The sequence below is a fragment of the Rossellomorea aquimaris genome, from assembly GCF_003315075.1.
Lineage (GTDB): Bacteria > Bacillota > Bacilli > Bacillales > Bacillaceae_B > Rossellomorea > Rossellomorea aquimaris_C.
This window is the reverse complement of record NZ_QNRJ01000004.1, coordinates 1-115,343: the sequence shown is the minus strand read 5'-3', so window position 1 is coordinate 115,343 and position 115,343 is coordinate 1. Positions and strand designations below refer to the sequence as shown.

105 protein-coding genes, 1 tRNA gene, 1 rRNA gene and 6 pseudogenes (1 of these 113 running past the window's edge) are annotated in these 115,343 nt (G+C 40.1%); 75 read left to right on the top strand and 38 right to left on the bottom strand.

Annotated elements, in window-relative coordinates:
• The 3 genes from DET59_RS06970 to DET59_RS06960 all read left to right on the top strand — a co-directional run.
• A protein-coding gene (locus DET59_RS06970) for a peptidylprolyl isomerase (protein ID WP_113968929.1) crosses the window boundary here: on the top strand, positions 1–284 show its 3' end. 457 nt of this gene lie to the left of the window's left edge; only the last 284 of its 741 coding nucleotides appear in the window; the start codon falls outside the window, past its left edge; the stop codon is at positions 282–284.
• 203 nt (positions 285–487) lie between these two features.
• Positions 488–694 carry a hypothetical protein gene (locus DET59_RS06965; RefSeq protein ID WP_113968928.1) on the top strand — a complete coding sequence of 69 codons (207 nt, stop codon included), beginning with the start codon at positions 488–490 and terminating at the stop codon, positions 692–694.
• Between the two features lie 159 nt (positions 695–853).
• Positions 854–1,384 (top strand): superoxide dismutase family protein, encoded by a 531-nt coding sequence (locus tag DET59_RS06960; protein ID WP_113968926.1) that lies wholly within the window; start codon positions 854–856, stop codon positions 1,382–1,384.
• A gap of 110 nt (positions 1,385–1,494) precedes the next feature.
• Here the strand turns inward: DET59_RS06960 and DET59_RS06955 are convergent, their stop codons facing one another.
• Both DET59_RS06955 and DET59_RS06950 read right to left on the bottom strand, forming a co-directional pair.
• Positions 1,495–2,658: a MalY/PatB family protein gene (locus tag DET59_RS06955; protein WP_113968925.1), complete on the bottom strand. Its 1,164-nt coding sequence runs from the start codon at positions 2,656–2,658 to the stop codon at positions 1,495–1,497.
• Positions 2,659–2,784: 126 nt separating this feature from the next.
• On the bottom strand, positions 2,785–3,693 hold the full coding sequence (locus DET59_RS06950; RefSeq protein ID WP_113968924.1) for an alpha/beta fold hydrolase: 909 nt from the start codon (positions 3,691–3,693) through the stop codon (positions 2,785–2,787).
• Between the two features lie 188 nt (positions 3,694–3,881).
• On the opposite strand from DET59_RS06950, the gene DET59_RS06945 reads away from it, so the two are divergent.
• A complete protein-coding gene (locus DET59_RS06945) occupies positions 3,882–4,382 on the top strand; it encodes an Lrp/AsnC family transcriptional regulator (RefSeq protein ID WP_113968922.1) in 501 nt (166 codons plus the stop codon).
• Positions 4,379–5,548, top strand: a complete 1,170-nt coding sequence (locus tag DET59_RS06940) for an aminotransferase (protein ID WP_113968921.1) — start codon at positions 4,379–4,381, stop codon at positions 5,546–5,548. The genes DET59_RS06945 and DET59_RS06940 overlap by 4 nt, the downstream gene beginning before the upstream one ends.
• Before the next feature lie 180 nt (positions 5,549–5,728).
• Here the strand turns inward: DET59_RS06940 and DET59_RS06935 are convergent, their stop codons facing one another.
• Entirely contained in the window at positions 5,729–6,100 is a 372-nt protein-coding gene (locus DET59_RS06935; protein ID WP_113968920.1) for a helix-turn-helix domain-containing protein, read from the bottom strand.
• Between the two features lie 130 nt (positions 6,101–6,230).
• Positions 6,231–7,559, bottom strand: a complete 1,329-nt coding sequence (locus DET59_RS06930) for a sodium-dependent transporter (RefSeq protein ID WP_113968918.1) — start codon at positions 7,557–7,559, stop codon at positions 6,231–6,233.
• 344 nt (positions 7,560–7,903) lie between these two features.
• Between DET59_RS06930 and DET59_RS06925 the strand changes: the two genes are divergently transcribed.
• From DET59_RS06925 to DET59_RS06895, 7 genes are all read left to right on the top strand, one after another.
• Positions 7,904–8,188: a spore morphogenesis/germination protein YwcE gene (locus tag DET59_RS06925; protein WP_113968916.1), complete on the top strand. Its 285-nt coding sequence runs from the start codon at positions 7,904–7,906 to the stop codon at positions 8,186–8,188.
• A 144-nt stretch (positions 8,189–8,332) separates the two neighbouring features.
• Positions 8,333–8,890 carry an RNA polymerase sigma factor gene (locus DET59_RS06920; protein ID WP_113968914.1) on the top strand — a complete coding sequence of 186 codons (558 nt, stop codon included), beginning with the start codon at positions 8,333–8,335 and terminating at the stop codon, positions 8,888–8,890.
• Positions 8,883–10,139, top strand: coding sequence for a hypothetical protein (locus tag DET59_RS06915; RefSeq protein ID WP_113968912.1), 1,257 nt, complete (start codon positions 8,883–8,885; stop codon positions 10,137–10,139). Before DET59_RS06920 ends, DET59_RS06915 begins: the two co-directional genes overlap by 8 nt.
• A 196-nt stretch (positions 10,140–10,335) precedes the next feature.
• Entirely contained in the window at positions 10,336–10,752 is a 417-nt protein-coding gene (gene yugI, locus DET59_RS06910; protein ID WP_113968910.1) for a S1 domain-containing post-transcriptional regulator GSP13, read from the top strand.
• A gap of 132 nt (positions 10,753–10,884) precedes the next feature.
• A complete protein-coding gene (locus DET59_RS06905; RefSeq protein ID WP_181778083.1) occupies positions 10,885–11,448 on the top strand; it encodes an MEDS domain-containing protein in 564 nt (187 codons plus the stop codon).
• A gap of 219 nt (positions 11,449–11,667) precedes the next feature.
• On the top strand, positions 11,668–13,188 hold the full coding sequence (gene adh, locus DET59_RS06900; RefSeq protein ID WP_113968905.1) for an aldehyde dehydrogenase: 1,521 nt from the start codon (positions 11,668–11,670) through the stop codon (positions 13,186–13,188).
• Between the two features lies 1 nt (position 13,189).
• Complete coding sequence (locus DET59_RS06895) at positions 13,190–13,522, top strand: DUF779 domain-containing protein (protein ID WP_113968903.1); 333 nt, start codon at positions 13,190–13,192, stop codon at positions 13,520–13,522.
• A gap of 162 nt (positions 13,523–13,684) precedes the next feature.
• Here the strand turns inward: DET59_RS06895 and DET59_RS06890 are convergent, their stop codons facing one another.
• Positions 13,685–15,067 (bottom strand): sigma-54 interaction domain-containing protein, encoded by a 1,383-nt coding sequence (locus tag DET59_RS06890; RefSeq protein WP_113968901.1) that lies wholly within the window; start codon positions 15,065–15,067, stop codon positions 13,685–13,687.
• Between the two features lie 405 nt (positions 15,068–15,472).
• Here DET59_RS06890 and DET59_RS06885 point away from each other — a divergent pair, with 405 nt between their 5' ends.
• The 3 genes from DET59_RS06885 (at position 15,473) to DET59_RS06875 (ending at position 19,675) form a co-directional block, all read left to right on the top strand.
• Positions 15,473–16,666, top strand: coding sequence for an ornithine--oxo-acid transaminase (locus tag DET59_RS06885; protein WP_113968899.1), 1,194 nt, complete (start codon positions 15,473–15,475; stop codon positions 16,664–16,666).
• A 151-nt stretch (positions 16,667–16,817) separates the two neighbouring features.
• Positions 16,818–18,062 (top strand): Glu/Leu/Phe/Val family dehydrogenase, encoded by a 1,245-nt coding sequence (locus tag DET59_RS06880; protein ID WP_113968897.1) that lies wholly within the window; start codon positions 16,818–16,820, stop codon positions 18,060–18,062.
• Between the two features lie 221 nt (positions 18,063–18,283).
• A complete protein-coding gene (locus DET59_RS06875; RefSeq protein ID WP_113969154.1) occupies positions 18,284–19,675 on the top strand; it encodes an aldehyde dehydrogenase in 1,392 nt (463 codons plus the stop codon).
• Positions 19,676–19,737: 62 nt separating this feature from the next.
• On the opposite strand, the gene DET59_RS06870 is transcribed toward DET59_RS06875, so the two are convergent.
• On the bottom strand, positions 19,738–19,974 hold the full coding sequence (locus DET59_RS06870) for a DUF378 domain-containing protein (RefSeq protein WP_113968895.1): 237 nt from the start codon (positions 19,972–19,974) through the stop codon (positions 19,738–19,740).
• Between the two features lie 199 nt (positions 19,975–20,173).
• Here DET59_RS06870 and DET59_RS06865 point away from each other — a divergent pair, with 199 nt between their 5' ends.
• From DET59_RS06865 to DET59_RS06855, 3 genes are all read left to right on the top strand, one after another.
• Entirely contained in the window at positions 20,174–21,337 is a 1,164-nt protein-coding gene (locus tag DET59_RS06865; protein WP_113968893.1) for an iron-containing alcohol dehydrogenase, read from the top strand.
• Between the two features lie 208 nt (positions 21,338–21,545).
• Positions 21,546–22,895 carry a glucose-6-phosphate isomerase gene (locus tag DET59_RS06860; RefSeq protein WP_113968891.1) on the top strand — a complete coding sequence of 450 codons (1,350 nt, stop codon included), beginning with the start codon at positions 21,546–21,548 and terminating at the stop codon, positions 22,893–22,895.
• 92 nt (positions 22,896–22,987) lie between these two features.
• Complete coding sequence (locus tag DET59_RS06855; protein WP_113968889.1) at positions 22,988–23,395, top strand: YugN-like family protein; 408 nt, start codon at positions 22,988–22,990, stop codon at positions 23,393–23,395.
• Here DET59_RS06855 and DET59_RS06850 read toward each other — a convergent pair.
• The 3 genes from DET59_RS06850 to DET59_RS06840 all read right to left on the bottom strand — a co-directional run bounded on the left by DET59_RS06850 (position 23,388) and on the right by DET59_RS06840 (position 26,389).
• Positions 23,388–24,380: a potassium channel family protein gene (locus tag DET59_RS06850; RefSeq protein WP_113968887.1), complete on the bottom strand. Its 993-nt coding sequence runs from the start codon at positions 24,378–24,380 to the stop codon at positions 23,388–23,390. The two genes, DET59_RS06855 and DET59_RS06850, sit on opposite strands and share 8 nt — an antisense overlap.
• 53 nt (positions 24,381–24,433) lie before the next feature.
• Positions 24,434–24,985, bottom strand: coding sequence for a GNAT family N-acetyltransferase (locus DET59_RS06845; RefSeq protein WP_181778082.1), 552 nt, complete (start codon positions 24,983–24,985; stop codon positions 24,434–24,436).
• Between the two features lie 186 nt (positions 24,986–25,171).
• Positions 25,172–26,389, bottom strand: a complete 1,218-nt coding sequence (locus DET59_RS06840; protein ID WP_113968884.1) for a lactate 2-monooxygenase — start codon at positions 26,387–26,389, stop codon at positions 25,172–25,174.
• Positions 26,390–27,771: 1,382 nt separating this feature from the next.
• On the opposite strand from DET59_RS06840, the gene DET59_RS06835 reads away from it, so the two are divergent.
• Positions 27,772–28,098 (top strand): four-helix bundle copper-binding protein, encoded by a 327-nt coding sequence (locus tag DET59_RS06835; protein WP_113968883.1) that lies wholly within the window; start codon positions 27,772–27,774, stop codon positions 28,096–28,098.
• A gap of 208 nt (positions 28,099–28,306) precedes the next feature.
• Positions 28,307–29,752, top strand: coding sequence for an MATE family efflux transporter (locus DET59_RS06830; protein WP_397540925.1), 1,446 nt, complete (start codon positions 28,307–28,309; stop codon positions 29,750–29,752).
• A 46-nt stretch (positions 29,753–29,798) separates the two neighbouring features.
• On the opposite strand, the gene DET59_RS06825 is transcribed toward DET59_RS06830, so the two are convergent.
• The 3 genes from DET59_RS06825 to DET59_RS06815 form a co-directional block, all read right to left on the bottom strand.
• The gene (locus DET59_RS06825) at positions 29,799–30,920 is read right to left on the bottom strand and encodes a cell wall-binding repeat-containing protein (RefSeq protein ID WP_113968880.1); all 1,122 of its coding nucleotides are present in this window, start codon (positions 30,918–30,920) and stop codon (positions 29,799–29,801) included.
• Positions 30,921–31,140: 220 nt separating this feature from the next.
• Positions 31,141–31,941 (bottom strand): cupredoxin domain-containing protein, encoded by an 801-nt coding sequence (locus DET59_RS06820; RefSeq protein WP_181778081.1) that lies wholly within the window; start codon positions 31,939–31,941, stop codon positions 31,141–31,143.
• An 824-nt stretch (positions 31,942–32,765) separates the two neighbouring features.
• Entirely contained in the window at positions 32,766–34,361 is a 1,596-nt protein-coding gene (locus DET59_RS06815; protein ID WP_113968877.1) for a multicopper oxidase family protein, read from the bottom strand.
• A 171-nt stretch (positions 34,362–34,532) separates the two neighbouring features.
• On the opposite strand from DET59_RS06815, the gene lgt (DET59_RS06810) reads away from it, so the two are divergent.
• Both lgt (DET59_RS06810) and DET59_RS06805 read left to right on the top strand, forming a co-directional pair.
• Entirely contained in the window at positions 34,533–35,357 is an 825-nt protein-coding gene (lgt, locus tag DET59_RS06810; RefSeq protein WP_113968875.1) for a prolipoprotein diacylglyceryl transferase, read from the top strand.
• Between the two features lie 265 nt (positions 35,358–35,622).
• A complete protein-coding gene (locus DET59_RS06805; RefSeq protein ID WP_113968874.1) occupies positions 35,623–37,665 on the top strand; it encodes a heavy metal translocating P-type ATPase in 2,043 nt (680 codons plus the stop codon).
• A 173-nt stretch (positions 37,666–37,838) separates the two neighbouring features.
• Here the strand turns inward: DET59_RS06805 and DET59_RS06800 are convergent, their stop codons facing one another.
• From DET59_RS06800 to DET59_RS06790, 3 genes are all read right to left on the bottom strand, one after another.
• Positions 37,839–38,504 (bottom strand): urease accessory protein UreH domain-containing protein, encoded by a 666-nt coding sequence (locus DET59_RS06800; protein WP_309472443.1) that lies wholly within the window; start codon positions 38,502–38,504, stop codon positions 37,839–37,841.
• Positions 38,505–38,882: 378 nt separating this feature from the next.
• Positions 38,883–39,569 carry a response regulator transcription factor gene (locus tag DET59_RS06795; RefSeq protein WP_113968871.1) on the bottom strand — a complete coding sequence of 229 codons (687 nt, stop codon included), beginning with the start codon at positions 39,567–39,569 and terminating at the stop codon, positions 38,883–38,885.
• Positions 39,566–40,945 (bottom strand): sensor histidine kinase, encoded by a 1,380-nt coding sequence (locus DET59_RS06790; RefSeq protein ID WP_258549602.1) that lies wholly within the window; start codon positions 40,943–40,945, stop codon positions 39,566–39,568. The genes DET59_RS06795 and DET59_RS06790 overlap by 4 nt, the downstream gene beginning before the upstream one ends.
• Before the next feature lie 165 nt (positions 40,946–41,110).
• On the opposite strand from DET59_RS06790, the gene DET59_RS06785 reads away from it, so the two are divergent.
• Positions 41,111–41,722, top strand: coding sequence for a YdhK family protein (locus tag DET59_RS06785; RefSeq protein WP_113968869.1), 612 nt, complete (start codon positions 41,111–41,113; stop codon positions 41,720–41,722).
• Between the two features lie 63 nt (positions 41,723–41,785).
• On the opposite strand, the pseudogene DET59_RS06780 reads toward DET59_RS06785, so the two are convergent.
• The 6 genes and pseudogenes from DET59_RS06780 to DET59_RS06755 form a co-directional block, all read right to left on the bottom strand.
• Positions 41,786–42,623: pseudogene (locus DET59_RS06780) on the bottom strand (IS3 family transposase); the annotation flags it as partial.
• Positions 42,607–43,017: pseudogene (locus DET59_RS06775) on the bottom strand (DUF6431 domain-containing protein); the annotation flags it as partial. The pseudogenes DET59_RS06775 and DET59_RS06780, both read right to left, overlap by 17 nt.
• A 284-nt stretch (positions 43,018–43,301) precedes the next feature.
• Positions 43,302–44,675, bottom strand: coding sequence for a sensor histidine kinase (locus DET59_RS06770; protein ID WP_113968866.1), 1,374 nt, complete (start codon positions 44,673–44,675; stop codon positions 43,302–43,304).
• Positions 44,672–45,361, bottom strand: coding sequence for a response regulator transcription factor (locus DET59_RS06765; RefSeq protein WP_113968865.1), 690 nt, complete (start codon positions 45,359–45,361; stop codon positions 44,672–44,674). The genes DET59_RS06770 and DET59_RS06765 overlap by 4 nt, the downstream gene beginning before the upstream one ends.
• Before the next feature lie 99 nt (positions 45,362–45,460).
• Positions 45,461–45,649: an SHOCT domain-containing protein gene (locus tag DET59_RS06760; RefSeq protein WP_142675568.1), complete on the bottom strand. Its 189-nt coding sequence runs from the start codon at positions 45,647–45,649 to the stop codon at positions 45,461–45,463.
• Positions 45,650–45,741: 92 nt separating this feature from the next.
• Positions 45,742–46,299 carry a hypothetical protein gene (locus DET59_RS06755; RefSeq protein WP_113968862.1) on the bottom strand — a complete coding sequence of 186 codons (558 nt, stop codon included), beginning with the start codon at positions 46,297–46,299 and terminating at the stop codon, positions 45,742–45,744.
• 508 nt (positions 46,300–46,807) lie between these two features.
• Between DET59_RS06755 and DET59_RS06750 the strand changes: the two genes are divergently transcribed.
• From DET59_RS06750 to DET59_RS22240, 26 genes and pseudogenes are all read left to right on the top strand, one after another.
• The gene (locus DET59_RS06750; RefSeq protein WP_113968861.1) at positions 46,808–47,056 is read left to right on the top strand and encodes a hypothetical protein; all 249 of its coding nucleotides are present in this window, start codon (positions 46,808–46,810) and stop codon (positions 47,054–47,056) included.
• Between the two features lie 136 nt (positions 47,057–47,192).
• Complete coding sequence (locus tag DET59_RS06745) at positions 47,193–47,927, top strand: urease accessory protein UreH domain-containing protein (protein ID WP_113968859.1); 735 nt, start codon at positions 47,193–47,195, stop codon at positions 47,925–47,927.
• 54 nt (positions 47,928–47,981) lie between these two features.
• The gene (locus DET59_RS06740; protein WP_113968858.1) at positions 47,982–48,851 is read left to right on the top strand and encodes a cytochrome c oxidase assembly protein; all 870 of its coding nucleotides are present in this window, start codon (positions 47,982–47,984) and stop codon (positions 48,849–48,851) included.
• A 1-nt stretch (position 48,852) separates the two neighbouring features.
• On the top strand, positions 48,853–49,566 hold the full coding sequence (locus tag DET59_RS06735) for a response regulator transcription factor (protein ID WP_258549600.1): 714 nt from the start codon (positions 48,853–48,855) through the stop codon (positions 49,564–49,566).
• Positions 49,563–50,972, top strand: a complete 1,410-nt coding sequence (locus DET59_RS06730; protein WP_113968856.1) for a sensor histidine kinase — start codon at positions 49,563–49,565, stop codon at positions 50,970–50,972. Before DET59_RS06735 ends, DET59_RS06730 begins: the two co-directional genes overlap by 4 nt.
• On the top strand, positions 50,969–51,166 hold the full coding sequence (locus DET59_RS06725) for a hypothetical protein (RefSeq protein WP_113968855.1): 198 nt from the start codon (positions 50,969–50,971) through the stop codon (positions 51,164–51,166). The genes DET59_RS06730 and DET59_RS06725 overlap by 4 nt, the downstream gene beginning before the upstream one ends.
• A gap of 5 nt (positions 51,167–51,171) precedes the next feature.
• Entirely contained in the window at positions 51,172–52,503 is a 1,332-nt protein-coding gene (locus tag DET59_RS06720) for a F510_1955 family glycosylhydrolase (protein WP_113968853.1), read from the top strand.
• A gap of 14 nt (positions 52,504–52,517) precedes the next feature.
• Positions 52,518–52,640, top strand: a complete 123-nt coding sequence (locus tag DET59_RS22315; RefSeq protein WP_113968852.1) for a DUF1541 domain-containing protein — start codon at positions 52,518–52,520, stop codon at positions 52,638–52,640.
• A 69-nt stretch (positions 52,641–52,709) separates the two neighbouring features.
• Positions 52,710–52,856, top strand: coding sequence for a DUF1541 domain-containing protein (locus DET59_RS06710; RefSeq protein ID WP_113968850.1), 147 nt, complete (start codon positions 52,710–52,712; stop codon positions 52,854–52,856).
• 49 nt (positions 52,857–52,905) lie between these two features.
• Positions 52,906–53,109, top strand: coding sequence for an SHOCT domain-containing protein (locus tag DET59_RS06705; protein ID WP_113968849.1), 204 nt, complete (start codon positions 52,906–52,908; stop codon positions 53,107–53,109).
• Positions 53,110–53,284: 175 nt separating this feature from the next.
• The gene (gene resB / locus DET59_RS06700; RefSeq protein WP_113968847.1) at positions 53,285–54,913 is read left to right on the top strand and encodes a cytochrome c biogenesis protein ResB; all 1,629 of its coding nucleotides are present in this window, start codon (positions 53,285–53,287) and stop codon (positions 54,911–54,913) included.
• Positions 54,906–56,099, top strand: a complete 1,194-nt coding sequence (gene ccsB, locus DET59_RS06695) for a c-type cytochrome biogenesis protein CcsB (RefSeq protein ID WP_113968846.1) — start codon at positions 54,906–54,908, stop codon at positions 56,097–56,099. Before resB ends, ccsB begins: the two co-directional genes overlap by 8 nt.
• A gap of 9 nt (positions 56,100–56,108) precedes the next feature.
• Positions 56,109–56,654, top strand: a complete 546-nt coding sequence (gene resA / locus DET59_RS06690) for a thiol-disulfide oxidoreductase ResA (protein ID WP_113968845.1) — start codon at positions 56,109–56,111, stop codon at positions 56,652–56,654.
• Between the two features lie 48 nt (positions 56,655–56,702).
• A pseudogene (locus DET59_RS06685) lies at positions 56,703–57,421 on the top strand (cytochrome c biogenesis CcdA family protein).
• Positions 57,422–57,610: 189 nt separating this feature from the next.
• A complete protein-coding gene (locus DET59_RS06680) occupies positions 57,611–59,515 on the top strand; it encodes a copper resistance protein CopC (RefSeq protein WP_113968844.1) in 1,905 nt (634 codons plus the stop codon).
• A 102-nt stretch (positions 59,516–59,617) separates the two neighbouring features.
• On the top strand, positions 59,618–59,779 hold the full coding sequence (locus DET59_RS21585) for a hypothetical protein (protein ID WP_181778080.1): 162 nt from the start codon (positions 59,618–59,620) through the stop codon (positions 59,777–59,779).
• 219 nt (positions 59,780–59,998) lie between these two features.
• On the top strand, positions 59,999–61,033 hold the full coding sequence (locus tag DET59_RS06675) for an APC family permease (RefSeq protein ID WP_258549599.1): 1,035 nt from the start codon (positions 59,999–60,001) through the stop codon (positions 61,031–61,033).
• 64 nt (positions 61,034–61,097) lie between these two features.
• Positions 61,098–61,502 carry a MerR family transcriptional regulator gene (locus DET59_RS06670; RefSeq protein WP_113968842.1) on the top strand — a complete coding sequence of 135 codons (405 nt, stop codon included), beginning with the start codon at positions 61,098–61,100 and terminating at the stop codon, positions 61,500–61,502.
• Positions 61,503–61,648: 146 nt separating this feature from the next.
• A pseudogene (locus DET59_RS06665) lies at positions 61,649–64,077 on the top strand (heavy metal translocating P-type ATPase).
• Positions 64,078–64,497: 420 nt separating this feature from the next.
• Positions 64,498–65,325: a prolipoprotein diacylglyceryl transferase gene (lgt, locus tag DET59_RS06655; protein WP_113968840.1), complete on the top strand. Its 828-nt coding sequence runs from the start codon at positions 64,498–64,500 to the stop codon at positions 65,323–65,325.
• A 112-nt stretch (positions 65,326–65,437) separates the two neighbouring features.
• Positions 65,438–65,635, top strand: coding sequence for a hypothetical protein (locus tag DET59_RS06650; protein ID WP_113968838.1), 198 nt, complete (start codon positions 65,438–65,440; stop codon positions 65,633–65,635).
• A gap of 29 nt (positions 65,636–65,664) precedes the next feature.
• Entirely contained in the window at positions 65,665–65,886 is a 222-nt protein-coding gene (locus DET59_RS06645; RefSeq protein WP_113968836.1) for a DUF2933 domain-containing protein, read from the top strand.
• A gap of 157 nt (positions 65,887–66,043) precedes the next feature.
• A complete protein-coding gene (locus tag DET59_RS06640) occupies positions 66,044–66,772 on the top strand; it encodes a YwmB family TATA-box binding protein (RefSeq protein WP_113968834.1) in 729 nt (242 codons plus the stop codon).
• A gap of 367 nt (positions 66,773–67,139) precedes the next feature.
• Positions 67,140–67,544: a hypothetical protein gene (locus tag DET59_RS06635; protein ID WP_113968833.1), complete on the top strand. Its 405-nt coding sequence runs from the start codon at positions 67,140–67,142 to the stop codon at positions 67,542–67,544.
• A 262-nt stretch (positions 67,545–67,806) separates the two neighbouring features.
• Entirely contained in the window at positions 67,807–68,205 is a 399-nt protein-coding gene (merR, locus tag DET59_RS06630; protein ID WP_113968831.1) for an Hg(II)-responsive transcriptional regulator, read from the top strand.
• Between the two features lie 71 nt (positions 68,206–68,276).
• Complete coding sequence (locus DET59_RS22240; RefSeq protein WP_309472439.1) at positions 68,277–68,447, top strand: mercury resistance system transport protein MerF; 171 nt, start codon at positions 68,277–68,279, stop codon at positions 68,445–68,447.
• Here DET59_RS22240 and DET59_RS22005 read toward each other — a convergent pair.
• Positions 68,405–68,527 carry a hypothetical protein gene (locus DET59_RS22005; RefSeq protein WP_258549610.1) on the bottom strand — a complete coding sequence of 41 codons (123 nt, stop codon included), beginning with the start codon at positions 68,525–68,527 and terminating at the stop codon, positions 68,405–68,407. The genes DET59_RS22240 and DET59_RS22005 overlap by 43 nt on opposite strands.
• A 158-nt stretch (positions 68,528–68,685) precedes the next feature.
• Here DET59_RS22005 and merA point away from each other — a divergent pair, with 158 nt between their 5' ends.
• Entirely contained in the window at positions 68,686–70,326 is a 1,641-nt protein-coding gene (merA, locus tag DET59_RS06620; RefSeq protein ID WP_113968830.1) for a mercury(II) reductase, read from the top strand.
• 82 nt (positions 70,327–70,408) lie between these two features.
• Here merA and DET59_RS22310 read toward each other — a convergent pair.
• The 5 genes and pseudogenes from DET59_RS22310 to DET59_RS21995 all read right to left on the bottom strand — a co-directional run.
• A pseudogene (locus DET59_RS22310) lies at positions 70,409–70,696 on the bottom strand (transposase); the annotation flags it as partial.
• Positions 70,697–70,711: 15 nt separating this feature from the next.
• A complete protein-coding gene (locus DET59_RS06610) occupies positions 70,712–71,782 on the bottom strand; it encodes an IS1182 family transposase (RefSeq protein WP_113968828.1) in 1,071 nt (356 codons plus the stop codon).
• A 770-nt stretch (positions 71,783–72,552) separates the two neighbouring features.
• Positions 72,553–73,272 carry an IS21-like element helper ATPase IstB gene (gene istB, locus DET59_RS06600; protein WP_113969150.1) on the bottom strand — a complete coding sequence of 240 codons (720 nt, stop codon included), beginning with the start codon at positions 73,270–73,272 and terminating at the stop codon, positions 72,553–72,555.
• The gene (locus tag DET59_RS22000) at positions 73,272–74,039 is read right to left on the bottom strand and encodes a Mu transposase domain-containing protein (protein WP_258549597.1); all 768 of its coding nucleotides are present in this window, start codon (positions 74,037–74,039) and stop codon (positions 73,272–73,274) included. Before DET59_RS22000 ends, istB begins: the two co-directional genes overlap by 1 nt.
• A 145-nt stretch (positions 74,040–74,184) precedes the next feature.
• Entirely contained in the window at positions 74,185–74,658 is a 474-nt protein-coding gene (locus DET59_RS21995; protein ID WP_258549596.1) for a hypothetical protein, read from the bottom strand.
• A gap of 236 nt (positions 74,659–74,894) precedes the next feature.
• On the opposite strand from DET59_RS21995, the gene DET59_RS06590 reads away from it, so the two are divergent.
• A complete protein-coding gene (locus DET59_RS06590; RefSeq protein ID WP_113968826.1) occupies positions 74,895–75,947 on the top strand; it encodes a hypothetical protein in 1,053 nt (350 codons plus the stop codon).
• 441 nt (positions 75,948–76,388) lie between these two features.
• A pseudogene (locus tag DET59_RS06585) lies at positions 76,389–76,589 on the top strand (tyrosine-type recombinase/integrase); the annotation flags it as partial.
• Positions 76,590–76,901: 312 nt separating this feature from the next.
• Here DET59_RS06585 and DET59_RS06580 read toward each other — a convergent pair.
• The 3 genes from DET59_RS06580 to nagA all read right to left on the bottom strand — a co-directional run bounded on the left by DET59_RS06580 (position 76,902) and on the right by nagA (position 79,082).
• Positions 76,902–76,974: transfer RNA gene (locus tag DET59_RS06580), tRNA-Ala, on the bottom strand.
• A gap of 163 nt (positions 76,975–77,137) precedes the next feature.
• The gene (gene nagB, locus DET59_RS06575) at positions 77,138–77,887 is read right to left on the bottom strand and encodes a glucosamine-6-phosphate deaminase (protein WP_113968824.1); all 750 of its coding nucleotides are present in this window, start codon (positions 77,885–77,887) and stop codon (positions 77,138–77,140) included.
• Positions 77,874–79,082, bottom strand: a complete 1,209-nt coding sequence (gene nagA / locus DET59_RS06570; RefSeq protein ID WP_258549595.1) for an N-acetylglucosamine-6-phosphate deacetylase — start codon at positions 79,080–79,082, stop codon at positions 77,874–77,876. The genes nagB and nagA overlap by 14 nt, the downstream gene beginning before the upstream one ends.
• Positions 79,083–79,310: 228 nt before the next feature.
• On the opposite strand from nagA, the gene nagE reads away from it, so the two are divergent.
• Together nagE and DET59_RS06560 are read left to right on the top strand one after the other, a co-directional pair.
• Entirely contained in the window at positions 79,311–80,693 is a 1,383-nt protein-coding gene (nagE, locus tag DET59_RS06565; RefSeq protein WP_113968823.1) for an N-acetylglucosamine-specific PTS transporter subunit IIBC, read from the top strand.
• A gap of 129 nt (positions 80,694–80,822) precedes the next feature.
• On the top strand, positions 80,823–81,548 hold the full coding sequence (locus DET59_RS06560; protein WP_113968822.1) for a GntR family transcriptional regulator: 726 nt from the start codon (positions 80,823–80,825) through the stop codon (positions 81,546–81,548).
• Positions 81,549–81,595: 47 nt separating this feature from the next.
• Here the strand turns inward: DET59_RS06560 and DET59_RS06555 are convergent, their stop codons facing one another.
• A complete protein-coding gene (locus tag DET59_RS06555; RefSeq protein ID WP_113968821.1) occupies positions 81,596–82,339 on the bottom strand; it encodes an SIS domain-containing protein in 744 nt (247 codons plus the stop codon).
• Positions 82,340–82,472: 133 nt separating this feature from the next.
• Here DET59_RS06555 and DET59_RS06550 point away from each other — a divergent pair, with 133 nt between their 5' ends.
• From DET59_RS06550 to DET59_RS06530, 5 genes are all read left to right on the top strand, one after another.
• Entirely contained in the window at positions 82,473–83,297 is an 825-nt protein-coding gene (locus DET59_RS06550) for a PRD domain-containing protein (RefSeq protein WP_181778079.1), read from the top strand.
• 197 nt (positions 83,298–83,494) lie between these two features.
• On the top strand, positions 83,495–84,868 hold the full coding sequence (locus DET59_RS06545) for a sucrose-specific PTS transporter subunit IIBC (RefSeq protein ID WP_113968819.1): 1,374 nt from the start codon (positions 83,495–83,497) through the stop codon (positions 84,866–84,868).
• An 85-nt stretch (positions 84,869–84,953) separates the two neighbouring features.
• Positions 84,954–85,910, top strand: coding sequence for an aminoimidazole riboside kinase (locus tag DET59_RS06540; protein WP_113968818.1), 957 nt, complete (start codon positions 84,954–84,956; stop codon positions 85,908–85,910).
• A complete protein-coding gene (locus DET59_RS06535; protein WP_113968817.1) occupies positions 85,910–87,367 on the top strand; it encodes a sucrose-6-phosphate hydrolase in 1,458 nt (485 codons plus the stop codon). The genes DET59_RS06540 and DET59_RS06535 overlap by 1 nt, the downstream gene beginning before the upstream one ends.
• A gap of 563 nt (positions 87,368–87,930) precedes the next feature.
• Entirely contained in the window at positions 87,931–88,752 is an 822-nt protein-coding gene (locus DET59_RS06530) for a Cof-type HAD-IIB family hydrolase (RefSeq protein ID WP_113969148.1), read from the top strand.
• A 71-nt stretch (positions 88,753–88,823) separates the two neighbouring features.
• Here the strand turns inward: DET59_RS06530 and DET59_RS06525 are convergent, their stop codons facing one another.
• Both DET59_RS06525 and DET59_RS06520 read right to left on the bottom strand, forming a co-directional pair.
• Entirely contained in the window at positions 88,824–89,309 is a 486-nt protein-coding gene (locus tag DET59_RS06525; RefSeq protein ID WP_113968816.1) for a CotY/CotZ family spore coat protein, read from the bottom strand.
• An 81-nt stretch (positions 89,310–89,390) separates the two neighbouring features.
• Entirely contained in the window at positions 89,391–90,590 is a 1,200-nt protein-coding gene (locus tag DET59_RS06520) for an ATP-grasp domain-containing protein (protein ID WP_113968815.1), read from the bottom strand.
• 285 nt (positions 90,591–90,875) lie between these two features.
• Here DET59_RS06520 and DET59_RS06515 point away from each other — a divergent pair, with 285 nt between their 5' ends.
• Entirely contained in the window at positions 90,876–92,126 is a 1,251-nt protein-coding gene (locus DET59_RS06515; protein WP_113968814.1) for an ATP-grasp domain-containing protein, read from the top strand.
• Between the two features lie 170 nt (positions 92,127–92,296).
• Here the strand turns inward: DET59_RS06515 and DET59_RS21990 are convergent, their stop codons facing one another.
• The 3 genes from DET59_RS21990 to DET59_RS06505 form a co-directional block, all read right to left on the bottom strand.
• A complete protein-coding gene (locus tag DET59_RS21990; RefSeq protein WP_258549594.1) occupies positions 92,297–93,403 on the bottom strand; it encodes a UDP-N-acetylmuramoyl-tripeptide--D-alanyl-D-alanine ligase in 1,107 nt (368 codons plus the stop codon).
• Positions 93,404–93,423: 20 nt separating this feature from the next.
• Complete coding sequence (locus DET59_RS21985; RefSeq protein ID WP_258549593.1) at positions 93,424–94,467, bottom strand: YheC/YheD family endospore coat-associated protein; 1,044 nt, start codon at positions 94,465–94,467, stop codon at positions 93,424–93,426.
• Positions 94,468–94,577: 110 nt separating this feature from the next.
• On the bottom strand, positions 94,578–96,581 hold the full coding sequence (locus DET59_RS06505; protein WP_113968813.1) for a DUF2817 domain-containing protein: 2,004 nt from the start codon (positions 96,579–96,581) through the stop codon (positions 94,578–94,580).
• Positions 96,582–96,853: 272 nt separating this feature from the next.
• Here DET59_RS06505 and DET59_RS06500 point away from each other — a divergent pair, with 272 nt between their 5' ends.
• The 12 genes from DET59_RS06500 (at position 96,854) to DET59_RS06445 (ending at position 112,328) form a co-directional block, all read left to right on the top strand.
• Positions 96,854–97,249 (top strand): GNAT family N-acetyltransferase, encoded by a 396-nt coding sequence (locus DET59_RS06500; RefSeq protein ID WP_113968812.1) that lies wholly within the window; start codon positions 96,854–96,856, stop codon positions 97,247–97,249.
• Between the two features lie 18 nt (positions 97,250–97,267).
• Positions 97,268–98,662: a UDP-N-acetylmuramoyl-tripeptide--D-alanyl-D-alanine ligase gene (locus tag DET59_RS06495; RefSeq protein WP_181778078.1), complete on the top strand. Its 1,395-nt coding sequence runs from the start codon at positions 97,268–97,270 to the stop codon at positions 98,660–98,662.
• Between the two features lie 21 nt (positions 98,663–98,683).
• The gene (locus DET59_RS06490) at positions 98,684–100,108 is read left to right on the top strand and encodes a Mur ligase family protein (protein WP_113968810.1); all 1,425 of its coding nucleotides are present in this window, start codon (positions 98,684–98,686) and stop codon (positions 100,106–100,108) included.
• Between the two features lie 15 nt (positions 100,109–100,123).
• On the top strand, positions 100,124–101,509 hold the full coding sequence (locus tag DET59_RS06485) for a Mur ligase family protein (protein ID WP_113968809.1): 1,386 nt from the start codon (positions 100,124–100,126) through the stop codon (positions 101,507–101,509).
• 151 nt (positions 101,510–101,660) lie between these two features.
• The gene (locus DET59_RS06480) at positions 101,661–103,151 is read left to right on the top strand and encodes a C40 family peptidase (protein ID WP_113968808.1); all 1,491 of its coding nucleotides are present in this window, start codon (positions 101,661–101,663) and stop codon (positions 103,149–103,151) included.
• Between the two features lie 218 nt (positions 103,152–103,369).
• Entirely contained in the window at positions 103,370–104,227 is an 858-nt protein-coding gene (locus tag DET59_RS06475) for an ABC transporter permease subunit (protein WP_113968807.1), read from the top strand.
• 1 nt (position 104,228) lies between these two features.
• Positions 104,229–105,236, top strand: coding sequence for an ABC transporter permease subunit (locus DET59_RS06470; RefSeq protein WP_113968806.1), 1,008 nt, complete (start codon positions 104,229–104,231; stop codon positions 105,234–105,236).
• Positions 105,237–105,658: 422 nt separating this feature from the next.
• Entirely contained in the window at positions 105,659–107,635 is a 1,977-nt protein-coding gene (gene ltaS, locus DET59_RS06465) for a lipoteichoic acid synthase (RefSeq protein WP_113968805.1), read from the top strand.
• A 308-nt stretch (positions 107,636–107,943) separates the two neighbouring features.
• A complete protein-coding gene (locus tag DET59_RS06460) occupies positions 107,944–108,696 on the top strand; it encodes a DeoR/GlpR family DNA-binding transcription regulator (protein ID WP_113968804.1) in 753 nt (250 codons plus the stop codon).
• Positions 108,693–109,604, top strand: coding sequence for a 1-phosphofructokinase (gene pfkB / locus DET59_RS06455; protein WP_113968803.1), 912 nt, complete (start codon positions 108,693–108,695; stop codon positions 109,602–109,604). The genes DET59_RS06460 and pfkB overlap by 4 nt, the downstream gene beginning before the upstream one ends.
• Before the next feature lie 13 nt (positions 109,605–109,617).
• Entirely contained in the window at positions 109,618–111,489 is a 1,872-nt protein-coding gene (locus tag DET59_RS06450) for a PTS fructose transporter subunit IIABC (protein WP_113968802.1), read from the top strand.
• A gap of 107 nt (positions 111,490–111,596) precedes the next feature.
• The gene (locus DET59_RS06445; protein ID WP_397540921.1) at positions 111,597–112,328 is read left to right on the top strand and encodes an MgtC/SapB family protein; all 732 of its coding nucleotides are present in this window, start codon (positions 111,597–111,599) and stop codon (positions 112,326–112,328) included.
• 43 nt (positions 112,329–112,371) lie between these two features.
• Here the strand turns inward: DET59_RS06445 and DET59_RS06440 are convergent, their stop codons facing one another.
• Entirely contained in the window at positions 112,372–113,064 is a 693-nt protein-coding gene (locus DET59_RS06440) for an MgtC/SapB family protein (protein ID WP_113968801.1), read from the bottom strand.
• Positions 113,065–113,166: 102 nt separating this feature from the next.
• Here DET59_RS06440 and DET59_RS06435 point away from each other — a divergent pair, with 102 nt between their 5' ends.
• Positions 113,167–114,096 (top strand): DMT family transporter, encoded by a 930-nt coding sequence (locus DET59_RS06435; RefSeq protein ID WP_113968800.1) that lies wholly within the window; start codon positions 113,167–113,169, stop codon positions 114,094–114,096.
• Complete coding sequence (locus tag DET59_RS06430; protein ID WP_113968799.1) at positions 114,077–114,577, top strand: GNAT family N-acetyltransferase; 501 nt, start codon at positions 114,077–114,079, stop codon at positions 114,575–114,577. The genes DET59_RS06435 and DET59_RS06430 overlap by 20 nt, the downstream gene beginning before the upstream one ends.
• Before the next feature lie 83 nt (positions 114,578–114,660).
• Here DET59_RS06430 and DET59_RS21580 read toward each other — a convergent pair whose 3' ends face one another.
• Positions 114,661–114,837 (bottom strand): hypothetical protein, encoded by a 177-nt coding sequence (locus tag DET59_RS21580; protein ID WP_181778077.1) that lies wholly within the window; start codon positions 114,835–114,837, stop codon positions 114,661–114,663.
• A gap of 340 nt (positions 114,838–115,177) precedes the next feature.
• Between DET59_RS21580 and DET59_RS06425 the strand changes: the two genes are divergently transcribed.
• Positions 115,178–115,343, top strand: a 16S ribosomal RNA gene (locus DET59_RS06425); the annotation flags it as partial.

Here is a 115,343-nt window from a genome sequence, read left to right as displayed (position 1 = left end):
CCAATGCCGGCCCGGATTCGAATGGAAGTCAATTCTTCATCGTACAAAAGGATGACATCGATCCACAATTTGAAGAGCAAATGAAGTCAGCTGGTTTCCCTGCAGAAATCACCGAAGCTTATATGAAGAATGGCGGAACCCCTTGGCTTGATCAAAAACATACGGTCTTTGGTCACGTGGTGGAAGGAATGGACATCGTCGATGAAATTGCCAATGTAGAAGTGGGTGCGAATGATCTACCAAAAGAAGATGTCGTGATTGAAACTATTAAGGTTGTAAAATAGTAGTGAGAGAGCTCTAAACCCAAATGGGGGTTAGGGCTCTTTTTATTGGATGAAGGTTCAACGGATATTTCCTCGGAAATTGTCGAGGCATGATTCAGAGCCTGTTCATTAAATCGTTAAAAAACGTGGCGATTTCAAGTTGGTTTGTCCTTTACAGTGTTGGTATAATAGACAAAGAGTTTGTTTTTTGAAAGGAGCTTACGATGCGTTCTTCTTATGTATTAAATTTATTTCTATACTTTCCTGAAGATAAGTCGGAATATATCCCTGCAAGCATTACCATGGCCATCTTCTTAATAGCTACCTTATTGACGTTCCGTTTAATTATAAAGGTTTCAAAACGTGAAGAATTGAAAACGAAGAAGATGGAAGAGGAAGCGAGGCAGCATCATAAAAGGGAAAGAGAATAAAAAGAATGGAACACGCTTAAATGTATAGGCGTGTTTTTTGTTGTGTTCATACAACACGCTTCACCAGATCTGCAGTGGTTTTTCGTGGAAATAGGGAATACTTTTCTACCTCAACGTCAACAATGGTGAAAGAGTATGCAGATTTGGAGGAAGTGCGAAATGAAAAAAATATCACTATTATATATGATCATGATGAGTGTAGTAATTGGGGCATGTGCCATTGAAAACCCGAAAAAGGTTGAAGTGGATATAAAAAATGAGAATGGGGATTCACTTGGAAAAGCCACCCTGCAAGAGAAATCAGATGGAGTGGAAGTCGGATTGAACCTAGAAGGTTTGCCGCCTGGTGAACATGGGATTCACATCCACGAAAAAGGAGTATGTGAACGACCCGATTTTGTATCTGCAGGGAATCACTTCAATCCTGATGATAAAAAACATGGACTTCTTCATCCTGAGGGGTCACATGGAGGTGATCTTCCTAACATCATCGTTGAGGATGATGGCGTAGCAAAGGTCAAGCTGATGGCAGGTGGTGTCACCTTGACGAAAGGGAAGACGTCCCTTTTCACTAAAGAGGGGACATCTTTGATCATTGATGAAAACAAAGACGATGGAATGACCCAGCCTTCAGGCGATTCCGGTAAACGTATCGCTTGCGGGGAAATTGTGAGTGATAAGAAGAAGTAGAATAAGGCGTGAGCTTGCAACAAAGTTTGTACCTGGTACAAATGAACTGAAATGTACCAGGTACAAAAAAGTTGAAAATAAAAGTGCAGAAGTTGAAATAAGCCCCTCGATTAGCCCAAAGCTTTTCGCAGTCTTTCCAACCCATCCATCAACGTCTCTCGTGGACAGGCAATATTCATACGTACAAAGCCTTCCCCGCCTGGTCCGTATTTCGGTCCGGGTTCCAATGCGAGTTTTCCTTTGTCAAGTAGGCGTTCCTTCAGCTCTTCATCAGAGAGTTCCATCTTTGTACAATCTATCCAGAGCAAATAGGTTCCTTCAGGGTCCACCAATTGGAGTTCAGGCAGATGCTCTCCAATGAATTCCTTCGTGACTCTCACGTTTTCCTGCAGGTACGTAAGTATTTCTTCCAGCCATGCCCCGCCAAAGCGATAGGCTGCTTCCATTCCGACAATCCCGAACGTATTGAGAGTGAAGAAGCCCTGTTTTTTATGAATGGCGGCGATTTTTTCCCGGAGATCCGGATTGGGAGTGATCATGGCTGAAGCCTGTAATCCTGCAAGGTTGAAGGTTTTGCTAGGTGCGATGCACGTGATTGTGATATCTCTGAATGAGTCATGAAGAGATGCCAGTGGAATATGGGTATGAGTTTCATAAACCAGATCTGAATGAATTTCATCCGACACGATCACGACATTGTACCGATGGCATAATTCAGCTATTTTCATTAGCTCATCTTTCCTCCATACACGACCGCTCGGATTATGTGGATTACATAATAAGAAGAGCTTCACACCAGATTTTAAAGATTCCTCAAACGCACTAAAATCGATAGAATAGCTTCCGTCATCATAATCCAGTTGAGCATTGACAATTTCCCGGTCATTGTCCTCCACCAGGCTGAAAAAGGGTGTATAGACAGGGGATTGTACGAGCACTTTATCTCCCGGAACAGTAAGTGCCTGAATAACGGTCGAAATAGCCGGTACAACTCCTGGACTGTATTGAAGCCACGTTTTCTCAATTTCCCAGCCGTGACGTTTTTGAAGCCATTCCTTAATGCTTGCTGCCGTATCATCCCCAACAAAGGTATAACCAAAGATCCCGTGTTTCAGTCGATCCTGCAGGGCGTCCAACACATTTTGTGGCGGTAGGAAATCCATATCTGCCACCCACATGGGCAGAACATCGTCCCTCCCAAACACCGTCTTCGTCAAATCCCACTTAACGGAAGATGACCCTTTTCGGTTGATGATTTCTTCAAATTTACTCACGAATTTGTCCCCCTTCTAAATATGTAATGGTTAATGTAATCATATGATGTAATCGGAAAAGATGAAAATTATTTGTTTAGCGGATCGTGTTCGAATTGAAAATCAACAGAAAAAAGGGACTTCTCCCTACGTTTCAGATATGAGCGTTTGGGAAAGTCCTTTTTTGTATAAAGCCTGTGTCTCGGAGTCCTCTGTAATTCCTTCTAGAGGGGCGGATACAAATTGCTGAATGTGTTCCAATACTTCTTCAGGCTTCTCTTCAGGAACGAGATGACCCGTTTCTTCTAAAACCACGAGCCTGGAGTTCGGGATATCCTGTTTCAGCTTATGCCCCGTGGATAAGGGGACCACTCTGTCATGTTCCCCCCAGACTAGAAGGCAGGGTGTTTGAATGTTGCGCAAATCGCTTACCGTTAAATCTCCTTCACGATCTCGAATCATCCTCGTCAATGCCTTGAAAATATCATCCTCAAGAAATGGCTTCAAATACCCGAACATCATTTCATCATCAATCATGTTTGAATCATGTACGACATTTTCAAGATTATTCCGTATCCCTGATCGTGTAAGCCACAGTTTTACATACAGATGGAAAAAAGGAATATGACTTAGCATCGTGACAGGCCACTTCATTTTCTTGAGATAGCCGGAACTGCACAGGAGTACACCCTTTTCGACTAGGGAAGGTGCTTTTTTCATCACGTTCAGAGCGATTTGCCCACCCATTGAATGGCCCGTTAAGTGGACATTTCTAACATTCAAGTGGTCTAATAAGGCGATAACCGTGTTGGCCAGATTGTCGTAAGAATAGATGAATCGATTGTTTTTCTCGCTGTTCCCAAAGGGTGGGAGATCGATGGAAATGACATTATAATTTTCTTTCAATAGAGGCGTAAGCCGTCTAAAGCTAAAGGTTGATGATAGAAATCCATGAAGAAGGACGAAGGTTTCCGTGGCTGCAGGATGCTGATGATGTTCAAAGTAAACATTGGCACCATTCACCTGAACCACCTTTGCAAAATCTTGTTCTTGCATACTTCGTCACTCCTCTCTACTTCGTTTACAGATATTTTACCCCTATTTCTGCTTTTAACACCCCGAGTCGAAAGTTGTTTCATATCCAATTGTAATTATGGAGGTAATGGGGAAAATAGACTTAAAGTGATGATCCCAGCGACTTCTGATATAATAAAATCATTTAGTGGTGATGAGGAGGAAGCAGAATGCAACTAAGAGAAATGGAGCTTGATTTGGTAAGGATTTTGCAAAAGGATGCCAGGATTTCCACAGAGAATCTAGCGAAAATGCTTCAAGTAACAATAGAGGAAATAGAGAATGCAATCGAAAAGCTTGAAAAAGACAATGTTCTTGTCAGATACAGTTCCGTTGTGGATTGGTCCAAAGTAGAAGGTCATGAAGGGGTAACGGCGATGATCGATGTGAAAGTCGCTCCGAAAAGGGGAGTGGGATTCGATGAAGTGGCCCACCGTATTTATCGTTATAAAGAAGTGAAAAGCGTTTATCTCATGTCCGGGGCATACGACCTTTCTGTCACGGTGGAGGGCCGGACCATGCATGAAGTAGCTACGTTCGTTTCTGAGAAGCTGTCGACTCTGGATTCCGTTTTATCTACAACCACTCATTTTCAATTGAAGAAGTACAAACATGATGGCACCATTTTCGGTGATCATGGTGAAGATAAACGAATTGTGGTGTCTCCATGAAGACTAAGACATCTTACATATCTCAATCTGTGAAAAACTTAAAGCCTTCCGGGATCCGGAAATTCTTTGATTTGGCAGCCAATATGGAAGGGGTCATATCGCTCGGGGTCGGGGAACCGGATTTCATTACCTCCTGGACGGTGCGGGAAGCCGCTATTCTTTCCTTGGAGCAAGGCTACACCTCTTATACAGCGAACGCAGGCCTATTGGAGCTGAGGGAGAAGATTGCCGCGTATATGAAAGAGGGCTACTCCGTAGACTACGATCCCAAAGATGAGATCATTGTGACAGTCGGTGCCTCTCAGGCCCTTGATATCAGTATGCGTGCAATCATCGACCAGGGAGACGAGGTCATTGTGGCGGAACCTGGCTTCGTTTCCTATGTACCTCTTGTTCAATTGGCAGGTGGAGTAGCGGTAACGGTCGGAACCAAGCCGGAAAATGACTTCAAAGTCACAGCCGAAGAACTCGAAGCAGCCATCACTCCCCGTACAAAAGCCGTCTTACTTTGTTCGCCCAATAATCCAACGGGGACGGTCCTTGAAAGAGAGAACCTGGAAGAATTAGCAGAAGTGATTCGGAAGCATGATCTAGTTGTCCTATCAGATGAGATATACTCTGAGCTTGCTTATGATCATCGCCACGTGTCCATTGCTTCTTTAAAGGACATGAGAAAACGTACCATCGTAATCAATGGGTTCTCAAAAGGATTTGCCATGACGGGCTGGAGACTGGGGTATATATGTGCTCCTGAAGAGATCGCTTCTTCCTTACTTAAAATTCATCAATATGCCATGATGTGTGCGTCCACCCCTGCTCAGCATGCTGCCGTGGAGGCACTCGATAAAGGGATGGATGATGTGATGGAAATGAAGCGAAGCTATCGTCATCGACGACACTATTTTGTTGACTCCTTAAATGAGTTGGGATTAACCTGCCACACCCCGGGAGGAGCATTCTATGCCTTTCCTTCCATTAAGAAAACGGGAATGTCTTCAGAGGAATTCGCAGAAAAGCTTCTTATGGAAGAAAAAGTTGCGGTCGTACCCGGTAATGTGTTCGGTAAAGGGGGAGAAGGATATATTCGTTGTTCTTATGCCTCCAGTATGGAACAGCTGCAGGAAGCCGTGAAACGGATGAAGCGTTTTGTTGAAAATCATAGTTAGGAAATGAGGGTGCCTGGCACAAAAGAACACATTTGTGCCAGGCACCTTTTTAATTTGGGCAAAAAAAATAGGACGATAAAATATCGTCCAACAAATGAAAACAAAAGGGGGAATACTTAGAAAGCTTATTTTCAGTATGATCCCTTTTTTCACTATCTATACATCATTTTTTAAAAAATTTCAGGTTTCGCTCTTTTCATACTTCAGTTCATACAACATTTGCATCACACGCAGGAAATCTTCTTCAGTGAATTCCTTCGCCTTGCGGAGGATCAGCTTTGTTCGTTTTGGCCCCAATTCTTTGATCAGCTGTTCCATTTCAGCGTCAACGCCTGTTGAAGGATGATCTTTCACTTCCCGTTCCATCAGTTCAGAAGCGGGTATATCAAGTACAGTTGACAGCTTAAGAATCGTTTGTGTATCAGGAATCTGTAGATCGGATTCATACTTTTCAATCGTCTTTGTGCCTAATCTGGCCCTTAAAGCAAGCTCCTGCTGAGATAGTTTGCGCTCTTCGCGTACCCGTTTTAAATTCTCACCAAAGTGTGACATGCTAAAGTCCCTCCCCATAGAATACCTTCCTTATATCTACAGTTTATCACCATTTGGAAAAAAATAGCCCCCATTCTCGTGAACAAAATGTTAATAATAAAAAGCCCGCCTCCAGGGACGGACCTCTCATTCAGGTTAAAAATACAAGTAAAATGGCTACTGGTACGATATAGCGGAGAAGGAAGATCCAGCTGTTGAATAATGCCGGTGATATGGAGGATCCTGATTTAAGCTCGTTCCATACGTCTTCCCGTTTCAGTCGATAAGATACAAATATGCTTATCAATAATGCACCGATCGGCAATCCGAAATTACTCGTTATATAATCTGCAAAGTCAAAGAAGTTCTTTCCCTGGATGAGGACATCACCGAATACTCCAAATGAAAGGGCACTTGGAATGCCTGCAAAGAAAACCAGTATTCCGATTAACCATGTAAATGGCTTACGTTTCGATTGATTTCCTTTTGACAGGGCTGCGACTCCAATTTCAAGAATGGAGAAAGCAGAAGTCAGGGTTGCAAACAATAGTAAAATCAGGAACACTGTTAAGAAAATGCCACCGAATGCAATTTCATTAAACACGGCAGGCAGAACCACAAAGGCAATTCCCGGTCCTTCATCCGGTTGGAAACCAAGGGCGTACACAGCAGGGAAAATGACCAATCCTGCCAATAATGAGATAAAGATATTTAACCCGGATACACTGATGGCGGATCTTGGCATGCTGTCCTCTTTGGAAAGATAAGACGCATACGTCACCATGACAGAAAGTCCGACCGTAAGTGCAAAGAACGCTTGTCCTAACGCAAGTAATACCGTTTCCCCATTCAAATAGCTCCAGTCAGGCAATAACAGGAAGCGGACACCCTCCATCGCACCTTCCAAGGTAAGGGACCTGATCACTAAAATAATAAATAAAATAAATAATGCCGGCATCATATAACGACTTGCCCGTTCAATCCCTTTTTGGATCCCGCCTTGTACGACAAGGATTGTGATGACAATAAAAATGAACTGTGCAATCAGCACTTCTTTTGGATTGGCAATGATGCTTTCGAATAAGGCTCCGTACCCCTCTTGAGTTTTCCCGATTAAAGAGCCCGTCACACTCCGGGCCAAATAAGAAAGGATCCAGCCGCCCACAACACTGTAAAAGGATAATATGATAAAAGAAACAACCGTTCCTAAATAGCCGATCCAATGCCAATAAGAATGAGGCGCCAACTTCTTGTAGGAAGTAACGGCGTCGGCTCCCGCCCGTCTTCCGATAACAAACTCTGCGAGGAGAATGGGGGCACCGATCAAAACGGTGAAAAGGATAAAGAGTAAGAAGAAGACACCCCCTCCATTTGCACCTGCCATATAAGGGAATTTCCAAATGGCACCGAGACCTATAGCAGAACCGGCAGCCGCCAGAATGAATCCAATTTTAGAAGTCCATTGTTCTTTTTTGGCCAAAATTAATATCCTCCTTTCGAAAAAATAAGATTTTTCAATCGTACTATGTTTTACACCCTCTGTACACCGGATTTTTAAATTTTCAATATATAAGAAATAGGGGGGGGAGCGCCATCATATAAGTGTTAGCAAACAATATGGCCACATGTATTTCCATTTATTATGTGTGAAAACGTTTGAAAACATTACAATTAACCTAATTTCTAGAAAAGTAGTCAAAAACATGATGAATGGGCTGGAAATTTCTCTAAAATGTAGTATACTAATTGTAACAAAACGTTCACAAATTATTCTTTTTTTCGCCATAATTGAAAGCGTTTACTACCGAATTGGAGGGATTTAGTATGGATGTATTTCTTGTTTATCTTTTTATCGCCACCGCTACTCCGTTATTTCTTTGGGTGGAACATCGTAAATGGGCGGTTCTTCATATCCCATTTGTTATAGCCTTATGGGCAGCGTTTATTTATTACGTAGCCGTTCCGGAACTTGGAGGATGGGGACATGTGACGCTGTGGAGCCTGTTTGTTGCAAACCTTGCCTTCGCCCACATCGCAGCCTTCATGTTATATGCCTTGCCATTTATCCAAAAGCAACGAAAGAAGAAAACAATCACTGTAAAGAATTAGTCTGGTCCGATGTTCATTGGGTCAGGCTTTTTTTTTTTTGTGGTCATTTTAAGAGAATGGATTCAATTGTAAATATATGAAACAAAATCCACTTCATAAACGTTACATAATTGAGAGCTTCAAAGAGAAAGGGGGAAGGCGATAGTGGAAAATGAGCACTTGATCGAGCGTGCAAAAAAAGGAGACCTGCAGGCATATAGTCATTTGATCACCTATTATTCTCCCATCGTTGAACGGTTTGCCTATCAGATGGGGAATTCTATTGCGGATATACCAGATATTACCCAGGAAGTGTTCATTCGTGTATATCGGTTTCTGGACGGGTTCTCTTATGCGAAGTTTACAACCTGGCTTTATAAAATCACTTTAAATGTGTCGAGGGACTTTAAACGAAAGGAAAATCAGCACAACAATCGAGTGAAAAAAATCGGGAATGAACCCTCAGAAAACGTCATTACTCCTCAAGAACGTATCCTGAGACAGGAAGAGGATCGAATGCTCCACGAATGTATTCAAAAGCTGGATGGTAAATATCAAATACCAATCATCCTTTACTATTTTCATGAAAAGAAGTATGAAGAAATGGCTGAAATACTGTCAATCAATTTATCTACTGTCAAAACAAGGTTATTAAGAGGGAAAAACCTCTTGAAAAAAGAACTGAAAGAGGCTGAAAAGAGGGAGGGGAGATTGAATGGATGACAAGATGCTCGAAAAACGCATGGAATTATTGAATCAATCGTATAAGAAAATTCCGGATCAGACCAATCCCTCAGACATCATACAAGCCATAAAACAAGAAGGAAAATCCCAAAAGAAGCGGCCACTTATTCATTGGCCATACGTCGCAAGTTTCATTGGTGTACTTCTGATTGGTGCGGTACTCATCCTGCAGCTTACAATGGATGAACCAGGACGACAGAATGGGGATCAAGCTGATTTTGCCGGTGAGTCAGACCAACGACTTCACAGGGAAATAGAAGATGCGAAAGCTCAATATGAGTTAAGGAAAATTCAAGCAATGGAGCGGCTCGGGTTTACGGAAGTCATATTTAATTCGACTGTGATCGCCCGGGAGGCAGGGCGGCATCTCACATATATCGAGTCCATTCCAAAGCGGGACTTCTCAAATGAAAGAAAAGTGGAGTGGGTCCAGAGAGCGAGTGAGGAATTGGATCAGATATTGGCCACTCCCGATGTGATGATGAAAAATCTGAAAGCTCCTTTAACGAAGGAAGAAGCGGAAGTATGGGTGGATGATTTTATTCAAAAGGAACAAGATGTCCTCCCTCTATATGAGGACGTGCTGAATGATTATAAGGAATATTGGAAGCCTCATGTTGAGGATGGAAAGTTCAATATGAAGGAGTTCAATCATATGAAAAATGACTATCCCCCCAAACTATGGTTGTTGAGGGATGGAATATTCAATAATGCTGTTAAGCTATCGTATAACAGTGAGGCGGACCGGCTTGAGGCTACATTGGATGTGGATTACTTCAGGATGATCACGAATCGTGATGCCTTACCGGAAGGATATGAATTGTATTTGATCACCCGTTTTGATCCAGTCATTCAAGCAGGTGAATTGACAGGAACATGGAAAGAAGCAGCTGATCGCTTGATGGACTACGAAAAGATGTTAAAGGAATTGCCGGATAACTCAAGATTCAGGGTAGAAGTGAAACATGAATACAATCTTCTCTATCAATACTTTACAAATGGAAATGTGTATCAGCCCATCTTCAATGAAAGTGATGAATTGAAATCACATGTAGAAGAAGCCTACCGATATATACTGAAAGAGTATCCAGATTACACAACATCCCTTCATCTGAAAGAAGTATATGAGGAGTTAAGACGTGTGAATTTCGTTAAGCCAGATCGTTGGGTTCAGAAGACACCGGTCATTTTGTCTTCTGAGACAGAAGAACTTTATAAAGAGCGCTAAGTTTACACTGTTTTAATAATTTTAATTATTGGGAAGCATAACTAGTGAGAATGCAATTATAGATGGGAAATCGAAGAAAAATGGGGTTTGTTTCATAGGTCTGACAGAATTAAATTTTGCCGAATCCCGGATTCTATGATATAATCTACAATTGCGTGTAAAGACGAAAAATAATATATATACTAGGAGTGTTACCATGACTACAAAATTCGAAACAGGAACTGTTGTAACAGGTAAAGTTACAGGCATTCAACCATACGGTGCGTTCGTTGCACTTGACGAAGAAACACAAGGATTAGTTCATATCTCTGAAATCACACACGGCTTTGTTAAAGACGTTAGCGAGCACCTTTCAGTAGGCGACGAAGTAAAGGTTAAAGTATTATCAGTAGACGAAAAAGCTGGTAAAATCAGCCTTTCTATCCGTGCTACAGAAGAAGCTCCTGCAGCACCTCAAGCAAAACCTGCAGCAGCGAAAAAACCTCGCCGTCAAGGTCAAGGAAGTGTAAAGCAAGCAAACGAAGAAACAACACCAGCTGGCTTCAACACTCTTAAAGACAAGCTTGAAGAGTGGATCGAACAATCAGAACGTCAAGATCTAATCAAGAAATAATACAATTTATAAGAAGACTGCCTTTCTTGGAGGGCGGTCTTTTTTTTAATCCTGTTTTGAAAAAGAGGAGTTCTGATCTATCTTAGAGAATCTATACTATAATTGGAAAAGCCAGTTGAAAGGCGGGATGAATTGAAAGAGAAAATAGGTAATCTATTAAGTGAAAATCAATGTACTCATATCCTCTATTCTTATCATGATCGAAACCGATATCTAGAAAATGCCGTTGCGTATGTTCTCGAGGGGATCGAAAAGGGGGATTCCGTTGTTCTGATTGAGAACGAGAGGAACCTGAATGTATTGTTTAAACAGTTAAACAATCATTTAACCAGCGACCAATTAAAGAAAATTCACGTGATCAGTAACTATGATTTCTATCAATCGAGTGGAAGCTACCACCCGCCAGCCATTTATGAACAATTAACGAAGTCCATCACCCCGTTCTTAGAGAACGACATACCTTTTCGCTCGTGGACAAATGTGGAATGGGGCACATTGGAAGACCCGGCTTCCATCATCGAGTGGTTCGAAGAAGAAACGGATCGTGCTATTCATGAGTATGACCTGACCATCGTCTGTGCGTACGAATCAGTGAAAATGCCTGACCATCTGGAGGATGCACTAAAGAAAAGTCATGGGCACATTATGACGGATGAAGATATCGTGATCTCGAAAGTATACAGTAGTACTAATTAGTCTAAGAACAGGCGATGATCCCCATGAAGAGGGTTGTCGTCTTTTTTTTGTTCTTTTCGTAAAGTTTGTTGCTATTTGTTCTGTCAAAAAAATTATCGTAAATTAACGAAAAATAAAGAATTTTTGAACAATATACTTGTCCGTACCTCATAAATGGCATATAATGATAATGAAAGCGCTTTACATATAGAAAAATACATAAATACAGGAGGATTTTAGATGCTTTATAATAATCCGAATACTGAAGGTTCATTGGTACAATTCAAAGACAAGTATGAGAACTTTATTGGAGGCGAATATGTGCCGCCGGCAAGTGGAGAATATTTTGAAAATGTATCACCTGTTACCGGTAAAGTTTTCACGAAAATTGCCCGTTCAAACAAAGAAGATGTCGAAAAGGCATTAGATGCAGCGCATGCAGCAAAAGACGCATGGGGTAAAACCTCTGTTACGGAAAGATCCATTATCTTAAATAAAATCGCGGATCGTATGGAAGAAAACTTAGAAATGCTTGCTGTAGCCGAAACATGGGATAATGGTAAGCCGGTTCGTGAAACACTGGCGGCAGATTTACCACTTGCCATTGATCACTTCCGTTATTTCGCCGGATGTATCAGAGGCCAGGAAGGATCACTTGGTGAAATCGATAATGACACGGTCTCTTATCATTTCCATGAGCCGATCGGGGTTGTAGCCCAGATCATTCCTTGGAACTTCCCGATTCTGATGGGTGTATGGAAGATTGCCCCTGCCCTTGCTGCGGGGAACTGTGTAGTCTTGAAGCCTGCTGAGCAAACGCCTGCTTCCATCATGGTTCTGGTTGAACTGATTAAAGACCTGCTGCCTAAAGGTGTACTGAATGTTGTTCAAGGATTTGGAGTGGAAGCAGGGAAACCTCTAGCTCAAAGTAAGCGTGTTGGTAAGGTAGCCTTCACAGGTGAAACGACAACAGGTCGCCTGATCATGCAATATGCTTCTCAAAACATTATCCCTGTCACATTGGAGCTTGGTGGTAAATCCCCTAATATCTTCTTTGAAGATGTCATGGATCAGGATGATGATTTCCTTGATAAAGCAGTGGAAGGTTTCGTCATGTTTGCACTGAATCAAGGAGAAGTGTGTACATGTCCTTCAAGAGCGCTAATCCAGGAATCGATCTACGATAAGTTCATGGAGCGTGCGATCGAACGCGTGAAACAAATCAAGCAGGGGAACCCGTTAGATTCAGATACAATGCTGGGTGCCCAAGCTTCTCAAGAACAATTGGATAAGATTCTATCTTATATTGAAATTGGGAAAGAAGAGGGAGCGGAATTACTGATCGGTGGTGAGCAGAATACACTGGATGGAGATCAGGAAGCAGGTTTCTATGTGAAGCCGACCGTCTTCAAAGGCAACAACAAAATGCGTATTTTCCAAGAAGAAATCTTTGGCCCTGTTGTTTCCGTTACAACGTTCAAAACGAAAGAAGAAGCACTTGAAATCGCCAATGATACTCTTTACGGCCTTGGAGCAGGTGTATGGACGCGTGACATGAACACGGCTTACCGTTTCGGTAGAGAGGTTCAAGCAGGACGCGTATGGACTAACTGTTATCACCAATACCCGGCACATGCGGCATTCGGTGGATACAAAATGTCCGGGATCGGTCGCGAAAATCATAAAATGATGCTATCACACTATCAACAAACGAAGAATTTACTAGTCAGCTATAGTCCTAAAGCGTTAGGATTCTTCTAAAATGGAACAGCGACTAGAGGCGACAGAACAAGCCCTCCATCTGATTGAAACGTTAAAAGGCAAGCACGGTGCCCTCCTGTTTCATCAATCTGGAGGCTGTTGTGATGGCAGTTCTCCTATGTGTTTAAGTCAGGATGATTTGATCATCGGTGACAGTGATGTATTAGTAGGTACTGTAGCCGACTGTCCTTTTTATATGAACGAACAACAATATGAGTATTGGAAGCATTTCCAGATCATATTGGATGTAAAAGAAGGGAGGGGAGGAGTGTTCTCTTTGGAATCAACGGAAGGCGTACGCTTTATCACGGATTCCAAATTGATCAAACCATAAACGTGAAGGTTATGGTTCACCCTTCTACTCTCAATGATGATGTATAGAGACAACCTTTTTATAGGTTGTCTCTTTTTCAGTGTAACAAATTCCGCACCCCAATTCACCCCATCCCCAAAAACAAAAAGCCACTCTTTAAAAAAAGAAAGTGGCCGACCAACATTAAAACGAATTCCGTTCGATCCCGTACTTCCGAATCCGATACTGCAGATTCTGCCGGCTCATTCCAAGGGACTTCGCCGTTTTGGTGATATTAAAGTCATGGTATTTCAAAGATTTTTGAATATAATAGGTTTCGGCTTCTTCAATGAAAATCTCCAGCGGTTTGATCTCTGTTCCGGATTGGTAGAGGAACAGAGATTCATCCTGGCTTTCTTCTCCGGCAGCGGAGTGGTGGATGCGTTGCCTGAAACCAAATGGAAGATGATTGAAACCGATCTCCTCTTCAAAGCCAACAAGATTAAACGCTCCCTCGATGACATGCTCAAGCTCCCTTACATTGCCTGGCCAGTCATACTGCTGGAAAATGTCCCTTACTTCATTCGAAACCCCCTTAATACTCATGGCAAAATGGTGGTTGAACTGGTCAATGAAATAGTTCACAATCTCCGGTAAATCTTCTTTTCTCGAACGGAGAGAAGGGATGAAGATTGAAACAATGCTCAGCCTGTAATAGAGTTCCTTTAATAACCGTCCTTCTGCGATGGCGTCGATGGGATCCTCGTTCACCGTAGCCATCACCCGTACATCGTATGGAAGGTCCGTCCCCCGAGAAAAGAAGTTTAATAGCTTCTCCTGGAGGGAAGGGGTTAAGGAGTTGATTTCGTCGAGGAGAAGCGTTCCTCCCTGTGCTTGTTGGAAGAGGGAGGGCCGGTGGTCTTCCGGGTTGCTCGTGTCCGCCTCCTCATGAAACAGGATTTCTTCAAGCATATCATCACGTAATGATGAACAGTTCTGGGTGATGAAGGGACGATTGGAACGGGCGCTGTCGTTATGGATGCTTTGAGCGAAAAGCTCCTTGCCGGTTCCGATTTCACCACAGATTAACACAGGGGAAGAAGTCCTTGTCGCCCGCTTTCCGGTTTCCACTGCATCCTGCAGGCGGTGATGCTGACCGATAATGCTATCAAAGGTAAATAAGCTGCTTGGGCGCTTGTGTATATGATCTCTCATCACTTTTTCGAGCTTGGTGATGTCCCTGGCAATCTCAATCGCTCCAATCAACACCTCATCATGAAAAATAGGGAATGTATCGTTCATCGTGGTGATTTCGATTCCATTTATATTAAAGTAAGTTTGCTTCACATTAAGGGTAGGTTGCTTTGTGCTTAGAACTTTAAGAAGGGTACTTTCCTCTTCAGAATGAAATTGGAAAACATCCAGCAAATTTTTATCCAGGACGTCTTCAATTTCCATGCCTTCGATTTCACGCATTTTGCGATTGTAGATGATGGTTCTCCCTGTAGAATCGATGACATGAACGCCTGATTCGAGATGTTCAGCGACTTTTTCGTACATATACAAACGCTTTTCAGATTCCAGCATGCAGTCTCTCTCCTCTTCATTTTGGTTAGATCTTACTGCCAAACGTATCGTCTATAGTCTTCTTCTTGCGCAAATTTTTCAGCCGTTCGCTGTTTGATTTAAGACTTGGTATCAAAGGAATCCGCAAAAAGAGTGGGATTATAAAAAATTTTAAAAAAACTCTTGAATAATGCAACTATCTTTTGCATTATTATAAGTGTAAGGGTTTTCTAAATGCAAATATTTTTTGCATGTCAGGTACCGACTCCTAAGCGGGCGGACCGGGATATCTTCTGCTTCACCTTCAAGCAAAAACAACACAAGAAACACTTTGAAAGCATGAAAACGGGAATGGGCCTTTGTCTGCAGGGGCTCCATCCTTGTATATAAATAATTAGTTTTTTCATTACCTAAGGAGGAACCTATATGACAGTAAGTACTCATTCGATTATTGAACAAACGGAGAAATATGGTGCGAAAAATTATCATCCACTTCCAATCGTCATTTCAGAGGCGGAGGGTGTATGGGTGAAAGATCCAGAAGGCAATAAGTATATGGATATGCTTAGCGCTTATTCTGCGGTCAACCAGGGACATCGTCATCCAAAGATCATCCAGGCGTTAAAAGATCAAGCAGACCGTGTGACACTGACGTCACGTGCGTTCCACAATGATCAATTAGCCCCTTGGTATGAGAAGATTTGTAACATGACTGGTAAAGACATGGCTCTTCCAATGAATACGGGTGCCGAGGCAGTGGAAACCGCGATCAAGACAGCTCGCCGCTGGGCGTATGATGTGAAGGGTGTAGCAGAAAACAGTGCGGAAATCATCGCGTGTAACGGGAACTTCCACGGAAGAACGATGACAGCAGTTTCCCTTTCTTCCGAAGAAGAATACAAGCGTGGCTTCGGTCCGATGCTTCCAGGAATCAACTTGATTCCTTACGGTGATTTGGAAGCATTGAAATCCGCCATTACACCAAATACAGCCGCTTTCCTAATCGAACCTATCCAAGGAGAAGCAGGGATCGTCTTCCCTCCTAAAGGCTTCATGAAAGCAGCATATGAATTATGTAAAGAAAACAACGTTCTATTCATTGCAGATGAAATTCAGGCAGGTCTTGCCCGTTCCGGGAAAATGTTCGCGTGTGAGTGGGAAGATGTTGACCCTGACATGTACATTTTAGGAAAAGCACTTGGAGGCGGAGTGTTCCCTATCTCATGTGTTGTGGCCAATGAAGAAGTATTAGGCGTATTCAACCCTGGCTCCCACGGTTCTACTTTCGGAGGGAATCCAATGGCATGTGCGGTTTCCGTTGCGTCCCTTGATGTACTGATAGATGAAAACCTGGCAGACCGTTCTCTTCAAATGGGAGAATACTTTATGAGTAAACTTCGTGAGATAGATAATCCTATGATTAAGGACGTTCGTGGTAGCGGATTATTTATCGGAGTGGAACTTAACGAACCAGCCCGTAAATACTGTGAACAACTGAAAGAAGAAGGACTGCTTTGTAAAGAAACACATGATACAGTGATTCGTTTTGCTCCACCACTTGTCATCTCACAGGAAGACCTGGATTGGGCAATCGAAAGAATCAAAAAAGTACTGTCTTAATTCCCGGTTGGGTTAAAAGTTTTTTTCTTAAATCGACTGGAACAGGCGTGAAAATAAAAATTATTTCTTTCCCAAGTCAATGGTTTAAGATACGGTAATATGTTACAATTACAACGTTTCAGATCACATAATAAAGAGGCGAATGTTTACAATGGGAGAAAACCTTAATCTGTTTACTTCTACACAGCATGTCATCAATGATGCTTTATCCAAGCTAGGATATACGGAAGAAATGTATGAACTTCTGAAAGAGCCGATTCGTATGTTGACCGTTCGTATCCCGGTACGAATGGACGATGGCAGTATCAGAGTATTTACGGGCTACCGTGCACAACATAACGACGCAGTCGGACCTACCAAGGGCGGAGTGCGATTCCACCCTGAAGTGGATGAAGAGGAAGTGAAGGCTTTATCCATGTGGATGAGCTTGAAATGCGGAATTGTTGATTTACCGTACGGTGGAGGAAAAGGCGGGATCATCTGTGATCCAAGAACGATGTCTTTCACTGAATTGGAAAAGCTAAGCCGCGGCTATGTTCGTGCCATCAGTCAAATTGTCGGCCCTACTAAGGATATCCCGGCACCTGATGTGTACACAAACTCACAGATCATGGCTTGGATGATGGATGAATACAGCCGTCTTCGTGAAAATGACTCACCAGGATTCATTACAGGAAAACCGATTGTCCTTGGTGGTTCACAAGGTCGTGAAAAGGCGACGGCTCAAGGTGTTACCATCTGTATTGACCAAGCTGCAAAGAAACGTGGCATCGACATCAAAGGTGCTCGCGTCGTCATCCAAGGTTTTGGAAATGCCGGCAGTTTCTTAGCGAAGTTCATGCATGATGCCGGTGCAAAGGTGATCGCCATTTCCGATGCCCAAGGTGCCCTTCATGATCCGGCTGGTTTGGATATTGATTATCTGTTGGACCGTCGGGATAGCTTCGGTACAGTAACGACACTATTTGAAAACACGATTTCAAATAAGGAATTACTGGAACTGGAGTGTGACATCCTTGTCCCTGCAGCGATTTCAAACCAAATCACTGAAGAGAATGTCTATGATATTAAAGCATCCATTGTGGTAGAAGCTGCTAACGGTCCGACTACCTTTGAAGCAACACGAATTCTTTCTGAAAGAGGAATCCTGCTTGTTCCAGACGTACTAGCTAGTGCGGGTGGAGTAACGGTTTCATATTTTGAATGGGTTCAGAATAATCAGGGGTACTACTGGACGGAAGAAGAAGTAAACGAGAAGCTTCATGCTAAACTTGTCGAAGCTTTCAACAATGTATACGAAACATCTCAGAATCGTCGAGTGAATATGCGACTCGCCGCATACATGGTCGGCGCACGCAAAATGGCTGAAGCCTCTAGATTCAGAGGTTGGGTGTAACGATCGCATAATATAAAGAACGTATCTCAATGTATTGGGGATGCGTTCTTTTTTTAGTTTGTAAAGGAATTTTCAATTTAGTATCGAAATGATTAGAGAGCATCAATTCTGGGTAAAATCATTGAAATTGGCAATTAACAGAAATCATCGTACGATAAAAATGTTCTTATGTTTAAACTATTAAACATTAATGATTCGGAGGGATTCATGTGTCAACTGAAATGATAAAAGAGGAAACTTCTCTTGAAACGGTTGAATCAACACTTCAACAGCATAAGCAATTTTTTAAGTCAGGGGTTACCCGGCCAATACAATATAGAAAAGACTTGCTAGAGAAGTTCTCAGCAGTCATAAAAAATCATGAAGCAGAAATCATCGATGCATTGAAAAGAGATTTAAATAAATCAGAGATGGAAACGTATGCGACAGAAATCGGCATCCTGCTTGAAGAAATTAGATTCGTTCTGAAGAATATCGACGAATGGGCAGAACCTAAAAAGGTCAAAACGGCGAAAACACATATTGGCTCTAAAGCCTATACTGTGCCGGAGCCTTACGGGGTCACCCTGATCATCGCACCATGGAATTACCCGATCCAGCTTGCACTGGCCCCTGTCATTGGAGCGATTGCAGCCGGTAATACAGCCATCATTAAACCATCAGAATTAACTCCTTCTACCTCAGCTTTATTAGCTGAAATGATCAATACTCATTTTGACCCAAGACAGCTTTTCGTGATAGAAGGTGGAGTGGAAACGACACAGCATCTCCTGAAACAGCCATTCGATTATATTTTCTTTACCGGGAGCGTCCCCGTCGGAAAAGTGGTGATGGAAGCAGCGGCAAAGCAGCTGATACCCGTCACTCTTGAACTTGGTGGGAAAAGTCCTTGTATCGTGGATGAAACGGCGGATATCCCTCTGGCTGCGAAGCGCATCGCCTTCGGTAAAGTGACAAATGCCGGGCAGACGTGTATTGCCCCTGATTACCTGTTTATTCACAAGAGCAAGAAAGATGAATTTATCACTGAATTCAAGAAAACGGTTATTGAATTCTATGGAACAGAACCGCTTAAAAGTGATAAGTTCGGGCGGGTCGTCAACGAACGTCATTTCAATCGTTTAACAAGCTATTTGGAAGATGGTGAAATCCTCTTAGGGGGGAATGTGGATCCTGGGAGCTTGAAAATTGAACCGACTTTAATGAAGCCGAGAGATTTTACCGTACCGGTGATGCAGGATGAAATATTCGGACCGGTTTTCCCGGTCATTGAATATGAGGAGCTTGATGAAGTCATTGAATTTGTGACAGAGCGACCGAAACCGCTGGCCCTTTATCTGTTTACAAGCAATCCAATCACAGAGGAAAGAATCAATGAATCGATTTCCTACGGTGGCGGTTGTGTGAATGATACACTTATGCACATCGTTACACCATATCTTCCTTTCGGAGGGGTAGGGGAGAGCGGGATTGGAAATTACCACGGGGAATCAAGCTTCTCAACCTTCTCACATTACAAAAGCATTTTAAAACAGACGACGAAGTTTGACTTAAGCTTTCGTTATCCAAGTGGAAGATTTGGTATGCAGATCATTAAGAAGTTACTGAAATAAGAAAGGTGACCCAGAGGATGGGTCACCTTTTTAAGATGGTACGCGAGATATCCCGCTATTCTTTAATAGCGCGTCGGCTCAGTATGAGGTTCTCTTTCAAGCTCTTCCGTTGGTTTAAATAACAGGCCAAGGTTAATTAGACCGGCAATACCAACTAATCCGTATATGATTCGCGATAGAGCGGCATCTTGACCACCAAAGATGGCTGCAACAAGATCGAATTGAAAGAAGCCGATAAGTCCCCAGTTCACAGCACCAATAATGGTAAGAACCAAAGCAATACGTTGAATTGCACTCATGTTGTCTTCCTCCTTATTGAATGGCTCATTAATAAGTTTCCCATTGCGCTTATTCCTATTCAGATTGGCTGCAACAAAATTTCCTTGTGCAAGTTCTTTGCATTTTGGGGATGATATATTCGATAATAGAAAATGTGTTGAAGACATTTTGGGTTACGAAATAGTTCGGCCCTTACAAAATACAAGGAGGTAACAAATAATGAATGAATTTACTTTTTACAATCCCACCAAATTGATTTTTGGAAAAGGACAAGTAGAACAGCTGAAAGAATTGGTGCCTCAATATGGTAAAAAAGTGCTGGTCGTGTATGGTGGCGGAAGCATTAAGCGTAATGGTTTATACGATCAGGTAATGTCTGTATTGAAGGATATCGACAGTGAAGTATTCGAGCTTTCCGGAGTAGAACCGAATCCACGTCTTTCCACAGTCAGACGAGGTGTAGAGATAAGTAAAGAAAATAATATTGAATTTATATTAGCTGTCGGTGGCGGAAGTGTCATTGACTGTACAAAAGCAATTGCTGCAGGTGCAAAATATGATGGTGATGCATGGGATCTTGTAACGAAGAAAGCTTTTGCGAAAGAAGCTCTTCCATTCGGAACAGTCCTGACCCTTGCAGCGACCGGCTCAGAAATGAATGCCGGATCTGTTATCACGAATTGGGAAACGAATGAGAAATATGGTTGGGGCAGCCCTGTCACGTTCCCGCAATTCTCTATCCTGGATCCTGAGAATACCTTCACAGTACCGAAAGATCATACAATCTACGGTATGGTGGATATGATGAGTCACGTGTTTGAACAGTATTTCAATAATGCAACCAACACGCCTCTACAAGACCGTATGTGTGAGTCCGTTCTGACTACGGTTATTGAAACAGCTCCGAAGCTGATCAATGATCTTGAAAACTACGAGCTTCGCGAGACGATTCTGTACTCTGGAACAATCGCTCTTAATGGAATGCTGCAAATGGGCTACAACGGTGACTGGGCCAGTCATAACATTGAACATGCGGTGTCAGCCGTATACGACATCCCCCATGCAGGTGGACTCGCGATCCTATTCCCTAACTGGATGAAGCATAATCTGAAAGTGAATCCTTCACGATTTGCCCAGCTGGCAGAACGAGTATTCCATGTCGACCCTGCCGGTAAGTCAGAAGAGGAAGTGGCACTGGAAGGAATCGAAAAGCTTCGCGAATTCTGGACAAGCATAGGAGCACCGTCCCGTTTGGCAGACTATGATATCGACGACAGCCAACTGGACCTGATGGCAGACAAAGCCATGGTGAACGGCGAATTCGGTAACTTCAATAAATTAAACAAAGACGACGTTCTTGCTATTCTGAGAGCATCACTATAATCGATACTGAGAGGGACGGACCTTGTGAACAAGGTCCGTCCCTCTTTCTTGGTTTGTACACCAATAATTAGGGGAATATAAGCGGGTGAGAACAGTTGTTGAAAAAAAGTTCGCTATGCACACGCTTACATAAAGGGAGCTTTCTTGATTCTCGGGTCAGCTTTCGATAAAGTGAGATAGAAGAAAATATTTTAATCGGAGGATGGTTATGACACACATTCGTTTTGATTATTCAAAAGCGTTATCGTTTTTTGGAGAACACGAACTTACATACTTAAGTGATGCGGTTAAGGTTGCCCATCATTCACTACATGAACAAACAGGTGCAGGGAGCGACTTCCTTGGTTGGATCGACCTTCCTGTGGATTACGACAAAGAAGAATTTTCCCGCATTCAGAAATCAGCGGAGAAAATCAAAAATGATTCCGATATCCTTCTTGTGATCGGTATCGGTGGATCATACCTCGGAGCCCGTGCGGCGATTGAAATGCTGAACCACAGCTTCTACAATGTCCTGCCGAAAGAAAAGCGTTCCACTCCACAAGTCCTGTTTGTTGGACAAAACATCAGTTCCACTTACATGAGGGACTTAATGGACCTTCTTGATGGAAAAGATTTCTCCATCAATGTGATCTCAAAGTCCGGTACTACGACTGAACCGGCACTCGCTTTCCGCATCTTCCGCAACATGCTCGAAGAAAAATACGGTGTGGAAGAAGCACGCAAGCGTATTTATGCGACAACGGATAAGTCCAAAGGTGCCCTTAAAACCCTGGCAACAGATGAAGGTTATGAAACATTCGTCGTTCCTGATGATATTGGCGGTCGATATTCTGTCCTGACAGCAGTTGGGCTGCTTCCGATTGCTGCTAGCGGAGTGGAAATCGAGACGATGATGAGCGGTGCTGCACAGGCACGTGAAGATTTCGGGAAATCCGAGCTCACAGAGAATCCTGCGTATCAATATGCTGCGGTTCGTAACGCACTATATAATAAAGGAAAAACAATTGAAATGCTCATTAACTATGAGCCAGGTTTACAATACTTTTCTGAATGGTGGAAACAGCTATTGGGAGAGAGTGAAGGAAAAGACCAAAAAGGAATTTATCCTTCTTCAGCTAACTTCTCAACAGATCTTCATTCTCTTGGACAATATGTTCAAGAAGGACGCCGTGACATTTTTGAAACAGTCATCAAGGTTTCAGAGCCACGTCATGAGCTGAAAATCGAGAAGGCTGACAGTGATTTGGACGGCTTGAATTACTTAGCCGGTGAAACAGTGGATTTTGTAAACAATAAAGCGTTTGAAGGTACATTGCTTGCCCATACAGATGGTGGCGTACCAAACCTGATTGTGGAAATTCCGGCAATGGATGCATACACATTCGGTTACCTGGTGTACTTCTTCGAGAAAGCATGTGCGATGAGTGGATACCTTCTTGGTGTGAATCCATTTGATCAACCGGGAGTGGAAGCATACAAGGTAAATATGTTCGCCCTTCTTGGAAAACCAGGCTTTGAAGAGAAGAAGGCAGAGCTTGAAAAACGCCTTAAATAAGGAAAGAGCACTGAGGGAAATCTCAGTGCTCTTTTTACATTTTTCTTTCACTTTAGGAGAAACTATCCCTAAAAGAAAGGGGATGGATCCACGTGATAGAACTTTCATCTAACATTGAAGGACAGCATTACCAACTGTATAAGCTTGAACAGATATTAAAGCCGCTTGGATATTCGATTGGTGGCAATTGGGATTATGATCACGGCTATTTCGATTATAAAATTGATGACGAAGTGGGCTATCAATATTTGAGAGTTCCGTTTACGTCTGTTGACGGTCAATTGGATTCAAGGGGGGCCACGGTTGAATTCGGTAAACCGTTCCTTCTCTCTCATAAATACCAGCGTGGCTTGGACGATTACGCATCAACCGGAACCTTCTCAGGCTCGGTCAATCAATTTTCCGAACCACAAGATCCCGATGCAAGCTTCCCGGAAGAATATATTGAAGTTGGGAAAGAACTTGTAAAAGAGCTGGAGAACGTTTTATTCTCTAGTTAGAGATCACAAGCAGTTCATCCGTTTCTTCAACCAAAGTAGTCAAAGGAGGATTCACAGTCGTGTTTTCTCCTTTTTTTATGCCTAAAAGGATGATATTGTTTTTTAGAAGATTTGTACTTAACGAATGAAAGCTCTTATTGATGTATTCTTCTGAAACAGGTATCAGCTTTAAATTGTTTCCTTTTAAATGATTCAATAATTTCAAGATGGTTTTAGACATCCCTTGAGAAATGATACTGTTCATCATCACATAGCTTGTTTGCATATTCGTTTGAATCACTTCATCGGCTCCTGCCCGCTCGGCATTGGCCACTTGATCTTTCTGGAGGATTTCAACGACCGTATATAAATCAGGGTGATTCCCTTTAATAGCAAGAAGAGTCAGGACAGAATTCATGTCTGCCGTCATCTCATCTTTGTTTTGATCAGCGGTAATGATGGCGATCGATGCTTCATGGAGATTTACTTTATTTAAAATGGCATCTCTAAAAGGGGTTCCCCTCACAAAATGGATGTGGTTATTATTGTATGGATTCTTTTGCAGGGTTTCATCGACCAAAATGATATCACATTGGGACTGCAGGGAGGTTAGTTGGTTAATCACTTCCCGTGTCCGCTCATTCCACCCTACGACTACAATATGTTCCTTCCCCTTGAACGTTGCTCTGCCTTCCAAATACGCATTTTGCGTCATGACCGTTTCTGCTGCAAGCATGACAAAATAAGTGGAAAGAAAGCCGGCACCTACTAAGATGAGAATGATGCCAATCAGCCTGCCTTCAAATGATGTAGGAACAAAATCCCCATATCCCACAGTGGAAGTCGTAATAATCGCCCACCAGATCCCATCGAATAAAGAAGGGAAGGTATCGGGCTCTATAAAATGAATGATCGTTCCAAATGAAAGCATCAACGTAATGGCGATTGTAAATATTCGTATAACTAAAGGCCAGCGCAAGAATCCATGAAACATTTGCTGAACCATACTACCAGCTCCTTTTTCATCTGCACTGACCATTATTGCCTATTCAGGTTCGTCTAAAACTCTGAAAGCCATTCTTTCTTCAATAAACTGTACATATATGCATCATATACTTGATCATCCTGAAGGATATATTCCCTTAGTAAGCCTTCTTGTTTGAAACCGAGTTTTTCAACCACTCGTGATGAAGCCTTATTATAAGGAACGATCACTGCCCCAACACGGTTCATTTCTTTATCTGTAAATAGGTAGCTGAGTAACGGGGAGAGTGCTTCACCCATGATTCCCTTACCCCAGTGATCAGGGCTAAGGTCGTATCCGATTTCGCAACGCTTATACGCTTTCGAAATGCCGTGGAATCCGCATGTCCCAATCATGTTATTCGAATGCTTCTCCACGATGGCCCAGCGCATGGGACCGCCTGACTCCAAGTGCTTTTCGTAGTTCTCGACCATACTTACCGCCACTTCTTTCGATTCAATCGGACTCATTCCGAAATAGCGGAGAACGTCCGCGGAAGTATAGAGTTCATAAAGGAAATCGACATCTTCCATCGTAATTTGCCTTAGTACGATCCTCTCTGTTTCAAATACTGGATATTTTCCCAAAATTATCAATCCCCTTTGTACAAGAAAGTATACCATGTCTGGAACAGGGAAGGATGGGGAATTTCATAGTCTCTTTTATTATTGTTCAGGTTTTTCATATGTGCAGCATAATTGAAGAATGATTTCCAAGGACACATATGAACTGAACAAAAAAGCCGCTGTCATTGTTAGACAGCGGCTGATTCTTTATGACTTTATTCCCGCATATTGTGAATCTGGTCGTTCTATCCTTGAAGGAAATGATGCGTCTTTCACGTCAGTCAGAAGTGACGGTCCCAATTCAGAAACCGATGCTTGACCGGAAAGGGCCATCGTCAAATCGAGATCGGCCAGTATATTCCGAATGACATCCTTCACTCCTTGTTCACCAGCCAGGGTCAATCCATACATATAGGGTCTACCTAAGAGAACGGAACTCGCTCCGAGGGCCAATGCTTTCACTACATCCGCACCCCGTCGGATTCCACTGTCAAATAGTACAGGGATCCGTCCATTCACAACCTGACAAATCACAGGCAATGAATCTAAAGCTCCAACGGCCCCGTCAACCTGTCTTCCACCATGATTGGAGACAATGATCCCATCCATCCCGTGATCGATGGCAAGCTTTGCGTCCTCTGGGTGTAGAATTCCTTTAAGAAGAATCGGCAGACTTGTATGATCTCGAAGGAAGTGCAGGTCATCCCACGTCAAACTGGCATTGCCAAACACTTTGGACCAAAGGATGGCAGCTGCCTTATCGTCAACTTCAGGGGGATCTTTCAGCATGGAACGAAAGACAGGGTCGCTCACATAATTCCCAACCCCTTCTCCCGACAGAAAGGGAAGATACGCGTTTTCTAGGTCTGATTCACGCCATGCCATCATCGAAGCATCAAGAGTCACGACGATAGCGGAGTAGCCGGACGCTTCAGCCCTCCGAAGCATACTGGCTGCAATCTCACGGTCGTTGCTCCAATATAGCTGAAACCATCTTGGGGAGTTACCCATGACAGATGCGATTTCCTCCATGGAGTAAGTAGAGGCTGAGCTTGCAATGAACGGAACATTCATGGATGATGCCGCACGTGCAGACGCCAGCTCCCCATCAGGGTGAACGATGGATTGCACTCCGATGGGAGCGAGCATAAGAGGGGAGGAGTAGGTATCTCCCCATAAAGTCACCTTCAGATCACGGTTTTCCACGTTATTCAGCATACGGGGAACAATCTGCCAGCGGTCGAAGGCATTTCTGTTGGCCCGCATCGTATCCTCACCGCCGGCACCTCCCGCTACATAATAAAAAGGACCATCTTCAAGCTTTTCCCGGGCCTTTAGTTCAAGCTCTTCAAACCGGAATGGAATGGAGGGACGGACCTTCCTCTGATAGATTTCATTTTGTACATGGTTTCCATACTGATTCATGGTATTCTTCTCCTTTCTTCTTTGCCGGACAGGTGCAAATAATAAAAAGGAAGCGTATGTAATCGGCGAGCTTTTCCTTATAAGGGAAATGGTACTGATCGTATTCAGAAAAGTCAATTAAATGAACTGAAAAAAGAGGCCGATCATACGACTAACGGGTGCCGTTTCCTGTCGCAAAATCCGAAAACGAAATCGGAAATGCAGCCTAATTTGTATTACTTTTTGTATCTGTTATTGTGATTAAAAATAAAATGGCTCAGTTCACTATATTGAGCCGTTTAACCCCTATTTTTGTTGAAGAACGGCCACTCACGGACCCAGAGATGAGGAATCAGCATGTGTGATAAATAAGCGGAGAAATTTCTCTAAATTAGGAAAAAGAATAAAAAACACCTTCAATAGACGGAAAGATTCCGACTATTGACTCATAAAACGTGTAAATGGGTAATTTTAATTTGCTTAACCGGAAAAATTCCGCCTATATACCCGTACCGAGCTCTATTCTGCAAACTAAACGGAAAAACTCCGGTTATTTTAAATATCACTGGTTACTCAATTGAGGATAAGACTTCAAATTAACATATATAGGGAATTCGAATGTGTTGTGTAAAAAGTACGGCTACTAAAGAGATTGGTTTCATTCGTTTCATAATATTCTCCTTACCATAAAGGTTTTGTAACAACTCGCATATCCAAATTTTCACTGTATTTCAACTACCCTGGGAACTATAACGCTAAACCCAGAGATTGTAAAAAAAACATAAAAAAGGCGTCCTCATTGAAAATAAGGACGCCTTCTTTATGTATGGAGCATAGCGGGATCGAACCGCTGACCTTTTGGCTGCCAGCGAACGATGAGTTATTAAATACGTTAAAATAAGTCAATTTAGGTCGTTTTAATGTAAAAGAATTTTCACAAAAGCCCCATTAAATAATTAAATGTGTGCTTTTGTGAACTTTTTTGGTAACGTGCGTGGTCAATTTACTGCTAGGTGTTTTTTTAGATTAAACTTTATCAAATTTATCCATAAGGCGGCAAATTTTGCAATATTGACTATGTGCATTTGGCACAAGTATGCTTCAATCTAATTATTTATTGAATCTAAAAATACAGGTATGAATTAGTCTAATTCTGAGTTGATTTTTTAAAATAGTCTTAAACTCTCACTTCACTTAACTATTATTTGTGAATTGATTGTGTTTACCTTGCTTTGTTATCTCCGGTGAGCATTAAAATTTATACCCACAAAATATGCACTATCCATGCAAACGTAAAATAACTTTCTACGAGCGATAAAAAAATTATTTATCCGTTTACTGGCAAGATAAATGGATATAGTAATTATGTAACAAATAACTCAAATCCCAAGGAGGAATGTAAAATGTCACATGAAAGGTACCAATCTGCTATCAAAGCGCTGCATGAATGTATGGAAGCTTGTAATCATTGCTACGATGCTTGTTTAAAGGAAGAAGATATCAACATGATGAAAGAGTGCATTCGGTTAGATCGAGAATGCGCGGATATGTGTGCATACTTAGAACAATCCCTGGTAAGAGGGACACCATTCGCATCTGAACTGGCTCAAGTGTGTGCGAAGATTTGTGAAACGTGTGGAGAAGAATGTAAGAAACATGAGCATGATCATTGTCAAAAATGTGCAGATGCCTGCTTTAATTGTGCAGAAGAGTGTAAAAAAATCGCTTAAACATAAACAGGGGAGACAGTTCGAATGTCTCTCCTGTTTTATGTTCAGCAATTATATAAAATATGAAATCAAAATGAGAAACGATATTTTGACTATTAAAGTGAATGCTTATCCTTAATACATATGCATTTATTGTTTTGCATAAATTATTCATATTTTCAGGGAAAGATATAGGTATGGGAGAAAATAATGATAGGAGTGGTGAAAACTGACGACAAACATTGAAGGAAAAGAGGTTCAAGAAGCAGATACTAACAGAAAAAAGATAAAGCTGATCCTTCTACTCGCTCTACCCGCAGTTGTGGAGAATTTTTTTCAGACTATCTTAGGTTTTGTTGATACGTACTTTGTTTCAAAATTGGGCCTAATACAAGTATCGGCTGTAGGGGTAACAAATGCTATACTCGCTATATATTTCGCTCTATTCATGGCCCTTGGGGTCGCGGCTAATGTATATATTGCTAACTTTATAGGTGCCAATAAAATAGAGAAGGCACGGCACATTGCACAACAATCAATTATTGTAACGATTGTTGTGGGTATAATCACTGGAATTATTACTATATTTTTTGCAGAGCCGTTGCTTAAATTAATGGGGATTGAGAGCAATGTACTGGATGCAGGGGTGACATATTTTAGGATTGTTGCCATTCCATCTGTATTTATGGCCTTGATGTTCGTTTTGAGCGCTATTCTCAGGGGGGCAGGTGACACAAAGTCCCCGATGAAGACGAGTATTATCATCAACATTGTGAATGCGTTACTGGATTACGTTTTTATCTTTGGTTTTTGGGTCATACCTGAAATGGGAATAGTCGGTGCAGCAACTGCTACAGTCGTAGCACGCGCACTGGGAACTTTTATACTATTTCGCTATACTCAAAAAAATACTTCATTAACTTTTAAAAAAGAATATTGGAAAGTAGATCCTGTTCATTTAAAAGAGCTGTTTATCCTAGGGACTCCCGCAGCAGGAGAACGATTGATTATGAGAGCAGGTCAAATTGTTTATTTTGGATTTGTTGTGGCTCTTGGAACCAATGTTTTCGCAGCTCATCAGATTGCTGGTAACATTGAAGTGTTCTCTTACATGATCGGGTTTGGATTTGCCACAGCAGCAACGATTCTGGTAGGTCAGCAGGTTGGAGCCGGTAAGTTTGATGAAGCGAAAACATATGCTAAACTGTGTGTATTTTTAGCAGTTGGAAGTATGGCTGTCTTTGGACTCATATTATTTAGCTTAGGCGGATGGGCAGGAAGTTTATTTACAGAAGACAAAGTAGTGATCGGAAACATTGGAACAGCATTGAAAGTCTCAGGAGTATTTCAGCCATTTTTGGCAGTTGTCCTTGTTTTAACAGGTGCCTTTCAAGGAGCGAATAATACAAAATTTCCGATGTATTTAACAGGAATCGGTATGTGGGCTATCCGAACGTTACTTGTTTATGTATTGGGCATTCAGCTTGAATGGGGGCTGCTAGGTGTCTGGATGGCGATTGGTTTGGATATTGCCTTTAGAGCCGTCGTACTAACCCTACAATTTCATCGTGACAAGTGGATTGTGGTGAAAGTGGAGCCGGAAGAAGACCCAGAATCTCATTGCCACCCTCAAACATCGAAGGAGAATATGTCAGCGTGTGTGAATAACTACTAAAAAAAGATGGAGCGATTCTTGGCTCCATCTTTTTTTATTTCATGATTTAGTGGTGTCCCCCGTCACTTTCTGCAACGATTTCAAGCTTGTTATCGATTATCCCCTGGGTCTCATAAGAGATGGTTTCAATACTCCCCATTAAATAGGAATGATTATATGGACCTTCTTGGGGGCTATCTTGAAAAGTAGGTTTAATCTTTGCAAGGAAATGATAAACAGAGTCCTCCAGTTTACCTTGGTCCAGCCAAATTAGCGGACAATGCTTTCCCAGGTGGGAAAATGGAGCTGTAGTAATAGCCAATTCAGGCTGGGAGGTTGAGATGAAGGAAAGCCCCCTCCCTGGCTTGTCGATACCCCATCCAAAACCACTATCCTGGTCTTTAAACATTGTGAATTCAATTGAGACATCGACGGGATTATCTCCTGGAATTCTAGTAACGCTACCATACATGCTCAGTTCTTCTTCTACTTGTTTAGAAATTATTTTTTCAGGTCCTACAATATAAATATTTGGATTCTTTCTTTTCTTCAGGGCTTTAATTGTTTCTAATGGAACGCCATTCGTTTCTACATATAAAATGGGCTCAGGCATATGAGCAATCCAATAACCAGCTACTAGAGAAAAAAGCTTTGCATGATCCTCGGAGGATACAACGAGGATGTTTTCAGGATACTCATCTGTCAATCTTGCATATTCCTCATCGACTTTAAAAGCAAACTGAGCAGCCGTCTCTGCTGTTAACGATTTAACCTTATAAGAAGCCAATTGTTCATTCACATGATCAGTAATGTCTCCCATAACCATTATTTGAATCCCTTCAGAATTTCCTTTAGGTTGTAGTCTGTCGATTTCATTAAGCACTTCTTCCGACACACCTTCCGAGTCAAAATGAAAAACAGGTCCGTTATTTGGGTGATGAATAAAATTTACCGAGGCCAAGCCAATACTCCACGATTTATTCGGGAAAAGAATAACCGTGCCAGGTCTCGTTTCATCATGTGTGGCCGGCCAAATCATTTGGGAAGTATAGATTGAAGCCTCCAGCGTATTATCTGTATTTAGTCTCGAGACATTTTTCGTATCATACGTCTTAAGGTTAACCCCTGCGCGATCATTATAAGAATTAGGTTTACTGGCAAACTGTTCTAATTGTTTATGTGTTTTCATCGAATCCTCCTAAAAATATTAGATGTATAATTAGATATTTTCCCAGAAGATTTGCAGATTGTTTGCACATGAAAGGATTCAATATTTATTCGATGATTTTTTGGGTGTGAATTATTTTTTATTGATTAATCTAAAGTATTAATATTGATTACGAAAGAAGCTTTAAGAGTGGGGAGGTGGTTAAATTACATATCACATTCTAAAAAAAAGAACCCTTTAATTAAGTTACGATCAGCAAACCGGTCATACCTCTTTCTTTATGACCAGGGACGGTACAGAAAAATTCATAAACTCCTTTTTCGGTAGGAAGAAATTCTAGTTGATTTGAACTGTTGGCTTGAGCATGAAGATGGAATGATTCATTGGATATTGATGAGTGGTGGGCATGCCCGCCATTTGAATTAGGCGCATTAGCAGTAATTCCTTTAATTTCAATATCGTGTTCAACTTGATCATCATTTTGTAACACAATTCTGGCAGGTGTGTCTTTTACAACAGTTATGGTGGATGACAGATAACGCATTTCGGATGCAATGATGTTGATTGTGTGTATATCCTGAGTCTGGTTTGAACCGTTATGATCAGGGTGAGATTGATGCTCCGTCTGCTCTTTAGTTGATTCTGAATGTGGCGAAGCAGTAGATTTAAAAAGTAGTTCACCTGAAAAGAAAAATGCAAAGATGGTGATGAAGACGGCTAAAGGCTTAAATAGCCATTTCTTTGTAATTAGGTCTTGTTCAGGTTTGGTTCGCGGAAAAATGAAAAATAGAAATATAGAGCATAATGAAAGTCCTGACAAAATTTTTAAAATCATAATAGATTCTTTAAAAGAAATCATTTCTCCTAACATTGCGCCCATCATACCACCCATCAATCCTGCCATTAATCCTTCAATGGAAGATAGAGGACTATGGATGATTCCTATCAACAGTCCGGCAATACCTCCTATTCCTATAGATAACAAAGTGGAATAGAATAAATCCCCTTGATATTGTGAGCCGAACATTACTCCAAGCGTCAATCCAAAACTCATCCCTGTGTACATGGAAATCATCATGTATGACATGGAATGTAACTGTTCTTTTAATATTTTCCCTATAATCATACAAGCCAAAACTAAGAGAAAAAGAGTGATAGAAATAAATAATTGATATGGTTGAATCGTTATCTCCTCCTTTGTTTGCTTACATGATATGAGAAGAAAAGACAGGCCATTCCAAAATTATTGAAATCATTTAATCTATAAAAAATAAACTCCTTAAAACTCAATACTTATCAATTTCATAAACAAATATTATCTGATTATCGATTGTTCATATATTGCTTTTTAAACTAAGAAGCAAGAAAAAAAGAAATCATGAAATAGTGATAAAGGTGATTCTGGAACAAGCAGGAACGATTATTATTACTAATAGAGCAGTTTTAGGTAAAGGAAGGTTAATACACATATTTCGACTAATTCCGGCAATTCGTACCAATATTCACCTATCTTAAGAGGACAATTTTAATTGTGAAATAATCGCTGGGTTACTCAGAGGTATTGGTTAAAATGATACCTTAAACATAAAGAAGAGACAGAAGATAGACAAACAATTTAAAGATTTAAGAGTGCATATATGGTTTAATGAATTTTATCGAGATGAAGTATAAAAACGAAAACTCCACTCGTAAGTTGTCTCGTCAATACCTACGTTAGAGCAGTTTTCGTTTTCTTTTTATCTAAAATGCAGATTTATATAATTTTTGGTAGCCAACATTGTTTTATGGTAAGGCATTTTTTTGTGTAAGTCCAGAATTCCACTTTTCCAGAGCCTAAGAGTATATAAATTAATCAGTAAGGTTTTATCATTCCGGCTGGTTATTAGCTTCAGGGTCTGGAGTGAAACTTGGTGTAAAACCATTGTATTTTACCATATTCACCATTCCGGCACTTGCATGATGAAGATCGTGACAATGGAATAGCCAGTTTCCGGGGTTATCTGCCTTAAATGCCACTACGTATTCATCTCCGGGCTTTAAATTTATTGTATCTTTCCAAATGGGTGAACCTTCTATTGGTTTACCGTTTTTACTCAATACTTGAAAAAAGTGTCCGTGTAGATGCATGGGGTGGTCATCACTTTTCGAATTGTTCGTCAATGTAACTTTTACAAGGTCGTTTTCATTTACCTTGATATTTTCTGTATTAGGGAATGTATTATCATTGATTGTATAGGCCATTCCTTCGTGGTTCATTGTGGTATTCAAATCCATTGTATATTCGACATCATATTGTTGATCAAGGCTGAACTTAGTCTCCTCAGGTTCCCCGTACGATGTAAAGTTAAATTCCGGCAATTTTTGAGCTTGATTTGACTTATCTACGCTGGTCTCGGCACCTTCATATTTTATTAAAGTCTTCATTCCTTTTGTGCCTTCCATTTCACCATGACATTCGAGGAACCACTCACCAGGATTGTCTGCAGTAAATTCGATATCATAGCGTTCACCTGGAGCGATGGAGACAACTTCGTCTTTAAGTTTCTGTGGATTCGTTATTTCCTGACCGTCAATTGCGACCACTTTATAATCATGTCCATGTAAATGTATCTTGTGGGACATAAAGCCAACGTTCACAAGGCGAAGTCGAACCTTTTCTCCTTCCTTGACTTTGAGTGGTTCTATTGCTTCCCCACTTTTACCGTTTATGGAGAATACATCGTACTCACTCATATCATGACCCATAGAATTTCCCTCATCGTTCTCCATTTTTTCAGAGTTTTCGTTCTGACCCCCTTCTGAATTCATTTTTTCATGGTCCATGCCTCCCATCTCATCCATACCCGAGTTCTTTTCTTCGCTTATCCATTCATCGAGCATTAGCGTATAATCTCTGTCATAGCTGACTTCCTTTGGCTCGACAATTAAAGATCCATAGAGCCCTTTATCCATTTGTTCGACTGCATTTTGATGGGTATGGTACATATAGGTACCTGCATCTTCAGGAGTGAATTCATACTGGAAAGTTTCTCCGGGTTGAACGGCATTCTGAGTAACCCCTGGGATCCCATCCATGTCATTAGGAACAGTAATGCCATGCCAGTGAATAGTAACTGGGACATCTAATTCATTCTTTAAATTAATTTTTACTTTTTCCCCTTGTTTGACTCGAAGTTGTGAACCTGGAACTGATCCGTTAAAGGTTAATGCGTTAACGCTGGTTGTAGGAGTTAGTTGATGGATTCCTTCTTTTGCAGTGATTGTAAATTCGTTACCTGTCAATGTTTCTGTATCGACTGTCTTTACTCCATCTGATTGACCGTCAGAATTAGTTGAACTTTGTTTGGTGTTATCGTTGGATTCACTATGCTCCATGCCGCCCATTTCGTCTTCTTGTGAAGAGCATGCAGTTAACATAATTGTTAAAAACAGGAAAAAACTAAATAAAATTAACTTTTTCATCTTGTTACCTCCATAAAAGTTATAACTTAAGATTAAGTGAAATAAATGCAAAACTTAAGGAAATAGATTTATGTAATAAAAAGTTCACAATTAAATAAAAAAGTGTTTTAATTCATAATTTCTCCTTATTTATCAGATAAACTATCCTATTAAAAGGAGGTATGTTTTACAGTGGAGGACATAAACACGATAGACCGTATAGCAATAGAAGTTGGACCCTTTACTGTTTACTGGTATGGAGTAATAATAGGGTTAGGTATACTGATAGGGTTCTTGCTGGCTACTAAAGAGTCCAGAAAGACAGGTCTGGACCATAACGTATTTCCGGATCTTTTGATTTGGGCAATTCCTATTTCCATTCTTTTTGCAAGAATCTATTATGTTAGTTTTGAATGGGAATACTATAAAGAAAACCCGTTGAATATCATTGCTGTCTGGGAAGGCGGAATAGCCATTCATGGTGCGTTGATTGGGGCGGTATTAACCACAATTATTTACTGTTATAAAAAAGGCATATCTTTTTGGAAAGTCGCCGATATTGCTGCACCGAGTTTGATCTTGGCTCAATCTATTGGACGATGGGGTAATTTCATCAATCAGGAGGCTCATGGAACTCAAGTGAGCAGAGAGTTTCTAGAATCAATGTTCCTGCCTGACTTTATAGTCGATCAGATGTTCATCGAGGGTAATTATTATCATCCGACATTTCTTTATGAATCAATGTGGAATTTATTGGGATTTATTGTTTTGATCACTATTAGAAAAAAGTTCACAAAATTAAAGCAGGGAGATGTGTTCCTCACTTACCTGATTTGGTATTCCACGGGCAGATTTTTTGTTGAAGGAATGAGGACAGACAGTCTAATGCTTACAGACAGTATTCGAGTAGCTCAATTGGTTTCGTTGCTCATTATTTACATAGCTATATTTCTGATGTATTACCGTAGAAAGAAGTATAGACTTGAACCTTATCTTCACAACTATCGGAGGCACTAATGACTTGCGACGCTCAACGGCTGTGCAGCATTGAAATTATGTGATGCATGTGCATCTAAATTTGTATGCTGAAGTATGCCCTCAGTAACAGGTGCATCCCAATGACAGTATAATTACAATTATTGAACTTATTATGAAGCATAACAGCCATGCAATTTGACTGTTATGCTTTTTTGTTAATAGTAAAGGTATTGATTTTCATGAATTCTGCATATTTTTAGGGCATTACTAATTGAAAGATTGTTTATGAAGGAGGAATATTTGGATGAATCAACAAAATTCACATGATCATCATCGGCACCGAGAGTCTCACGGAGAACCAGGGATGAAAAATGAACATGTACACGGGGAGCAGGAAGATCATGCTTCTCATCATGCCCATATGGTTGATGACTTTAAACGAAGGTTCTATATTTCGCTCATCATCACTATTCCGATACTGATTTTCTCACCTATGATTCAGGAATTCTTAGGGATAGATTTAAGATTTACTGGCGATATGTATATTTTATTCGGCCTTGCTACGTTTATATTCTTTTATGGTGGATGGCCATTTCTTGAAGGGTCCTGGAAAGAGTTAAAGCGAAAAGAACCTGGAATGATGACACTGATTGCTTTGGCCATAACCGTAGCCTATGTCTATAGTTCGCTTACGGTATTTGGTCTTTCTGGAAAAAACTTCTTCTGGGAGTTGGCAACGTTGATTGACATCATGCTCCTTGGCCACTGGATTGAAATGAAATCGGTCATGGGTGCTTCACGTGCATTGGAGGAGTTAGTGAAGTTAATGCCGTCAGAAGCTCACCTCGTCGATGAAGAAGGAAATGTAAAAGATGTTCCGACTTCAGAATTGAAACAGGGGGACAAGGTTTTGATTAAGCCGGGGGAAAAAGTACCGGTCGATGGAACGATCATTAAAGGAGAATCCTCACTTGATGAGTCAATGTTAACAGGGGAATCAGTGCCTGTTGAAAAATTCAAGGAAGATCAAGTCATTGGCGGTTCAATCAATGGTGAAGGCTCCTTGACAGTTTCAGTGGAGAAAACAGGGGAAGACAGTTATCTCTCACAGGTCGTGACGATGGTGAAAGAAGCACAGGAATCAAAGTCACGAACACAAGACTTATCAAACCGTGCAGCTAAATGGTTGTTTTATATAGCTCTTTTAGCGGGCATCATTACAATGGCAGTGTGGCTGTTAATAGGGGAAAGTTTTGTTTACGCATTGGAAAGAATGGTAACAGTCATGGTTATTGCCTGTCCGCACGCATTGGGGCTGGCTGCTCCACTCGTAGTCGCAAGGTCGACGGCTATTGCTGCGAAGAGGGGGCTGTTAATTCGAGATCGTGCTAGCTTTGAAGGGGCAAGAATCCTTGATGCAATTGTATTCGACAAAACTGGAACGTTGACAGAAGGTAAGTTTGGTATCACTGATATACAATTGGTTGAAAGTTCGGAAGAAGAAGTTATAAGGCTCGCTGCCTCATTGGAAGCCCAGTCAGAGCACCCAATTGCAAGAGGGATTTTCGAGGAAGCTGAAAAACGTTCAATTAAGTTATCTGAACCGGAAAACTTCCAATCCATTACAGGTAAGGGCCTTAAAGGGACCATTAATGGCAAGAGCGTAAGAGTGGTCAGTCCTGGTTATATGGCTGAAGAGAAGATTTCCTATGATAAAGATATTTATGAAAAACTATCCGGTGAAGGAAAAACTGTAGTGTTTGTACTTGTTGAAGGAGAATTATCTGCCATGATTGCTCTGGCGGATAAGGTGAGGGAAAGCTCGAAGGAAGCCATGAAACGGTTAAAAGAACTTAACATCCGTGCAATGATGCTGACAGGAGACAACAAGCAGGTGGCAAACTGGGTGGCGAATAGTTTAGATCTTGATGAGGTTTATGCAGAAGTGTTGCCTCACCAAAAAGCTGATAAGATCAAGGAGGTGAAAAAAGAAGGTCTGAGAGTAGCAATGACAGGTGACGGTGTAAATGATGCACCGGCTCTTGCAAACGCCGACCTTGGTATAGCGGTGGGAGCAGGTACTGATGTGGCAATGGAAACAGCGGATGTTATTTTGGTAAAGAGTAATCCGAATGATGTTGTGTCCATTATTTCATTATCGAAAGCAACGTATCGGAAGATGATTCAAAACTTATGGTGGGCTGCCGGCTATAACATTGTAGCCATTCCGCTGGCAGCTGGAGTACTGTACAATGCAGGAATTGTACTGAGTCCGGCAATCGGAGCGGTACTAATGTCACTCAGTACCGTGATAGTAGCTATTAATGCACGTTTATTGAAAGTTTAAGGTTTTTTTGAGTAACGCGCAGGTGACTTACTTGAGGAACACTCTAAGAAATTTAACAGCATAGATCACAAGATAGGAAAAGAGCATCTCTTTCGATGCTCTTTTCCTATATATGCATTTGAAAATACATATATCATATACTTTTTCATGAGAATTTCTTATTAATTGTTGGTTTACAAACTCCAATACGTGAGCGTATCAAAAACCCCAAGGATAACTAAGGCTGCCCCAGAAAACTTCTGAACCAAGGAACCTACCCTTCTGCTTTTCTTAATCAACGTTCCATCAAGTTCCAAAAAGCTAATCATGAATAGAATAATTAAAAGTGGAATAGATGTAGCGATTCCAAACAATGAAGGTAGTATAAAGCCTGAAGGAGAAGAAATGGCAACTGGCATTAGGGTTACAAAGAATAAAATAAACATAGTTGGACAAAAAGCAACTGAAAAACTGATTCCCATCCAGAGCGATCCCCATTTCCCCTCTTTAAATGAAATTGGAATCCAACTTGATAGTTTATTAATGAAACGCAACTTGAAGAAGCCTAATAAAAATAAACCAATAAAAATAATCATGGGACCTATAACCTTCCGGAATGCAGAGAAAAAAATAGTGCTATTGGATCTGAAATCATTTCCAATCCACCAAAATAATAGACCAAGCAAAGAGAATGCAATGACTTTTCCTGCTATGAAAAAAAGTACTTCTGTCCACTTCATTTTAGACTGGATACTGCTGGTTCCATAAATAGTAATAGCGCTGATATTCGTAGTGAGCTGACAGGGCGCGAGTGAACCGATTAATCCTAAGATTAATGCAACTAAAATAGGAAAATCCATTAAACTATCCACCATATTGTAAAACGGGAGACTTAATGTATTACTGATTCTAGTTAGTATTTCATACATACTTACACAACCTTATTCATTATTATCACTCAGGTCTTCCACTGTCCATAATTTCAGTCCAGTTCTTGCCGCCGTCAGACGTACGGTAGATATCATTTTTGTATGTCACTATCGTCATTTCTGACTGATTCTTTGGATTTTGTGCTATGAACATGATAGGATTTTCGTTATTCATTGAAGGTAACGTTAATTCTACTTCTTCAATTTTTGTGCTTTAGAGGAACATCCGGTTATTAGTAATCCAGATCCAATTAATATACCCATTGCTTTATTAAGTTTCATATAATTTTCTCCTGCCTTCTTGTTTATTTATACTTTCCATTGATAACCAAATCCCCAAATGGTGGTCAAGTGGTTCTCAATGGGAAAGTGAGCGGATTTTAACTTGTCACGAAGATTCCGGATATGAGAATCTACCGTGCGGATTTCAGTTTCCGCATGATTATCCCATACCATCAATAGAAGCTGCTGCCTTGTATACACTTGTTCAGGCTTCTTCATTAATGCTTCTAGTAATTTAAATTCCTTCAAAGTGAGTGATATTTGCTTTTCATTATGAATTAGTGTGAATGACTGATAATTCAAACTAAAATCCCCTCTGATTAAGAGGTGTGAGTTAAGTGTTTGGAACTCATTCTTGTGCCTTCTCAAAGCTGCTTTAATTTTGGCCAGGAGCACTTCTTCGTCAAATGGTTTTGTGAGATAATCGTCTGCTCCGAGTTCAAGTCCTCTGATAAGATCGGCTTTTGTGTCCCTTGCAGTAAGCATGATGATTGGGACCGACGAAAACGTCCTGATCTTTTCACATACTTCCCAACCAGACATCTCTGGCATCATGATATCAAGCAGCAGTAAATCAAATTCTCTCTTCCTCAAATGCTGGATGGCTTCATGACCATTGTTAGTTTTAACACATGAGTACCCATGCGGTTTGAGAAAAAGTTCAATGAGATTCAGCATTCTCGCCTCATCATCTACAATAAGAATGTTTTTCATTTAGAGCCCTCCTTGATAGGAATAAACAATTGTATAATCGTTCCTTTTCCGATTGTACTCTTCACCTGAATATCACCACTATGTGCTTCGACCAGCTCTTTTACAATTGATAGTCCAAGCCCTGATCCCCCATGTTCTCTTGAACGAGACTTTTCAACGCGATATAAGCGTGTGAAAATATTCGGAATTTCATCTTCAGGGATACCGATACCTTCATCTTCAAGCGAGAAGATAGCATTCTTCGAGTCAGAGGTGACAGTAAGAGTAACCATCGTATCTTTATTTGAATATTTCTTAGCGTTATCCAGCAGATTCAAGAAAATTTGTTCCAGACGTATCGGATCTGCATAGATGACCATGTTAGTTGTACAATTTACAAAATGTAATTGAATGTTTTGATTAACAAATGCCGGCTTAACCTTCGTATATAATCTATTTAATAAAGGCCCAATTTCCACTGTTTCCTTGTAAATAGTAAAGGTATTTTCATCAAGCTTTGCAAGTTCAAAAAGATTTTCCACTAGCTGGACAATTGTACCGGTCTCCTCCTCGATAATTTGAAGATATTCCCTTCGCTCCTGCTCCCCGATTTCTTTTCTCTGTGCAATAGTAGTATAACCTTGCACGTAAGTTAGAGGAGTTCTAAGTTCATGAGAGATACTTGCTAGAAATTCAGCTCTCTCTGCTTTTATTGTCTTTAGATCATCAGACAACTTTTGTATAGCTTGAGACAATTGGCCAATTTCATCATTTCCTGCTTGAGGAAGCATAACATCATAATCTCCTCTATTGATTCTCTCGGTTGCAGACTTCATTTTAATTAGGGGCCGGGTTAAAATCTTGGAAAGAATAAAATGAATAATAATCATTAGGGCTAAACTAAGCCAGCCTGCAATTAGAAAGTGAGAGTTTAGTTCCTTGATTAACTTTCTTAAAGGACCAGTGGGTTTAAACATAAAGATATAACCTTCTTGAGAATTTGCACGATAGGAAGACACAGATACAATGTAATCGTCATTTCGGTAGTCATTTTTTAGCATATTGCTATTGGGATAGGAAGCTACAAAAGTTTTCTCTATAACCCTTACCATTCCATCTGAAACCTTGTCCGAAGAAATAATGATATTCTTTTGTTTGTCAGTAACAACAACAATTGCACTTGTTTTTGATTCCATTAAGGCTATATGCTGTAGGGTTTGCTGAGTATAGTTATCCTCTAATACGTCGCGATGACTTTCACCTCTTGATTGAATGGAATTTATTTCTTCATCTATTCTACTGTTCACGATACTTTCGTGGAGAAAAATCAAGATGAAAACAACCAAAATAAATACTGCGATCGTGAAATATACCGTTAACTTGGTAGATATCTTCATTATCAAACCTCAATTCTGAACTATTAATAAGTTTACATTTTATTTTTGAAGAATTTGTGCAGTTTTAACAGTTAACTCTAGCTTATAAATAGTTTTTGTTTCTACATATATTTTGCATATCTACAGGGTAAAATTTTAATGAAACGTAAGTAAGGAGGAGTCAACATGACAATCAAAAGAATTGCTTTGCTTTTCGTAACACTATCTATTCTTGTTCTAGGAGCTTGTTCTAGCAACAACGGGGAAAAGACAGAAAACAACGAAAACCAAAGTGATCAAGAGAAGATGGAAGAAAAAGAAGATATGGATGATATGGACGATATGGACCATGGTGAAATGAATCATTCTGGTTCGGGTGAAGTTCCAGAAGGCTTGAAGGAGGCAGAAAACCCTAAATATGCAGTCGGAAGCAATGCCTTACTCGAAACGGATCATATGCCGGGGATGAAAGGTGCAGAGGCGACTATCCAAGGTGCTTATGACACTGTAGTATACACTGTTTCTTATACGCCTACAAACGGTGGTGAAAAAGTTAAAAACCACAAGTGGGTCATCCATGAAGAACTGGAGAACCCCAGGGAAGAACCATATAAGCAGGGAGATGAAGTCGTATTAAATGCCAACCACATGGAAGGAATGGATGGTGCTAAAGCCACGATTGATTCAGCTGAAGAAACAACCGTCTATATGGTCGATTACACTCCAACGGATGGCGGAGAAGAAGTGAAAAATCATAAATGGGTTACGGAAAGTGAGCTGTCATCCAAAGAACAATGATAAACGAAAAGAGCTTATCCGTACATTAAAGTGTACCCTTTGTAAAGGACATTTAAAAAAAGCCTAAGTTGCTTCTAAAAGATGATCTCTGTATTGAACAGGGGTCATCTTTTTTCGATTCCATTGATATCTATAGTGATTATAATAAGTGATGTATTGCTTAGTGACTAATTCCATAGTCATTCTGTCAGACAAATGGTAAGCAAGAGCTTCTCCGCTCGAGCCATCCAATATCATAGATAAATAAGCCCTGGAATTTTTTCCATAGTTCAACAAGTAAGTGATGTCTGTTAATAAAGGACTTCTCCGGGTTTACCCTTATTGAATTGGTGCTCTAGTAGGTTAGGGACCACAGAGTGTTCCTGGGTTGCCTTCATTAGACGCCTATATGGATTCGCCCTCCGGAAGGGGCAAACGATGTTATACTTCTTCATAATTCTTCGTATTCTTTTCAAGTTATAGACAATCTTAAATTGACCCGCCAAAGTCATTTTGATTTGACGCGCCCCTTTCTTGCGATTCTTAAAACGGAATGCTTTTAAGATGATTTCCTTCACTTCTTCATCTTTTGCTTCTCGTTGTTTTCTAAGCTCTTGAGGCTCGTGAGAGTGGTATTGATAATAAGCACTTCTAGAAACTCCTGCGATTCCACAGAGGTATCTCACCATTTTTTTAAGCTTATATTTCTTTATTACGAAACGAATGAGAATGAACTTTTGACTAGGAGAGAGGACTACTTTTTTAGCCCCCTTTCCGCGAACCGAATCTTTTTTAGAAGTTCATTTTCGGCCTTAAGTAGGTTGATTTGCGTTTCCAATCGAGCGTTCTTTTCCTTAAGGGACAACTCTAGTTCTCTAGGTCTCCCGGAATTACCTTTCCTTGTGTCATTGAGCCCCAAAACTCTGTGATTTAAGGATGCCGAACCATTCTCCAATTCGTTTATGTACAGGCAACAGACGACTGGACAGATAGACCGTTGGGGTCTCAATCTGCTCAAATTGAATCAGTAAGGATTGAAGAATAAACAACCAGTAATCAATCAAAGTAGAAAACCATTTCCTCCACCTGTAAATCGTAGATTCATCAGCTGCCACCGTCAGGTGGGCTGTTTGGAAAATGGTTTCCTCAATGACATTTGCAGCGTATCGTTTATATGGGATCATTAAGTCAGGAAGTTCGTGGTGAATCTCGCCGCACTGAAGGCATCGGAGCCTCCCGATGATAAACGTTCGGGCCATGCCTCTTTCATCTTTTAACTTTCTCTCCCTTGAACCGATGACCTTGAAGTCCTGATGATTACAACAGGGTTAAGGAACCTTTTCTGCACATTTAATAAAAAACGCCTTTATCGGCGGATTCCACTATGATATAATCAGTCTTACGTAGCGCCACTGGTAATGGCCGGCATCATGGAAGGCGTCTTTTCCTTTCTTCAGGGTAATTAAGGACATTATATCCGTCAATCCCAGGACAAACAATACCGTCAACAAGTGGACGTTTTTAATCAGCATTAACAAATATGGAAGAAAAAATGATGCGGTAGTGAACAACTACCGCATCATTTTTCGTTTTTAACAGACTAACTCTTAGACTCGTTCTGTATAGGTAACATAACTACGAAAGTCGTCCCTTCTCCTTTCGAACTTGTCACTTTGATATCCCCACCATGTATTTCAACAAAACTTTTTGCAATAGAAAGCCCAAGTCCTGCACCACCCTCATCACGTTTACGAGACTCATCTACACGATAAAAACGCTCAAAAATAAAGGGGAGTTTTGGCTCATCAATACCAGGTCCTGTATCTTTAAAACTTAGAATTACTGAATTACCTTCCACATTTACATTAACCGTAACTGTTCCGTTATCAGGAGTATAACGAAGTGCGTTACCAAGAAGATTAACAATGACTTGGGTTATACGGTCTTGGTCAATTTCGATGGATATATCATTAGAACTTTTATTTAAATGAAGCTTAATACCTTTTTCGTCTGCAAACCATTCAAACTGTGAAAGAATAGCTTCCATAAAAATATTTATTTCTGTACGTTTTTTGTGAAGTGGCAATGTTTTAGACTCTGCAAGACTAAGCTGTTGCAAGTCATTGACCAGTCTTGAGAGACGATATACTTCATCACTTACGTTTAAAATGACTTCTTCTGTTGCTTCAAGGGCACCAGCTTGGATTGACTCTAATTTTGCACGAATAATAGAAAGAGGAGTTCTCAACTCATGTGCAACATCAGCCACAAGAGATTTTCGTATATGCTCGGTTCGCTCTAATGTATCTGTCATCTGATTAAAAGCATCACCAAGTTGTTTGAATTCATCATTTGAAGTAATCTTTACCCTGAATTTTTTGGTATTACCTTTTGAAACATGTTCAATACCTGATACGAGCTGTGAAAGGGGGTTAGTTATTTTCTTGGAAAGAAAGAACCCAATGATCAAAGTAATCATGCCAGCAAATAGAAAACCAAAAAGAATCGTTAAATTGACCGATTGGACAAATTGTTGTTCTAGACGAGAAACAGAATCGTTTTTAATGGGATACGCAATCATGTTCCCGATGGTTTCTCCTTTAATGACAAGAGGTTCTTTAACTGAAAAGTTCTTGTCCTCCATCTTTTTCTGTGCTGTATTTGCTACTATTTCCCCCGAAGCATCTAAAACAACGATTCCAATAGTTCCTCCCATACCTCCCATCATACTTCTCATATTCATGTTCATTCTATTTGCATTTTCAAGAGCTTGTTCTACACCTTTTAATGAGCCTGTTGAATTATAATAGGAGATCAGTGCGTGCTGCATCATTTCAACCTTCATCTGATCACTTTCCGAAAGATAATTTTCAAATATCTTTTCTATACGTGTTTGAAAAAATAGAGTTTGAAAGAGACCCATAAATATAATGACAGTAGCTAATGAAATGAGGACCTTACCTCTCAGCTTCATGCTTCCACTCCCAAACGGTAACCTATCCCGTAAACAGTTTGAATCGTTGCAGAAGACCCTAGCTCTGACAGTTTTCTTCTTAAGTTGCTGACATGGGTATCAATGGAACGTTCATAATTAACAAATGCTTCTCCAACGGCAATGTTCATAAGTTGTAATCTGCTATAAACTCTACCCGGTTTTTCTACAAGTGTCGTTAAAATTTTAAATTCTGTAGGGGTTAAATTTACCCTTGTATCGTTGACATAAACTTCGTATGTGTTTAGGTTAATTTTTATATCTGCTTTCTGAATCCATTCATCGTCTGCTTGTTCTTCAGACGTTCGCCTTAACACCGCCTTCATTCTAGCAACAACTTCACGTAAACTAAACGGTTTTGTAATATAGTCATCTGCACCAATCTCAAGTCCCAACAGTTTATCGATCTCATCTGTTTTAGCTGTTAGCATAATGACTGGCGTTTTATTTTTGTCCATTCGCAATTCTCGTAACGTCACATAACCATCCTTTTCAGGCATCATGACATCAAGCAAAATGATATCGACATTTTGTTTCTCTTCAATGAGATGTAACGCCTCATTGCCATTACGAGCATTTATCGTTTGATAACCTTCATTTTGTAAGAATGTTGAAATTGATTCTCTTAATTCGTCTTGATCATCTACTATCATTACTGTTTTTTTCATCGGAAAGGTACCCCTCGTATCCATTTGTATTTTTCGTTTTTTAGCACAAAAAACAAACATAAACCTTGATAAAAGTTTATCAAGGTTTAATCTCTATAATCAAATTTTATCCGTATCTGTCAACTCATGAAGTCGTTGTCTGTAATCCTCTGTATCGATTTCTCCTCGGGAGTATCGCTGTCTTAGTACTTCAACTGCGTTGACAGTTTGGCTTGATTTATCTCCTGATGACAATTTTCGTATCGCTAATACAATTAACCAAATAACAAGCCCCCAAAAAATTAACATAAAAATCCCACCAAACATCATCATTGGAAACCCACCTCCTAAACATTCTGCACCATTATTCCACATATACAAACAACCCCTTTATGATCTATTTATTTGGACTCATCGAAAGACCCGTTACAAGGAAACATTCCTGTAGTATTTAGCATCATTCCGATGTTGTCACTCATGGAAAGTAACATTTCTTTTTGTTGCTCTGTTATCACGGTTCCTTCTTTCTCTAATTGTTTCATCTCTTTTTGAACAACTTTCTCCAACTCGTTCGTCAATTTATCCACCTTTACTCCTTGCTCACCTGCAATCGTGTTAAGTGATTTTTCACTTTGAATTTCTTTTTGAAGTTGAACTGTTGTCATACCCAGTGTCTTGGCAGCTTCGCTAAAGAGATCAGTCATTAAGTCATTCATATTAGACATGGTATTCATCATCTCATTCATATTTCCCATCATACCCATTCCATTCGAATCACCCATTATATTCATCATTTCGGAACCTTGATTCGAAACCATCATTTGATTTTGGCCCATGATATTTGAAGATGTATCATTGATCCCAGTACTAGAACTGGCATATGAAAGGACTGATCCTCCAGTCATTGATCCAATTGCAAAGGCCCCAACAAGCCCTGCCACTATTGATAATTTTTTCATCTGAACTCACTCCTGTTTTAATTATAAGTGGAAAGTGTAATTCCTTTCCCTTATTAACAATATAACCGACCAATTTTCAGAACTTATCAGGAGAATGTCAAGAACTTGTTAAGATTATTGATAAACGACCTACAGTTGGGAAAATTAATTAAAACAAACTTCTAAATAAGTGAGGAAGCCAAATGAAAATATAAAGAAAGCTTAACTTGATACAGTATGAGACACAGTACAAATGGACAATTCCTTTTATCGAAAGGTACTACAAGAACTATCAGGTGAACTACATCTTCATCTTCCGTTAAATGGGGAAATAACTGAAGAGCATCCAACTGATTGGGACCTATTGCCTTCTTCAATTATTGGGACAGCAAGAAAACAAGAGTTATCTCTTTCTTTATAGAGGGAGTTAATTTAACAATACATACATTCTTGGCATTAAGCACAGCCTCGAAGTTTTTAAGACCTGGAAGATCGTACGCAGGAGACAGCCGACAGGGGGAGTATGAGTATGATTGGCGGTACAGCCATCTCCTTATCGTTATGTGTTTTGCCAATTGCTCTGGTTTCTACTCCGATCCAAAACTTTCAGTTATTTTGGGTGAACTTATTTTTTGTTGCTTTGATTCCAACTGTTTTTTTAATTTTAGTATTAAAAAACAAAAAATCAGGGCTTATATTATGGAATATACTTCTTTTAGATTTCTTATTACTTTTCTATGTGTTTGTGATACTTAAATGGATGTTAAATGTATTTTAATAGACAGTTATAACGAAATCAGAAATATTTTGACCTTAGGTATTGCAACTGATCATTTTAAATAGAAACATTTCTCCATACTTTCTTCATAAATTTCAATTAAACTTACCTTTGACCAAATGAATAGGGTGATAACTTGTACGAATTTTTTTCAAGAATAAGCAATGTTCTATCTGAACCGTTTATAAACCTAACGTATGGAACAGAAGGAGTTCCTATATTTTTTGCTTTTATATTAGGGATTGTTGGTGCACTTGCCCCATGTCAATTTACAGGTAATATAGGGGCTATCACGCTTTATGGAAATAAATCTTTACAGAAGGGTTTGGCTTGGTCGGAAGTTGTCTTTTTTACCTTGGGAAAAATCCTCACTTTTACTGCAATAGGATTGTTAGCGTGGTCTTTAGGTAATGAGTTTCAGCAAGAAATTACGGAATTCTTTCCATGGATGCGGAAAGTAATCGGTCCAGTTTTATTATTATCTGGCCTGTTTATGCTGGGGATCATCAAGCTAAGGGGGACCTTAACGTTATTGAAAATTCCGAGTGATTTTATCAAAGAAGGTAAACTGGGCTCTTTCTTAATGGGAGTCAGCTTTTCTTTAGGTTTCTGTCCAACGATGTTTGTATTATTCTTCGTAAGTTTAATGCCGGTTGTCGTATCAACTTCCTATGGTTTTGCATTGCCTAGTATATTTGCTATTGGAACAACCCTTCCTTTATTTATTGCTATATTTTTAATTTGGTATTTTGAGGCTGGTGGGACTGTAATGGAAAAAGGCCGGAAGATTGGTTTTGTTATTCAAAGGGCTGCTGGCGTAATCATGATTCTTTTAGGAGTGGTTGATACATTAACTTATTGGACAATCTGAACATTTTTTAGCGAACAACTCTAATAACAGTTAACATCAGAATGAGGGAGAATAATGAATAAATATAAAAGAATCTTGTTACTACTGCCGGTTCTCATGATGTTATTATCACTTAGTTCAAAAGCTCATGGGGATGGAAGGGGGGAACTGCCTCAAAATATTTTCAATGAATGGAACTACCTGCTTGCTGCTGTGTTAATTGTCATAATGGGATTCTATTTAATTAAATTTAAGGAATCATTTAGTCAGTCCATCTGTTTTTTTCTGGCACTCGTAGTTTTTTATATAGCATTAGGAAGTCCACTGCATCTTCTAGGGGATCAGTACTTGTTCAGTGCACATATGCTGGAACAATCTATAGTTTATATCGCATTACCCCCTTTATTGTTACTTGGGTTGCCAAAGAAGATAATAGAACCCCTAATGGCATGGGGATTAAAGAAAAAAATATTTTCAATTTTAAAGTATCCGTTAATTTTACTTCTTCTGTTTAACGTTTTGTTTTCTTTGTATCATATACCGACTGTTTTCAATACGGTAGTCGGGAATACGTTACTTCATAATATGACACATGCTGTATTAACTTTCACAGCAATTCTTATGTGGGTACCGTTAATCCCTCTAACTAGAGAGCTAGAAACTTTATCCGAAATTCAAAAAATAGGATATATTTTTGCTTCCGGAGTTTTACTAACTCCCGCATGTGCCTTAATTATCTTTTCAAACGATCCTTTTTATACTGTTTATTCAAACGCCCCTCAATTGTTTGACCTTCTGCCTCCGTTAGATGACCAACGAACGGGTGGAATCATTATGAAAGTGTTCCAAGAGATCGTTTATGGCTCCATGATTGGTTATATATTTTTTAAATGGGCAAAAAAAGAAAGAGAAAACGAAAAAAGTTATAACTTGGACGTGATATAAAGTGGCGAAAGAAAGAATCTTAATTGTGGATGATGAATGGAACATGAGGAAGCTGTTATCGATTCATTTAGGACAAGAGTTTGAAGTAATGGGAGCCAAGAATGGAAAAGATGCGTTAACTGTTTTCGACAACCATGAAATAAGCTTGATTGTGCTGGATGTGATGATGCCGGACATGTCTGGTTGGGAAGTATGCAGGGAAATTCGAAAAAGTAATGAAAAAACTCCGATTTTAATGTTAACTGCCAGAAGTGAAATTAAGGATAAAGTACGGGGTTTCGATATAGGAGCAGATGATTACTTAGTGAAACCCTATCAAGCAGAAGAGTTGCTGGCAAGAGTAAAAGCTCTTATGCGAAGATCAAATTCTATAAAAAAGGAGTCACTTAATACTTCGCAAGACGAGATCCAGATAAAAGATTTACGGATTGATCAAAATGCAAGAGAGGTTTATGTGAAAGATCATTTTCTTGAATTAACACCTAAGGAATATGAACTTATCTTGTTGTTTATTCTAAATCCAAAATCAGTATATACAAGGGATATGCTTCTGGATCTAGTGTGGGGGATTCATGAGGTTTTGGATATACGGACAGTTGACTCCCATATTAAGAACCTAAGAGAGAAATTCAGAAAGAACAAGCTATCGTTTAATCCTATTAAAACAGTGTGGGGAGTAGGGTATAAATTCCACGAAGTTGAGATGGACCAATGAATTGGAATCGGATTGTCGTTAAGCTGGGTGGAAGTATCCTACTCATTGTATTAATTATTTTGCTCCCATTAGGCTTTGTAACACAACAAATTTTTTCTGGGTTCTACTATAGTAAGGTCCAAGATCAACTTATGGATTTGTCTAAGCGTTATGCAGAATCAATTTCCTCAGTGGATAATACACAAATCCTGCAAATGTTCGAGACTTTAGCAACAATGACAGATAAGGAAATCGTCATTGTTGATAGTAAAGGAAAAGTTTTAGCCAATTCGGGTCTTCCTAGTTTTGAAAATGGTCGAAAAGTAACAATGAAGCCTTTGCTTCTGAAGGAGGAAGAAAACGTTCCAAGATATGAATATGAGGATCCGTTGCTAGATGAAAGCTTCCTCTATATTGGGAGACCGATCTTTGATGAAGAAGACCAGTTTATTGGCAGTATTTATGTCTTCTCATCCATTGGACCAATCACCCAGTCACTAGAAGTAATAAAGAATTTGCTGATTCTTGCAGGCGTTGGCAGTATATTATTGGCCTCAGGTTTGATCTATTTCGTATCTAAAAGGCTGTCGAGACCATTATTAGATATGGTGTCAGTTACTCGAGGAATGGCTAAAGGGGAACTCCATTCCAGGGTTGGTATCACTACAGGTGATGAAATCGGTGCGTTAGGAAGATCGATTAATGATTTAGCCATTGAACTCGAGAGTTATCGAACCAATCGTAAGGAGTTTTTCGCAAGTGTTTCTCATGAACTTAGAACTCCTCTAGCATACGTTGATGGTTATGCAAGAGTTCTGAAAGAGGGAATTTACGAAACAGAGGAAGAAAAAGAACGATATTTATCTATTATTGAACAAGAGGCTGCACGAATGACTAAGTTAGTAAATGACTTGTTTGAACTTTCAAAAATGGAAGAAGGTCATTTTCACTTGCTACTGGAAGAGGTAGATCTAATTGAAGTTGTTGAAAGTACATTGGAAAAAACGCAGTTAAAGGCAAAGGAAAAGGGTTTGCGGGTTTCCTTTGATTCTGTGATTTCGATTCCAACTATATATGCAGACGGACTAAGGATTGAACAAGTTCTCATTAACTTGGTTGAAAACGCCATTAGATATACCGAGGAAGGTTCAATAGTAATCCGATTGCTCAGTGAAGATTCATATGTGGCCATTGAAATCGAAGATACAGGGATTGGTATTCCGGAAAGTGAAATTCCCTTTTTGTTTGATAGGTTCTACCGGGTTGAAAAATCCCGATCAAGAAAATATGGTGGTACGGGTTTAGGACTTTCTATAGTAAAGCACCTTGTGAGTTTGCAAAATGGTTCGATTGACGTTCAAAGTAAGGTAGGAAAAGGAACAAAGGTAACCCTAAGGTTTCCAATTTATATGGAGGAGTCATCATGAAAAAATGGGAATTCCTCATACCGCTTGTACTGATTTTAACCGGTTTAGCTTGTCTAACCATGTCAGGAACTTTCATGTTTTATCAAGAGGTAGAAACCTACTTTAAAACATTTGCTACTCTTTGTTTTTGGATGTCTATACCGATAGTAGCAGGGATTATTTTATATCTTATTTATTTCAAAAAAAGGAGTTAATCGTTTTGAAAAATATCAAATCAATTTTATTATCAATACTTGTATTAATGATGATGTTTCCTATCCAAGCATTTGGGCATGAGGGTGAGGAGCGTTCCGAAACATCAACGTTTTCCTTAGTAGTAGACTATAGTATGATTGCTGCAAGTGTCATAACTATACTTGCCATTATCACGGTTGTTGTATTAAATAATAAACAAAAAGCCTTTGATGTTAAAAAGAAAGAAGGACAAATAAGAAAGAAGCATTATCAAAAATTAGTGAAAATCAGCAAATGGATTGCCATCTTTGGAATTGTTGCTTTACTTATTTCCGGAGCTATAAAAATGTTCAATGGGGACAATGGAAGTGAAAGTTCTGGGGAGTTTATGCACATCCATGGCTTAGGTTTTACTAATGATGGCTCTGAAATATACGTCCCTGCTCATGATGGGTTAAAAGTTTTCAGAAATGGGCAATGGTCAGGGGCAGCCGGAGAAAAACATGACTATATGGGCTTTTCCATGGTGGATGATGGATTTTACAGCAGTGGACACCCAGCTCCAGACTCATCTATGAAAAACCCTTTTGGAATTGTTAGAAGTACCAATCTGGGGGAGGATTTAAAAACTTTAGGTCTTTATGGTGAAATAGATTTTCACGCAATGGACGTGGGATACAACAATCATGCCATTTACGTATTTAATCCTCAAGAGAACTCGCAAATGGACGACACAGGGATGTACTATTCTCTGGATGACACTAAAACCTGGAATAAAACTGGGATGAAAGGTATTAAAGGTCAAGTGGCGGCTATTGCTGTTCATCCGAATCAAGAAGAAGTTGTAGCGGTATCAACGAACCAAGGAATCTTTTTATCCAAAGATTTCGGGGATACCTTCGAAGAATTATATAATGTTCCAACCTCGGCGCTATCATTTTCAAATCAAGGAACGCTTTATGCTGGAAGTGTGTCCAGCAAGGTGGAATTAACCCAAATAAACACCGAAAATGGGGAAAGAACGAGTCTGCCACTTCCGTCAATAAAAGAGGAAGACGCAATTAGCTATATTGCTATTAATCCTCAAAATGAGCAACAGATTGTAATTTCGACATTCAAAAAAGATATTTTCTCTACTGGTGATAGAGGGGGAAGTTGGTCTCAATTAGTTGATGAGGGAAAGTCCGTCACCCAAAATAAGGAGGAGGTATCCTCATCTTCCCTAGAGAGTGATACCAGTGAAGGGCAGTCACATGCTATGGATCACTCAGGTATGAACATGAGTGGTTCTTCCGATGTTCCTGAAAACTTCAAGTTGCAGAAATCCCCAAGTATCCAGTTGGCTCAAAAGCCATAAGCCTCGCGAGCCATATGGGTGACATGTTGGAAAATGTTGAAGTTACTATAGTGGGAGCTTTTGATACAACTGCTTATGCAACTCCCTACACTGATCCACTTGGAGAATTGGTGAAGGAGCATAAGTGGATTATTTAAGAGGAGTTTGTTGATGCAGGGTATGAACTACTAAAGCCAGGTACTAAAATTAATACGACGGCAGCACATATGGAAGGTATGAAAGAATCCATTCAAACAATCGATTATGCTGAAAAAACAACTGTGTATATGGTTGACTTCACGACTACTGATGGTCTTGAAGTTACAAATCATAATTGGGTTACAGAAGGTGAGCTAAAGCCCCTATTAAATTGAATGCGACAAAGAAATAATTTGAACTGTTATCATGAAAGGGTGATTATGTATGATGGGATTGGGAATGATGCTAAACATGCTAATTTGGATAGTGATAATCGGATTTGCTATTTATGGATTTATCATGTTAATAGTAAAACCTTTTGAAAATAAGTCTAATAAAGCTCTAAGTATTCTGAAAGAACGGTTTGCGAATGGAGAAATCTCAAGGGAGGAATTTGAAGAGAAAAAAACTCTCCTACTTGAAAGATAATAGCCTCATTTATATACAAACCAATAAGAAAGGAACTGATTGCCCGTTATTGGGGCATTATCAGTTCCTTTTTTCTGTGCATATTTGTGGAATTCAGTCTCCATATTTTCTACACATTTTTCAATTATAGTAAAACCTGTGAGAATCAGAAGTTACAAAGAAGGGTTGAATCAAAGTGAGTAACGTTAAATGTGAATGTGGCCACCAAATTAAAGCAGGAACAGAGTTTTGTGAATCATGTGGAAAGCCAATTACGCTTATTGAAGGTCAGAAGTTATTAAATATGCGCTATGAAGGGGTAGCCAGAAGATCCAAAACCAGTCAGAAAACGATTGTCGATAAGATATGGAATTTCTTTTCTTCTGTAAAGGTAGGGATATGGATTATATTTTTAACACTTGTTGCTTCTGCTATAGGAACATTTTTACCACAAGAAATGTATATTCCACAAAACATAACACCAGCGGACTTTTATAAAGACCAATATGGAACTATAGGTTTTTTATTTTATAGTTTAGGTTTTCATAATTTATATGGATCCTGGTGGTACATGTTGCTGCTGGCCTCTATGGGCTTGTCATTAATTATTGCTAGCTTGGACCGGGTTGTTCCGTTATACCGCGCACTTAAAAAACAACGTGTTACACGCCATGATAGCTTTCTTAAAAGACAAAGAATATTTGGAGTTACACCTATAATAGACCACCAAGAATCCATAGAGAAAGTATCAAATAATCTAAAAGAAAAGCGGTATAAGGTTAGAAAAGAAAATGGGAATATACTCGCAGAAAAAGGCAGGTTTTCACGATGGGGTCCGTATGTTAACCATTTGGGACTTATCATCGTACTGATTGGTGCCATGTTACGCTTCTTTCCAGGTATGTATGTAGATGAAATATTGTGGGTTCGTGATGGGGAAACGGAAACAGTACCCGGTACTGACAGAAAATACTATATTAAAAACGAGAAATTTATCTTTGAAACATACGGAGAAGAAGATGAAAAATTCCAAGAAACAATTGATGAAGTAGGAAATACAATACCAAAGACTTATCAAACAAATGCAATTCTTTATAAAAATAAAAATCAAGGTATGGCAGGGGCTAAACCAGAATTAGTTCAAATTAAGGAAGGGCCAATTACTGTTAATAACCCTATGAAGATTGAGGGCTTTGCTTTTTATCAGACAAGTTATAGGCAAGGTGAATTCCATAAAATGAGGTTTGAGTTAGAAGAGAAGGAAAGTGGAGAAACTTTTGGAAATATTGAATTGGATTTGTTGAACCCTAAGACTAATTTTGATCTTGGAAATGGATACAGAGTTGAAGTGTTAGATTACTTCCCTGACTTTGAATTTGATTCCGAAGAGGGGCCGATAACAAAATCCAGCCTCCCGAATAATCCAGCATTCATTTTTAAAATGTTTACACCTGAAACTCCAGAGGGAGAAACTAGTTTTGTTGCAATTCAACAGAATTTAGAACCGCTTGGAGAAAATCAGTACAAAATGACTTTCTCTGGATTGGATGTAAGGAGCCTGAGTGGGTTGACTATCAGGAAAGACCATACTTTGTGGATATTGGGGATTGGTGGTTTCATTTTCATGATTGGGTTAATTCAAGGGCTATATTGGAATCACCGCCGAGTATGGGTGCAAGTTCACGGGGATGAAGTATTGATTGCAGCTCATACAAGTAAAAACTGGTACGGTATAAAAAAAGATATTGAATATGTTGTTGAAAGTACAGGTTTAAATATACCCGCAGACCAAGCAGAAGATAAAGGAGAGAAAAAAAATGATTGACATTAGTAATTACCTATTGGGAGGAGCATTTTTTACTTATTTAGTAGGAACGATATTCATTTGGGGATCGCTTTCTTCTCAAAGTAATAAATCGGCCTCCAGGTCAAATAGGTGGGGAGCAATTTCTTTAGTTCTTTCACTTTTGGGTCTTTGCCTTCAATTTGGCTACTTTATTATTAGGTGGATCGAAATTGGCCATGTACCAGTAAGTAACATGTTTGAATTTACAACATTTTTAGGAATGATGGTTGTTTTAGCACATGTTGTTATGTTTTTTATATATAAAACGAATATAATAGGCCTCTTTAGCTTACCAACTGCTTTAACCATCATAGCATATGCTAGTGTCTTCTCAAAAAAAGCCTCCCCGTTAGTCCCTTCTTTACAAAGTTACTGGTTGAAAATTCATGTAACAACAGCAGCACTGGGAGAGGGAATACTTGCAATTAGCTTTGTGGCAGGTTTTATTTATCTATTACGAGTGGTTGATCAATCGAGAAGAAGTAAGAGTACCTTTGGTATTGAATTTGTCTTTTACTCTATTATAAGCACTCTTGCGTTCGCCATGATCTCCTTTGCCTTTACAGCAATGGAGTTCGAGACGACGTTTAAGTGGGTTAGTGAAACACAGCAAGAAGAAGAGTTGGTCTATAAGCTACCAGCTATTGTTGGACCTCCTAACGGGGAAGTAGTAAACAGCTCTCATTCATTTAAATCAATTACAGAAGCCCCTTCTTGGTTGAATGGGAGCCAAGCCCCACGTAAATTAAATACACTAGTTTGGTCACTTTTTGCTGGAGGAGTCCTATATTTTTTACTCAGGCTTTTATTCCTGCAGCGAATTGGTGCAAAGATCCAGCCTTTGTTAAAGAATATTAACCCTGAACATTTAGATGAAATAAGCTATAGATCTGTCATGATTGGATTTCCGGTATTCACATTAGGTGCTCTAATATTTGCTATGATCTGGGCTCAAGAAGCTTGGTCAAGATTTTGGGGATGGGACCCCAAGGAAGTCTGGGCGTTAATAACATTTCTATTCTACGCAGCTTACCTTCATCTCCGATTATCTAAAGGATGGGAAGGGCAGAAATCTGCATGGCTTACCGTTTTAGGGTTTGTGATTATAATGTTTAATTTAATTGTGGTAAATCTCGTCATTGCTGGCCTGCATTCGTATGCATAGGAGGATTTTATGGATAAAAAGAAAAGAAGGTTAGTTATAAGGACAATATTATTATCTGTATTTGTTACTTTGATTGGATATGTGCTTTATACAAATCTTACAAATAGCAATAATGGAGTAGTCCAGACCGGGGATCAAGCCCCTGATTTTCAGTTAGAAACTTTAGAGGGAGAGATCGTTAAATTAAGTGACTATAAAGGGCAAGGCGTTTTTTTGAATTTTTGGGCAACGTATTGTCCCCCTTGTAAAGAGGAAATGCCTTATATGCAAAATCAATTTGAAGAGTTTAAATATAAAGGAGTGACTATACTGGCTGTCGATGTAGGGGAACCTAAAGTAACGGTTGATAAATTTGCCAAAAGGTACGGCCTTACATTTCCAATACTCTTAGATCAAAATCAAGAAGTGCTGGACTCTTATGGAGTCGGTCCTATTCCGGTTACCTTCCTGATCGACGAAGAAGGGAAAGTAGTAGATAGAGTAACAGCAAGTTTATCAGAAGAAACAATAAAAAAGTACATGCATTCTATAATGCCTGAAAAATATAAAGATTGAAGGGAGTAATCTGCTCCCTTTTTCTAATGGAAGGAGTCGGAATTTCCTATGACGGATGTAAATGCCCTTTTTGCATTCGGAGCGGGTGTTTTATCATTCATCTCTCCCTATTGTTTGCCCCTTTATCCGGCATTTTTATCCTATATAACGGGAATGTCTATAGAGGAGAAATAAAAGAAAACAACAATAACCTGGTAAGAAGGAGGGCAATCCTTCATACAATCTTCTTTTTACTAGGCTTTACATTAATATTTGTAGCCATCGGATTCTCAACTTCCTTTATTGGAACTTTTTTTCTTAAATACGATGATTTAATTAGACAAGTTGGCTCACTTTTAATTATCTTTTTTGGACTCGTAACCATTGGAGGTATAAAGCCTTCATTTTTAATGAAGGATATGAAGGTGTTGTCATTTAGAAATAGGCCAGCAGGGTATATGGGCTCAAGCTTGATAGGTGTAGGGTTTGCTGCTGGGTGGACACCTTGTACAGGTCCGATTTTAGCCGCCGTCATTGCTTTAGGAGTTACGAATCCAAGTCAGGCTTTATTCTATATGTTGATGTATTCTCTAGGCTTTTCTATACCTTTTCTAGTAATGGTATTTTTTATTGGTAAATTGAAATGGATAAAGAAGTACAACCTCAAGTTTATAAAAGTCGGCGGTTACTTTATGATAATTATGGGTGTATTCTTATTGCTTGATTGGATGACAAAAGTGACATCGTTTCTTTCTAACCGATTCTTTGGTGGGTTTACCGGTTTTTAAGCATTTCTGGAGGGATTTAGATGAAAATAAAAAACTCAACATGGACCATAATAACTATTGTTATTATCTTCCTATTAATAAATTTGTTTATTAATATTTTCACTGACAATAATCAAAATCCGAAGAAATCGGATAATAATATTATAAATGGAAACATCCAAACTCATTAAAGTTTAAGGGGAATTAGTTATGCCATCTTCCTATTGCATCGTACTAAAAAAAGGCTTATTTTTGCTGCTGTTTTTTATGTTTATTTATCCACCACTAACTGGTCTGGCTCATTCCAGTCTTGAGAAAACTTACCCTAAGGAAGGAGAAAAATTGAATTCCAGTCCTGAATCCATTGAGGTATGGTTTCAAGATCCCGTTGTCCTGCACTCAGAGTCTATAAAGGTAAAGGATAACAGTGGGAATTATATAGATACTGGAAAAGCGTTTGTTGACCCGGTGGATAAAACCCATATCATAAGTAAAATACCAGGGGATCTGCCGTCTGGATTATACATTGCTGAGATTAATGTGATTGCGCTAGATGGTTTTGTCATTAATGAAGAATTAAAGTTTCAAGTTACTAATGATGAAGAAATTATCAAGCAAGACAGTTTTAAGGTATTAAAATATTCACCCGTAGATGGTGAGATTACGAACCAATCAGTAAATCAGATTGATCTTTGGTTCAATAAACCAGCTGAAATTACAGCAATAGGTGTTTTCGACGATAAACAGAAATCAATACGCTTAGGTTCACCACAGATTGATCCTGAAAATCCAAATCATCTTTCTGTACCATTTGAGGAAACGCTTCATTCAGGTACTTATCAGGTAACTTGGTATGCAAGACCTCTTGAGGCAGAAGTTAGTCAACCAGATATAGTAAATGTATTTTATTTTGCGGTTGATGAATTCACTCCCATACAACAATCGATTACCGGGGAGCCTAAAGGGTCTTTTTCTCTCCCAAATTTAAGTTTAAAGCAACTTGGGTATTGGTTTGTGTTTGTTGGACTTACCATTTTATTTGGCGGATCATTCTTTCTGAAGTTTATTTCAAAGGAGAAAAGGAACTTAAAGTGGAGGAAGATATCCCCTCTATTCTTATCATTAGTAATATTAGGGGAAGTGATTATCATGGTTCTTCAGAAGGGTGAATTGCAAGGTCTTTCATTTGAAGAATTCTTGAAGTTGAAATTCACTTGGATTCCATTATTACAAATTTTGTTTCTTTTACTCGGATACTTTATCAATAGGTATCAAATTTACTTTTATAGTATTCCTGTGGTATTGATGCCATTTGTCGTCGGCCATGCTGCTTACCCACGATATGGCGGATTTATCACTATGGGTATTAATGCTCTTCATCTGCTGGCAGCAGCTGTTTGGATTGGGGGGCTTTTCATCATCATTATCCATCCTGAAAAAGAGGATATGAAAAGATGGATAACAGTGGTTATTCCGAGGTTTGGAAAATGGGCACTGCTAAGTTTAGTGATCATAATAGTGACAGGATTTATCATGACCTTTCAGTATGTACCTTCATTTTCTGTAAGTAGTTTTGTTGAAAGTGAATGGGGCAAGGTATTAATTATAAAAATTATTATTACTATGTTAGTTTTAATCATTGGTTTCTTTCAAAGAAAAACTCTAAAAAAGTGGACAGAGAGCACTCTACGCCTTATTATCCAACGAGTACGAGTTGAAATCATTTATGCTTCTATTATATTATTACTCGCTTCTTTACTAGTTATTTCAACTCCAAGTGTAGCTGAACAGGGAGTCTATCCTCAAACCTTGGGAGATGAGAGAGAGGAATTAGAAGTTGGTTTTTCACCATTAACACCAGGCTTGAATGTCTTAACAATGGACTTCAGTGGTAAGGCTGTGAAGGAAGTAAAAGTATACCTGTCTATGCCGCCAACGTATAATGTTGAATACAAAACATTTAAAGTAGATGAAAACACATTTAAAATCACAGGGAATTTATTGCATGCATCTGGCACAATGAGTATGGAAGTTGCAACGTTCTATCAGGATGGAACGAAAGAAAAGTTCCTTTACAAAGTCGTTGTTCCTGGTGAGTTAAGGTTTAATGAATAAGCCCTTTGCATAATTAAACTAGGTTTGTTAGTAACATGAATATATAAAGTGAAACTGCAAACAATAAAGTGAAAAGAATTTAGTTGAAAGGGTGTAGTATTGATGAATAAGAACGACTTACAAGAATGTTTAACTGAATGTGAAAGTGCTTTAACACATTTAAACAAAGCGATGACAAAGGCGCATGCAGGCTCTAAGCAAAAAATGGAGCATGCGGCAAAAGACTTAGAAGAATGTATTCGTGAATGTCGTAGCTTGCTTTAAATAAACCGTATTATTCTAAAGAAAATATAATAACACCTTCGATTTTGAAATAATCGGAGGTGTTTTATTTATTTTTTTATTAGTGTAGGTTGTAGTTTCTGTAGGGAAAATCAGTTTCAGACGCGATGTGACGATCTTCTAGATTTATAAGGCAAATACAGGGTAATTTACTAAGAATTAGATCGTGTGGACATCAAATTTCACTTTAGGAGGATTAGTGTGACTGAGTATGAGAAACAAAGTATTTCGCTTATAGGGGCAGTGGGACTGGGGACCGGTGTTATGATTAGTGCCGGTATATTTGCTCTCCTCGGTCAAGTAACTGAATTAGCTGGGGTATGTTTTCCCCTCATATTTATTATTGGAAGTATTGTAACAGCTATTAGTGCGTATTCCTATGTAAAAATGAGTCAACAGTTTCCCTCAGCAGGCGGTATAGGAATGTTTCTGGTAAAAGCTTATGGAAAAGGGACGATAACTGCATCTGCAGCATTGCTCATGGCTTTTTCCATGGTCATAAACCAAAGCCTTGTGGCTAGAACATTTGGAACATATATACTTCAGCTATTTGAGGGGAGTCAAGCAGACTGGCTTGTACCACTTCTAGGCGTGGGGTTATTGGTGTTTTCATTTATAGTGAACATTTCTGGAAATTCCTATATTCAAAGTTTTACTTATGTTGCATCCTTATTGAAAATAATTGGACTGACTACAATCGCTTTAGCTGGTATATGGGTTGCTGATTTCACCTTTACTCCTGTTAATAACGATAATTCTACTTTAGATATACCAATGGAAAACTATATAGCAGCAACAGCTCTTACAATTCTGGCTTTTAAAGGGTTTACAACCATCACGAATAGTGGGGAAGAAATAACAAAGCCAAAGAAGAATATCGGAAAAGCCATCGCAATATCCATCTCCATAAGTATAGTTGTATATGTGTTGCTGTCTTGGGCTGTGTTTACCAATTTATCAATAACAGAGATTATTAAGGCAAAAGACTATGCTTGGCCGAAGATTCAAGACCAGCATTTGGTGATACATGTGTGGATTACAGTAATTATTGCTATTATTGCCACCATTTCAGGGATTATAGCGTCCGTATTTGCGGTTTCGCGAATGTTGGCCATGCTTACAGAGATGAAACTCATACCTCATAAACATTTTAAAATGCCTTTTGATAGTAGTAGTTGCTGCTATCCTTATCATGATAACTTTTGCAGGAGAAAGGTTATTTTTAAATCGGTATAGCAAAAAAATGGTTGACCCTATACCTTACTACAGACTTTATAATGGCTATGAAAGGAGGATGAATATGATTGGATTATCGATTAGTATGATAGCGAAGCAAGCAGACATAAATCTACAAACGATCAGATTTTATGAAAAACGAGGTCTCCTGCCAGAACCACCTAGAAGTGAAAGTGGGTATAGAGTTTATTCGGAGGAATATGTTGCACGAATTAAGTTTATCAAAAGAGCCAAAGAACTTGGTTTTACTCTAGATGAAATAAAACAATTATTGACAATATCGGAGGGTGGGCATGATGCTCAGACCATAAAGAATTTCACATCTGAAAAAATAATGGAAATCACTAAAAAGATTAATGATTTACAGCGAATAAAGGGTACATTGCAGAAATTATCAGATGAATGCCCGGGGCCTGGTGTGCCTTCTAGTGAGTGTCCCATTATACAAGACCTTACAGAGTCTAATTAAATCTTCAACCAATAGGGTACGTTGTTAGTGAGAATGATTGATGAATATCTTTTTATGTATGCTAGGATGCGTGAAAAGTTCTCGCTCTAGACAAGCTAAACAGCAAGCACACTGACTAAAAAAGAATTTAAAAAGGAGGGTTTAATATGAGTAGTGAAGCAAAATCCCGGGAGGCGGACGAACAAAGTTCTTTGGGGATTATAGGAATGACATGCGCCTCATGCGCAACTAGGATCGAGAAAAATTTATTAAAACTTGATGGGGTGAATAAGGTAAATGTGAATCTGGCCAACGATAAAGTAAGTGTAGCTTACGACCCTTCCCAAACATCTTTTGAGTCTATTATAGATAGAATAGAAAAAACAGGTTATGAGGTTCGTGATGAAAAAACGACATTGGCAATATCCGGTATGACTTGTGCAGCATGTGCCACTCGGATAGAAAAGGGACTAAATAAAGTAGATGGAGTAGTCAATGCAAATGTAAATCTGGCCAATGAAAAGGCAAGTATTGAATATATTCCAGGAAGAACCAATATATATCAGCTGATTGCTGCAGTAAAGCAAGCAGGGTATAGCGCAACATTTTCAGAGGCTGCTACCGTAGATGCAGAAAAGGAAACGCGTGAGAATGAATACAAATCCCAAAGAAATAAGTTCCTATTAGGTGCACTTTTATCCGTGTGGTTCTTACCGCAAATGATTTCTGATCTTCAAGTCCATTATGGATGGGATGTTGGATTTCAATACCATATCAATCCTTGGATTCAGCTATTATTAGCAACACCAGTCCAATTTTTTGTAGGTGGTCATTTTTATAGGGATGCGTTTAATGCACTCAGAGGTGGAAGTGCTAATATGGCAACGCTTGTTGCCTTAGGAACTTCCGCAGCTTACTTTTATAGCCTGGTTATAACCCTAATTGGAGCAGAAGCAGGGCTCTATTACGAAGCATCCGCAATAATAATTACACTAATCGTTTTTGGGAAACTTTTGGAAGTAAGAGCAAAAGGTCAAACTTCGGATGCAATTAAAAAGTTAATGGGGTTACAGGCAAAAACAGCAAGGGTTATACGTGATAGAGAAGAAATAGATATTCCCATCGAGGAAGTAGTTGTAGGAGATGTTATCTTCGTTCGAGCAGGTGAGAAAATACCAGTTGATGGAGAGATAACAGAGGGAAACAGCACCATCGATGAATCAATGCTCACTGGAGAGAGTTTGCCTGTTAGCAAAAATGTTGGTGATCCAGTAATTGGTGCCACTGTCAATAAACATGGTTCTTTCAAGTTTAAGGCAACTAGGGTAGGGTTGGATACAGCTCTAGCACAGATCATTAAGCTTGTCGAAGAAGCGCAGGGCTCAAAAGCTCCAATTCAGAAACTTGCTGACAAAATCTCCGGGGTTTTTGTTCCGGTTGTTATCGGAATAGCATTAGTAACGTTCATAATCACCTTTTTCGTGAATGGATTTACCCCTGCCCTTGTAAGTGCAGTTGCTGTTCTAGTAATTGCATGTCCTTGTGCACTCGGTTTGGCAACACCCACAGCAGTGATGGTAGGAACAGGAAAAGGAGCCGAGAATGGTGTTCTAATAAAAGGGGCAGAACACTTAGAGAGTGCCCATCGTGTAACCACAGTTATTTTAGATAAAACTGGTACGATTACAAAAGGCGAACCAGAAGTGACTGATATTATTTCATTGAAGAACTTTCAAGAAGAGGAATTGCTTCTACTAGCAGGTTCTGCAGAAAGAGGTTCTGAGCATCCACTTGGAGAAGCAATTGTAAATGGCGCTAGAGAAAAAGGTCTTTCATTAAGTGATCCTGTTAATTTTAACGCAATTCCCGGCCATGGTATCGAAGTAACAGTCGAAGACAAAACAATTCATATTGGTAATAAAAAATTAATGCAAAAAGAGGGAATTCCTTTTGAACTAATAGTCAAGCAAATGGAAGAGCTTGAGAGCGAAGGAAAAACAGCAATGTTGATGGCAATCAACAATGAACTTGCTGGTCTACTTGCCGTTGCCGATACGGTAAAAGAAACATCAGTAGAAGCTATCGCTAGATTAAAAAAATGGGTATAGAAGTGTTAATGATTACAGGCGATAACCAACGTACAGCAGAGGCAATTGGCAAGCAAGTTGGTGTTAATCGAATATTGGCAGAAGTACTTCCTCAAGATAAGTCTGCAGAGGTAGAAAAACTAATGCAAGAAGGAAAAATAGTTGCAATGGTAGGAGATGGTATCAATGATGCTCCAGCTCTTGCTATAGCAGATATCGGAATTGCCATTGGAACAGGAACGGATGTTGCTATTGAAGCAGCAGATGTGACACTAATGCGGGGAGACCTAATGGGAATTGTAGACACCATTCGACTTTCCAAAACCACGATGCGTAAAATAAGACAAAATCTATTTTGGGCATTCGCATACAACACGATTCTAATCCCCGTTGCAGCAGTAGGATTACTTAATCCCGTACTTGCAGGTGCTGCAATGGCGTTTAGCTCCGTATCGGTCGTTGGTAATACATTATTTTTACGAAGATGGAAACCTTCCAGAGCTGTATAATAAATTTTGGAGACTGGGACAATACTAAAAAACCACGATATAAAGACGAAAATTAGTAGTGTAGGTTCTGAATACCGCTAATGATTTCCGTGCAAGTCTACGCTTTCCGCGGGTAGCTCGTGAGCCTCCTCGGCAAGCCTGCGGGGTCTCACATAAGCTACTTTTCCCGCAGGAGTCTTCGTCTTGCACTCCAATCAACCGCTGGAAAGAGCTAAAATCATATGTACCGTAAACAAATAAAAAACCCGAACAAATCTGCCTACTAAAAAGCAGAATAGTTCGGGTTTTATTTAGACTAAAACACTTTTGTCCCAACCTCTTTTTTAAAAGATTATTCATTCTCCATATAAACTCCATTTTAATAAAGTATACTTTTCTTTGCTAGAAAACAAAGAATTTATAATGAAATGAGGAATATCAGTGAAGCCGCTTTTTAGTATAGGCCCATTTACTATTCACTTTTTTGGTTTAATGATCGCAATCGGTTCTTTAGCAGGTATCTTTTTGTTTTTGAAAGAAGCAAAGAGAAGAGGAATGAACCATAAATTACTAATGGATGGAGCAATGTATTCTTTGCTAGGAGGGATTTTAGGAGCCCGTCTAGTTTACATTTTAGTATATAATCCTTCATACTATTTTGCTAATCCTATAGATATGTTATACATCCATAATGGTGGTTTATCCATTCATGGGGGAATAGCTGGAGGGATATTGGTCGGATTCTTATTTTTAAAGAAACATAGAATGCCTATATGGGAAACATTAGATATTGTCGCTCCATCGCTGATTTTAGCACAAGGTATTAGCAGAATAGGATGTGATGTGTTTGGAGGACCAATTTCACATGTTTTCCCGTGGGCAGTGGAAAGAGGAGGAGAGTTCCTCCATCCAGCTCAAGCCTATGAGTTCTTGTTGGATTATTTATTGTTTGGGTACCTGTGGGTCCGATTAAAGAGTCCTCTATATAAAGGTCAGGTATTCCTTCATTATATTGTTGGTTACTTGGTTATTAGAGGCGTTGTAGAATTTTCACGAGTAAACCCGATGGTGTTTGGTTCATTTAGCGTTAGTCATTTATTAAGTTTTATCGGCATTATAATTGGCATTATAATAATTTGGCTGCGACGAAAGAAAAAAGGTGTGGAAAAAGGGGAAAGCATTCCGAAAAATCAATACTTGAAAACCGCTATGTATGTATTTTTACTTAGTGTCTTCTCACTACTTATTTATTACATTGTTCAAGGATAGCTTTCTAACTCTTTAATGGTTGAGCTCAATATTTAACATTACAATTCTTCTCCATATTTTCATCACATTATTTATATATACTATGTAAAAGAGGAAAGGAGGTTTGACTTAGATGAAAAAGAAAATAGCATTGATTGCTTCATTTACAATCGCTTCATTCTTGGTGGTGGGACAATTTGCTTTCGCAAGTCCTTCCGACAATATGAACAGTAATGGAATGATGAAGATGATGGAAGCAATGAATTCCCCCCAGGGACAAGAAATGATGCGAGCATGCGGTGAATTTATGGAGTCTTCCGAAAATGAATAAGGTAAATTGAAACCCAGGGAGATAAGTGTATGGAATGGTTAATCTACTTGTTATGTCCATTAATGATGCTGTTTTGTCTGAAGGGAATGTTTTCAGGCGGAAAGAATTGCGACAATAAGAAATCCAGTCAAGTGGATTTTAATTCTCTTCAAACGGAAGTAAAGCAACTGCAAGAACAGAATAGAATTCTAATGAATGAGGTAAAGTCTTTCTCTGAAAAGAATCTCCAAAAAGATAAGCAAATCTCATAATTGTTAAGTAAACGAAAGGATGGAAGACATTGCATTGAAAAGTGTCATTCCATCCTTATTTATTTACTGTTTACCCGCCCGGATATTTATCATTTGTATTAATAGAATAATAAACTCTTTAAGTGTCTAACATTATAGGGCGAAGGTGGCAAAAAAGTTGTGGACCAAAATAATCTTAGTTGTAACCATCTTATTCATCTATATTAATATGAGCTTTCTGCATGATGGCAAAGAGGTAAATAGGCTAACAGAAATAGTAGATGTCACAAAAAAGCATAATATTATAATGGATTCATGGCAGGCCACTTTTAAATCTCCTTTAGGAGATGCCAAAAATTATGTAGACTTAATACATACAGTGAATGAAACGAAGGAGGAGCTTTCTTTCATAACTAAATGGGGAAAAGTGAAAAAAGGGCATCACTTTAGTCTACAAGGGGAATCTATGGGAGTAATTGATCCAGATTTAACTATAAATAAGGTGGAAATAAATGCATTTTACAATAAAGGAATATATAATATTTTTGTTTCATTTGAAATAGGCAGCGAACAGTGGGATAAAGAACTTTACACCCGGGCTAGAGAACAAATAAATTCTTACTTTAAAATTGACAAGACTTTTTACACGGTGAAGGGACATATTAATGAAAAAGTGGATTTGACTTATTCTACTCAAAAAATAATGAATGAATTCGAAGCTAAGCATGTTGGTGATCTAACTGAAAAGAACTTCATATCAGTTTCCGCAAACAATCCGAATTGGAGCTCGGAAATAAAATCAGTTAGTAATGAATCAATTAATCTGCAAATAGCACATAGATATAATGCTTCTTCAAACAAGACTCACATTACACTCGGCACCCCAATTATAGCTACTGATTTTTAATTTAACTATTCTAAGGGTTAAACATTGAAAGAGCAATGTTAACAATAACATTAATCTTTTTATTTTAGTTCAATTACACTAAAGCATCATATTTATTTATCCACTATGTCCACAAGTATCGTTAGAATACCGATTAAATGATACGGTATAATTTTCTTCCCTGGGATTTATTATAATTAATACTAAGGCTTTATCCGCCTAACCGGGCTTGTGATCTGTACTTTCCCTTGATGATGTGTGTCTATTTCTTCTATACCGGCTACTTTTCCAATTGTTTAAATTTAACAAGGAGACACTAAATGATTGTAAGTAATAAATCAAGGTTAGAATTAGTCCAGTTTAATGGATATGATGTCGCAGGTTTGGTTTGACTGAGCTCTCTGATTCAGTTGAATGGGGTTATGATGAAAATGAAATTGGTACAGTTATGTCTTCTGGTAAAATATTCGGACATACAATGCAAATGAAAAATTGTATCAAGTGCAACAATAATTCCTTTTGTACAAGCATAGCATCAATTGGTATGGTAATAATGAATAAAGATTTTAGAGGATTTGACTTAGGAAAAGAAGCTACTCAAAAATGTATAAATCCTTTTTTAAGTGACGTTTCAATAATGTTAATTGCAACAGAAGATGGGAAGCCTCTCTATGAAAAAATGTTTTTTGTTAGTAACTTGTTACCTGAAAATTTAGGAGGAATAAAAGAAGTTCTACCTACCCAGGGAATAGGCGAAGGAATTGTTGTAGGGGATTCATGTTTATTGCCTTGAAGAATCAAAATAGAGATACATACCTACTTATAAGCCAAAGTTTAATAGTCTTAAATTTTGGACCGTATGGCAAGAAGGGTAACCCAATCAAAATTTAAATCAATCAGTAATTAACAACCTCACACTCTCGAATAAAAACTCCCGACAAAAATGCTGTTGCAATAATTGAAGAATGATTTGATCTTCGGATATTGCCAAAATCCAATTACTGGGCAGAATACTTGAAGAAAAAAATATTATTATTGTTATAGGGGTGAAATAAATGAGTTATCGTATTGGTTCATTTGCTAATATATGTGGGGTAAATAAAGAGACGATTAGATATTATGAACGAAAGAATTTATTACAAGAACCACTTGAAAATCATTCTGGTTTTCAAATATATTCAAATCATGATGTTAAGCGTGTAGGCTTTATTAAAAGAATGCAACAACTAGGTTTTTCTTTAAGTGAAATTTATAAATTATTAGGTGTCGTAGATAAAGATAAAGTTCGCTGTGAAGATATGTTTAAATTTGTATCTAAAAAAGAAGAAGTTCATAAACAAATAGAGGATCTAATACGAATTGAAAAGATGTTAAAAGATTTAAAGAGGCGATGTCCAGATGAAAAACAGTTACACGCATGTCCAATAATAGAAACAATAATTGAGGAAGAATGAGAAAGAAAATATCTAATGAAGCATAAAAAGACCTTTACTGCAGGATTGATAGCTACATTTGTTGTTTTATTATGTTGTGCTACCCCTATACTAGCTATTTTATTAGGTGCTATGCTATCGGTTTAGGGGCGATGACAGGTTACTTAGATTATGCTCTGATTCCTGTTTTAGCTGTTTTTCTTGGTTTAACTTTTTATGCTTATTCTAAATATGAAAAATCACATAAAAATAAGGAGATGTAAAAAGTGAAAGAAAGAGTTGTTGCAATTGCTTCGATGTTTTCAGCTTTTTTTGCAAGTCTTTGTTGAATTGGCATAGCCATTTTAATACCACTTCGTTTCTGGGGTAATGCTTATCTATACATTATACAGTCAGGGGATATAAGGCATGATGAAATAATTAATAGATTTATTTATTGTATTTGGATTCATATGAAATAAGGAAATAGGTAAAATAAAAATAAAACTGGAGGTTGAGGTAATGAATAAATTTAAGATAAATATTCAAGGAATGACTTGTACGGGTTGTGAAGAACATGTAGCCGTAGTACTTGAAAATGTGGGAGCTAAGAACATTGAAGCTAGTTTTCGTCGTGGTGAAGCAGTATTTGAATTACCCGATAATATTGGGGTGGAAAGCGCAAAAAAGGCAATTGATAAAGCAAAATACCAACCTGGAGAAATAGAAGAAATACAATCTGAAGAAAAAATGGTTTTAGGTGATGAGGGAGACTATGACTTACTTATCATTGGTTCTGGTGGGGCTGCTTTTTCGGCTGCGATTAAATCAGTTGAATACGGGGCAAAAGTAGCCATGATTGAGCGTGGAACCGTTGGGGGAACATGTGTAAATATTGGTTGTGTGCCATCAAAAACTCTTCTTAGAGCTGGGGAAATCAATCATTTAGCAAAAGTTAATCCATTTATAGGTTTACAAACATCTGCTGGAGAAGTGAAATTAGCTCCTTTAGTAAAGCAAAAAGATGAGTTAGTAAGCGAACTACGGAAACAAAAATATGTCAATTTAATTGATGAATATGGCTTTGATTTAATTGATGGTGAAGCAAAATTTGTTGATGTTAATACAGTTGAAGTTAACGGGAAGAAACTTTCTGCAAAGCGTTTCTTAATTGCGACGGGTGCTTCTCCTTCTTTACCGCCGATTTCAGGACTTGAAGAAGTGGATTATCTAACAAGTACAACACTACTTGAACTTAAAAAGGTGCCAAAGCGATTAACGGTTATAGGTTCGGGATATATCGGAATGGAACTTGGGCAATTGTTTCATAATTTAGGTTCAGAAGTCACGCTTATGCAAAGAAGTGAGCGACTTTTAAAAGAATATGATCCAGAAATTTCAGAGGCGATAGAAAAAGCGTTAATTGAACAAGGTATTAACCTTGTCAAAGGGGCAACTTTTGAGCGTGTAGAACAAGAGGGGCAAATCAAAAAGGTTCATGTAACAGTAGATGGCAAGGAAAAAGTGGTGGAATCAGAGCAGCTACTTGTTGCAACAGGAAGAAGACCAAATACGGATACTTTAAATTTAAGTGCAGCAGGAGTTGAAGTCGGAAATCGAAAAGAAATCCTGATAAATGATTATGCCAGGACAAGTAATGAAAAGATTTATGCAGCAGGAGATGTCACATTAGGTCCTCAATTTGTTTATGTAGCAGCCTATGAAGGTGGAATTGTTTCAGATAATGCAATTGGTGGATTAAATAAAAAATTAGATTTATCAGTTGTTCCTGGTGTTACCTTTACAAATCCTTCGATTGCAACGGTTGGTTTAACAGAGGAACAAGCAAAAGAACAAGGCTATGAAGTGAAAACATCTGTATTGCCTTTAGATGCCGTTCCAAGAGCGATAGTAAACCGTGAAACAACAGGTGTTTTCAAGCTTGTTGCTGACGCGAATACATTAAAAGTGCTTGGGGTTCATATCGTATCTGAAAATGCAGGAGAGGTGATTTATGCAGCGACATTAGCCGTTAAGTTTGGTTTAACCGTAGAGGATCTAAAAGAAAGCCTAGCACCATATTTAACAATGGCAGAAGGATTGAAATTAGCTGCTCTTACATTTGATAAAGATGTCTCGAAACTCTCTTGTTGCGCTGGATGATAAAAAGGTTCCCACTGGGGGCTTTTGTCTTCTTTTTCCGTTTTTAGAGGTGTTTTTTACTTTCTCTCTCCCCTCTTTGGTGCTAATTTAATCCTTTTATCATTCTTTTAAGGTTTATTGCCATCGCCGAAAAGAGGCATTGTTCCAGGATTTTTTCCATGCCCCTTTTATATGTCTTGTATAAATTGTGTTTTGTTTTCAGTGTGCCAAAAGTTCCCTCACACCAAACCCTTCTTAGTTTTTGTATCCTCTTATACTCACTTGTTTTGGTTCTTTCCGCATTGGCTTCTAACAATTCATGTGCAATTGGACGAGCGATTGTTCGCCTTCTGGCTGTCTGCCCGAAGCAGTTTCCCCTGAAGGGACATCCCTTACAATCTTTTGCCTAAGCCGCGTAGGTTTTCACATAATTTCCATTTTGACTTTTAGCCAAATGCGTAAAAGGAAGGACTTTTTGATTGGGACATGTATAGTGGTCCTGTTCTCGATCATAAGTAAAGTCCTTATAAGAAGTGGTTTTGAAAGATGTCTTGGATTCAGTTGGACTGATATAACCAGTAATATCAAGGGTAGTAAGACCATGGTGGATCTGGGTGGTATCATATCCTCGGTCAGCCCCTGCCTTTTGAATCGTCAAATTGAACTTCTCTTTTGTCACTTTTAACCGTTCAACAAATGGTTCACAATCGTTAACGTTTCCTGCCGTTGGATGAATATCGACGATAATTCCATGGGCGGCATCAATGGTGGTATGTGCTAAATAGTGAGGACCATGAGGTTTTCCTGGACGATTTAATACACCAGCGTCCATATCCGTTGTCACTATCGATGCCGTTTGAGTTTTCGTTTCGTTTGGCTTGCGTCCGCGCTTCTGCTTCCCGGATTCTTTTCTTTTTTTCTCTAATTCCTCTTCGATCTTTTTCGTTTCTTCTTCAAGTGTATTCAGGTATTGTGAAGGGGTTTTGGTTACTTCTACTTTTTGGACTTTGTCTTTTGCCGCACTGGCTTTTATATGGGTAGAATCGGTCACCATTACTTCTCCTGTCACAAGTCCTTCCTTCAGACAGAGCTGGACCACGTGGTCAAAGATTTCCTGGAACACCTTCCCATCCTTAAATCGTCTGCGGCGATTCTGACTGAATACTGAGTGATCGGGAACGGGGTCCGTCAGATCCAACCCTAAGAACCAGCGATAGCCCACGTTTAATCTCACCTCTAATTCTAGCTGCCGTTCAGAATCAATATTGAATAAATAGCCGATCAGCAACATTTTAAATAAAATGACAGGATCAATGGATTTGCGGCCAACTGGTGAATAGTACTTTTCCATTTTTGTATAAATAAACGAGAAATCAAGCTTTTCTTGAATTTTTCTCAAAATGTAATTTTCGGGAACAAGCGCGTCTATATCAATGAATTCTAATTTTCCTTGCGTATCTTCTTTACGTCCCATCATAAGGATACCCCCAATAAAAAAAATCGGTGTTGAATATTAATTCGACACCGATTTTAGAAATTCCTATTAGATTGTCAACAGCCCTAATGGGGAGCCTTTTTAATATAGATGAAAGAAGGGGTAGGAGATTAGGCTAATGAAAGTTACTCTTTTTATTACGAAGTACAACGATATTATGCATTTTCAAGGTTTTTCTCAAGTGTGTAAATTTTTTGGAATATAAATATGTTATCCATATTTTGAATTTCTGATAAAAGTAGCACTGCTACACCAATTTGACTGCGAATCACCATCCAAGACATTTGTAGTGCGAAAACAATAAGTCTTATCTTTTATTTATAATAATATGTTGCATTTAATATAATAAATATAAGTTAATAAACATATAGTCTATTTATTTAATAGTAAAATTGAATATACAAATACGTGGAAGGACCACAAATTAAACGATGGGTTTCGTACCTGCATCGGTTCATTTGTGGTCCTTTTTTATTTCAACTTTCACAAAATATGGGGGATATTCATGAGTTTTAGCATACATACCGCGAAGCTAGATAGAAAATTACTTAGAGACTTTGCGATGAAACAGTTAAACATGTCTCAAACCACATTAAACTTAATCTTTCACCTAACTCTTTTCGTAGAGACGGACGCATCCACCTGGACAAAAGAAGATGTAAGGAAAAGATGTACTGTGACAGACATTGTATTTGGCAACAAAAAAATGTATGAAATGGCATCTAATTATGCATGCCACTTGCTCCTCCAGATTAGCGGTTTTGTAATGACTCTTTATATCTAAAACTATCACCCGTAAACAGGAATAGATGGGAATGATGAATCAGTCGGTCAATGACTGCTTCAGTAAGGATGGGATCCCCGAATACATGATTCCATTGACCGAATTGGAGACTCGTTGTAATGATGATACTCTTGTTTTCATAACACATCGAAATGACTTGAAATAAGAGTTCCGCCCCTTCTTTATTCAAGGGGATATATCCGAGCTCATCAAGAACGAGTAAGTCGAGCTTCTCAATCTGTTTCATTATCTTTGTCAAAGTACCATTCTGGTTGGCATCTATTAGTTTGTTCACCAATGCTGCCACTGTATAGAACCTTACTTTACTGCCATATGTATGTATGGCATTTAAGCTTATTAAGGTTGCCAAGTATGTTTTCCCTGTGCCCACTCCTCCATACAAGATTAAATTTTCTCTCTCCTGTATGAAGTTACCTTTCAAAACAGCCTCACGGTCAATTCCTTGGGGGATTTGGATATGTTGCCACTGAAAAGGTTGCTCTCCGGTTTTAGGCAATTGGGCTTGGATCAGTAATAAGTTTATCTTTCGTTCTTCCCGATTTTGCACTTCCTTCTCAAACAAACTTAATAAGTATTTTTGTGGATCCTTTTCTTCTACTTCTTGATAATTCTCCCTGATCCAGCTGAGCTTCAATCGCTTTGCGTACTCCTCAATCTCTTTCCTCATCATGATTCACCTTCTGGTTGGAAGAATGCATCATAATGAGATAATCCTCGCTGAATATTTGGCATGTCTGGGATCGGAGACTGCACCGTTATAGCTTGGTGTTGATGGTCTTGGTTAAGTAAACTATAAAAGCAATGCTTGATCTGGTCTGCACTTGGGTGTCCGTTTCGAGAAGCGTTCACTAGAGCTTCTTGTAGAAGGGTAAAGTCATCATTTTTCAATAGACTCCCCAAAAATTTTAGTACTTCTTTTTGCTCGTTTTCTGTACAACGCCTTAAGTATTCTGTCCACTCAGGTGGGAATTGCTCATATATGCTAGTGTACTTAATGGCTCTTGGTCGCCTGGATAGTAAGTCAAGATAGGGCTGCCAAATCATTGACTGTCTTTTGATTCCGTATAGTCGGGAGTGTTTCACTATTACTTCGTTCTGATCATTTAGGATGGCAACAGTATTGTAAGTAACCTGTACTTTCACCACTTGTCTTGCATACCTCGGAGAGGTGGAGTATACCTTTGTATCGTAATTGACCATCCCATATTTATCTGATTTCAATTCTTGGTGGATTGCACATTCAAATTCTTTCTCCGGAAGTATGAGCCATTCTTTTTGTTCATCTTCAAATAAATGCATAAGGTTTACTTTCTTTTTATAGTGAGTCCGGTCCCGGTCTTCCTCTGCCATTTCCCATAGTGTGGCATTAAATTGATCAAGGTCTAAGATAGTACACTCCGGCAATAAAAAGTTATTCCGTACGTACTTTACCATGGATTCCACATGGCCTTTTTCATTCCCTTTTCTAGGATTACAAAACTCATATTGAAAACCGAAATGCATGACAAAGCGTTCAAAGGTATCAGTAAGTTATCGTTCTCCTTTAGCCAATATCCTTTTCACTGATGGAGACAGGTTATCAAAACGTATGGTTCGAGGTGTACCTAAATAAGCATTCGGTGTTTTCAGAAGGAAACACTTGAAAATAGAAGGTATTGCTATAGGGAAAAGACATTACTAAGTATGGTAATTCTATAACCTTGGATTGGTAGCTAAAAGGAGCTGTTCCAAAATCTACTTGTGCTGTTCCTGGGAATGACTCCAGTGGTAAAGCAGCTTCTTCAATGTAGTCATTCAATTCTTTCTTTCGTTTGGAAACATAATCCCTGACAGTCCGATAGGACCCTTTAAAAATATGAAACTTCACTAATTGAGTAAACATTCGTTTCGCAGTTCTATGAAACTTCTTTTTCTTTTTTAAATCTTCTTTTATCCACTTATCAATAATGGGATTAACGTGTTCCATTACAGGAGCTTTACGCTTCTGCACCTGCTTATGCTTAAACTCTTCTTGGTTTGCATACTTTTTTACAGTTCGTGGATCGATTCCCATTCTTTTCGCGATACTTGCAGTTCACAACGAACGGGGAAGACTCTTATCTTAAGCACGTCCCATGTTATGATTCCACTGAATTCCAAAACCTTTCAAAAAATCAGACTCGTCAATTCCTATACATTTCTACAAACAATGTGAGGAACCAATATACACGAATAGCTGTTGAAAATCTCTATAAAAATACACTTCACGACCACGGATACGGACTTAATATCTATGATAGCTATTAAGATATGGCTGAAGATCTTTTCTTCCTTATCGATAATGGGTATATTTTGGTGCGACTTGAAGGTCAGAAAGAACCAATCGACAAAATTAACTATAAGTCTGAATTCCATAGAACCTTTGGATTTAAAAACAACAAGAAATCACGTACCAGTAAATATTTTAAACAGAAACACAAGCTCGATTTGAAAGTGAACCCATCTTTATTCAATGAAGAAGCCATCAACAATGAAGCTGGTAAAGCAGAGCTTCGTTTATTAGCTGATAATTACCACATGTGCCATGAAGATATGAAAGGAGAAACGTTTAATTTCATCATTGGAAGAAAGAAATCATTGATAGAACAATTCGGGATGTCCGGCCTTGAAATATATCGAACATCCCTTCAAAAATATTTTATAGAGAAAAACGAAAACATCATTTATTACAATCTTGTTGGTAAAGGCGAGAACACCTTCACTGACTTCTATTTATTAGAAGAAATTAAGAAGGTTATTTTAACTGCTCTTGAAAATGTAGCAGGGTACGGCTTGATCAACAATTCTTTGGCATACTCATTTAAAGATGCCCATATACCTGGTCTGATTAGATATTGGATCGCTAACTCAGCTGATGAACATAAAATTCTAATCGATCAAGATATTCAACAAATCGAGGATGCTCATGAGTTATTATCAGGACTAGCAGCCGAAGAACCTTGGACATACGTACCTGATTCAATCAAGGCAACATACGCAATTCACGAAGCTAAATTACATGAAATCATTAGAATAGAATGCATCAAAGTGGGAATCCACCAACCTCACGAGCTGTTAGCCGAAGTGGATTCCAGAGAGCTTATCGTATCTTTAGCTTCTAAATCGTTACTTTCTAGACTGGACGAGGAAGTTAACGAACTAAAACAAATCGTTCGTTTCTTCAGGAAAAAGCATGTTCCACTCGCTAAACGGCTTGAAGAAAGAGAAGATGATGAACAAAAACCAATCAACAGAAGATTGGACCTTCGCACGTGGCTAACCAATGCTAAGCTGTTGCAATTATTTTTAAAAATAAGCTGCTAACGGCTTATTCGCATTGGCATTCAGGTCCCATTCCATGAATCATTTAATACCAGAGCACACTAAAAACCAGTGCGGTCTATTATATGACTTTACTCTTTCCACAGGATTAAGACAGGGAGAGGTTTTAGCCCTACCTTGGTTCAATGTGGATTTAAAACAGGGTACCATTACAGTATCAAGAAGTGTTTCCTTCTTTTCAAAGTGCTTCTGGTCCCGGTGCAATTTATTCCTATTAATATTTAAGGAAATAGGTAACAACTTCAAAAGACTTTCAAGTCAAGTAAAGAAGCAGAAGAGTTTAGATCAAAAGTAACGTTAAGGAGAAGTTATCAAGATGAAATAGATCAAAGCGGGACTTCCAGCAAAAATGATGTAGAGGAGGAGGAAATCTTATTCTTCGAATATGCGACTAAATGATTAGAAGTCGAGTACTTCCAAAAAGTCAGATCCACAACATTCAAAGCAGGACGTTACTTTATGGAGAAGCACATCTGTCCATTCTTCGGTGATAAATACCTTTCAGACGTTATGACTCAAGACATCAAGGAGTTTTATGCCAAACTGAAACGAGGTGGGTATGCTCAAAAAACAATCAGCAGCATTCACAAATTCCTATCGAGTTTCTTTCAAGCTACAATCTAAAATGGAGTCTTAACGGAACACCCGATCAGAGCCATTAAGAATAAGCCAAAAGACCCCAAGTACAACCCAAGTTGATGCAGGAAAGATTAGGTCACGAAGATATAGAAACTACATTCCGATATTATGGACTTCTTTGGCCGAATGCGGACCAAGAGGCTGTTCGGGGATTGGAGAAAGAAATGGAGAAACATAAAAATCTAAGGAATGACTGAAAACAAATGTGGACTTGTGAACCTGAAGGGATTTAAAAGCGAAAAAGAGAAAAGTTTGAGAACATAAAAAAACCCTTGAATATCAAGGGTTTCAGGTGTATGGAGCATAGCGGGATCGAACCGCTGACCTTTTGGCTGCCAGCCAAACGCTCTCCCAGCTGAGCTAATGCCCCGTGAATCGGTCATGATTAATTATAAAAAAGTACCAGGCATTCGTCAATCCTTTTTTTACTATTTTTTGTATTGGAATGTGAAACGATTTGAAAAGGCGTTGAACAATGGTTTGACGCCTTTTTAGATGTGGACCAAATCTGATCACTCCACATCTTCATCCTTTCATCTATTCAACAACTCTAATCCTTTCACCATTGCCAGCGCTTCTTTATCAGCAATCACCGTGACATGTTCGTGGCGATTCAAGATAGAAGCAGGGAAGTGCTCAGAGATTTCTCCTTCAACTAACTTTTTCATGGCCACTTGTTTCGCCTCACCTGAAACAAGGAGAAGGATTTCTTTGCTTTTCATAATCGAAGAAATCCCCATTGTGATGGCTTGTGAAGGTACTTCATCCATCGAGTCGAAATAACGGGCATTAGCCTCACGTGTAGACTGAGCAAGATCGACAATGTGGGTGTTGGTATCAAAAGAAGTACCTGGTTCATTAAATCCGATATGTCCGTTGCTGCCGATTCCCAGAATTTGAAGATCGATTCCTCCATGTAAACAGATCTTTTCATCATATGCCTCACATTCCTTTTCGAGGTCCACTGCTTTTCCAGAAGGAATATGGGTGTTCTTTGAATCAATATCAATATGTTTAAATAGGTGATCATTCATGTAATGGTAGTAGCTGTTAGGGTGTTTACCGGATAACCCGATGTATTCGTCCAAATTAAAGGAAGATACATGTTGATAGGAAGTCCTGTTCTGTTTATGGTCATTGATCAATGCCTCATAAAGCCCTTGTGGTGTTCCGCCTGTGGCCAATCCCAGTGTCAGTTGGTTAGAGCTTTTCACCTTGGATAATAGATAGTCTGCAGCGACTTGACTCATTTCCTGGTAGTCTTTCACTTCAATTAGTTTCATGAGTATCATCCTCTCGAATATAGGCTATTTTTCCTTTGCAAATTGTTGTGTATACATCTTTGTTTTTGTCCAGGATGACGATGTCTGCATCTTTCCGGGGAGCAAGGCTTCCTTTTCGATCAAAGACATTTAATTGTCTGGCAGGGTTTTCAGCGGTCATTTTGATCGCACTTCTCATATCCCCGGTAGTGAATTCCTGGATATTTGTAAAGGCATCCCTCATCTTCAATACGCTTCCTGCTAAAGTGTCTTCGTCCAATAAAGCTTTCCCGTCCTTAACCGTCACCATCTGGCCGCCAAGATCATACTGGCCATTCTTCAAGCATTTGGCTCTCATGGAATCAGTGATGAGGATTAATCGCTCGTCTGTAATTTGATCGAATGCCAATTGGACCACTTCCGGACGTACGTGGATGCCGTCTGAAATCAATTCCACCATCAATTCTTTTCGAAGGAAGGAGGCGCCCACGATGCCAGGCTCCCGATGATGAAGTCCCGACATCTGATTGAACAAGTGGGTAACATGGGACAAGCCTGCATCTATGGCTTTCCCGACCTGATCATAGGTTGCATTGGAATGGCCCACTGAAGCGACAATTCCATTCTCTTTTAAGTAACGGATCAGTTCGTATTCTGCATCAAGTTCAGGGGCAAGGGTCACCAACTTAATATTCTCTCCTGAAAGAGCATGCCAGTTTTTAAATACTTCGACATTTGGCTTCCGGATACGATTTAGAGGCTGTGCCCCTGCCTTATCCGCGTTAATGAATGGCCCTTCTAAATGAATGCCGAGTATTTCTGCCTGACCACCCCTTTGATGGTTTGACATATAGTCTGCCGTTGCCGTCAAGGCTTTTTCGATTGCATCGGATGCTTCCGTCATGGTTGTCGCAAGGAAGCTCGTGGTTCCTTCTTTCGGAAGAGTCCCGGTCATCGTATCAAGAGCTTCTCGCGTGGCATCCATTGTGTCAGCACCATTTACTCCATGAATATGAATATCTATCATTCCCGGGACAACACTATATCCATGGGGAAGCGAAATCACTTTGTATTCTTCAGAATCGTTTAACTGGGAACAGTCACCCATTTCTGTGATCTTTCCATTCTCTATTTTGATATACCCTTTTTCATATACTGTATTTTCTGCATAGATGTTTCCATCCAGGATAAGTAGTTTCTCTATATTTGAGGTCACTGAAATCACTCCTTGAGTACTTTACACTTCTACCATAACACCGGATAGTATAGATGTCTATACCAGTTTATTTTTGTGCAGTTTATTTTATGATTTAAAATTAATTAGACCATATTACTCATCAAATCTCCATTTATATTCATGAAATTGGTATAGACAACTATTCCTTTTTAATGATATGATTTGTTTTGTTTAAACGCTTTCACTTGAAAAAAAGGAGAGAATAGTATGTTAGGTTTCTTACAACGAATCGGTAAATCGCTCATGCTTCCAATCGCGGTGCTTCCTGCAGCTGCCTTATTGCTGCGTTTAGGTCAGGATGACTTATTGGGAATCGCGTTCATGTCTGAAGCAGGAGATGCCATATTTAAAAATTTAGCATTAATCTTTGCCATCGGGGTGGCAATCGGATTTTCGAAAGATGGAAATGGTACGGCCGGATTAGCCGGTGCCATCGGTTATTTGGTGTTAACGGGCGGGTTAAAAGCCCTTGATCCGGATTCGAACATGGCCATTTTCGGCGGGATCATATCCGGGGTAGTGGCAGGTTTATTATATAACCGTTTCAATGATATTAAACTTCCGGCCTGGCTGGGATTCTTCGGGGGGAGACGTTTCGTTCCGATTGTAACCGCTGCGTCCATGGTTTTACTCGCAGGGATATTTGGAATCATCTGGCCACCGATCCAGAGTGGGATCAACTCCATTGGTGAATGGATCATCGGTGCCGGAGCCACTGGAGTCGGTGTGTTCGGTCTGTTGAATCGTCTCTTGATTCCAGTCGGGCTGCATCACGTGTTGAATACACTTGTATGGTTTGAATTTGGAACATTTAAAGATGCAGCAGGAGAAATTGTGAAGGGGGATATCCCACGTTTCTTTGCTAAGGATCCAACAGCTGGAACGTTCCAGACTGGATTCTTCCCTATCATGATGTTCGGTCTTCCGGCAGCTTGTCTTGCGATGATTGTGACAGCGAAAAAGCATTTACGTGCCAATGTAGCGGGGATGTTAATCGGTTTGGCCGTCACTTCATTCCTAACAGGGATCACAGAGCCGATTGAATTCAGTTTCATGTTCTTATCACCTGTTCTTTATGGAATTCATGCTGTATTAACAGCAAGTTCGATGGTCATCACATACGTGCTTGGTATCCATCACGGTTTTGGTTTCTCAGCCGGTGCCTTTGATTACATTTTAAACTTCAATATCGGTCAGAAACCGTGGCTGTTATTAGGAGTAGGCATTCTTTACGGAATCATCTATTTCCTCGTATTCGCTTTCTTGATCAAGAAGTTTAATTTAAAAACTCCGGGTCGTGAAGATGATGAAGATGTGGTAGTAGCAGATGAAAATTCACGCGGAAATAGTAAATATGAAGTAATGGCAGAACATTTCCTGAAGGATCTGGGCGGGAAAGAAAACCTGGCAGTGATCGATAACTGTGCCACACGATTACGATTACAAATCAATGATGCCACACTGGTAGATGAAAAAGCGTTAAAAGCACATGGGGCTAAAGGCGTGATGAAGGTGAACAATAAAAACCTTCAAGTCATTGTAGGGACCGATGTGGAATTTGTTGCGGATGAGTTGAGAAAGTTAAAATAACAGGGGAGGGCAGACGGGTTTGTCGTATTTGGCAATACCCGTCTGCCACTTTCATATTTGTCTGTTATAAACAGGGTAAATATACTAAAATAAAAGATAAATCGTTATATATCGAAAGGAGAAGCGTTCGTGGTAAATAAAAATTCTCCTCTTCCTTTGTATTATCAGTTAGAAGAGCACCTAAAACATCTAATACAGTCTGAAGAGTTAAAACCGGGTGATGCCCTTCCGTCTGAGCGGGAGCTGGCTGAATCGTTCAAAATCAGCAGGATGACAGTAAGACAGGCGATTACCAATCTTGTGAATAAAAATGTGTTATATAGAGAAAAAGGGCGTGGGACATTCGTCTCTCACCGCAAAATCGAGCAAAGTCTCCAAGGTTTGACTAGCTTCAGTGAAGACATGAAGAGTCGGGGACTCGAGCCCGGGAATAAATTACTGCATTTCGAGATTTCTCCGGCCGCAGACGATATTCAGGAACTTCTTTCGTTAGAGGAAGAAGAGCTGGTGTACACGATGAAGCGAATCCGTCTTGCGAATGGTGAACCAATGGCTCTGGAGACAAGTTATATTCCCGTAAAGTTGCTTCCTGGATTGAATCAGGAAATATTGGATAGGTCACTGTATCACTATATTGAGAGCGAGCTGAACCTTCACATCAGTCATGCCACGCAATCAGTGGAAGCGGCAATTGTGACGGAAGAGGATGCGTTGCATCTAAAGGTGAAGAGCGGGGAGCCAGTGCTCTTCATTCAGCGTGATTCATTCCTGGAAGACGGCACCCCTTTTGAGCTGGTACGATCGGTTTATCGAGCTGATAAATATAAATTCAAAATCAACTTGGACAGACTGTAATAAAAGAGTAGGAGCCCCATTTTATAAAGGGCTCCCACTCTTTTTCTTTATAATCCTTTTGTTAACAGGGGAATGCGCTGACGATATTTCTCGATCAATCCTTCGTTATGATTTTCTGCGCCATCCACGTTTCCGCTGATGAAGATAGGCGGCTCAAATCCGTCTACCACCATGTTTTCAATGGCACCTGCCATGACGCTATTTAATATCGCCGCGCCGATGACCGTTGAAGATGGAGAGAACGGAACAGACACTCTTGGGTCAGTCAGTACCGCATCGCCTACAACGGAGTGATTATTTATGGCAAGATCCACTACTTCACTCAGAAATCTTCCGCTGGGATGTCGGGACGTTTCCTTCTCTACATAATCAAAGGAACTGATGGACACAACATAGGCGCCCCTCTCTTTGGCGTGAAGAGCGACATCGATGGGAACGGGGTTTTTTCCTGATGTGGAGACAACAATCACCACATCATGGGGCTGAATATCTTGCGCATTCATAAACTCACCCGCATACCCTTCCGCTCTTTCTAACTGAGAGGATCGCACGGCTCCTTCATGAAGCATGAGCGGCTCTATCAAAATAGGATGGATTGGAACCAGTCCACCTGCCCTGTAGAATACCTCTTCAGAAAGGATGTGAGAGTGACCGCATCCGAACAGCTGGATGATGCCGTCTTCTTGGATGGAAGAAGAAATCTTTTGAGCAAGCTCTGCCATTTTTTCAGCTTCATTTCTTTGAACAACATGTAACTTTTCCTGGATTTTTTCAAAGTATGCAGAAATCATTTCTTACCCGCTTTCATTTTTTCTTTCAGCATATCATATCTATCATGGAAATCTTTAGTCTGTACACTTTACATGTTATCTTTAAGCTGAATCGTGGTAACATAGGGAGTAACGAACTGTACGGAGGATATCTATGCGTATTTTTAGAATTTTAAACAACAATGCTGTTGTAGTGGTGGACGGGCCGCAGGAGAAAATTGTGATGGGGAGCGGGATTGCTTTTCAGAAGAAGCGAAATGATATCATCCCCAAGAACAAAATTGAAAAGATCTTTGTCCTTCATGAGCAATCCTCGGAGAAATTCCAGCAGCTCCTGGCTACCTTGCCGGAGGAACATATTGAAATCGCTGAAAACATCATCAGCTATGCAGAGGGACATTTAAATGCCCCTCTTAGCGACCATATCCATATCGCGCTGACGGATCACCTTTCCTTTGCATTTGAACGACTGCAGCAAGGATTTCCCATCCAAAATAAGCTTTTAAACGAAATCAAGCTGCTTTATAAAAAGGAATATGAAGTCGGGGTGTGGGCAAAAGAAGAAATCAGGCAGAAACTCGGTATCGAAATCCCTGATGATGAGGCGGCTCATATTGCTCTTCATATTCATACGGCGAAGATGGATGCCCCGTCTATGAGCGAATCGTTGAAGCATGCCACGATCCTGAGGGATTTTGTTGAGCAGATAGAGTCGATTCTTTCCATAGAAGTAGAAGAGTCGAGCATCAACTACCAACGATTAATCACCCATCTTCGTTTTGCACTAAATCGGATTGAACAGGGAGACCAGTTTGATCCCATCGATGAAGACATGCTTGAACTGATTCAGATGAAATACCAAAGGGCTTACGAGTGCTCAAAGGAAATTACAAAGTATCTGCAGGAAGAATACAGCATTAACTTCCCTCCTTCAGAGGTTGCGTATATCGCTCTGCATATACAGCGCCTCTTAAAGTAAATGGTTGACGGTAACGTTTTCATCTTGTAGAATGAACACATCAATTTCATACAGTAGGATTGTTACTGATCATGCAGGCAAGACCTAGAATCTTTAAGACGATAATGGTAAGCGTCTCTCTTTGACCTACCTCTATCCTCTTAAGGGTACTAGGTCTTTTTTTTATTGGAATTTATGAAAAATAGGAGGGATTCATGATGAACTATCGTGAAGTTGCTGAACAGCTTGTTCCGTTATTGGGTGGCGAAAAAAATGTTGTAAGTGCCACTCATTGTGCGACGCGACTGCGTCTCGTGATTGACGACGAAAGTCAGATAGAAAAAGGTGCCATCGAGGAATTGGATGGTGTGAAAGGGGCATTCTCAAGCTCCGGTCAGTTCCAGATCATATTCGGGACAGGGAATGTAAACAAAGTATTTGAACATTTCGGTCCTCTTGTTGGTGCATCAGTTGAAGATAAGTCACCAACGGGCGAGTCTCACAGCGATGCAGCCAAACGGAAGATGAACCCGTTTGCCCGTTTTGCCCGTACACTGTCAAACATATTTGTACCCATCATCCCGGCAATCGTAGCGGCTGGTATGTTAATGGGGCTCCTTGGCCTGATGAGAACGTATAAATGGGTCGATCCTGAAAGCGGTCTATTCGTAATGCTGGACATGTTCTCTTCTGCAGCCTTTATCATTTTACCAATCTTGATCGGGATGAGTGCAGCGAAGGAATTTGGGGCGAATGGTTACTTAGGTGCTGTCATCGGGGGGATCATGACCCACCCGGCATTACTGAATCCATGGGGTCTTGCCGATGCCCAGCCGGACACTCTTGATTTCTTCGGATTTGGCGTTGAAATGCTTGGGTACCAAGGGACGGTCATTCCAGTACTATTAACCGTTTACTTAATGGCAAAGATCGAAAGAGGCTTACGCAAAATTGTACCGAATACCGTTGATTTATTGGTGACTCCGTTCTTGACGGTCATCTTCACAGGATTTACCGCTCTGCTTATTGTTGGACCACTAGGAAGAGTTCTCGGTAACGGAATTACAACGGTTCTTGATGTTGTCTACAACACAGCTGGTCCGATAGCGGGACTGATCTTCGGTGGATTGTATTCAACGATTGTATTAACCGGTGTTCATCACAGTTTTCATGCCATCGAGGCTGAGCTGTTATCGAACATCGGCGGTAACTATTTACTGCCGATTTGGGCAATGGCCAACGTTGCACAAGGTGGGGCAACCCTCGCTGTCTTCTTTAAAACGAAAAACAAGAAAACAAAGGAAATTGCTGTACCGGCAGCCGTTTCTGCTTTCCTGGGAATTACAGAACCGGCGATCTTCGGGGTTAACTTAAAGCATCGCCGTCCGTTTATCGGAGCAGCCATCGGTGGTGCACTTGGGGGAGCATACGTGGTATTCACTCAAGTGATGGCAAACGGAATTGGATTGACAGGTATTCCAATGTTTGCGATCGCTCAAGATCCACTTAACTATGGAATCGGATTCGTCATCGCTGTAGCAGGAGCATTTGTAGCAACCTTATTGCTGGGTTGGAAGGAAGAAGCAAAATAGAAATCTTTATCCTTACTAGTCACCTGACTAGTAAGGATTTGCTATATTTAAACTAGAACCAAATGGAACGAGGAGGAACTAAGATATGAAAAAAGGAATCATCTCACTGGGTGAAGTACTGATAGATTTCATCCCTTTAGACAAACACAATACCACTTATCAAAAAAGTCCCGGAGGAGCCCCGGCCAATGTGGCTGTTGGACTGGCTAGATTAGACGCGAGGTCTACCTTTTTAGGGAAAGTGGGGGATGATGTATTAGGGAAGTTCCTGCAAGAGACTCTTCAGGAATATGGTGTTCGGACCAATCAAATGCTTTTGACTCCTGATGTCCGTACGGGAGTGGTATTTGTAACGAACGGAGAAGACGGGGAGCGCAGCTTTGACTTTTATATCGATCCGAGTGCGGACCGTTTCCTCCAAGTGAATGATATAGACGAAGAGGATTTCCTAACTCATAAAATCCTTCACTTTGGTTCCATCTCCATGATCAGCTCTCCTGCGAAGGAAGCGACGCATCATGCTGTGAAAGTGGCGAAAGAGAATGGTTTGTTGGTTTCCTATGATCCGAATTTACGATTAGGATTATGGGATTCGGAGGAAAATGCCCGAGAAACGATTAAGAGCATGCTTTCTGAAGCGGATGTTTTGAAGATCTCTGAGGAAGAACTCGAATTTATTACGGGTGAAAAAGAGATTGAATCAGGGGTAGCGAAACTAAGGGCATACAATATTCCTTTCTTGATTATTACGATGGGGGCAGAAGGAAGCTATGTGTACGTAGGAGATGCCCGTCAGTATGTACCTGCCATGAAGGTGAAAGCAGTGGATACAACGGGGGCCGGGGATGCGTTTGTATCCGGGATTCTCTATTCCATCCATGAATTCAAAGGGGATATTTCATCCTTATCAATAGAAGAAGCAGCCCGCATGGCCGGGTTTGCAGCCGTATCAGGAGCACTCGCTGCCTCAACAAAAGGAGCGATGACGGCTTTGCCTTCCTTGGAGGAAGTAAACCATCATCTGAAGAGGGGGAAGGCGTGATGAACAGAGATGAACAACTGAGAAAAGAAGTCTATGAAGAAATGGAAAAGCACGAGGGTGTTGTAGAGCAGGATCCCTACCGCCTTCATTATCACCTTATGCCGCCGGTAGGGTTATTGAATGACCCGAACGGATTCATCCAATTTAAAGGGGTCTATCATCTCTATTACCAGTGGATGCCCTTTAAAACCGGACATGGTGCAAAATTCTGGGGGCATTATTCTTCCGTGGATTTAGTCAACTGGAAACATGAAGAAATCGCCCTCACTCCATCAGAATGGTTTGAGAAAAACGGCTGTTATTCCGGAAGTGCCATCGAGCATGACGGGAAAATCTATGCGTACTATACAGGGAACGTGAAGGACGAGGAAGGGAATCGGGAATCCTATCAGTGCTTAGCCCTCTCGGAAGACAGCATACATTTTGACAAAAAAGGCCCCGTAGTTCACTTACCGGAAGGATTTACCGCCCATTTTCGCGATCCAAAGGTGTGGGAACGGGATGGAGCATTTTTTATGGTTGTTGGCGCACAGACGACAGAGTTAAAAGGAGCAGTCGTTTTGTTGCAATCGGAGAATCTGATTGATTGGGAATATCGGGGTACCCTTACAGGTGGAGGCCGGGGCAAGCTTGCTGATTTCGGTTATATGTTTGAATGTCCCGACCTTTTTAAGTTGGGAGATCAGGACATCCTTATTTTCTCTCCGCAGGGAATTGAAGGTGCTGGAATGAAGTATCAGAATGTGTATCAGGCAGGTTATGTTGCCGGATATTTTGATTCAGCTGCAGGAACGTTTGAACACGGGGATTTCGAAGAATTGGACCGCGGCTTTGACTTCTATGCCCCACAAACGACAGTCGATGACAAAGGCCGCCGAATTCTATTTGCCTGGATGAGTGTACCTGATCAAAATGAACAGGATCATCCCACCATTGAACATAAATGGCTTCATACGATGACCCTGCCTCGGGAGCTGAAGCTTGTGAACGGTAAGGTGAGACAGGTTCCTCTTGAAGAATTGCGGCATTTAAGAGCCGGAGGAGCTATCGAACACAAGGTTGAATTGGATAAAGAAAGCCGCGAACTCACTGGTGTAAACGGAAAGGCGTTTGAATTGGAGATCGGGGACCTGTCTCTTTCTGAAGGATGGTTTGACCTTTCCATTGGGGATGGTGTTAGGCTCGTCTATTCTACCGGGGAACAAGTGGCGACTCTTGAGAGAAAAAGCTATGTTAATGGAGTAGTAGAGAAGCGGCAATGTAAAGTAGAGAATTTGAAATCATTAAGACTGTTTGTCGACACTTCTTCCATAGAAGTATTCATTAATGAAGGAGAAGAAACGTTTACAGCCCGATTCTATCCGTCACCAAACAACGATACCGTACGTTTCGGAGCTTCCAACCAGGCTGGTTTTACCATTAGAAAATGGGACCTAAACCATGTAAACTTGAAATAGACTGCCGTTTTGGTGGTCTATTTTCTTTTTTATTACGCTCATTTCGCCAAAAATTGCTTTTTATAATATAAACTCTCCCAAGGCTCTGTCAACTAGTGTGTGCTGGATAGTGAGGGGAACCGCTCCGCTTGCAGCTAGCGTTCGGCCGAACCATCTTATACAGTATTTTCATGACAGAGCTTAAAGGTGTGCAAGAAAACAATTTAACGAGAAAAAAATAATCCTTCTTCCTTAAAAGGAAATTCAATCTCTTTTACCTTAAATGAGATTGCTTGCTAAAATTCTTGTTATTATTGATATATATTAAGGATCCATGCTTAGAAAGTTGATTGGAGCGGAAGGTGCTCGACTCCTGCGGGAATAGAGGGAAAGTTGAGACCCCGCAGGGCAAAAGCCCGAGGAGGCTCAACTCACGCCCCGCGGAAAGCGAGCATCCTGTAGCGGAAATCAACTACTACTTTCTTCTCTAAATTAGCAAAAACTTTATGAAAAGAGTCTTTTAATAAAAGATAAATGTTATAGTAAGATAATATAAATTGGATTTCCTGAAAGGATTTTTCATGATGAATTATAAAATGATTGTACTAGACTTAGATGATACTTTATTACGAGATGACCAAACGATTTCGGGTCGTACAAAAGATGCTTTACTTCAATCACAGGAAGCCGGAGTGAAAGTTGTCCTGGCGTCCGGCCGCCCCACGTTTGGAATGAGATGGGTTGCAGAAGAACTGAAGCTTGACCAATACGGAAGTTATATTCTTTCTTTCAACGGATCGAAAATAATAGATTGCAAGACAAACGAAGAGAAATATAGTCGAACATTATCAGCAGAAACCGTTCACCGCTTATATGATTTGAGTAAACGGGAAGAAGTTGGCATTCTCACATATGCTGATGATGCGATTGTTGTAGAAGAACCAAGTGAATTTGCTTCTATTGAAAGTGAGTTGACAGGGCTGCCTGTAAAGGTTGTTCCAAACTTTAAAGAAGCGATTCAGGAGCCTGTTGTAAAGGCACTCATGTTAAAAGAAGCCGGTCGATTGGTAGAGGTCGAGAAGAAGCTTCAAGCGGAACTGGATGGTGAACTGAGTGTGATGCGCTCCAAGCCATTTTTCCTTGAGTTTACGCAGTTGGGCGTGACGAAAGGAGCAAGCCTCGACTACCTGATCAAGCCAATGGGTATTAAAGCGGAAGAGGTCATTGCCATCGGAGACAGCTATAACGACCTTACGATGATTGAATTCGCCGGTCTTGGCGTCGCAATGGGGAATGCTCCGGAAGATATTAAAGAAAAGGCTGATTTTGTAACAGCTTCTAATATGGAAGATGGCGTGGCAGAAGTAGTTGAGGAGTTTGTATTGAACAGATTGTCCCGCGTTTAAGGGATTTAGGGGTGGCTCAGTATCACCCCTAAAAAAGAGCCAAACCCAAAAATCAGATTCAACTCTAACTCCTACTTATGATCGCACTCCCGATCAAAATCCGAACCATATTCAGGACCCATACCCTGCTCACTTGAACCTCTGCCTTTAGGGCTTCCCCGACCGATATCCGGAAGCTTCCGGTTGACGAATTTCGGAGGAAGGGGCTGAATTCCGAGAAAACAGTTGCAGTCGATGCTGATACATTGGTCGGTATTAAAAAGTGCAAATAATTCATCGGCATCGTCGGTAATGTATCCGTCTATATCCATTCCGGCCAGTAACTGCAGTGTTGCACAGCCATCATCGATATCGATGAGCTTAAAGAATATGGTGCAGTTGGAGTGTAAGTGTGCCCGAAAAGGCTCGCTGTCTTCCTTTGTGTATAGGATAAATGGAATGGTGTCTACCTTGTCGTATTCACAAATGAACTTAAATTCTTGAGTGGCCAATTGGAATTGTTCCAGTAATAATTCATTCAGGGTTTTGCATATACAGCTATCGTGATGACAAATCATCGCCTCAAATCCTCCTTTCACCTGTCTCTTATCATTAGTGTATTTTGTTCCGGAAAAGTGATGTAGTGCATATATAATGGTTTAGATGGATTCTAAATAAAATTGAATGTCTTTAGAGGCATCTTTTGCCCGCCTCTCTGATTCCTGCACGGATTCCCCCCTCGCCATTACATACCCGTAGCGATGCCCCATGGAGGTTGGAGGGCGAAGTGTTTTTCCTTTTCTTGGTTTTATATAAACTTCGATGATGCCTTCTTGTTCTTCTGCCTTGTTTATTCCAATCACTTTTAACAGCTTGCCCGTCTTGTTGACAGTCATATAGTAGGTGTAGATATGTTTTTCCCATTTGCGTTCGCTATGGTGAGGTTTTCTAAGATATACCCTTAAAGTTTCTTCCACTATGCTCAGTCCATATGCTTCTTCTATCATTTTGTTCATTGCTCCCCCGGAGATTCGGGGGTTTACTTCAATGAGTTTCCATCTATTCTTTACCAGCCGCATTTCTAAATGACAGCTTCCGTTAACAAATCCCAGGTCATTGATAATCTCTCCAACCTTTCTGACCAGTACCGGATAATGATATACGGGTGAAACACTATAGCCGGTGACAATGAATCGTTTATGATAGTTGATTTGCTGTTTGACGACCACTGTGACCACGGGCTTGCATTCTTTGATGACCACTTCGATCAAGTATTGAGGTCCCTCTAAGTATTCTTCTACAAGAAGACTTGGAGGTTTTTTCCGTTTTAATTTCTTTATGCCTGTTGCAAGCTCCTCCTCATCACGAATGAGGAGGACATCTTTTGAACCATTAGAAATGGGTGATTTTAATACAACAGGATAGGAAATAGCCTTTACACCCTCTGTAGAAAAGGGAGGCTTCATTTTAATGAAATCAGAAGAATATTCTTTTCCAATCAGTTTCGTTCGGAGCACTGTTTTATCCATACAATCACCAATCGGTACCAAGGAAATGTCGGTTCCGCAGAATTCATTAGAAAGCCGGGCTGCTACATGAACGTAAGAATCGAGAAAGCTGATGATGCACGCTATTTTCTTTCCTTCCTGTAGTGTAGAAATTTCTCTCCTGATTGCTTCTTCATGACTTAAATCTACTTCGTACATTTCGTCGACATCCGAAAAGAGTTCTCTTTCTCTTATAAACTTCCTGCGGTTAGTAAATAGAATAGTAGAGTAGCCCAATTTCTTCCCTGCTTCAATACCGTCCCGTGAGGAGCCTGATTGGCTTGTACCTATATAGATGATGTATTCATTCATGGGGGAATAGCAGCTCCTTTATATGTTTAGTCTCTACTCAGTATATGAGCTGTTCTTTGATGAGTATGGGCAACTTAAGGGGAAATCAGGTAATTGGACGAGAATTTGCTAGAATCCTGTTGAAATTGGAATCAGCTCTTTTCATACATAAAATATTTAGGGAGATCATCATTGAATCAGCCTGCACCCCCCTAGTATCAACGGAATAAACTGTACAGTAATGCAATGCTCGTACCAACCCTGAGCTTTGAAAGAGAATATGATAAATGAAGGAGCGTACCTTGAATGAAGTCTATCATTTTTATAGAAACCACTAAGTCAGGTTCAAGCAGGGAAGCAATTAAGACGGCAGACAGACTTGGATTTTATACCGTCCTGTTCACTGAAAGACCTAACTTTGTGGCGAAGCGGGAGGAATTTCCCGATGTTCATTTCATGAAATTATGTGATCTCAGTGATATGAATGTACTGCGAAAGGAAGTAAAAGCCCTGATTTTGAAAGGGATAGAAGTTTCCGCCATTGTGAGCTATGTCGATCCGCATAGCTACACAGCATGCACCCTTGCGGATCAATTTAATTTGAACCATTTTTCAACTGAAGGAATGAAAAATATTCAAAATAAAATTCAATCACGGGAACTGCTGAAGAACTCGTTAATAACTCCGGAATATTGGACGGTTGCTACCAAGGAGGAAAGTGAGGCATTAGAACCGAAAATCAAGAATAAGTTTCCTCTGGTCATGAAATCCCCCCAATCGACCGGCTCAAAAGATGTGTACAAGGTTGGGAATCTATTAGAATATCGGAAGCGGTATCATACATTGATTACTCTTTATGAAAATCAGCCGATATTAATAGAAGAATACCTCCCGGAACCTCAGTATCTGGTGGAAGTGGTGGTTCACAAAGGAAAGGTTCATATTATGGCGGTAATCAAACAGGATATTCAATATACTCGACGATTTATTGTGATGGGTTATAAATTATTACTGAATCCAGGGGTGAAATTTTCCAATGGTCTGATGAAAGCGATTAAAGAGATCGTTGCCAAGCATGGGCTCGAGACCGGCCCTTGTCATTTGGAGCTTCGCCGCAAAGGAAATCAGTGGAAGTTGATTGAAATAAATGCGCGTATCTCAGGTGCCGGGATGAACAATATGATCAAAGCAGCCTATGGAATCAATCTGGTCGAAGAGATGTTGAAAATGGCGCTGGGAGAAGATCCGGATTTAAAGCCTAAGTTTCAAAAGAATGTGTACATGCAGTACGTGACGGTTGAGAAAAAAGGGACACTAGAGAAAGTCACAGGAAAAAGTAAAGCCCTTGCGTCCCAGGGGGTAGTGGAGGTTTACGTCAAGCCCCGTAAAGGATCAGTCATTACACCGCCATTGTCTATGGGACACCGGTATGCATATGTAACCGCTGTTGGAAATACAGCAATAGAAGCTGAGGAGAACGCGAAGAAGGCAGCCGCGGAAATTCAGTTTTGGATTAAAGAGTCTCCAAAGGAAAAGATTACAACGGTCATTCAATAAGAAAAGGAGGGTGTCCATTTTCCTCCCTTTATCACGAAGGAGTCAACCGAGTAAATAAATATAAAAACGCCTTGTTTAAGCTTTTCGGCTTGAAACAAGGCGTTTCTTTATTTCTTTAATTCTTGCGATGGTTTTGTTCAATCGGATATACCGTTTGTTTCCTTCGGCCATTAGCCAAAAATTTTCTTGCAATGTTCCACCGTATCCACCATCTCCAGTCCGCTGGCTCCTTTAATCAGAATGGTCCAGTTTGGTTGGATGATCTTTTCCAGTTTCGCATTTAATGCATTCATGGAAGGACGGTTAAAGTGGAAGATCCGCTGGCTGTTCATTCCAGCTTCCCTTGCGCCAACTCCAATGTTTCTGGAAAGGTTGCCATAGGTAAAGAGGTAATCAATCTTTTTCTCAGCAACATATCTTCCTATTTCTTTGTGAACTTCTTCATGCTCTTTTCCGAATCCCGCCATACTGCCCAAGACGGCCACCTTCTTTTCTCCCTCCAATTGCGTAAGTACGTCGAGAGCGCCTTTCATGGCATCCGGAAAGGCATGGACCGTATCGTCAATCAGCGTGATGTTGTTATTCAGCTGCATAACATCAAGCCTGTGCTTTGGCTTCCTCACTTCATTCATTCCTTGTTTCATTTCTTCAGGCTTAAAGCCGAGAAGGTCCGCAATGGCGATGGCAAGAAGGGCATTGTAAACATAAAATTCTCCATGATATGGAATGGAAAAGGTATGTGACTTACCAGAAAGCTTTAGGTCAAAGCTGATACCTTCCACGCTGTAGCGCAGATTCTTCGCCTGGTAATCAGAATGGGAATGAATGCTGACCTTCTTCAGTACTCCTGTGAAATTCTTCGTATGAAGAAGCTTTGAATTCTTGTCATCTCCATTCAAGAATAAATGGCCATCACGATCCATTCCCTTAATAAGCTCCGATTTGGCTGCAGCTATTCCTCTGATATCGCCATTGAAGTTGCCGATATGGGCAGTACCGATATTGGTGATCGCTCCTATGTTAGGCTGGATAAGCTTGCAATGCTTTTCGATTACGCCTGGAAACGCCATTCCATATTCGAGTACGATGGCCCGGTGAATGAAGTTGATTTCATCCTGGTGCTTTTCTGTATGATCGGTCCGGTTCCAATAATCACTGGATTCGAAGATAATCCAGCGTGTTCTTAGAATCGAAGCGATGAATGATTTGGTTGTTGTTTTGCCGGAACTTCCAGTTACAGCAATGATCGGTCTTTCAACGGAGAAATCTTTATCCATAATAATCCTCCTTTCATTATTCACTTGGATTTTTTCTTGGCTAAATAGATGCAGTATTGTATGGTGTTTTTGACAACATCCATTTCAAGATAAAAGGTCGGGGGACATCCTGGTCTCCAGTTCACTTCATAGATCCATATTTTCCCCAGGTCATCCAAAGCAACGTCAATTCCAAGCTCATCAATACTTTCTGAATAACGTTCCTTTTGCAATGTGTCCAAATGCCGGGCAAGGAGCAGAGAAAAGTTTTCTAAATAGCGCTTAATGTTAAAGTAATCATGATCTCCAAATTCCTGTTTCAAAAAAGGTACGAGATAATTCATCGAACCTCCACTGTTAATGTTTGAGACAATCGTTCCCGGTGCGCCGATTCTTGGATAGATAGAGGTAATGACCCATTTCCCATCACCGTCTTTTTGAACGTGAAGCCTGAAGTCAAATGCGCTTCCATCTTTTGTCCGGCAATTGATATAAGGCTGTACGAGAAAATCCTCTTCTTGAATATTAGCTGAAACAAATGCTTTTAATTCATCATAGGAATAAAGATGATCGTCCGTGTTTAGTAACACTCTAAAATCATTTCCGACACGTTCAATATAAATGATAGATATACCTTTACGCCCGTTTACCGGTTTAAAGACAATCTTCCGATAGGCATCCAAAAAAGAAAAGAAGTGATTCGTCCCTCTTACGACCTCTGAGGGAATCAAATATTGTGTAAACTCTCCAGCTTCCATCAGCCGTTTATAAACCGCCATTTTATTGCCGATCGAATGAGTGGTAAATGGAATGTTCTTCTTCAGTTCCTGAATCACGTCATTGGCTTTAGCGAGCTTTTCAGGGCTTCCTGTGTTATAGATAACATGAGGAAATGGAAAGGTCCCTTCCACCCACTTTCCGTCTTTATATTCAAATCCGGAAATGGTCTTCGTTATAAAATTTACTCCCCCGGGAGAAAAATAGACCATCTGCGTTCCTTCTGCCTTGGCAACAGCTGCATAAGCGTATGATTTAATAACACTATCAGGATGCTTTCGGTGGTGCAGCATTCCAATTCGAATCAATTGACTAACCTCCTTTAAAATATTTTCTTCCTTACTAGTAAATGATGGTCGTCCCTTTGAGGGAACGACACTTGTGATTAGGTATATCGCCTTTTTTTACACCGTTCAACTCATGAATAGATGGCATTCCATAGAAGTCTATAGAGATAACTTGTATGTCCCCTGAAACAAATCTCCAGCCCAAATAGAATGACATTTCCCGAAAGGCTAGCGATGATGGCAGCCTTTCCTTGTGCTTGTTGATAGTCAGGCCAGTAGCCTGCAAGTAACGAATCAGGATCATTCTTGAATAGTGCCACCACTTTCATCTTGCCGGTATTCGTAAACCAGGCTGGACGGTACACGAAACCGGTATCTTCAGCGGGATATCCCTTGGTTATGGCATGGTTCTTATAATGGATCTGCAATAATGCATTTTTATTCCAGCCGCCGGAATGAACCTCGGCTTCACACAGCTCAAGAATAGAGGTCAGGGCTTTAGAAGCACCAGCGCCGATTCCGATCACTTTTCCACCCTTTTGTACAAAGTCATGAAGGTTATTACGGCAGGCTTCCTGTTGAGCGGGGGAATCAAGTACGAAATCGCGGTAAATGCTTCTTATATTCGATGGTGGATAAAATAAGTGCTCATAGCCGTTGTAAATAAGAACATTCACAGAGGTTAACGTCTTTTCTAAAGCCAAATCCTTCGCTCTTAATTCCTGAAAAGGGATATTCATTTGCTGCAGAGCAAGCTTCAATCCTGAATGAGCTTTTTTATGAAAAAGGCCGTCATCAATTAGAATCCCCACAGAAACAGGTGCACCTGAGCCTGTATCTTCAGATTTATTGTCTTTCTCCACTAAGGTAAAAGGCTTCATCCCTGCATCTGGCTTTTCAAATACAGGATGACAGTTGACCCCCCAGCTTAATGGAAGACTCCAGGCACAAAATTCAGAAATTCTTTCAGATCCTGACGAGAGATCTTCCCCTTTCGTGAGGAAACAGTAAGCTACATTCGCTCTTGCTTGATTCATTGGAACGATGGTGGTGCCTGCTGGAAATGAATGTCCTTCATACGTGAAATCTTTCGTAGAGGAGTATAGCTTTATTCCATTCTTCCGGAGATGTCGCGTTAGTTTCCCGAGACCTGAATGATGTTCGTTCTTTTCTGTCAGTACGTAGTATTGGGGGAAATCGCCCGTTGAGTGAGTGGGATGCACATTCTTGATTCCACGTTGGAAAAAGGCAGCTTGATTGTTGTTCAGCTCCTCTCTGTGCTTTGAAATATGGGTAAGAGCAGCTGAAAGAGCCAAAAGAAGCCAAGTGGTGCCATCCTCTGAACGGCTCGGTGATTCAATGGTGATCCCGATCGCCCCATGGAGCATGGAATACATCGAACAGCAATATGGGCTATAGTCATCCCAGCCACCTTTTCCATCACGGTATGGGATGTATGTCCCTTTTATCGACTTAAACCTCTTAGAAGAAAACGTTTCTTTTTCTGCAACTAGATAGGATTCCATGCACTGTGCAAGGGGCAGGGCATACTTCAGATATAAATCATATTCATAAGCTGGATTGTGAGGTGGGGTACAAGGTTCGATCAATCCAATGTGAGAGGGTTTTTTCCATACATACCCATGCAAGTCCAAAACGACGGCAGGCTTTTCCTTCACAATCATATTGACGATGCTCTCTGTTTCAGGCTGTGATTGTGTAATGAAATCCCTGTTTATATCAAAGCCCTCTGCATTATAGCGTGTCTTATGCACATATCCGTCGGGATTACAGCAAATGACACAATAAACAATTAAATTATCCAGCCATTCCATGCTTTCGCCCTCTTTTTGGATCTTGTTCAAAAAACGCAGTAAAGCTGTCGAACCGGTTGCTTCATGTCCATGAATGGAAGCGGTAATGACGATTGGAATTTTCTTTCGTGACCTTAAAGAACTTTTCCTTGATTGGACTATTTTTGTTCCGGAAAGGGCTGGCTTTTGAATCGTAACACACCAAATGTCCCGCCCTTCAAGAGACTTACCGATTGAGGAGAGGGAAAAGAATGGACATTGTTTCGTTTTCTTCTCTATTAATGATTCTAGTTTTCTATAAGAAAGTATAGTACTTCCCATGTAGTCATAGCCTCCTTTCTATAGTTAATTCAAGAGAAGCTAATTCTGCTATGGACAAGTGTCCCTTTAGGACAAAATGATGCATTTTCACTGCCGGATGACCTTGCAAACCTCAGCCGCTGGACGAATCAGCCGATTTATTGGCAATCACCAGGGCCGGCAATCTTGTGGTAACAGCCTTATATAAATAGCCTTTAGCCGTTTCCTCAGTGAAGACTTGTACATACATTAATACATAGAAGTGGTTTATCAGTTTAAGAGAGGTGTATCCCATGAATATATCGATTGAGACATCCACATTCAAGGAGCTCGAGCCTCTCATTCTACTTGCCGGGAAAGATGGAATGAGGGTTCATGACGTACCGGGCTCTGTATGGTTTTGTGCAAAAGTGGATGGAGAAATGGCTGGCTTTGTTTCATGTTATATAAGAGAGAAGCAGGGAAAAGCGGTATTTAAGAGTGATTATGTACGGGGGGAATACAGACGGAGAGGCATCTACCGAAAACTTTTTGAAACGAGATTGGACTATGTGAAGAATGTCAATGTGAGAAAGATTAAAGCTTCCTGTACGAAGATGTCTTTAGAGTGCTTCTTATCTTACGGATTTAAGAAAATAGAAAGCAGATCAAGGAAATATACAGATGTTTTGATGTATGTAGATCACTAGATGAACAGGAGGAACGAAATGATTACGCTGAAATTAACGGAAATCAGAAGGCTATTGAAGGGAAGGCTGATAAGCGGTTCTGATAATATGGACATCCATGATGCGATCATATTCCATCAGCATAAGTTAAAGAAGAGTCATACACTGGTGTTCATGGATAAAAGGAAGGCGATCAGTGAGAAAAAATGGAAGAGAATGATCAGAAATGCTCCATGTACCGTGATTACGGATCACGAACAAGAGGCTGTAAACGGAGGTGAGGGGTTGAGCATCATTCAAGTAGGAAATGTAAGAGAGGCTTTTATGGAGTTTGTACGTTACTACCGGAAAATATGCTCACTCCCGGTTGTTGCCATCACAGGGACATGCGGAAAAACAACGACCCGGGAGATGCTCACCCAAATTATGGAGGAAAATCATTCTGTCATATCAACAGAATGGAATGATAACGCACCTCACAGGTCTTTTGAATACCTGATGAAGATAAATGAAGGCACAGACGTCGGGATATTCGAAACAGGCTTGGGCGGACCTGGTGACCTGCGCTATCACTGTAAGGTTTATCAACCGGATATAGGGATCATTACCAACATCGGAAGTTACCATCTAGATCGTTGTAAGACCTTTGAAGGATACCTTGCCGCTAAAGCGGAAATGCTTGAAGGGCTGCAGAATAAAGGCACGCTACTCTTAAATGCTGATGATCCGAACATTTCTAAAATCAGCTTGGAGGAGTATAAAGGAACCGTTCATTATTTCAGTATCCATAATCATTCCGACTTCAGGGGAACCTCTATATCCATAAGTGAGGAAGGAACTCGTTTCACCATACAAGCAAACGGGAAAGAATACCCTGCTTTTATCCCTGAAATCGGGGAGCATCACGTCTACAATGGATTGGCTGCTTTACGGGCCGCAATGGAACTGGGGGAAGATATTGAAACGGGGATCAGAAGGTTGAGCAGCTTTCAAAATATAGAGAGACACTTTGAACTGCAGAAAGGACGGAACGGTTCAACCATCATCGATGATACTTGGAACGTCAACCCTACCTCTTTAAGGGAAGCCATTAAAACACTTTCTATAATAGGAAAAGGCAAGAAACGGATGGCTCTTCTCGGAAATATCGAGAGGCTTGGAGAAGAATCAAAGGATGTACACAAGCAAATCGGGCAATATTTGGTGGAATGTGGAATTGATGTCCTCATCACGTATGGAAAGAAAGCGAAGTATATAGCGGAGCAGGCAGCAAGGGAGAGTCAAGATATCATCGTATATCCTTTTACCAGTATACAAGGGATGGAGAAAACGATATTGAAACATCTGGATGAACACACCTACCTGCTGGTGAAGTGCCGGGCCGGCAGCAGACCCTTGATGAGATTAAGAAAACGCTTGATGGAATCTGAGTAAGAATGAAAAAGGGAGGGGTGAATGGTGAAACGTTTACAGCTGAAGGAAGTAATAGAGGTGGTGGGAGGACGCTTGGTTCTTGGTTCAAAGGATCTAGAGGTGAAAGATGCGATCATTTATCATCTCCATTCCATCATCCAGAGCCATACGATGATCTTTTTAGATAGAAGGAAGCCATTCAACTATGAAAAAATAAAACATCTGGAACCCTTTGTCATCATTAGTGATGCCAGGGATAGCAGGGAGAAATATCAGGAAGCTTTTGCGGTGATTGAAGTTGGGAATATCAGAAAGGCCATCTTTGCGTTTGCTGAATATTATAGAAGATTATTCAGCATTCCCGTTATAGCCATTACGGGAACGGATGGTAAAACAACGACAAAGGACATGATTGTTCATATTTTAAAGAAACAGTATTCCGTTCAGTCCACTATAAGAAGCAGAAATGCGCCGAGGAAATCCTTCGAATACCTGATGGGAATCGATGAGGATACAGACGTTGGTGTCTTCGAAACAGGCTTGGGGGCTCCCGGTAACCTTCGATATCATTGTGATATTTTCCAGCCTACCATCGGGATCATCACGAACATAGGAATCTTTCATTTGGATAAATGCAAAACATTGGAGAATTATGTTAGGGCAAAGGGAGAAATCATAGAAGGTTTAAAGAATAAAGGGACTTTACTGGTAAATGGAGACGATGAACATATAGCAACCCTTCCATTAAAAGACTATAAGGGGAAGCTGGTTTCCTTTGGGAAGTCTACCGGGGCAGATTTGAGAGCTACTGATATTAAAGTGGATTCAAGTCAAACCACGTTCACGATGACCTATCAATACAAACCATATTCCGTGGTTCTGCCTTGTCACGGTGAGCATCAGGCTTATAATGCAATGGCAGCGATCGGGGCTGTACTGGATGTGGGTGTGGATATCACCGATGCCATCAACGCATTACAATCGTTTCATGTACTCGAAAAACACTTACAAGTGAAGCAGGGGATCAATGATTCTACTATCATTGATGATTCATGGAGTTTAACTCCCGGAGCATTAAAAGAAGCATTGAAAGTTCTGCAATCCATTGCGTACGACCGGAAGAAGATACTGTTGATCGGAGATATCGGCCGCTTGGGAGATCACACGACAAAAACTCATTTAGAAGTTGGGGAGATGATCTCGGAGCAAGGCATAGATGTTCTGATAACCTATGGACATAACGCAAAAAGAGTCGCAGAACGAGTAGCAGAAAAAAACACGCGCATCCAAGTATACCCATGTTTAAATATACACGACGTCTATCAAAAGGTCAGCTCATTATTAACACCTGATAGTACATGCTTGTTTAAGTGTTCAAATACAGATCATGATCTAATGGACCTTAAAGAACAAATCATCAAGAAAGATGAAATGGAAAGGAAGCAACACGATGAACGATTGCATTAGGACAGGAGTGAGACAATGAAACCTCTGCCACTGAAAGAGTTAATCGGTGTGATGAACGGAGAGCTCGTATACGGGGATGAAAATTTCATCGTGAAGGATGCGATGGTTTCACATTTACACAGAATAAAAGAGAAACATACGTTAATTTTTTTAAAGAAAAAGAAAGCCTTTCAGATTGATAAGGTCAAAAGGTATTCGCCTTATATCATCGTAACCGATAAAAGCGATGAAGAGATGAAGAATATAGAAGCTGCAGGTATGATAAGGGTTCAAAATGCAGATGACGCCTTCTGGGATTTTACCCGGTATTACCGGCATTTATTTGAACTGCCGATCGTCGCAGTCACCGGTACTTGTGGAAAAACCACGACGAAAGAAATGCTTTCCCACCTTTTATCCTCCACACATTCCATTCAATCTACCATCAGAAGCAGGAATGCCACCAGGAAATCCTTCCAATATCTCATGGGAATCGATGAAAATACAGATGCGGCCGTGTTTGAAACGGGTCTGAACGGTCCGGGCAATCTTCACTATCATTGTAAGGTGTTTCAGCCCACGATAGGAATCATTACGACGATCGGTGTCGATCATCTGGATAAGTGCAAGACGTTAGACGGGTATATTAAAGCAAAATCCGAGATCGTGTCAGGTGTCAGGGAAGGTGGCACTCTTATATTAAACAGCGAGGATGAAAACACACAAAAAATATCACTCACAGGTTTCTCAGGCGATATCATTTATTGTGGAACAAGTGAAAGTGCTGATTATCGGGCAAGTGATATTGTTTACAAGAAGAACGGAATGTCATTTACTTTGCATCATAAGGAGAGGACTTACAAAACGTATTTACCGGGCTTTGGTGAGCATCAGATTTACAATGCGCTGTTTGCTCTTGCAGCAGCCCATAAAATCGGCCTGAACCTTTCGAAGGCTGTTATAAGGATGAGGGCGTTTAAGAATCTGGAACGGCATCTCCAGGTGGAAGAGGGCATCAATGCCTCTATGATCATCGATGATACGTGGAGCTCAAATCCAACATCAGTCGCTGCAGCCATTCAAGTACTGGAAACTCTGGGAAATAATAAAACAAATGCTTTATTATTAGGCGATATTGCCTATTTAGGAAGTCATGTAAGGAAAGTTTATCATGATTTGGGAAAATTAATTGCATCTACAAAAATCGATATCTTCATTGCAGTCGGGAAAAATACAAAGTATATAGCAAATCACGCTAAAAAGTATGGATTTAAAGGAGAAGTGTATACAACCGCTTCCGCCGCCCTTGTAAAGGGGTATGTCGAAAGTCTGCTAGATGAAAAAACCGTTCTTTTGGTTAAGGGTTCTATGATGGATACAGAATTAATAGGGCTTGCAAGGTCTTTTAAAATGAAAGAATAATCAGGTGGGAATAAAGTCCTATTCACTTACCCCTGCAAGTATGACACCGCATCCTTGGCAATTATTACATCCATTTTCGGGTGAAAATCAATGTTATACTTTCTGTGGATAATTATTAGAAAATTTCACTTTATTCACAGGAGGTAGAAACATGAAGAAATTAATGACAACAGCGGTTTGCACAGTTGCTTTGACGTTCAGCTCTGTGTCCATTCCATTTGTGCAGCAAGCAAATGCAGCGACAGCTCCCCAACAAGCTGAGGTAGAGCAGAAAGCTGATAATATTATATCAACCGCGAAGAATTTAATAGGTAAAGCGACATACGAAAGATATGTTTATAATCCCCCACATCAATTTGGTTGCAGTGGATTCATTTACTATGCCTTCAAACAGAACGGTATCGACCTTGCAACAAGGGATACAAACGTACAGGCTCAATTAGGTGAGTATGTACCAAAGGATCAGCTTCAAAAGGGAGACATCGTTTTCTTTGACTCAAATCCGAATGATAATGATCCTGTGACTCATAATGGAATTTATATAGGCGATAACAAGATCATTCATATGGCAGACGAAGAGAATGATATTCTTATCTCAGACCTGGACGGAAAAGAATATTATCAGAAAAACTATAAAACAGCACGCCGTGTACTTCCTTCCTTTATGTTTGATCAAGCAACTTCATCCACTGGGGAAAAGGTCGTTGATATTGCGGAAGGATTAATTGGAAAAGCTTCCTATGGTACGCCTTATAATGAAGAAACCTTGACCTTCAATGGTGCAGGACTGACGTATTACTCGTTTAAGCAAGTAGGAATCGACCTTAAATCAAAAACAGCGAGTGAACAATCAAAACTGGGTGAACCGGTTAAACGTCAAGACCTTCAAAAAGGTGACCTTGTGTTCCTTTCAAACAATTCAAGTAACGGAAAGATCGTTCATGTAGGTGTTTATGCAGGAAATGATCAAATCGTCCACGCTGCCGGTTCTCAATCAGGAATCAAGAAGAGCGTTATTCTTAACGGCTACTACGACGAACATTATGTTACAGCGCGCCGGGTGATTGATGTGAAAGCAGCTAATTCAGAAGATAATACTGAAACGACAGAAACTGAAGCACCTACAGTGGAAGCCCAGCCTGATGGACAAGCACCTTCTGCCCCTCAGGAAAAACCTGAACCAGAGACGGATGTTCAACCAGCAGCACCTGAAGAAAAACCAGAGAACACTGAAGCCAAGCCTGCTCCTGTCCAAAATAAAGGCGCTGAAGTTTCAAGACTGGCAGAAAATGTAATGGATAAGGCTCAGTATGGATACTCTTATGATGAACGTACAATGAGCTTCAACAGTGCAGGACTTGCTTATTATGTATTTAAACAGAACGGCATCGATCTTCAGGATAAAACGGCAGCAGGTCAAGCAACTAAAGGCCAAAACGTTAGCAAATCCCAATTGAAGGAAGGCGACTTAGTGTTCTTCTCGAATTCTTCAAGTAATGGAAAGATTGTTAACACCGCGATTTACGTAGGCAACAATGAAGTAATCATGTCTGCCGGCAAGAGCGTGGGGGTAGTTAAGAGAGACCTGGATAGAAGCTGGTATCAAGAAAATTACGTAACAGCCCGCAGAATCATTCGATAGTGAAAGCGTCGAAACGTTTGCGTTCAAAGAGCTTTTCTAGAGTTTAAGTCTAAAATGACCGGAGTCCCTTAGGGGATTTCGGTCATTTTTTGGTTTTGGATACTTAGGAAAAGAGTTTTTGAAATAAAGGAAAAATATGTATAATGACTAATGTTATATGATACTATTAAAAATAATTAATTTAATTGGAGGACAAAGCATTGAGGGGTATTGGCGGTATGTTACTCAAATTCTTCTTATCCATCATAGGCATTATTTTTATAGGTGGACTTCCCGTTCTCCTTTCAGGCATCGGCCATCGCGAATTGAGGTTGCAGGCGTATTGGCAGTCCATTAAAGAAATCGTATTTGCCCTGCTTCACCCGGGGGAATTAACATATGTCATCATCGGTGGTCAAAAGGAACGCGACTTGTTTCCTTATTTATGGGAGCCGATCACCTACTCGTTACTCGTGCTGTTTTCTGCTTTTCTTCTGGCCGGCTTCTTAAGTATTCTCCTCACGATCCTCACCATGTTGTTTTCTCAAAAAAACCGAAATCGAATCAAGTTCATGTTTTATTTATTCGAATCTGTTCCGGATGTACTGGTTATCCTGAGTGCTCAATTACTTGTACTCACTCTTTATAAACATACGGGGATATTGTTTTTTGAAATTGCTTCAGTTGATATGGAACGTGCCTTTCTTCTGCCGGTTCTGGTTTTGGCGATTCTGCCCACTGTTCAGCTGTTTCGGATGTCCATTCTTTCATTTGAGACGGAAGAAAGAAAAGACTATGTCACATTGGCACGATCCATTGGACTCGGGAAACTGGTGATTTTGACCTTTCATATTTTAAGGAATGCGGTTATTTCCGTGTTCTTTCAATCAAAAAAGACCATCTGGTATATGCTCTCTAATTTATTTGTGCTGGAACTGCTATTCAATATAGCCGGAATAACCCGCTTCTTAAAGTCGACGCTGCAGCCGAAAATGTTTACCATTGCGGTACTTTCCATTTTCATTCCTTTGTTTGTGTTCTATACAGTGGGGGAAATCGTTCTCTCTAAAAAAGCGAATAAGGGGGAGGAAATCTAATATGAAGAAAAGTGTGTGGAAGAATCCATTATTTCTTATCGGATTTACGTTTATAGCTTTCATGCTCGTGTCCAGTTTTATGTATTCGCTGGTGTGGGGGAATGAAGTAAGAAGATTGTATTTCATTAGTGTTGAAGGTGTTGTCGTGGAATCCTCCCCGATTTCACCGAAATGGCTATTTCCACTTGGAACCGATCCCCAGGGACTTGATATGCTCGGTAAGATCTTCATCGGTGCCAAGTACACGATACTAACCGCATTAGTGATTGCCTTTTTACGTGTATTATTGGCGCTCCCGATCGGATTCATTCTCGGGACTTTCCTGATGAAGTATAAGAAATACATCAATGGCTGGATCGATTCCTTCCATTACATCCCCTTAACGATACTTGCCTATTTTTTGTTGGAACCGATTCTTTGGGAACCGTTTGGAGGGTTTCCTAATTCGATTGTTGAACGCTTCATCATTGAAATATTGATTTTGACCCTCCTGATTGTTCCCATATTATCAGCTCTGTTTGGCAACGAAGTCTCTATGCTCTACAAACAGGAATTCATCATGAGTGCGAAAACACTTGGAGCGGGGAAATGGCGGATCATTTTCAAACATATTTTACCCGGAATGAAAGAAAAGCTTGTGATCGTATTTGGACAGCAATTCATGCAGACCCTGATCATCTTTATTCATTTGGGATTACTGACCCTGTTCCTCGGGGGAACCGATGTGGACTACCAAATGGTGAATGACCCTCCTAGATCCATCACCTACGAATGGTCGGGACTGATCGGGGACTCCTTCCGATACCTTCAAGGAGCACCGTGGGTACCACTGACACCGATTCTTTTCTTTTCTGCCACAATGCTATCTGTTTCATTGATGATTGAGGGCTATGTCCAGACAACGAGCGGCCACTCTTATTATAGAAAGAAATTCAAAGCGGCTTATCGTACTTTAAATGAAAGAAAAGATTCACCGGTGCCGGCTGACTTTGAAAAGGTAAAAATGTAGAGGGGATTGTGCATAATAGTATAGGAAGAAAACAAAAGATTGTGGTAAAAATTTCATCTTATCAACAGGTTTGTGTAAGGGGAAATCGGGGAATAAGTTTACACTGAGTAAACAATTTAAAAACACTATTAACATTTCTAGTATATATATCCACATGATTGGGAAAGTCTGGGGCGTTCACGAATCGTTCAAAAAGGGCAAAGCTTTGCCAGCCCAAGCTTTCTGCCGCGTATCTTACGGAATGTCGAATTCCCATGAAATATTTTTGTTACGAATCACAACAAAATGTTATACACATGAAATTATTTTTTGTTATAATACTCGTTGTTGATTCAAATGAATTTACATTTGCTAAACAAATTCTTAATAAACTTTCACTCATACATGTTTTAAATAAATACAATTTAAAAAGGTGATGAAGCATGAACTTCTTACAAAGACAGTTAGAAGATACGCGTACTGGGAAGTTATCGTTCTTCTTTACAGTCGTTATACTATTTTGGATTAAGACTTATGCCGTATATTTAGCTGAATTTAACCTGGGAATACAAAATGCGCTTCAGCATTTTCTTTTATTTTTTAACCCTTTAAGTTCAGCGCTATTATTCTTTGCCTTCGCATTATTCTGGAAAGGCAGAGGGCGATATATTGCGTTTATCGTTATTAACTTGCTAATGTCCTTCGTTCTATATGCGAACGTCGTTTACTACCGATTCTTTAATGACTTTATTACAGTACCAGTCATCTTACAGGCGAAAACGAATAACGGTCTTGGTGGCAGTGCACTTGAATTAATCAGCCCGATCGATATTTTATATTTCTTGGATCTATTCATCATCATTGGATTAATGGTTCTTAAGAAAGTGAAGCCCCAGGAGAAATTACGCTTCCGTTCAGTATTTGCGGTCATGACATCTGCAGTCCTTGTGTTCTTATTGAACTTAGGATTAGCGAACATCGATCGTCCTGAATTATTGACTCGCAGTTTCGACCGTAACTATCTGGTAAAGTATCTTGGAACGCATAACTTTACGATCTATGATATTGTTCAAAACTCTAAAACGTCTGCTAAGCGTGCTATGGCTGACAGCAATGAAGTTTCAGAAGTTGAAAATTACGTAAAAGCCAATAAAGTAGATCCAAATCCTGAATACTTCGGTAAAGCAAAAGGGAAAAACGTTATCTACATCTCCATGGAATCAATGCAAACATTCATGATTGGCAGAGAGTTAAATGGAGAGGAAGTTACACCATTCTTGAACTCTCTAGTCGATAATAAAGAAGCGATGTACTTCGATAACTTCTTCCATCAAACAGGTCAGGGGAAAACATCGGATTCTGAGTTTATTATTGAAAACTCGTTATTCCCTCTTCCTCAAGGTGCTGTATTCATGACACATGCCAACAACACTTATCAATCAGCTCCTTCGATCCTAAAGGGAGAAGGATATACGTCAGCGGTATTCCACGGTAACTACAAAACATTCTGGAACCGTTCTGAGATGTACCGTTCAATGGGGTATGACGAGTTCTTCGATGCAACGTATTATGATATGAGTAATCCGGAAGAACAGCTTCCTTATGGATTAAAGGATAAGCCATTCTTTGAAGATTCCATTCCGATGCTGGAAAGTTTAAAACAACCGTTTTACACAAAATTCATTACGCTATCCAATCACTTCCCGTTTGACCGCCATGAGGAAGATGCTAATTTCCCTCAGGGTGAAACAGGTAACGGTGTAGTGGATCGATATTTCCAAACTGCTCATTACATGGATCAGGTGTTGGAAGACTTTGTGAATGATTTAAAAGAAAAAGGTTTATATGAAGATACAATGATCGTTTTTTATGGTGATCACTATGGAATTTCTGATAACCATAATAAAGCGATGTCCGAGGTATTAGGTAAAGAAGTGGGTAACTATGAAAGTGCTCAGCTTCAACGAGTACCATTGTTGATTCTTAACTCTGGCGCAGAGGGTGGAGTTAATCATACGTATGGTGGACAGATTGACCTTCGCCCTACGATTATGCACCTTCTTGGAGTGGAAACAAAAGATTATCTAAGCTTTGGTCAGGACCTGCTTTCTGAAGAGCGCAAGCAAATCGTACCTTTCCGTAATGGTGATGTCATTACAGATAAGTACTCTGAAATCAAAGGAGTCTGCTACGATAACGAAACAGGTCAACCTGTAGAAGAAGAAAACAAAGCATGTGAAGAAGCAAGTAAGGAAGCGAACAAACGTCTGGAGCTTTCCGATAAAGTGGTTTATGAAGATCTACTTCGCTTCTATAAACCTGAAGGATACAAACCGATAGATCGCTCGGATTATCAGTATAACAATCCGAATCCAAAAAGCTCAGAAGATCCTGATTCCCAAGAAGAAAATCACGAATAACACAAGTAACTTTAAGCAAGCTCCCTCCACCGATGCCGGTGAGAGGGAGCTTGCTTTTTTTGTTGTTCGGGTCGAAGGATGCTCTGTAGGATTTAAGTTCAACAGCTGAATAATCGTTGAAATTCAACAGGCAAATATCCACTGTAATTTAACAGGAGAATGAATAGAGAAACATTACGGATAAACAAATGATCGGTTTTGAATGTTTAATGATAGATAATGATTGCTTTTGATTAAAAATGATTGATTTTTGAAACCGTTCTCATTATAATGAAAGTAACAAGAAACGGAGAAAGTAGGAGAGTGCTATGTTAACGGAGGAACGACATCGAATCATCTTAGACTTATTGAAGGAGAAAGATGCGATAAAAATCCAAGAGATTGTGGATGTTACGAACGCTTCTGAGTCAACGATCCGCCGGGACTTAACACAGCTCGAGCAAGAGAAATTTCTGAAACGAATCCACGGTGGGGCTGCGAGGCTTCAAGGGAAACTAAAGGAATTGAGCGTTTCTGAAAAATCATCCAAAAGCTTTCATGAAAAGCAATCCATCGGTCAATATGCTGCTTCCCTGGTAGAAGAGGGCGATTGCATCTTTTTGGACGCCGGTACGACGACCTTGAGTCTTATCGATCATCTTCCGCAAATGGATATTGTGGTGGTAACGAACGGGTTGACACATGTGGACACACTCATTCAAAAAGGCTTTAAAACGTATATGATAGGGGGATACGTTAAGCCTGTGACAAGAGCGATGGTTGGAAGTGGAGCGGTGGAATCCTTACAGCAGTATCGATTTGATAAAGCATTTATGGGAGCCAACGGGGTTCATGCTCAATATGGATTCACGACCCCGGATCCCGAAGAGGCCCAAGTGAAGCGGATGGCAATTGAGTTATCGAGGGAAGCGATGTTTTTAACGGACGACTCCAAGTTTGGGGAAATCGCTTTTAGCAAAATTGTGGATCTTGATAAAGCCATGATTATAACGAACGCATTGGACGGGGAACACGATACGGCAATGTTGAAACAAACTACGATAAAGGTTGTGACACCATGATATATACCTTAACACTGAACCCTTCTGTCGATTACATTATGGAACTTGACTCCTTTCAAAAAGGTGGTCTAAACCGAAGTGAGAAAGAAAGTGCATTTCCCGGAGGCAAAGGGATCAATGTTTCCCGTGTTTTGCATGTACTGAATGTAGAAAGCGTTGCTCTTGGATTTGCAGGAGGATTTACCGGTGAGTACATTAAACAATTTTTAAAAAAAGAAAACATACAAACTGATTTTGTAGAGGTTGATGAAGCTTCAAGAATCAACGTAAAGGTTAAGTCTGATGATGAAACGGAAATTAACGGTAGTGGACCTTCGATTCGTGATGAACATATACAGAAGTTACTCCAGCAAATATCTTCATTAACAGAGGAAGACATGATCGTTCTGGCGGGGAGTATACCTGGATCGGTGCCTAAATCATTTTACCAGGAGATTGCTGCACAATGTAAGGAACAAGGGACGAAAGTGATTATCGATGCGGAGAAGAACTTGATTCAACCGGTTCTTTCTTTGAATCCTTTCTTGATCAAGCCAAATCACCATGAGCTGGGGGAGATGTTTGATGTGAAGATTGAGTCAGTTGAGGAAGCGGTTCACTATGGAAAGAAGTTGAAGGATAGCGGAGTCGAAAACGTGATGGTTTCAATGGCGGAAAAAGGTGCCCTCTTACTGACCGGCAAAGAGGTATTGTATTCTTCCGTGCCAAGTGGAGAGTTGCAAAGCTCGGTGGGTGCAGGAGATTCTACCGTTGCCGGATTCCTTGCGGGACTATCAAGGGGATGGAGTATTGAGGATGCATTCCGCTTAGGAACCTCGGCTGGATCGGCCACAGCTTATTCAATCGGTCTTTGCTCATCGAAACAAGTGGGAAGCTTATTTGAAGAAATTCAGATTACAAAAAAATAGGGGGGAAACAAACATGAGAATTACTGAATTATTAACGAAAGATACGATTCAGCTAAATATATCTTCTACATCCAAAAAAGGCGTTATTGATGAATTGGTTTCCGTATTGGATAAAAGCGGGAACCTAGTAGATCCTAAAGAATTTAAGCAAGCGATTCTTAATCGCGAGGCTCAAAGTACGACGGGTATCGGGGAAGGAATCGCCATTCCACACGCGAAAACATCAGCAGTTAAAGTACCTGCTATTGCATTCGGCAAATCAGCAGAAGGAGTGGACTATGAATCTCTCGATGGGACTCCTGCTCATTTGTTCTTCATGATTGCAGCAACAGAAGGGGCCAATCAAACACATTTAGAAGCGTTAAGCCGTCTTTCTTCTATGTTGATGGACCCCGATGTTCGCAAAGCATTACTGAATGCTTCATCAAAAGAAGAAGTATTAGAGATTATTAATGTTCATGATCAAGAGGAAGAGGAAGAGGTTCCTGCTGAAGCTTCCACAAACGAAGGAAAGGTCCTGGCTGTAACGGCATGTCCTACAGGGATTGCTCATACGTATATGGCAGCAGATGCTCTGAAAGCCAAAGCGAAAGAAATGGGTGTGAATCTGAAAGTAGAGACGAATGGTTCCGGTGGAGCAAAGAACGTCTTAACTTCTGAAGAAATTGAAAATGCTTTAGCTATAATCGTAGCTGCCGATACGAAAGTGGAAATGAATCGATTTAAAGGAAAGCCTGTGATTGAAGTTCCTGTGGCTGAAGCGATTAGACGTCCTGAAGAATTATTGAATCAAGCTATGAAACAAGAGGCGTCCATATATAAAGGTAGAGAGCAATCTGGTGAGACTCATGCTGGTCCTGAGAAAAAACAAAAGTCAGGCTTTTACAAGCATCTGATGAATGGTGTTTCCAACATGCTTCCATTCGTTGTAGGTGGAGGGATCCTGATTGCGATCTCGTTCTTATTCGGCATTCAGTCAGCGAATCCTGATTCTCCTGAGTACAATGAATTTGCCGCCATGCTAATGAAAATCGGCGGAGACAATGCCTTCTACTTAATGGTTCCTGTCTTAGCGGGATTCATCGCCATGAGTATAGCCGATCGACCTGGATTTGCCCCTGGTATGATTGGCGGGTTGATTGCTGCAACGGGTCAAAGCGGGTTCTTAGGTGGAATTATTGCCGGTTTCTTAGCAGGTTATGTGGTTCTCGGAATCAAGCGTTTAACAAACAATTTTCCTCCTTCATTGGAAGGGATCAAACCGGTATTGATCTATCCGTTGCTGGGAATTTTCATTACTGGATTCATCATGCTTCAGTTCCTGGTGGAGCCACTGAGTGCAGTGAATACGGGTATTCAAAACTGGTTGGATGGATTAGGGACAGGGAACCTGATTCTACTCGGATTGGTTCTAGGTGGAATGATGGCAGTCGATATGGGAGGTCCGATCAACAAAGCGGCCTTTACATTCGGGATTGCCATGATTGAAGGAGGAAACCTTGCTCCCCATGCAGCCATCATGGCGGGCGGAATGGTACCGCCGCTGGGGTTGGCCATGGCAACGACAATATTCAAAAAGAAGTTCAATGATAATGAGCGAAAAGCGGGTATCGCGGCTTACTTTATGGGAGCATCCTTTATTACAGAAGGAGCGATTCCATTTGCTGCAGCCGATCCGTTCCGGGTCATCCCTTCTATTGTGACAGGTTCTGCGGTTGCAGGAGCGTTAGCGATGTTCTTTGGGATTGGTTTACCTGCCCCCCACGGTGGATTATTTGTATTCCCGGTAGTGGAAGGGAATCCATTGTTATATCTGTTAGCAGTACTGATTGGCTCTGTCATTACAGCCGTGATGGTTGGGTTATTAAAGAAGCCGATTAAATGATTCATGAAAGAACCAGGTGATCTCCGCCTGGTTTTTTTTGATTTTTGCGTTTTAAAAGGTTCATTCCAGGTAAAAAGTATAGGTAGATGATGGAGAGGGGAAAGGCTATGGAGATGATAGAATTTCTGGAGATTCCAGATGAGTTTTACACTGCTCTTATTCGTATTATGTTAATCGTTCTACTGAGCGGCTTAATTGGTATAGAGAGGGAATTTAAAAATCACCCGGCTGGTTTACGCACTCATATTCTTGTAGGTGTAGGCTCCTGTTTATTGATGCTTGTTTCCTTATATGGATTCGAACCGTTTTTAGACGAACACCCTCAATTAGTTGGTTTTGATCCAAGTCGGATTCCTTCCTATGTTATTTCGGGAATCGGCTTTCTTGGTGCGGGAACGATTATGGTCCATGGAGGTGTGACGGTTAGAGGTTTAACCACTGCCGCCAGTATTTGGGTTGTTGCAGGCTTAGGGTTGGTAGTAGGGATTGGGATGTACTACCTGGCCATTTTTACGACCCTGGTGATTGTGATAACATTATTTTTCTTGAACAACCTGGAAAGCTTTTATAAGGAAAAAGTGAAGCATAAGAAGCTGCTTCTCCTTAGTCTGGTCGTGCAAAAAGGAAAGGGGAATATCACGTCAATAAATGATGCCCTTCATGATCATGGAATCGAGATCACTCAATACCAAATTGAAGAAGGAGATGAAATGGAGGGGGTGGATGCCTTTAAATACTCCCTTCTTATACTAACTCCAAGTGCCCTTCAGTTTAATGAAGTGTTGGAAGTTGTCCAAGATTTAGAATGTGTGAAAAAGTTCCAGCTTCACAAAAAATAAAAAGGAACGAGGGTGTAATTCATGCATCCTCATTCCTTAACGTTTATAAGCTTTCAATTTCCACATCTTTTATCCCTTCTATTTCTGAAATCGTATAGTAAATGTCTACCGTCTTTTTTCTGAAGTCCACAATGATTTTCAATTCCAAAAGGTGCTGCTGATTCTTTAAGTCTTTGATCCGGATATTTTCAATAGAAATTTCTTCAGCTTTGATTCGTTCAATGATCGATTTGATCTCTTTTTTCTCCAAGATCGTAGCACGTAAGGACAGCTCTTTTTCCCGCAATCGTTTCGGGCCTAAATACGTAATAATGATAGGCACCACTTCGACGGAGACTATCAAGAGAATCACACCTGCCGTAGCTTCCATGTAGAAACCGGCTCCAACAGCAATTCCGATTCCTGCCGCTCCCCAGATCATAGCTGCTGTCGTTAACCCGGAAATGCTGTCATTCCCTCTTCGTAAAATGACACCTGCCCCCAAGAAACCAATCCCTGAAACAATCTGAGCTGCCAGTCGCAAAGGATCCATCGTGATATTTACTTTATCCGATCCCTCAGAAATATAAGCAGACTCAATAGAGACAATCGTTAATAAACAGCTCACGATACATATAACGAGAGACGTCTTTAAACCTACAGGCTTTCGCTTTAATTCTCTCTCCAGCCCAATGATTAACCCTAATACCGCAGATACTCCCAGCTTTATCATGAATGTCGTATCTAATAGTTCCATCAAGCCCCCTCCAGTTCTACATTTATCCCTGAAAATTCATGTAGTAATTTAACCCTGCTGATTATAAAATAGGAGTAACGAATACATATCAGGAGGTTTGTCATGTCAGACACAAAGGTTAATCCGTATCTATTACTCGCAATCGGAGTCATCTCCGTATCAACCTCTGCCATCCTGGTAAAAGTATCGAGTGCACCAGCAGGTGTGTTGGCCTTTTACCGGTTATTTTTCACAGTTCTATTAATGTCCCCTGTATTTTTCTTAAAGTATGTGAAGGAACTGAAAGTTATTACTCTAAGAGATTGGATGTTTTCCATTTTAGCCGGGGTCTTTCTGGCCTTTCACTTCATACTCTGGTTTGAATCCTTAAATTATACTTCGGTTGCCAGTTCTACGGTACTCGTCACATTGCAGCCATTATTCGCTTTTATCGGGGCTTACTTGTTCTTTCAGGAAAAATTAACAGGGAGAGCCATCATCTCGGCGGTTTTAGCTGTTAGTGGGAGTATCATCATAAGCTGGGGAGATTTTAAAATAAGCGGAAGCGCGCTATGGGGAGATATATTAGCCTTGGTGGCGTGCGCTCTTGTAACAGGATACCTGTTATTCGGGCAGACGATAAGAAAACGACTGTCCCTCATTACCTACACGTATTTGGTCTATGCGATCAGCTCAGTCGTTTTATTCCTATATGTCATGATACGTTCCGAAAGCCTTGGGCCGTATCCGAAAGAGGATTGGGTCTACTTTCTATTGCTTGCCATCATCCCGACACTATTAGGTCATTCATTATTCAACTGGTCCCTGAAGTGGTTAAGCACCTCAACCATCTCAATGGCCATCCTCTTTGAACCAATCGGCGCTTCAATCCTTGCTTATTGGCTCTTAGCTGAAAAAGTGATGATGACTCAAGTGGTCGGCGGTCTTGTCATTATCATCGGCGTTACCTTCTTCTTAATAGAAGAAAGGAAGTTAAAAAAGATGGTCCAAAAAGTCAACGAGGTGAAAAAGAGTGAAGAACTTCCGCTTTAGAAAGGCAAACCTCCAAGACTCACCCGGGTTAGCATACGTACACGTCCATAGCTGGAGAACGACGTACGAAGGAATCGTATCACACGAATATCTTCAGTCTTTATCAATAGAAGAAAGAGAACAAGAGTGGGTACAAATCCTTTCCGGATCTCATCATACGTATGTATGTGAAGTGGAGGATGGGAAAATCGTCGGCTTTGTTTCATTTGGGAAAGAGCGTTCAGGGGAGTACGAAGGGGAATTATATGCCATTTATCTTCTAGAAGAATATCAAGGTAAAGGCATCGGGAAAGAGCTCTTCGGAATTGCCGCTGCAGGTCTTGAAAAACAAGGATACAACTCTATGTGGATATGGGTGTTGAAAGAGAATCCATCGAAACATTTCTATTATGCCTTAAAGCCTGCACTCATTAAGGAAGAGAAATTAACGATTGGCGGTGAGTCGCACCAGGAAGAAGGGTTGCTGCTGGAACTGCATTAAAAAGGAGTAAAGGAAGCGTTCATTTCGCTCCTTTACTCCTTTATTAAATTTGCTTAAGACTAAACGTTAATAGATCCTTTCACTCAAGAAAATACGTATGTAAAACCAGAAAACACAAACGCCATGACGACTGAAAAGATGAAGGTCATTCCTCTTACAGGAGTAGTGCTTTCGCTTATCTTAAGAGCTTGTACATATGAATACGCAAACAGATATACAGCCATGATGAATGATAGAGATAATGCGACGTTGGTAAGCATGAAAAAAAGGTCTCCTTTCAGGAATGCGTAGTAATAATATATATGGAGGTTTGCTGTTAAACAGAACAATGAAGTGATTGATTAAGTTTTTAAAGTTTTCCTTAAAAATATATTGCAATAACATTAACAGCGTGTTATATTTATAAACGTCGCTGATGCAGCAAACAACATTTTGAAATAATAAATGAAAAAAGTTGTTGACGCGAGAATGAAAGATATGTTATATTAATAAAGTCGCTTCAGAGCGGAGCGGACAAGCCTTGAACCTTGAAAACTGAACAAAACAAGACAATACGTCAACGTTAATTCTAGATTTATTTTTAAAGAGCTATTCAAACTTTTATCGGAGAGTTTGATCCTGGCTCAGGACGAACGCTGGCGGCGTGCCTAATACATGCAAGTCGAGCGGATTGATGGGAGCTTGCTCCCATCAGTCAGCGGCGGACGGGTGAGTAACACGTGGGTAACCTGCCTGTAAGACTGGGATAACTCCGGGAAACCGGGGC

Excerpts from the sequence above, each read along its gene's own strand:
- DET59_RS06610 (WP_113968828.1), bottom strand. The coding sequence starts at position 71,782 with ATGATGGGACGTAAAGAAGATACGCAAGGAAAATTAGAATTCATTGAT.
- DET59_RS06545 (WP_113968819.1), top strand. The coding sequence starts at position 83,495 with ATGAACTATCGTGAAGTTGCTGAACAGCTTGTTCCGTTATTGGGTGGC.
- resA (WP_113968845.1), top strand. The coding sequence starts at position 56,109 with ATGGATAAAAAGAAAAGAAGGTTAGTTATAAGGACAATATTATTATCT.
- DET59_RS06740 (WP_113968858.1), top strand. The coding sequence starts at position 47,982 with ATGAATAAATATAAAAGAATCTTGTTACTACTGCCGGTTCTCATGATG.
- DET59_RS06460 (WP_113968804.1), top strand. The coding sequence starts at position 107,944 with ATGTTAACGGAGGAACGACATCGAATCATCTTAGACTTATTGAAGGAG.
- DET59_RS06445 (WP_397540921.1), top strand. The coding sequence starts at position 111,597 with ATGGAGATGATAGAATTTCTGGAGATTCCAGATGAGTTTTACACTGCT.
- DET59_RS06965 (WP_113968928.1), top strand. The coding sequence starts at position 488 with ATGCGTTCTTCTTATGTATTAAATTTATTTCTATACTTTCCTGAAGAT.
- DET59_RS22240 (WP_309472439.1), top strand. The coding sequence starts at position 68,277 with ATGTTGTGCTACCCCTATACTAGCTATTTTATTAGGTGCTATGCTATC.
- DET59_RS06525 (WP_113968816.1), bottom strand. The coding sequence starts at position 89,309 with ATGATTTGTCATCACGATAGCTGTATATGCAAAACCCTGAATGAATTA.
- DET59_RS21990 (WP_258549594.1), bottom strand. The coding sequence starts at position 93,403 with ATGGATAAAGATTTCTCCGTTGAAAGACCGATCATTGCTGTAACTGGA.
- DET59_RS06440 (WP_113968801.1), bottom strand. The coding sequence starts at position 113,064 with ATGGAACTATTAGATACGACATTCATGATAAAGCTGGGAGTATCTGCG.
- DET59_RS06650 (WP_113968838.1), top strand. The coding sequence starts at position 65,438 with ATGAAAAAGAAAATAGCATTGATTGCTTCATTTACAATCGCTTCATTC.
- merA (WP_113968830.1), top strand. The coding sequence starts at position 68,686 with ATGAATAAATTTAAGATAAATATTCAAGGAATGACTTGTACGGGTTGT.
- DET59_RS06765 (WP_113968865.1), bottom strand. The coding sequence starts at position 45,361 with ATGAAAAAAACAGTAATGATAGTAGATGATCAAGACGAATTAAGAGAA.
- DET59_RS06475 (WP_113968807.1), top strand. The coding sequence starts at position 103,370 with ATGTTACTCAAATTCTTCTTATCCATCATAGGCATTATTTTTATAGGT.
- DET59_RS06705 (WP_113968849.1), top strand. The coding sequence starts at position 52,906 with ATGATGGGATTGGGAATGATGCTAAACATGCTAATTTGGATAGTGATA.
- DET59_RS06755 (WP_113968862.1), bottom strand. The coding sequence starts at position 46,299 with ATGAAAAAATTATCAATAGTGGCAGGGCTTGTTGGGGCCTTTGCAATT.
- DET59_RS06730 (WP_113968856.1), top strand. The coding sequence starts at position 49,563 with ATGAATTGGAATCGGATTGTCGTTAAGCTGGGTGGAAGTATCCTACTC.
- DET59_RS06645 (WP_113968836.1), top strand. The coding sequence starts at position 65,665 with ATGGAATGGTTAATCTACTTGTTATGTCCATTAATGATGCTGTTTTGT.
- DET59_RS06550 (WP_181778079.1), top strand. The coding sequence starts at position 82,473 with ATGCGTATTTTTAGAATTTTAAACAACAATGCTGTTGTAGTGGTGGAC.
- DET59_RS06880 (WP_113968897.1), top strand. The coding sequence starts at position 16,818 with ATGGGAGAAAACCTTAATCTGTTTACTTCTACACAGCATGTCATCAAT.
- DET59_RS06940 (WP_113968921.1), top strand. The coding sequence starts at position 4,379 with ATGAAGACTAAGACATCTTACATATCTCAATCTGTGAAAAACTTAAAG.
- DET59_RS21585 (WP_181778080.1), top strand. The coding sequence starts at position 59,618 with ATGAATAAGAACGACTTACAAGAATGTTTAACTGAATGTGAAAGTGCT.
- DET59_RS06785 (WP_113968869.1), top strand. The coding sequence starts at position 41,111 with ATGACAATCAAAAGAATTGCTTTGCTTTTCGTAACACTATCTATTCTT.
- DET59_RS06800 (WP_309472443.1), bottom strand. The coding sequence starts at position 38,504 with ATGGATTTTCCTATTTTAGTTGCATTAATCTTAGGATTAATCGGTTCA.
- yugI (WP_113968910.1), top strand. The coding sequence starts at position 10,336 with ATGACTACAAAATTCGAAACAGGAACTGTTGTAACAGGTAAAGTTACA.
- DET59_RS06865 (WP_113968893.1), top strand. The coding sequence starts at position 20,174 with ATGAATGAATTTACTTTTTACAATCCCACCAAATTGATTTTTGGAAAA.
- DET59_RS06480 (WP_113968808.1), top strand. The coding sequence starts at position 101,661 with ATGAAGAAATTAATGACAACAGCGGTTTGCACAGTTGCTTTGACGTTC.
- DET59_RS06670 (WP_113968842.1), top strand. The coding sequence starts at position 61,098 with ATGATTGGATTATCGATTAGTATGATAGCGAAGCAAGCAGACATAAAT.
- DET59_RS06935 (WP_113968920.1), bottom strand. The coding sequence starts at position 6,100 with ATGTCACACTTTGGTGAGAATTTAAAACGGGTACGCGAAGAGCGCAAA.
- nagE (WP_113968823.1), top strand. The coding sequence starts at position 79,311 with ATGTTAGGTTTCTTACAACGAATCGGTAAATCGCTCATGCTTCCAATC.
- DET59_RS06520 (WP_113968815.1), bottom strand. The coding sequence starts at position 90,590 with ATGAATGAATACATCATCTATATAGGTACAAGCCAATCAGGCTCCTCA.
- DET59_RS06895 (WP_113968903.1), top strand. The coding sequence starts at position 13,190 with ATGGAACAGCGACTAGAGGCGACAGAACAAGCCCTCCATCTGATTGAA.
- DET59_RS22000 (WP_258549597.1), bottom strand. The coding sequence starts at position 74,039 with ATGGTAAAGTACGTACGGAATAACTTTTTATTGCCGGAGTGTACTATC.
- DET59_RS06870 (WP_113968895.1), bottom strand. The coding sequence starts at position 19,974 with ATGAGTGCAATTCAACGTATTGCTTTGGTTCTTACCATTATTGGTGCT.
- pfkB (WP_113968803.1), top strand. The coding sequence starts at position 108,693 with ATGATATATACCTTAACACTGAACCCTTCTGTCGATTACATTATGGAA.
- DET59_RS06750 (WP_113968861.1), top strand. The coding sequence starts at position 46,808 with ATGATTGGCGGTACAGCCATCTCCTTATCGTTATGTGTTTTGCCAATT.
- DET59_RS06530 (WP_113969148.1), top strand. The coding sequence starts at position 87,931 with ATGAATTATAAAATGATTGTACTAGACTTAGATGATACTTTATTACGA.
- DET59_RS06915 (WP_113968912.1), top strand. The coding sequence starts at position 8,883 with ATGGATGACAAGATGCTCGAAAAACGCATGGAATTATTGAATCAATCG.
- DET59_RS06945 (WP_113968922.1), top strand. The coding sequence starts at position 3,882 with ATGCAACTAAGAGAAATGGAGCTTGATTTGGTAAGGATTTTGCAAAAG.
- DET59_RS06485 (WP_113968809.1), top strand. The coding sequence starts at position 100,124 with ATGAAACCTCTGCCACTGAAAGAGTTAATCGGTGTGATGAACGGAGAG.
- DET59_RS06760 (WP_142675568.1), bottom strand. The coding sequence starts at position 45,649 with ATGTTAATTTTTTGGGGGCTTGTTATTTGGTTAATTGTATTAGCGATA.
- DET59_RS06825 (WP_113968880.1), bottom strand. The coding sequence starts at position 30,920 with ATGAAAACACATAAACAATTAGAACAGTTTGCCAGTAAACCTAATTCT.
- DET59_RS22005 (WP_258549610.1), bottom strand. The coding sequence starts at position 68,527 with ATGGCTATGCCAATTCAACAAAGACTTGCAAAAAAAGCTGAAAACATC.
- DET59_RS21995 (WP_258549596.1), bottom strand. The coding sequence starts at position 74,658 with ATGGGAATCGATCCACGAACTGTAAAAAAGTATGCAAACCAAGAAGAG.
- adh (WP_113968905.1), top strand. The coding sequence starts at position 11,668 with ATGCTTTATAATAATCCGAATACTGAAGGTTCATTGGTACAATTCAAA.
- DET59_RS06505 (WP_113968813.1), bottom strand. The coding sequence starts at position 96,581 with ATGGGAAGTACTATACTTTCTTATAGAAAACTAGAATCATTAATAGAG.
- DET59_RS06835 (WP_113968883.1), top strand. The coding sequence starts at position 27,772 with ATGTCACATGAAAGGTACCAATCTGCTATCAAAGCGCTGCATGAATGT.
- DET59_RS06890 (WP_113968901.1), bottom strand. The coding sequence starts at position 15,067 with ATGCTGGAATCTGAAAAGCGTTTGTATATGTACGAAAAAGTCGCTGAA.
- DET59_RS06470 (WP_113968806.1), top strand. The coding sequence starts at position 104,229 with ATGAAGAAAAGTGTGTGGAAGAATCCATTATTTCTTATCGGATTTACG.
- DET59_RS06710 (WP_113968850.1), top strand. The coding sequence starts at position 52,710 with ATGGAAGGTATGAAAGAATCCATTCAAACAATCGATTATGCTGAAAAA.
- DET59_RS06875 (WP_113969154.1), top strand. The coding sequence starts at position 18,284 with ATGATAAAAGAGGAAACTTCTCTTGAAACGGTTGAATCAACACTTCAA.
- DET59_RS06840 (WP_113968884.1), bottom strand. The coding sequence starts at position 26,389 with ATGAATCAGTATGGAAACCATGTACAAAATGAAATCTATCAGAGGAAG.
- DET59_RS06490 (WP_113968810.1), top strand. The coding sequence starts at position 98,684 with ATGGTGAAACGTTTACAGCTGAAGGAAGTAATAGAGGTGGTGGGAGGA.
- ltaS (WP_113968805.1), top strand. The coding sequence starts at position 105,659 with ATGAACTTCTTACAAAGACAGTTAGAAGATACGCGTACTGGGAAGTTA.
- DET59_RS06960 (WP_113968926.1), top strand. The coding sequence starts at position 854 with ATGAAAAAAATATCACTATTATATATGATCATGATGAGTGTAGTAATT.
- DET59_RS21580 (WP_181778077.1), bottom strand. The coding sequence starts at position 114,837 with ATGCTTACCAACGTCGCATTATCTCTATCATTCATCATGGCTGTATAT.
- merR (WP_113968831.1), top strand. The coding sequence starts at position 67,807 with ATGAGTTATCGTATTGGTTCATTTGCTAATATATGTGGGGTAAATAAA.
- DET59_RS06725 (WP_113968855.1), top strand. The coding sequence starts at position 50,969 with ATGAAAAAATGGGAATTCCTCATACCGCTTGTACTGATTTTAACCGGT.
- DET59_RS06590 (WP_113968826.1), top strand. The coding sequence starts at position 74,895 with ATGGCTGAAGATCTTTTCTTCCTTATCGATAATGGGTATATTTTGGTG.
- DET59_RS06450 (WP_113968802.1), top strand. The coding sequence starts at position 109,618 with ATGAGAATTACTGAATTATTAACGAAAGATACGATTCAGCTAAATATA.
- DET59_RS06540 (WP_113968818.1), top strand. The coding sequence starts at position 84,954 with ATGAAAAAAGGAATCATCTCACTGGGTGAAGTACTGATAGATTTCATC.
- DET59_RS06950 (WP_113968924.1), bottom strand. The coding sequence starts at position 3,693 with ATGCAAGAACAAGATTTTGCAAAGGTGGTTCAGGTGAATGGTGCCAAT.
- DET59_RS06850 (WP_113968887.1), bottom strand. The coding sequence starts at position 24,380 with ATGGTTCAGCAAATGTTTCATGGATTCTTGCGCTGGCCTTTAGTTATA.
- DET59_RS06815 (WP_113968877.1), bottom strand. The coding sequence starts at position 34,361 with ATGAAAAAGTTAATTTTATTTAGTTTTTTCCTGTTTTTAACAATTATG.
- DET59_RS06500 (WP_113968812.1), top strand. The coding sequence starts at position 96,854 with ATGAATATATCGATTGAGACATCCACATTCAAGGAGCTCGAGCCTCTC.
- DET59_RS06515 (WP_113968814.1), top strand. The coding sequence starts at position 90,876 with ATGAAGTCTATCATTTTTATAGAAACCACTAAGTCAGGTTCAAGCAGG.
- DET59_RS06790 (WP_258549602.1), bottom strand. The coding sequence starts at position 40,945 with ATGAAGATATCTACCAAGTTAACGGTATATTTCACGATCGCAGTATTT.
- nagB (WP_113968824.1), bottom strand. The coding sequence starts at position 77,887 with ATGAAACTAATTGAAGTGAAAGACTACCAGGAAATGAGTCAAGTCGCT.
- ccsB (WP_113968846.1), top strand. The coding sequence starts at position 54,906 with ATGATTGACATTAGTAATTACCTATTGGGAGGAGCATTTTTTACTTAT.
- DET59_RS06495 (WP_181778078.1), top strand. The coding sequence starts at position 97,268 with ATGATTACGCTGAAATTAACGGAAATCAGAAGGCTATTGAAGGGAAGG.
- DET59_RS06925 (WP_113968916.1), top strand. The coding sequence starts at position 7,904 with ATGGATGTATTTCTTGTTTATCTTTTTATCGCCACCGCTACTCCGTTA.
- istB (WP_113969150.1), bottom strand. The coding sequence starts at position 73,272 with ATGAGGAAAGAGATTGAGGAGTACGCAAAGCGATTGAAGCTCAGCTGG.
- DET59_RS06795 (WP_113968871.1), bottom strand. The coding sequence starts at position 39,569 with ATGAAAAACATTCTTATTGTAGATGATGAGGCGAGAATGCTGAATCTC.
- DET59_RS22315 (WP_113968852.1), top strand. The coding sequence starts at position 52,518 with ATGGGTGACATGTTGGAAAATGTTGAAGTTACTATAGTGGGAGCTTTT.
- DET59_RS06555 (WP_113968821.1), bottom strand. The coding sequence starts at position 82,339 with ATGATTTCTGCATACTTTGAAAAAATCCAGGAAAAGTTACATGTTGTT.
- DET59_RS06885 (WP_113968899.1), top strand. The coding sequence starts at position 15,473 with ATGACAGTAAGTACTCATTCGATTATTGAACAAACGGAGAAATATGGT.
- DET59_RS06770 (WP_113968866.1), bottom strand. The coding sequence starts at position 44,675 with ATGAAGCTGAGAGGTAAGGTCCTCATTTCATTAGCTACTGTCATTATA.
- DET59_RS06860 (WP_113968891.1), top strand. The coding sequence starts at position 21,546 with ATGACACACATTCGTTTTGATTATTCAAAAGCGTTATCGTTTTTTGGA.
- DET59_RS06535 (WP_113968817.1), top strand. The coding sequence starts at position 85,910 with ATGAACAGAGATGAACAACTGAGAAAAGAAGTCTATGAAGAAATGGAA.
- DET59_RS06435 (WP_113968800.1), top strand. The coding sequence starts at position 113,167 with ATGTCAGACACAAAGGTTAATCCGTATCTATTACTCGCAATCGGAGTC.
- DET59_RS06680 (WP_113968844.1), top strand. The coding sequence starts at position 57,611 with ATGCCATCTTCCTATTGCATCGTACTAAAAAAAGGCTTATTTTTGCTG.
- DET59_RS06805 (WP_113968874.1), top strand. The coding sequence starts at position 35,623 with ATGAATCAACAAAATTCACATGATCATCATCGGCACCGAGAGTCTCAC.